Below are 115,343 nucleotides of genomic sequence, written 5' to 3'. Positions count from 1 at the left end.
ATTCCCGCGAAGATTGTCGAGGGTCCTCTCTGGTGACCACTATCTTGCCAAGGTCGATATGGTGGACCGCCTGAACCGCCAACTGCGGGGGTGGGCAGCCTTCTACAAGTACACGGACTTCACCGCGACCACGTTCCGGCACGTCGATCATGTCGTGTTCTGGAAAATGGCGCACTGGCTGGCGAGAAAGCATCGGAGCCGCATCAAACCATTGATGCGGAGCTATTATCGAGCATCAGTCGTTGGGCAGTCCAAGACTGGTTTGTCCACGGGGTCAGTGAACGAGGCCATCGTGTCGGGAAAACATTGCACCGATTGGTATCCAGTCCCAAAGGGGCAGTTCCGATGGAGAAACCCGGAAGCAAATCCCCACAACTTCAGGGAGGAGCCAGGAAGACCATCACCTCGCGATATCAGGATGTCGCAATGGCCATGGGCCAGACTTGAATGGAGAGCCGTATGCGCTGAAAGGTGCCCGTACGATTCGGGGAGGAGAAGCGCTCATGCGCTTCTTACTCCATTCCCGATGGCACGGGGTTTCGTCTATCTGGCCGTGGTGCTGGAGTGGGCGACCCGCCGGGTTCTGTCGTGGCGGCTGTCGATCACACCCGTCACAGTAAGCCGGAGATATTCAACACCGACCAGGGCTCGGGCGTCTCCTGCCGCCGCTGCGAGCGGACCGTGGAAATCCAGGCTGCCGATACCGCCCGATTGTATGGCGGCAACGTGGTCTGGAAGGATGTCATGCAGCGGTTGCTCGACAACACCTGCCAGCAGCGCACCGGCAGGCATGAAGAAGGCGGGTGCTGGCCGGCGTTCGAGACGCCGTAGCCGCTCCGGATTTGCCGATCCGATCTCTTTGCGCCTGGATGTCCGGATGGCCCCGAAATTTTACCCTACGCCCCTGTCAGGCGGCGATCGCAAGGCTCTGACGAAAGAGCTCGGCAAGGCGCGCGCGATGGCCAACATCCTGGCTGCCCAATCGGCCGAGATCCGGGCCAAGGGCGAGGCGGTGATCCAGCAAGCTGACAGACTGCTTTTGCGAGAGCTGGAACGAGCGGATATAGCGCGACAATCTGGGTGGAGAGCCTTCACCTTAATTGCCGCGCGGCAAGCGGATGTGGGTCGGTGTGACTTCGCGTCTGGCGGGGGTTGCGAACGGGGCGGGTCCGAAGGGACCGGCTACGGGCGCGGGCTGCCGGTCCAACAGAAGACGCGCCGCAGGGAGGACGGCGGGTGCGGCTCACCCATCATGACGTTGCGCAAGGTATCGTCACCGGATGTCCGCATGGAGGCTCGGGGCGAAGACTAGTCTCAAGCCCGGTCTCTCCGCGCGCCCTCGCGGAGAGATGCGTCCAGCGAGCAGCGCCGGCCGGCTGAATATCCGCTGCATCCCTGTCTGCCGCGGGGGGCTGCCCCAATATGGACTAGTGCTTCTTTTGTACTTGGAAAATAGTCCACTTATGTTATTTTGATTCTGTCGAAAAATGTGAGGTTCCAATTAGATATGGCCGACAAAAACATAAAAGAAGAAGAAATAGTCCAAATCGCACGGCTCGCGCTCAGCGGGAGGCCTCAGGATGTGCAAACGTATATTCGTCGTTTGGCCCGGCGGTATCAGGGGGAGCTGCCGGCCATAGCCGATCAATTAACCGGCCTTTTGCAGGAAGCGCCCACCCGCCAGTCGCCTCTCCGGCGCGAGGCCACGGCGCCGGTGCCGGTTGACCTCGAATCGCGCCTCCAGTTGCTGCGAATCGAAGAGACCCCTGTCCTCGACGTCGAACCGATCTGGGAAGCCGGAGTACAGCGGTCGCTCAATCAGATCATTTCCGAGCGTCAGCGAAGCGATGAGCTGTCCAAGCAAGGACTCTCGCCGACGCGCTCGATCATCTTCACGGGCCCGCCCGGCGTCGGGAAAACACTCGCCGCGCGATGGGTGGCCCGCGAGCTGCACCGGCCTCTCCTCATCCTCGATCTCTCTGCTGTCATGAGCAGTTTTCTGGGCCGCACGGGCGCCAATGTCCGTCATGTTCTGGACTACGCAAAAAGCGTCAATGGCGTGCTGCTACTCGACGAGCTCGATTCGATAGCGAAACGGCGTGACGACTCGACCGACGTTGGCGAGCTGAAGCGGCTTGTGACTGTTTTGCTGCAGGAAATCGACGATTGGCCGGCTACCGGTCTGCTCATCGCTGCGACGAACCACGCTGATCTGCTGGACCCTGCGGTCTGGCGGCGCTTCGAAATGCGCATTGAATTCCCTATGCCGACCGAGGGCGCGGTCCGGCAGGCCGTCGATACATTCCTCGGGCCCAGCAAAGCGCAAGGCTCCTGGAATGAGGTCTTGGCCGTCATGCTGCGCGGACTCTCTTTCAGCGACATTGAACGGGAAGTCATGCTCGCACGCCGGGCTGCCGTTACGCGCGATGTACCGCTGGAAGATGCACTGGAGCAGGTCGTCCAAAACCGGGTCAAGCCGTTGCCGCGCAAAGACCGCGGGCAAATAGCCCTTTGGCTTACAGAGGCAGGTATTTCGCAGCGGCAAGTCCACGAGCTGACGGGCGTAAGCCGCGACACCATCCGGAAGAAAACCAAGCCCGGCGGCGCGCCGGAGCAGGACCAGGAATAGACCGTGGCCGAGCGCGAGAATCTACTCATCGGATACGGCGAACGGCTCGCTTCGGACATGGCGGCGCCTGTCGCAGGCGCGCCGAAGAATCATCCTTACAGCTTTACCGAGGCTCGCAGGCGTCTCGCGCCGAAAATATCGGACACGGCCAGCGAACTGGAGGATCTTCCGGATGAAGTCTGCCCGCAGGATCAGGCGGTCGCGCTCGTAACGCTGCACCCGACATATCTGGCCAAGTCATATTATCCCGCGAAGCTGCTTGAGGCATATGGACTGGAGACCATCGGTAGCCGCGCCCGCGAGGTCTCGCCCGAAAAATGGACGAAGAAAAAGCCGCCGCAGTCGGCGGTCACCTCGGAGTTTTTTGTAGCGGGCTCCAGACCGCACTTCCGCGCTCTGGCTCAAAGGATCGAGCATCTGAGCGAGGCCGACGCCGGTGCTGGCGATCTCATCAAAATCGAGGACTTCCGCGCCCAGCCGCCCGAGGAAAAGCTTAAGCCCTTGCGGTCAGGCGAGAAAGAGCCCTTGCTTGAGGTCGTGCTGCACGCGCAGCCGATAAGCCAGGATGCGTATATTCTGGAAGGATTCGAGGCTTATCTCGATACGCTCGGCATACAGCTCGATCTGGATAAGCGGCGTTTCTTCGCCGAGGGACTTTGCTTCCTTCCCTTGCGCGTCCCGCGCGAAGTCGCGGCGGAGGTGGTGAAATATTCGTTTCTGCGTCTGGCAAGGGAGATGCCGCGCTTGCGGCAATTTCGGCCCGTAGCCCGGGCTACGCCCGGCTTCGTGCCGTTCGCCTGCCAGCTGCCGACCGACGGTCCGATCGACCGCGATCTGCGCGTCGCCGTGTTCGATGGTGGCGTGAGGAAGGACGCCAAGCTTGATCCCTGGGTCAACCGGAAAAAAACGAAAAATATCGGCGCGGCGGTGGCGGAATTTCAAAATCACGGAACTGCGGTCACATCCGCCTTGCTGTTCGGACCGCTGCAGGACGGCATTACCGCGGAACGCCCATACGCGAGCGTCGATCACTACAGGGTACTGGATGCCGATACCCAGAAAGATGATCAGGGCGAACTGTACAGCGTGCTCGAACGCATTCAGGAAGTGCTTGAATCCCGGCCAAAATATGGCTTTATCAATCTCAGCCTGGGTCCCGATCTTCCGATCGAAGACAATGATGTCCACGCTTGGACCGCTGTCCTCGATCAGCTGTTTTCGGACGGACTGACGTTGCCGGCGATTGCCGTTGGCAACAGCGGCGAATCCGACTGGATCTCCGGCAACGCCCGCATCCAGACCCCCGCCGATTGTGTGAATGCGCTTTCCATCGGCGGCTGCGACCGGGTGGGCGCGGGCTGGAAGCGCGCGCCATACAGCTCGATAGGTCCGGGGCGCAGCCCCGGAATCATGAAGCCTGACGGCGTTGCCTTCGGGGGCTCAAGCCGCGAGCCTTATTGGGTTCTGAACGCCGAAAGCCCGGGCGCGGCCATGCCGATCACCGGGACGAGCTTCGCGGCGCCCACAGCGCTTCGCACGGCCATCGGGCTGAAGGCCCATTTCGGGAAATCACTGACGCCCCTCGCAATCAAGGCGCTGCTGCTCCACCACGCCGACGACGGAGGTCATGACAAGGCAGAGGTTGGCTGGGGCCGGCTGCCGGCGGATGTGAACGAGATCGTTCTCACCGATCAGCATACAGCCCACATTGTCTATCAGGGCGAGCTGCGCCCGGCGAGCTGGGTGCGGATGCAAATCCCGATTCCGACCGATCCCATGTCCGGCATGGTGGACATATCGGCGACCTTCTGTTTCGCCACGCCGACCGATCCACAAGACCCGCTGAACTATACGCGCAGCGGCCTCGAAGTGCGCTTCCGGCCTCACGACCGCAAGCGCAAGGATCCGAAGCAGCTTCACCCGGATTCCAGTTCGTTCTTCCAGGTGAAGGACGTTTCGGTCGAGGAGACCGATCTGAGAGCCGACGCGCACAAATGGGAGACCACGCTGCACAAGACGCGCGCGATGCGGGCCTCCGGCCTTCGCAATCCGGTTTTTGACGTGCACTACAACGCGCGCATCGGCGGGCGGAACGCCGTAAGCGCCGACAAGATTCCCTACGCGCTGGTGATAACAATCCAGTCCAAGAAAACGCGCGACCTATACGATAAAATTCTGCAGCGCTACCGGACCATCCTGGAGCCGCTGCAGCCTGTCGTATCAATCCCGATCCGCACCTGAACAATTGGTAGGAGAACGCTATGACCGAATCTGAAAAGCACCACGAGCATGAAAGCGAGCTGGTCAGCAACCTCAAGGAAGAGGTGGCTGAGCTGAAAGAAGAAATCGAAATCCTTGAAGAGCTGATTGATCTTGAGGAATGGGCCAAGGCCGACAAAATGCCGAAGCGGGCGAAGAAATACCGCATCCGTATCGACAAGGAGTACAAAGTGGTCGAAGTCCATTCCATGACCGGGCGCGAAATCCTCGGGCTCGTCGGTAAGACGCCCGAGACCTACCTGCTTTCGCAGAAATTCCGGGGCGGCCGCGTCGAGCCCGTCGGCGCCGACCAGGTCGTTGAATTCCACGTCCACCAAATCGAGCGCTTCCAGACGCTCGCGCTCGATCCCACGGAGGGCTGAGAGCGATGCGCCGGGCATTCCAGCTTGCCGAAGAAGATGAGGAGTGCCTTGCCGCGCTTGGCCTCGCGTGGGAGGCCATCATTGAAAACGGAACGAAATGGCTTGTGTTCCCGGAGTACCCGATTCCGGAGGGCTATAACCATCGCGTCACGGCGACGGCACTTCGAATTAAGCCCTCATACCCGGATGATGACATTGACATGGTCTATTTTCATCCGGCCCTGGCGCTGACGAGCGGCAAGAGTATCGGCCGGCTAACCCCCCATGCCCTTGACGGCAAGCAATACCAGCAATGGTCACGGCACAGGACCGCCGCGAACCCGTGGCGTCCCGGGCTCGACAACGTCTGCACGCATCTTCTTCAGGTGAATAGCTGGCTTGAACGAGAGCTCAAGAAATGAAGAAGAAAGCCTGAATGCAGATCAAACTGAGACTGACGCAGAAAGACCATGCTGCACTAAAAACGCATCTGCTTCCCGGCGACGGCCTGGAGGCGGTAGCCGTCGCTCTGTGCGGACGGCGGCGCAGCACATCGCATCATTGCCTGACGGTGCGATATCTCGTCCCGATCCCCTACAATGAATGCAAAGTGCGCACGGAGGACCGGGTGACATGGTCAACCCGGCGCCTCATCCCGCTGCTGGAAACCGCAGCGCAGCGCGATCTGGCAATCTTGAAGATCCATAGTCATCCTGGCGGCTATGATAGATTCTCCTCGGTCGATGACGATTCCGACAAGGATTTGTTTAATTCAATCTTCGGTTGGACCGACAGCAGCTTTCCTCACGCGAGCGCGGTCATGCTTCCCGGTGGCCGCATGTTCGGCCGGGCCGCGTTACCGGATGGTGCGTTTCAGCCTCTCGATTCGATCCTTGTACCGGGCGACGACCTTCATTTCTGGATACTGGAGAATGGGGGAACATTGCCCTCGTTCGCTCAGCGCCACGCTCAACTGTTTGGCTCTGGCACGACGCGACGACTTCGCGAGATGTCGATCGCGGTCGTGGGATGCTCCGGTACAGGAAGCCCGGTAATTGAACAATTAGCGCGCCTCGGCGTCGGCCGCCTCGTGATCGTCGATCCGGATCGTGTGGAAGAGAAGAATCTCAACCGCATTCTCAATGCGACCCGGGAGGACGCTTACCTTAGGCGCCCGAAAGTGGAAGTGATGGCACGTGCGGTAGCGGCTATGGGGTTCGGGACCGAACTGGAGATCATCGCTGACGACCTGGCGACCCCGCGCGCGGTCAGAGCTGTTGCCGGGTGCGATGTTGTTTTCGGTTGCATGGACGGCGTTGAGGGCCGTCATCTTCTGAATCGGCTAGCTGCATTCTACGTGCTTCCGTATTTTGACGTAGGGGTAAAACTTGTCGCAGATGGCGGCGGCGGCGTTGATGAGGCCTGCGGTGCAGTGCACTACATCCGGCCGGACGGCTCAACTTTGCAGGACCGTAAAGTTTACACCGCGGATCAGCTAAAAGCCGCCGGATTGCGGCGAACTGACCCCAAGGCGTACCGGGAGCAGGTGAAGGCCGGATATATTCGCGGAGTCGCGGAAGACCGGCCCGCGGTCATCAGCATCAATATGCAAATGGCGAGCACCGCCGTAAACGAGTTTCTGGCCCGTCTTCATCCTTATCGCTACGACGACAACTCAGAATCGGCGATAGTGCGCACGGGCTTCATGGACGGGTCGCATTATAGGGCGCCTGACGAAGCGGCGTCGGGCTCGTTTGCTGCGCACATTGGGAAGGCAGATGTTCGCCCGCTTCTCTCGATGCCAGACCTCAGTGATCCAGAAGAAGCAACTTGAACGCAATCGTCACTTTATTTGTATGGTTATGGGCCGTCCTCACGTCACTGCCACGACGCGCGGCCAAGCTGTTTCCATGGCGCAGGCCGCAACTGCTTGATTACGTCCGGGTCGAGGATATTCCCGAAAAGCTCGTCCCGGCAAAAGTCTACCTCGCTGGCGAGGACAACAATCTCTGGGCCGCGGCCATGTTATGCCCGTGTGGCTGCAAGGACGTGATTGAACTCAATCTCCTGACGCAAGCCCGCCCCTGCTGGAGGGCGCAGCAACACCCCGACGGGACAATCAGTCTGACGCCGTCAGTCCGGCGTCAGAAGCGGTGCGGCAGTCATTTTTTCGTACGCCACGGCCAAATAGACTGGTGCTAGTGCACCGTGCGCGACTACATCAGAACGAGTTCCGCTGATCTTGGTGCGGCCAACTTCAACCCCCTGATGCTCGTGGCCATTTGTTCGCTATTGACATCCCTCGCTTCTCCCGGAAGAAGGGCTTCTTCCCGGAAGGCTTTTGAAGTGAGCCAGCAGGACGCGCCGAAACGTCAGCAATCAGCTCAACATTCATGTTCAAAAAGTTTCTACGCCTGCTCCGAGGTGAATTACCGGATAAGTTCACCGGCTCAGCCTTCCCCGGCGTGATCGCCAGCAACGGCATCGCTATCAGCATGGACGGTAAAGGAGCTTTGGCGGGACAACGTGTTCGCCGAGCGGCTGTGGCGCAGCGTCAAATACGAGGAGGTTTACTTGCGGACCTACGACAGCGTGTCCGACGCCCGCGCCTCGATCGGCCGATACCTCGACTCTTACAATGACCGACGTCCAAAATCGAGCCTTGACGGCGGCACTCCGGATCAAGCCTACTTCAACCGGCTGCCAATCCGCATGGCGGCCTAACCCCGGCAGAGCCTCCATTTATCAACGCGGAGATTCTGTGCAGACAGCCGGGACCAGCTCAGTTTTCCCATCGCTACCCGGGTGCGGCGAGCAAGAGGCATCAACACTCAGGCCGCGATCTTTGAGAGCTGCAGCTGTGCCCGCTGATTATTCGGTGTGCGCGGTTTCATTCTATCCGTGAGAGGAGTGTGGCCATCGTGTCCGGGCTCCGTCTCAGCGTCTTGTTCGACTCTGTCAAATATAAGCTATCCGAGTTGGTAGCTGCCCAAGCGATCGCGCCGATATAAAGTCTCTATCCAATTAAGGAAACGATCGAGCTGCGCGTAGAGAATTCAGTGTGAGCGGTCGCCGAAGCGTCTACCATGCTACTCAGCTGAGCCGTCGGATCTGCATGCTTGGCAAATAGAACGGAGAACCAAATGCCACAGCGGAGCCCGCTCTCTGAGGATGGTCGGCCGGCCGGACATTTTCGGAACACCGCTTACATGATCAATAAGAGCCGTCCGTATTTCGATGCAGCTCATGAGGCGGGCCTCATGGCCGTCCATGGACGTTCGACGACTGGACGTGCCTTTGTTTTGGGTGCGGGGTCGCTTGAAGGTCGGGTGGAAAAAATTGATTTCGTGCGATGTTCCTACCTTGGCTTGGACAATCATCCCGTGATCGTAGCTGGCGCGATCGACGCGATCGAGGCGCATCGGTCATTGCACTGGTCATGCGCACGAACGCGGCTCAATTTCGATCTTCTGGCAGAACTTGAAACAATCCTGTCGGAGATGTTCTGCGCACGCGTGATCGCCTTCTCCACTGTCATGCTCGCCAATCTAGGTACGATGCCCCTCCTTGCTTCGGGCCAATTGACAGGCGGAACAAAACCGCTTGTCGTGTTCGACCGCCTTGCGCACATATCCCTGGCCTATCACAAGCCGGTAGTTGCTGATGAAACGCGTCTGAAAACGATAGCGCACAACGACATCGACGCTCTCGAACGCTTGTGCCGCGAACATCCAGTGGTCGCTTATGTATGCGATGGTATTTACTCCATGGGAGGGAACGCGCCCATCAAGGAACTGCGCCAACTCCAGGAACGGTACGGGCTCTTTCTCTATATCGACGATGCTCACGGCATATCGATCTTCGGACGCCAAGGCGAAGGATTTGCTCGCTCTGAGTTTCCGCAAGTGCTGGGTGATCGCACGATCATAGTAGCCTCGCTGGCTAAGGGCTTCGGCGCATCAGGCGGCATGGTGATGCTCGGAACGGCTGACCAAGAAGCTCTGTTTCGACGGTACTCCATTCCCTATGGGTTCTCGGTGCCACCCAATCTGGCGGCGGTTGGTGCGGCGCTTGGCTCGTGCAAGATTCACCGCTCGGCAGAACTCGGCGATCGGCAGAGACGGTTAGCGCAACGTATCAAGGCCTTTGATCGTCATGTTGCAACCGCTCAGCAAGGAAATTCGTTTCCCATCAGAATGATTGCAATAGGATCGGAAACCGAGGCGATTGCAATCGCCAAAGAGCTTCTCGACGCCGGCTTCTACACTTCGGTAACGTTCTTTCCGACGGTCGCGCAAGGAAAGGCAGGGATTCGGGTGTGCATTACGGCCGATCATGAAGAAAACGATATTGAGCGATTGTGCGACTGCATCTTGGAAGCAGTGGCCGAACGACCGGAAAGCCATACCCTCTGAGGTGATGTGATGATTCAGCCGACGAATTCGTGGAGCTGCCCGATACGGTTGCTATCATCTTATGCCGAGACGCATGATGAAAGCGTGTCAAGCCTCGATCCATTGATCAACGCCGAAGCCGTGTCCGGACCGCTTTGGCCAATGTTCTCGACGGGGCGCTACTCGCTCGTGACGCCGTTTGCGACGGTCTGATTATGCTGAAGCCAGGAATACGCAGCGGCCAGAGCGACCGGCGCGTTGCGCTTGTAACCGGAGGAGCACGTGGAATCGGACTGGAGATCGTGCGCCGGTTCTTGGCCGATGGCTATCGCGTCGCCTTTGTGGCGACAAAAGCAGAACATGTGAAGCGGGCGCTTGATCTTCTCGGCTGTTCGGAAGATCGAGTTTATGCGGAGAGGATCGACGTAACTCGACATAACGATGTGCAGGGATTTGTTGACCACATCCAGGAACGTTGGGGCGAAATAGCGATCTTGGTGAACAATGCTGGCATTTCCCCCAAGCGCGTGGACCAAAATGCACCTTGGCTTTCGCAGACGTCCCTCGATGAATGGGTGCGGGTCATCGATGTCAATCTCAGCGGCCCCTTCATTCTCATACGGCTCTTGGCGCCAGCAATGATCGCGAAAGGCTATGGACGCATCGTCAATGTCGGGTCACTCGCGGGGCGTGCCATGCCGATGATCGCTGGGCCACATTATGCCGCGTCGAAGGCGGGGCTGGTCGGATTAACCCGCGCTGCTGCGCGGGATCTCGCTCCACACGGTATTACGGTCAATTGTATCGCTCCTGGACGGGTTCTCAGCGATCTGACTGGACCACCCGAGGCCGAGGTCAACCGCTCTGCTCTCAGCAGGATTCCGGTCGGCCGTTTTGGAACTGCTGAAGAGGTGGCGCGCGTCGTAACCTTTTTGGCCTCGCCGACTGCGGGCTTTATCACCGGCGCAACTATCGATATCACAGGCGGCGAGTTCGCCGCGTAAGCCGATGCATATCGCATTTGATCGCCGACAGCACAGTGCTGGCCTGGCTCAGGCTCACGGAATGCTCGATTTTCACGCCGCGCAAATGCGGCATACAGTCGGGCGTGAACATGGATGCGACCGGAGCGTATAGGCCAATGGGCGGCGGGGTTCTCCCGTGGTTGGGCTTTCATGCCTTTTCCTTTGCCGCGGTTGCGCTGAGCAGCGAATTCGGCGGCGTGGGGAGACTTCCGTGCGGCTTGCCTTCCGCGAGGAGGAGACAGAGAAAGTCACTGATCTGTGCCCTAAGTCTATTTCGATGTGAGAAGTTGCGGGGTTCTATGCTGACGGCACGTCAGTATCGCCGGTCGCGAAAGATCAACGAGGTCATCGGTTCCAGGAAGATGCCAGCGTTCGATCAATGCTTGTTTGCGCTGGATCGCAGTGCCGGCCCCTCCGCCAATCGCCTGGTAAGACGCGCCGCGCTTGCCACGTCTCCAGGCTCCCGTCGCGAGCAAGTGGCATTGTGGAGTATCGGATGGCAGGGAAAATGGAGCCCTCGACGCAAGTGTTTTCGCATCTGCGAGTCGTCGAGATCGGTAGCTCGGCCGCGACCAGCTATTGCGCGCGGTTGTTTGCCGACTTCGGCGCCGATGTTCAGAAGGTCGAGCCGCCAGGTGGAGATCCGCTCCGCGGTAGCGCGCCACTCACGCCTTCTGGCCAGAGCGCGTGGTTTTCATTCCTGAACTTCAACAAGTCAAGTGTGGTCATCGATGCCACCGACCCGGACGGGATTCCGCAGCTGACCGCACTGATCGAAGATTGCAATATTCTGATCGATGGCCGCGACATTGATCCCGCGGATTGCCCTTCCATTGATCTTGCCGCGATTCGGCAGAAACGTCCCAGGTTGATTTGCCTCGAAGCAAGCTGGTTTGGCCGCGAGGGACCCTATGCTGAGTTCGCCGCAACCGATTCGACGGTCCGCGCGCTCGCCGGCCTCATCAAGCTGGCTGGAGCGGTCGAGGGCCCGCCATTGCACGCACCAGATTTCCAGACTGGTATCATGGCCGGTCTGTGGGGCTTCATCGCCGCGGCTTCTTCGACGATTCCGGAAGAAAAAGCCGGTTGGAGAAGATGGTCGTGGTCTCTCAGTGTTTTTGAATCGAGCCTCGCTTTGAGCGAGTATCAGATGTTCGAAGCGTATGAGCGCGGCGACGTGATGCGCCGGATTGGCGTCAATCGCTTCTGGCCGAACTTTCCGGTCGGCATTTACGAGACCAAAAATGGTTGGCTCGGCGTCACAACGATCACTCCGGCGCAATGGCGCGCGTTCTGCGAAATGCTCGATCTGCCCGAATTGCGTGACGATCCGACTCTCGTCCTCGGCGCGGATCGTCTGCAACAGATAAAACAGATCGAGCGACAGTTCATCCCGAGGCTGAAAACGCGGACAGCGCACGAGTGGTTTGCAGAAGGACTGAAGCGCAAGATCCCGATCGTCCCGGTACCAGAAATGTCCGATCTGCTGCAGGACGCGGAGAAGAAGGAGCGCGGCGCAATCGTGCCCGTCCTGCTTGGCGAAGAAGAGGGCCAGACAGCTGGCTCGATGCAGAGGCTGACGTTGACGCCGCCGCGCAGGGGCGGCAAGGTTCCGGCTCCTGGCGAGCAGCAGAGTTTCGCGAATACAGGAAGACGCCTCACCGGCACTGGGGCGGTATCGTCCGGCTGCATCGATGCAGGCGGGCCGCCATTGCAGGGGATTCGCGTCATCGACTTCTCGATGGGGTGGGCCGGTCCGTTGTGCACGCGCACATTGGCTGATCTCGGTGCGGACGTCATCAAGGTCGAAGCCATCCAGTACCCGGACTGGTGGCGCGGCGTCGACCGGCGCCCTGCTTACATCGAGGACCGGATGTATGAAAAGACGGCGCGTTTCTGCATGGCGAACCGCAACAAGCGCGGCGTTACCCTTGACCTGACGCGGCCGCAGGGGTGCACTCTCGCCAAGCGGCTTGCAGCGGAAGCTGATATTGTCGTCGACAATTATTCGGTCGATGTGCTGCCAAAGCTCGGGCTTGGCTACGACGTGCTCAGAACGCTCAACCCTCGCCTTGTCATGATGTCGATGTCCGCCTTTGGCACGAACAGCGTCCGTCGCACTTGCCGGGCCTACGGCTCGACTCTCGAGCAGGGCTCTGGGTTGCCGAGCGTGGTCGGCAAGGCCGACGGGCCACCTGTGATGAGCCACGTCGCGTTTGGAGATGCCGTTGGTGGGTTGAACGGCTGCGCTGCAGTTCTGGTTGCGCTTATTCACGCCCGCACCACAGGGCGGGGGCAGTTCATTGATCTTGCGCAGATCGAATGCATGATGCCCTTTGCGGCGCCATGGATCACTATCCATTCGATCGACGGTGCGCCGGCGGCCAAATACGGCAATCGACATCCAGAGTTCGTACCGCATGGCTGTTTCCGGTGTGCCGGTGAGGACAACTGGATTGTGGTAACCGCGACCGACGAGCATATGTGGCAGAGGCTTGCCGCTCTTATCGGTCGACCAGATTGGGCCACAGACGTGTCGCTGAAATCTGCTGAAGCTCGGCGCGATATCGAGGACTTGATCGAAAGAGGCATCGAAGCCTGGACGATCACCCGCGACGCGGACCAGGCGATGTCCGAGTTGCAGGCGGCAAGGATTGCGGCCGGCGTGGCCCGCCTGCCAATTGATCTGCTCAGCGATCGGCATCTCAGGTCGCGCAGGTATCTGCAACAAGTCGAACGCGCTTTCATTGGCTCGCATCCGCAGCCGTCAATGCCCATTCGGGAAGGTGAAGGGCCCTATGCAATCCGCGCCGCGGCACCGACGCTTGGACAACATAACAGAGAGATTCTATCAGGGCTTCTTTTGGACACAGAGATCGCGCACTTGGCTAAGGACGGTATCATCGGTACGGTGATGCTTTCGGAAGGGGAGCTCACAAAAACAACGACGGTATCGCCAGGCTGAAGAATCGATACTACATCAGATTAGCGAACTCTCAGGCTGGGCAGATCGGTCAGCCCGCTGGTTAGAGATTCATCGTGGCCCTGTTATTCAGTGTTCCGCAGCAGGTGCGTGCGGAGCAGCTACACCAAGCGTCAGAGTGGGTGCGCTATCGGCCATAGCCACCGGGCGATTTTACTTCAGATTCAGACTGCTTGCGATCGTTAAAACGAATATGCCTGCTCGTGCGTAAGCCGGAAAGGGCGGATCCAAGCCTCCTTCCGACTGCCGAGTAGGCCGATGCGCGATCACCAAGGCGGCAAGCGGACGAATACGATGCGCCGCGCTGTAGGCAACGCGCGTTGCGAGCCTCAAACTTCCATTCGGGCCGAGCGTTGGCGTGGTGACTGAAATCCAGCTTGGCGGCCAAACTTAGGGACAGAAGAGAAAAATATTGTCTCAAGTCCGACTTCGCCGACCGGTGCTGCATAAACGAGTAGGCGGCTCTTATTGTTTGGCGCCGCTTTCAAGCTGATGCGTAGCGAGACGGTTCTCAAGAGTCAAAGGCACTATTCTCACCAGAGTAGGTAGTATCTCGGTCCACTATGTGTGTGTACTGTCAGCTAGCAACTCGCCGTACAAACTGTGGTGAAGGCAATCTGAAGACACCAGCAGAGCCCGCCACACACGCAGTCGCCAAGTGATGACACTCCCCACAATCCCGAAGCGGCTATTGCGGAGCACGCGCGAGGCGCGCCTACCAGCAACCTCCCTACCATCGGCGCTCCAAGTTACATGAGACGTACCGAGCCGAATGTCGAAAGTCGAGAGCACGAACCGAAGGTCGACGGTTCGGCACGAGGGGCGGCTGATCTAATTCAAGTCATTTTCTGGTCGCCGCGATGCTCAAATTGGCTCGATGTTACTCCAGAGAGCCCTCTGGCACGTCCGAACAACTCGCCGACTAGCGGGGCCCGGAGTCCTGGCATGGGGAGGGGGTGTTGGTCGGCCCACTCAGCAAAAATGCCAAAAAGGATCAAGGAGGATGTTGTGAACCAGGAGATTGCAGGTTCCAATACGGCGGCTGGATTGTCGCGCGCCAGGCCGCGGTCCAACGAAAGCTTTGCCCGGGCGCAAAAGGTTTTCCCAGACGGCACTTCGCGAGTGACGATTGAGCGAGATCCAACACCACTCTACATCGAGCGTGGGATGGGCAGCTATCTGTTCGATGTCGACGGCCGCCGGTTTCTCGACCTTAATTGCAACTTCACGACATTGATCCATGGACATGCCTTCGGGCCCGTTGTGGAAGCACTAACCCATCAACTCCAGCGCGGCAGCTGTTTCGCAAATCCGACGGAGAGCGAGATCGAACTCGCCGAACTACTTTGCGGCCGCATTCCGTGGATTGATCGTGTTCGCTTCGTCAATACGGGGACTGAGGCCGTGCTGTTTGCGATCAAAGCCGCGCGGGTCTTCACCGGACGTTCGAAGATTGCCAAGCTCGAGGGCGCCTATCATGGCGCCTATGACTGGGCCGAGGTCAGCCAAGCGGCGACACCGGACAATTGGGGTGACGCAATTGAGCCCAAGTCCACGGCCATCTATCGCGGGATGCCTGCGAGCGTGCTCGATGAAGTTGTTGTGCTCCGCTTCAATGATGTTGAAAGCGTACGCCGGTTGATGTCATTGCATGCGCACGATCTTGCCGCCGTCATTTTGGATCCGATGCCAAGCCGCGGTGGTCTAGTTGCGCCGAAGTCTGAATTCATCGCTGCGGTGCAGGAAGTTGCTCGCAATAACGGCATTCTTGTGATTGCTGATGAGGTCCTGAATCTTAGGCAGAGTTTCCAGGGGGCTTCCGCCCGCTACGGCCTTGTTCCGGACCTCGTCACGATGGGCAAGATCATCGGCGGCGGTTTGCCGGTTGGAGCAATCGGCGGCCGGGAGGACGTGATGAAAGTATTCGATGCTTCAGCGGGTCGGCCACTGCTTCCGCAAGGCGGTACATTTTCCGCCAATCCTCTATCCATGACAGCGGGGCTGGCCGCAATGCGGCATCTAGACCATGCGGCTTTTGCAAACCTGGAGATTCTAGGAAAGATTGTCCGGGACGAGATTGACCGGGCCATCTCAAACCGGGGGGCGCCGCTGAGTGTGACCGGAGCCGCCTCACTCTTTCGCATCCATCCGCTGGCACGAACCCCGAATGACTATCGCGATATCTATCCCACGCCTGCCGGAGCAACTCTGATGAAGCAGCTCACGCGCTTTTTTGCGGAGAATGGCATCATCCTGCCGCATGGCGCTGCCGCTTCGATCTCGACACCGATGACGCGCTCCGACGCCGAGTTCATCGTGGATGTGTTCGTGGGCTTTCTCGATAGCCATCAAGACATGCTGGACGCGATAGAGGTACGCACATAATCAAAGCAACAAGTGCACGATGTATCGCCCGTGCTTTGCAGCGTCACGCCGCTAAGTGATCTTCCGCCAGAGCCTACGGTCCGCCGGTGATTCGGGCTTGGGAAGCGATTGATATTTGGTAACTCGCCTAACGACAGGAAAACACGGACGTCGCGATGGCGATAGCTTGCGCGTGTGTCCGGTCAAATCGAGGTGGTTGCAGCCCCAGAATGGCGCCGCCGCAATCTTGCTATGCTGCCTCTCGCGGAGGCTTACAAAACGCGCGTACTTGTAGTCGGCTTTGGGACATGACGCCGAACGGACCGTAGCGTGTAGGGATATGGTCAGTTCGAGCTTTTTCTTCGTGTGCCCAAATAGTTGCGGCGAGTTATCACTCGCGGGATCGCATTGACGATTATGTCAATGCAGCTTCATCGCCGCAGCAGCGGGCGGCCGGGTCCTGCGCTCGTGTTGCTGCCAGCGCGAGGCAGCGGTCGCCCTAGTACGGGAACGCCGCTCGATTTTACTGAATGGCCGGTTGGCCGCTGGCGGCCGATCGGGGCGGAGATCCTCGCGTTGAACGCATAGCATCGCGGGGTCATTGCTGGCGGCCTGCCGTCTGAAAGCGCCGATATCAAGAACTCGCCATGCTGTTTGGATCGCGACATTGGGCTCCTAAAAACCGGCAGCGGTTCCGCTGCAATCCACTGGCCCAGATTCTGCTTCGCCGTCGGTGTACAAGGCAGGCGGATGCCATGTTACTCAATAAGCCGCTCCCCATCATCTTCGACCACATGAGAATCAATATACTCGCCAGCTCTCAAGAGATACCAGGCGAACAACCGATGCGCGCAATACCTGACGCAGGTAGCTCTCCTGAAGAGTGTCGAGAATCATGCGCTTGAATGCGCCTGACCGGGCTGACCATGGGCGAACCGTCTCCATATCGACGGTTCTCGATGCTCAAGTGAGGCAGCTTCCGCCTTGTGGCAATCTGGAGGGCGGGCCCGTCTCTGCCTCGATCGGGTCCGAAGTCTGTTCGAGGCAGGAGGAGAGAGAGTTTCAGAAGACATGTGAGAAGATCTCATTTCGTCTCCGAAGCTGACGTCGTTCTGGGTCCCTTTGAATCATGTCGCCCTTCTTCTGCCCTTAGTGCCCCAAGTAGTGCTCTGGGAATTAAGAGCCGACGGAGCCCACCGAGCCGCCTCGAAGAAGGTCTTCAGAACCCTTCCGGGATCTGATCCTGGGTGAAACCACGCGGCGAACAGCGGTCGCCGAATATCCGTTTTGCGGGATATTCGGGGGCACGGTTTTTGGAGGCCTGCTCTTGAATGGTCACTATCTCCTCCTTCGTCTTTCTGGCACTCGGCGGCGCTCTCACGGAGGGGCATATCGCGGGAGTGGTGCCTCGACCAAATCCGCGTCCTCTTAGCGAGAGATCGACGTCCATGTGTTTCCGCCTATGATGCTCACATCCAAACTGGACGGCCGCGTCAGGGCAACGCTATTGACTATCTGCTCCTCATGGACGCGCAGCAGAGCTCAACCACTCGGTCTCTCAATTACACCGACGTATCACGTCGCGCGCCTCGTGCTGGCGATCTGCGAATTGGCGAAAATATCGAGCTCGATTTCGCGCGATACCTCGACGATGGTTTCCGGATGATGGCCATTCTCGAACAGCGCGTATTTGAACGCGTGAATGCGGTTCACGAACAGGCCGCCGAAAAAGCCGTTTTCTTCGCGGGCAACCCACTTGCCGCGGTGATTCCTGCCAACAAAGACGGTTGGCGCTGCGGGGCTGCACGAAGGAGGTTCGACGAGCTTCATGGTCATAACCCTTCCAGGACTTTCGATAGCTATGCTTCTTTAGCCGACACCTGCTCCATCCAGCGGCAGCCTGCACGATGCTTGACTTACTGCGCTCGAGTATCTGCCCATCAAGTATGGGGGAAGGCCATGCCGGTCTCATAAGAGCATCCTTAGCCAAACGTCAGCGGCTTAATTGATGCTGGTGACTCGACTATCTCAGCGCTGTTCACGAAATTCGCGGCCTTCCTGCCTAGCTCGAGCGTGCTGATCGTGTACGTGATGCAGCTTCCGAGATCGGCGAGACCATCCTTGACCAGTTTCCTTTTGGCGAAGGTCTTCGGCCGAGAGAAGTACCTGGAACGGCGCCTGGCATGATCTGGCTGTAAAACCATCTGCTTGCGCCGAAGCTCAGCACGGCCTCATCATCGGTTTTCTGTTTGAAAGCTGCAGCAATCTCCTGGTCCAGTTCGGTGAAGATTGCGGCACTTGCGACATTGACGTTTGTCGCTTTGGCGCCAAGCACAAACTTCGTCAGCGCATTCATGAGGATCAATCGAGAAAGCTTCATCGGCAACCCTGGCATGAAACCACCTCTTTGCTGGCTCTCTTCTCACCCAGCAATCGGCGTGCCACTCGAAAACGCGCGCCTGCCAACGGCCCCGTGAATGGCCGTGTCGGCTTTCCGACATCAGGGCTTTCAATCGGACATGGATGACGCAACGAAGACGGAGGAACATGATGCCGGTCTCTTCTCGTGCCGAGCTTGACGTGTGCTTGAGGAAGACGGTGTCCTCACCAGGACGCCCTTAGCGATGGTGTTATCCGGCATCATGCGGTTCTCGCCCGCCTAAAGCTCCTCGCGAATTGCTATCACGAATACTCTCCCTGCGATGATATCAGACCACATTGGACAAGACCGCTCGCTGTAACTCGCGGGCCTGGCCCCTGTAATTAAAATCGCCATGCAGCAATCGATCGAGTTGCTGATCACCTTCAGATCTTAGCAATAGACAGAGACCAAGGCTGTTTCCTAAGCGCACAGTCGCCGTATCGTGCCCCATTCACAGGGACGATGGTCAGGCGGAGGTCCGCCGGAGTTGCGGTGGCGGCGCGCGATTGATAGCGCAGGCAGTTCTCGAGCCGATAACTCGGGTTGAATGGCGTATTGTTCTCGGAACAATCTATCGCCAAATCGAGCGGTCCATCACATTATTCGGTGTCTGTCACCGCACTATTGCTGCACATCGGTGCAGTCTTGAATACGTGCTCTTCTCTTCGCGCGCGAGGTCCACCAGTTGCGACAGCAGACTCCACAATCAGGCGCCGGGGCGGTCCGCCGATCGGAGAGTCGCCTCAATGGGAACGTGTCTCTTCTTCTTGACTGGGCAGCGCCATGATCTACCGGAGACACCTTGGCTTTGTCTTTACGGGGAACAAGTCGTCTATGGTTGCGAATAGGGGGAAAATGCCTATTCCCGTGCCCGGGTTCTGGTGCGAACAGAGCATGTACTCGTGCAAATTTCTCTATTGTTAAAATGCTTTGATTGCAGACCCTGCAGTCCGTCCTACATGGCAAGCCTAAGCCGGCCGCAGACGCTGCGTAGCCAGTGCAATTTTCCGAATTTCGGTCAGGACGTATGTGACTTCATGGCAGTTGAGGCTGGTGAGATCGAGAGCGGCGCAACTGGATAGAGACTGAGTGCGAACCGACGAGAGCTCGATTGGACGCCGTCGGGGCTGACGCGCCGCCGCGGCCGTACTCCAAGTTGTCAGGAGTAGGATACAGTTGATCGACAAGAAGCTTTTGAAGAGGAAGACCTATGAGGATGCCCCTAAGTTCTTGGTCATAAGAAACCGGAATGTTCCGGGTGGGTCGCAAGGTATTCAGCCGGAGGTCATCCATCCGTTTCGCGCGTAGAAATCCGGTGCCAGAACACCGATCGTGTAGAGGAACGCCGACCGGCAGCCACGCCGTCGACCTTCTTCTTCAAATTCCGTAAAATCTTTGTTCCCCAGCCAACTCGAAATTCCTCTGGCAAAAAAAATAAGTCGAGGAACAACAATTCCAACGATGAACATCCTATCGCACCGCCTAGAACGCGCTGGGTTTCGGGATCCCTCAAGACCACAGCAAGGGGACGGCTAGCGCTAGTCTCTGTGGTAATATCAATGAAGTCCTCAAGACTTCCATCGATTGCCTTGATGGCACAAGAAGCGATTACGTCAGTTACGACAATGTCCGGCATTTCTCTTCCCCTCGCCTGCAAACCATAGCAAGAGCTTACCGCAAAAATTGACCAATCAATCCTCGCATGAACTTGCGATCCGAGATGAACGCTACCAGATTGCACTCGAATTGCTCGGCAATGCACCTGAATCGATACAAAGATCCGGGACTATGGGGCGCAAGACGTCAGCCAAACACAAGCGGCCCGTCGACAGTTCCCGCGTTGCATGGGTCTCTTCTTGGCCGACCGCGGTCAATTTGCTGCTGCAGCGGTCGCGTCGCTTTAGTAGCAAAGCGACTTCAGCGGCGGTGCATCACGCCACCGCGTTTAGTACACCGCCTAGCCAGGACGTAGAATCACTTTTGACGACGCCAAATATGGTAGATTCATCGAAGTGCCGACATTGCGACTCCTTTCTTGATCTCCGAATGTCTTCTCACTGGCCCGAGTATCCTTGCGTATGGCTCAGACTACATGGGGAGTCGAACTTTGAAACTACCAAGATCGATAGTCGCTATGTTGTGCCGGAATGCATTATTTCCAGACTGGCGTGGCAAGCCTAGAAACGGGGCGTGGCATAGACATGAGCTCTGCCGATCGATTGGCTCCCGCCTGAAGGCAGTGCTCGCCGATGGAGCGGCTGCTGCGCGGGTGTGCGAAATTGAGGATCTCGCGCCCGGATTGTTAGCGGCGATGATGAGCCGCGGAGAGCTGGGTCCCATATCTCGAGGCGCTATATGCACAAAAGACGGCTCAACCGGAACGGATCGCCGTGTTCGGCAAGGACATCGCCGCCATTGCGCTGGTGCTGCTCGGCCTGTTAGGTGGCGCGGTCTCAACTGGCGGCCTGCTTACGTGAATGGCCAGATCTACGAGAAGGCGGTGAGCTTCTGCATCATAAACCGAACAAGCGCAGCGTCACACTCGACTGACGAGGCCGCAGGGTCTTGCTCTCGCCGAACGCCGTTTGGCTGGAGCCGATAGTATCGTCGAGCGATTATTCGGTCGATGCACTGGTGAGGCGCGGGCTAGGCTACGACGTGCTCAGAACGCTCAACCTGCGGCGTCATGATGTCGAGTCAGCCTTTGATGCGGACGGCATCCATCGCGATTGCACGGGCTTACGGCTCGACTCTCGAGCAAGGCTCGGAGTTGCGAACGTCGCCGGCCCCGGCGAGCCACCGATGTCGCGTGTTGGTCGTCCTGACGTCGAGAAGGGGATTGTAGATAGGATCGCTCGCCCTCAAGCTGTATCCGTGCTGCCCGTTCTCGTTCGCAGCGGCGTGACGTTGGCCATCGTGCTGGTCGCGGCCGCACCGAAAGTGCGGCATTGGATAATGCCTGGGCCACGCCGGAATGATGTCTGAGCAACTGGAGCTTATTGATAACATTGAGCGTCACGACTGCTATCTGACGCGTGCCATCCTCTGCCGAGCAACTACCTTGGGCACCGGCACTCGGTTCATGCGCGTCCGCTCGAGATGCTTGGACACGAATCCCGGATGCCGCTTTCCTGAGATCGGCGTAGGGCCGGCCTTCAGGTAGGAACGGTCCAGGACCATCTACGACTTCGGCGTCCGCTACCTGGGCTTAGATTCGAACATACTTGCGGCCGAACGCTGGGCCGACTTGGCCGCGGCCGGTATCGCCCATCGAGACATCAGGTTTTCTAGGGATGTTGCGGGAACATACCTGTTCATTTGATCAGATTGGCCAGGCATCGGGAATGTTCGATATCATCTATCTCGACGGTAACCATTCGATCTATGTAGATCTGGCGGCTGCTATCGCTGCAGTACGGCTGTTGAGCCTGGCGCCTATTTTCCTCTTCGATGAGCGAGATTCCGCTTCGGAAGCAGAGATCTGATCCGGATAACCGCTCGATATGCGAATGGCGTGACGACCAAAGAGTTGACCGACGATGAGGCCAACGAACCTCAGGTCGCGATCATCATCCCGGGACTATCTGATCTCTTTGTTTAGCTTTGAGGTGGAGCGGTCGTGGTCGGTTCCGGATTGAATCGCCACTACCCAGGTCCGCACCTGTGGATGCGGATATGACGGCTCTCACGCGTTTTGCGCCCCCGATTAGACAGGAATGTCGGCTAGGTTCGCCATCTTGGCATGCGTGAAGTTGCGGTCGCGGTTGTTGGCAGCCTCTACAACCTTCCGGATCGCCGCGCCATGGTCCTTTCGGAAATCGGTGATCGACTTATGATCAGGAGCCGACCGCCAATCGGCCACTTCATCTTGATACTACGCGCTTCGCGCGCCAGGTGCCGGCTAAGGCCGAGATCTCGCATGCAGACAACTTGTCCCTTGGTGTGCTTCGTTATGGCCTCTCGTTCCTGAGCGATTCACGTCTTGAATTTCGTGCAAAACTGACCCTGCGTGGCTTAATAAATTGGACGAGGTCCATCCCACTTTCTGTTGATGGCCGTGATGTCCCCAGCCCAAATGGATGACTTTGCTGGTGAGTTCGCTGCCGTTGTCGCTGTCCACCATCTTCGGCTTGCGATCCAGTTCCCCCGCCACGGGTGCCGGAAATCTCAGCTACCAGCGCCAAGCATTCGCGCGTGCAACACCGACTACACCCGAGGATGAGGAAGCAGCCGTTCTGTTTGGAATCCTGCGCAATCGCAGCAAAAACGCTGAGTTTATGCGCCATCGGCGGCCTGCTTTGCAAGTTTGCAGACAAGCAAGCTGCTATCCCGATTAGAAAGTCCAAGGAGATTGCTAACAAAGGATCGGTGTTCCCAAAGCAATCAATCGTATTGGCCTTGCGCCTGCGTCCTGTGAATATATAGCAGCCGGCTCAGAGTGGCGGTCGACACAAATGCCGGCGCAGGCAGCGCAACAGACCACAACGATTCTGGACTCCGCTTGCGAGGTATTTGCATCGAACGAGATGGTCGTAAAGGTCAAGGAGCCCACAGCCTTCCGAATGGGCGCAAGCTGCGAGAGTACCAGATCCTCTCCACTTATCGTTTTTCGCAACTAAGACCTACATAGCTGAAGACATAACCTAATGCGCATCTACAGCTGGCCCGTATTTGCAGTGGTACAGAAGTATTCCATTTCAAAACTCGGCCCTATCGGCGAGATCATGGAGGCCGAGCGCCACAGCTCGGACGCGCAGCAGGGCGTTGCTCGTCGCGTCATCGAGCAGAAGCTGGAGGATCTCTATGCCCGCCGCACGGGCGCTCTGCCGGCCGTGCTCTGCGGCGAGGGTGCTCCATGAGGATCGACTGTGAGGTCCACGCCTTCCGCCGAGTGGCCCGACGCGCCGCACCGGTCGTCGACGGCTCCTTGGAAGAGCTGGAAGGCGCCGCGCGCAATTGCGCGATCACTGGGCTGGTCCTGGTTCAGCCCGCCTTCCTGAACGGCGACCCGACGGAGCTCTTCGCGCAGGCGAGCCAGGCCCGAATGCCGGTGAGACTCATTTCCGCCCCTCGTGCAACCGCAGGCCTTTGAGGTCCTCGATGAGTGGGGCCGATCAGGCGCCGGGGTCTGGCGCTAACCCTCGAGGATGCCGATCCACTGGCTGAGTCACTCGAGGCTGCCCTTCAGCTGGGCTTGCACTTGGAGGTGTCTGGCGGCGTCGAAGGACGTGAGCACCTGGCAGAGCAGCTCCTGGCGGACGGCCATCGCCTGGTGTTTCGAGGCTTCGGACTTGCGGACAGCGCCAGCGATCCCGCTTGGGATTCGCGCCTGGAGCGGCTCCTGGGCTCGGCCAGGGCGCCGAAATGTGGGTGAAGTTGTCGGGGATCGGACGCGTCCCGGATGGTTGGGCCCAGGCAGCGGCCGGCAGAATGCTGGAGGAACTCGGGCCGGAACAGCTGCTGTGGGGTTCGGAATGGCCGCACGTGACAGCTGCTCACGCTTATGCGCCATCCTATGCGCAGACCCTGGAATGGCTTGAGAAGCTCGTTCCAGACAAGGACGCTCGAGAGCGGATCCTCGGCGAGACGTCTGCTGCCCTCTACGGGTTTCGGAGCGCAACAAACAGGCCGGCAGCGGCGTAGGTTACACTGAGAATGCAGGAATGCAGACTAAAGTTGGAGGTTATGGCATGAGGGCTGATGCCGTGTCTGATCGATTTCCCGTCTTCGAGGTTTTCTTAAGACAGCGCGGGCGAAGGTGGTTGTGGTCGGTCTGCACAAGCGAAGGCAGGCTGGTAATGACGGGTTCACGAATCGACCGATCGGCTGCCAGCTATGAAGCCAACAGGGCCATTTTTCTATTGCTGCTGAGCGCGCCGTATCGCTCGCGCCGTTCGGCTCGAGAGATCCAAGCTAACCAAGAGGCGCGGCGCTCGCTTCCGCCAAAATCTTAGAGCTACGCGGTGCTTCGAGAAACGGTCCGCTCGTAAGCCATTACGTCCGGAGACGCTAGATTTAGGAGTGGCTAGCGTTCAGCACTTGCTGAAGGCATCCCTGATCGATGCCCGGTTTGTTCTCGGTCGAAGCGACGCAGAACCCAGCCCTAGGAGAGACAATCGGCACATCGTGTGGGATCCGAAGAAACAGTTCGCTTGAGGGCAGCCGGCAGATCGAGGCGGCCCATCAAGGCTCTTTCTCAGAACCCACACGGCAATGCCCGTCGAACCAGTAGCCGCTGGTGGGGGTCCACAGTGAGAGGGGCCTGGGAGGACACGGGCATCCTTTACTTTAACTGTATTGTGTTTCGAGTCGGAGTTAACGCGAGCTAGACAGAGCGCCATTTCTGGGGACTGTGCGTTTTGGTCCTCAGAAATCCAGCGCGACTTTCAACCGAGCTTTCTCCAGCCGATGCCTGAGTGTAGTGAGCCTGTTAGCGAACTCGGTCAACTCGCGAACACCGAATTCACCAAAAACGAATTCATGGAGCGCTCCCTGTTGTGCAGCGAGGCTCGCGAGATGCCTTTGCAGTCTTGTCCGTCAGCGACATCTGTACGACCCCAGCATCGCTTGTGGAGGACGTGCGCCGCAGACCCTTTTTTTGTCTAGCAGCTTCGATCGGGTCGTGACGAATGAAGAGTCAGCGCATCAATTTTGACACCACGTTGACAGGAGCACCGTTTTCTCTATCCAGGTCTGCCAAGGCCAAGGCCAAGGCCAAGGCCAAGGCCAAGGCCATCAAGATCAGCCCCTGCGGCCCGGTGATGCCATTACATTGGCTAGAGCTGGCGAAGTTCCTCCAGACACACATTGATGAATCTGATCTCCCACATGAATTGCCGGCCCACCTCCTGACACTCAAGAGAGCGACTGCCGACCGCTCTTGCTGGGCTAGGCAAACCCAACGGTATCGTATGTCAGGGTTTCCATCCTTGGCTTGTTTCCGCCTAGCAAACTGAAAACAGGAACTATGCCGCCGCAGGGAACAGACGGAAATTGTTGGTACGCTTCGGACGAAAGTGAAGCATTTCGATTACAGCGACGAAATCAAGAAACGTTGCGTACGTTACGTACAGAGATAATTCTTTGGTTCCAGGTTCAGCCGATATCGTATCGGGGGCGCAAAGATTTCGCGCGTCTTGATTAAGTAACGCCCACTACCTGGCACCCAAGCACCTGCGAAGCCTTTCGAACAAGTCCTTTGCCAAATCAAAACGGTCCCTCACATTGTCACCGGCCTATTTCTTCCCAAGAATATACGGCCAGAAACCAGTTCCGGCCTAAAGGATAGAGGCATGGCTTTCCATAGATGCGTTGGCGGACGGGCAGGGTCGTCCTGTGCGCGCGCGGCGTTGCGGAATTCTACTCTTGTCGAGAGGTCGCTCGGCCTACCAGGCCAGACATCTTGTTCGCGAAATGCGCAGTGAGGTCATTAGGAAGCACGGTTATTGCGTTCAAAAAGGGTGGAAGCCTGAATGAACCCGGTCGAAAGCATTTTTCAGGAATTCATTGATAGTATCCAAACCGCAAGCGAAGCGGTTGAATTCGAGCGGGTCGCAACGCGTCTCACAGAGAGGCTCGGCTTTCAGCGATTTGCCTATCTGCGCCTGACCGGAGACACGCCGACTTTGATTTCGTCCTATCCCAAATCCTGGACCAGCCGTTATTTCCAGCTTGGGTATCAGCAGCTCGATCCCGTGGTGCGCCGCGCGCGGGTCGAGCACGCATTGTTCAGTTGGGGAGGAGGGGGCTCAGCACCGGTCGGAAACCGCGAGCAGCGCCGGTTCTTCGATGAAGCGGCGACCTTCGGCATAAGGTCAGGCGTCACTATGCCGATCCGTGGCGGATTTGGCCGGATGGCCGCATTTACACTAGCAACGGACGACCGTGACGTTCAAACAGAACGGCTCGTGGCAGACTGGAAGGATCTCGTACATCTCGTCGGATTGTATTTTCATAGTCATGTGGCCGCCAGGCTTGACGTACCCTCCACCGATAAACTTGCCGGAAGCGAACTCACTCAGCGCGAGCGCCAATGTCTTGCATGGATCGCACAGGGAAAAACTGCGGCGGATATCGCGGTGTTGGTCCAGATTGCGCCGCGAACTGTAGTCTTTCACCTAGAGAACGCCCGCCGCAAGCTTGGCGCAGCATCTATCGCCCAGTGCGTCGCGGAGGCCTTGCGACGCGGTTTGTTGTCCTAGTCATCCGCAACCTCTCGCGGCGTTGGACTGGCGCACCGTCACCGGCAGGAGGTTTTCCCAAGCGCGGTAGAGTTCGTAGAACCGGTCTTTGCCGTTATTGTTCGGCTCGGCTGCGATGTACTCCTCGCATAGCCTATTCGTCAGAACGAAATAGGTTTGCCGCGGTTCTCCTTCAGTTCTGCTATATGCTGGCCGCTGCAGTAGGTTTATCGACGCAAAGCCCCCATCTTGAAAGGGCTTCTATCGCGTGTACTAAGAATGATCGATTTGCATTGCATAAGTCATTGTAGAGGCCGAGAATGTAATATAGACTACTACTTTTAAGCGAGCTTATTGATTGGGGTTCTCATCATGAAAAAACTGCTAGGACTTTTCCTGACCGCTCAGTTCCTGTTGCTCTGCGGTGAGGTCTTGGCCCAGGGACTTCCGGCTCCGTCGTATTGGAAGAATGAGCGTGGCTCGGAGTTGTTTATATGGTCTTCCAACAACGGGAACATACAAGGCACTTTTACAAATCATGCTCAGAGCTTCCAATGCCAGGGCATTCCATATCCTGCATCCGGTGCCGTTAAACCAACAGGTCTGTATTTCGTCGTAACATTTGCTCGATGCAATTCCTTCACGCGCTGGGTCGGAAGGACCAATGGTTCTCAAATGCCAACGTCCTGGACGTTGTTTTATGTCGACGGAAATGGTTATCCGAAAAGGCTCAAGGGCGCCGATACTTTTACACGAATATGGTAGCTAGCGGTTCGTTCTGCTCAGCTTCCGCCGCGCAATTGAGGTCTGGTTCGCCGCCAGACCTCAAGTCTTCGATGCCGGCCGTCTCTCGTTCTCCTTCATCCTTCTATGCGTTGATCTCGCGTTCCTTTAGGCGTAGGTCGCGCACGCGAAGCAGTTGGTGTCTCAGCAGTGCGGGTTTTCCTTGTCGAACCTGATCAGCTCGATCCGTTCTCGATTCTACAGTCGGTGAAGGCCTTGAAGCCGATTTCTGCGACGCCATCGAACCAACGGCCGTCAGGCTATCCAATCACTGGCGACCTCCCGCAGCCAGTCTTCATTTTCGCCGAGCTTCGGCGAGGCGATTGACGGCGGTGATGTGATGAACCTTGTTGACGTGACGGTCATGTAGCTCGAGGGGAGGTCGTAAAGATCGGATGCTACGAGCAAATGAGCTTCGTGCCAGCGGTGATCCGGCAAGGTCGGCTTGCGGCAGCGCGGATGCCGTAGTTTACATGAATCATCATGCCGATACTGCATGAGCGCCTTGACCCATTCGGCATAAAGGTTCGGGTAGGCGTTCGGCCACGATCAGCAGCGGCACCGGTCCGTTCAGGCGCGCGAAGAGCTTTCGATCTACTACGGCTTCCTCCGCCATCGAGCACGGGCAGCTCGGTCAAGTCGACGATGCGCTCGACCCTCTGACAATATGAAGCTTCTTTGGCATCGCGATAGAGTAATTGACAGGCCCGACGCTCAGACGCCTTTTGAAGCCTGCGCTTGGCTATGGCGTCGGAGAGTGCATCATGAGCCTCCAAAAGGAGAGGTCGCTGGAGCAGATCTCAGCGCGCCGCATTTCGACATGTGAGGAGGCAGAACATCGATCAAGACTGATGGCGAGAGAACAGCGTGATTGATCCTGCATACTGACCTCTTGCGAGCGCGTTTGACCCGCCGCATTCAAGGCGTGCGTCGCCTGGTCTTGGTCAAGGCAAGTCACTCGGGCGATCCTGTATATCTCAACTGATAGGTGACATGCGTATCATCTAGATCAATCACTAGTGTTGGTAGTTGGCTGGGCCGCAAATTGTTGCCATCCCACACAGGATGTCGCGCGAGCCCGGAGTAAGCTCTGTCAGTCGCAAGGTGTTCGACCGGAGCGAGCGGAGGTGCAAAAAAGCGACCCCGGTTTGACAGTCGGAAAACGTCGTCAACTCAGCAGCTCTTGCTCTGCTCGAAGTCGCGACGATCCGAGATCTCGACTTGCTCATGGTGGTGAGAAGCATTGTCTAGGGGAATCCGGGTGAGGAGGTTTCGGTCTCGTGACGCTGTGGCTGCTCACCTTCGTTGCGCGCAGCGCTCTGGCCCGCAGATGAGGGGGAGAAAAACGCATCGCGCTTTAGGCCGCGCTCTTTCTTGATGTATATCAACTAATGTCGCGGCTGCTGCAAACGGCCTGTCGCGTTTCGGACAATGTCGCAATTGCTTCGATCGCTAACGCGATGCAATCGAGCGCCAATTCTCTCAAGCGTTTGTCCTCACGCCTGATTTTTGCGAGCGCCGCAACTGGTACGATGCTTGCTGTTCTCATCCTAGGTTCTCGGAACTTGTGGAGTACTGCATGTACGGTGTCGTCTGCGTCAGGCAGGGTTTCGACTTCGCGCAGATCTGCGCGCGCCCCGCGGCCAATAACTACGTAAGCCAGAGGAAGGCATACGATTTTCAACTTTTACAATCCGCCCGCGCTGCGAGCAGTTCCGGTGCTAAGCGACGAGTTCGGCGGCCTCCAGATGCCGGTGAGTCCTTACCCAAGACCGTCAGCGCCAATCGCAGCGTTGATAGCCGCGTTTGGTGCGGGTCAACCGCTTCATTCGCGCAACTTGATCGCAAGTTTGAGGAGGTTGTCACGATCGATGTAAAATTCGAGGACATCTCGGTCGGCTCGGGGATGCCCTGCAATGTCGTCGCAGCAATTATAGCCAAGTGCGGCATGAATAGGCTGGGGCCGGAGTGTTGTCAGTATTCGCGCGCGCCTAATACGGCAGCGCACGATCCGGAAAAGTGGCCGGCATTCGGAAAGTTCGCAGGTAAACAGGGAACCACAGCATTGAGATCTGATCGTGGTTACCACCAGCTACCAAGGCTGAACCATGAATGCCGAACCGTTACTGTGCCTCGAGGAGGAGCTGTTCGACTAGCGCGATCTCGTCGATCTCGGCCGTCGCCATGTCAGTGTGGGTGCGCACAACGCCGTCGCCGCAGCTGTTTCTCTTGCGAAAGCAAGCACCGGGTTGCCACGAGGAAGGACAATCGCAAGGTGGAGCTAGACGGCTGCATCGAATGCGGCATCTACCGCGCCGTCGGCTAGCCATCCACCGACAAAAAGTGAGATATCCGAGCGACGTTTATGGTGTGCTGTTCGAGTGTAGTTGGCCGCTGCATCTCCCGGCTTGATCGGCGTACCCGCAGTTTGGGTTCACCTGTTCTTTTTGGGCGCATGCACGAAAGTCCACGAATTCGAGAATAGCGTTTGTCATAGCTCACGAGTGTTCAGCTGTATGAGGAGCGGAGCCCAAGGCTCAGGTGAGCAAAACGGGACTAGGTGCTGGGTAAGACACGCTCAATTGAACGCAAACGCCGGCTGTTTTTGCCGGTCTCGTGAGGCGCCACATGGACCTTTTCAGCTTCATCGAATGCGCGAAGCGGACGCAATCCATCAAGGCGCTGTTCGATCTTCTTGTGAGCTGTGCGAGCGAGGAGGGCTTCAGTGAAGTCGCTTACGGAGCACTCACCTGCGCAGAGCCGCCTCGTCTACCGGAGTATCTGCCGCCCGCAGTGACCGTGAACTTCCCGCCTGACTGGTGCCACCGTTATTTTGAACGCAACTACCATGTCATCGACCCGGTGGTCCGGCGAACACCAATGATTTCGGGGCCGTTTCTGTGGGACGAACTCGCCAAGCAATATCAACTGCAATCAGGCGAGCAGCGCGTACTGGACGAGGCCAGAGAGGCGGGTTTGAAGCGTGCCATGAGCGTGCCGTTATTTGGGCCCTCGGGCCAAATCTCTGTGGCATCGTTTGCATCCCCCGTCGACGATGCCGATCCGCAGTATCGCATCAGTCATCTTTATGTACTGGCCTGGCACTTTCACCTCGCATTTTCGGAAATCGCGCGGCCCTCGGGTATCAGCTGCATCAGGAAAGTCCCGCTGTCGGATCGCGAAAAAGATTGCCTGCGGTGGGCGGCAGAAGGTAAATCGTCATGGGCAATCGGGATGATACTGAAGATCAGCGAGAATACGGTCAATTTTCATTTTAAGAACGCCATGCGAAAACTCGATACGACGAGCCGGACCCAGGCCATCGTGAAGGCGGTTCGACTCAATCTCATTGAGTTCTCGGCGGCTCCAGGGCTGCCAACTTGATGCGGGCGCCTGCCGCGGGTCATGTCTTCGATCAGTGTCCTTAAAGCATCAATGAGAACGCGCCGATGAGACCTATTATGAAGAAATCAGCGAGATGGGTGCTTCACCTTGTGAATAATTTATCGATTGTGGCCGTTGCGATCCTGGCCTCATCACAAGTTAGCGCCGATGATGAGTTGATGACAGCTGCCAGGCAGATTTTCAAGGCAATCCCCTCGGTGCTGCCTGTGGTGAAGGACAACCCGGTCACCCACGAGAAGGTCGAACTCGGCAAGATGCTTTTCTTTGATCCACGCATATCGGCCAGTGAGATCATTAGCTGCAACTCCTGCCATAACCTTGGGACGGGCGGAGTCGATGCCGGTCCGACCTCGGTCGGTCACGGATGGCAGCAGGGGCCACGTCGGGCGCCAACCGTCTATAACGCGGTATTTAATTTAGCGCAGTTTTGGGATGGACGCGCCGTAGACCTTAAGGCGCAAGCCAAGGGACCCGTGCAGGCGAGTGTCGAAATGAATGCGACCGCAGATCATGTGATCAATACGATCAACTCAATGAGCGCAACTATGTCGTCAAGTTCAAGAAGGCGTTCCCGAACGATGAACCGCCGGTCACCTTTGATAATTTCGCGAAGGCGATCGAGGCGTTTGAAGCGACTCTGATTACGCCGGCCGCCCCCTTCGATCAATACCTCGAAGGCAATCCGAACGCTCTCGATGATCAGCAGAAGGCAGGATTGAAGCTATTCATGGAAAAGGGATGCTCCTCTTGTCACAACGGCATCAACGTTGGTGGACAGGATTATTTCCCGTTTGGCGCGATCGAAAGGCCGGCCGCAAGCCTACTTCCGACTGCTGACAAGGGCCGGTTCGCGGTCACTAAGGCGGTCAGCGATGAGTACGTTTTTCGAGCCGCGCCGTTGCGCAACGTCGCTTTGCGAGCCCCATACTTCCATTCGGGTCAGGTTTGGAGCCTTAAGCAAGCGATCGGCGTAATGGCTAAAATCCAGCTCGGCACCAAGCTTAGCGACAAGGAAGAGAACGATATTGTGGCGTTTCTGAATTCGCTGACCGGGCAGCTGCCTAAGATCGAGTATCCAATATTGCCAACGCGTTCCGCCGGGACGCCGACACCCTCTTTAGGCAGATAGCACGGTTTTTCATTGTAGCGGTATTGCGCGGTGTTGAACCGAAAGTCCGCGGAAGCATGGGAGGAACCGGGCTGGTGTTGTTGCCGGCTGCGTGCATCACCATTGTACCGGCGCCGTCGCCCAGACGCGCCGTTCCCATTTTTGCCCGTCGCGTTGAGTAGTAGTCACGCCGAACATGGTCAACGGATTGCGGCTCGCCGGAGGGAGCGGATTGCATAAATTAGAGGCGGCACTCTAGGAAATAGAAGGCGAGATTGCACGGCGATGAATAACAAAAAAGAGCCCTGGCCATGAGCCAGGGCTTTCGATCCGCCGTTTGAACGCCAAGAGATCAGTAGTTGAGAAGCATCGGGGCGAACTTGTAATTGATCCGCGCGGTCAGGATATCGAAATCCTGACTGATGCGATCGTTGCCTAGTGAACCAGTCGCACCAGTGAAGGCCACAGTGCCTTCTTGTCTAAAGAGGTGGTTGTACTCGACGCCGAGCGACCAATTGGGTGCGAAACCGACTTCCACGCCAACGCCGACCGTGCCGCCCCAACGCGCGCTGTCCGAGCTCGCCAGCAGCGCGCCGGCCGAGTTGATTTGATAGGTGTTGCTGGTCACCGCGGCACCGCCCTTGGCGTAAAGCAATACGTTGTTGAAGGCATAGCCGATCTGGCCAGTGATCAAGCCGAACGCATCGGTTTTGGTGCGGTTGGTGCTGGCTGGGAAGGCGAGGCTGACATTGGACCCGCTGAAGTCAGCCCAGTTGCCCTGGCCCTCGACACCGAACACCACAGGCCCCGACTGCCAGCGATAGCCGATCTGGCCACCGATGGTCCCGCCGATCGCGTCATGGGAGCCCTCAGGCGTGACGCCCGCAAAATCCCAGGAGTTATGGGCTGTGCCCAAACCGCCGTTCATACCGAGATAGTAACCGCTCCAGGCGTAGATCGGAGCAGCTACCGATGGCGGCGGCGGCGCCTTGGTGTAGACGGGCTGCGCAGCGAGATCCGCGCCGAATGCGGGCACCGCCGCGCCAAACGCGACAATGCTTGCAGTCACAAGCAACAAGTTCTTCATTCCAGTTTCATTCCGTTTTGTTAGCCCCCAGGCCACCCGCGTCTTAGCAACGTTATCGCGCATTGCTGTAGCCACAGCGCAACACTCACTTCGGCGAAATGGCTTGAAGCTCACGCAGCGTGAGGTTGTAGACTTGGAAGTTCGTGACCAAATTTCCGCAACAAACATCGATAGCATATCCGATCCGAGGGCGCGCGTTGAGGGCTAGAATCAAAGCTCGCTGATAAAAGGCGAGCATTGTTGCGAGGTCAGCGATGCACGGCGTCGAATAGTTTATCTGACTCATGTTCAATTCTGCGGCTAGTAAAGGCGGAGCTTGGACTTCGGCTTGGTCACAGCGGCAACGTCGACCATCAACTTAATCACGCGCACCTCTTCACAGAATGTAAGCGAGCAGAAGGCGCTCTCTGAGGCGGAGCAAGACGAATCCGGCCGAAGCATAGGGCTTACTCACACGGTCCTTTTTGGCTGTCTGTCGTCACCGGAAGATTGTGTGCTCGGATAGGACTTTTGGAAGCGTTCTGGGTTCAGCGATAACGAAGCTCACGTTGTAACTCGTGTCGCGACGAGCTGGCCGGAAGATCGCGATGCGGTTCAAAGACTCTTGAACGTCAATCAAAATGAAGCGAAGGACCAGGAGATCGAGGCCACTCTCAATTGCTGACAAGTACGGGAAGCAACTGAGAAGCGGCGCGACGATATCTTCTGTTTTGCGAAAACAGCCGTTTGGCGTCCAATCAGTTAGACGCGCGGGCGTATGCCGCTATCATTCTCTAACTCGGTAGGGAGCTCGCTTTCAGATGGTCGCTCGTGTCCACTCCAACGAAAACAGCATCGCATCGATGCTCATCTGAGCCTGTCACGGTCGATCACGCACGCTGTCGTGCTTCCAAAAGGTGACGCCAAGCCGCACGCTCGCGCCGATTCCTCAAAGTCACTTCAGGCGATTACCGATCGTTCCCTTCTGAACACCAAACCTAATTTGATTTTCGGAAGGCACCGGACGGAGCCTGGCAGGCTAGGCGACGAGGCGGCTTGAGCTCTGTCAAGTTGTGTGCCGGTTTCTATGCTCGTCCTGCCAAGCCTGTGGCGGCTCAAAAAACATTCCGTTGCTCATGCTGGACACTGGATGTGGCCGCCACAATCCCGGCGCAATCGGCGCTAGCGGACGGCTCGAGAAGCGTACCTGGGTATGTGCGCACTCTTCGAAAGCCGCGCTCGAACAAGGCGGCCGCTATCGTGTCATGCTAACGCACTATGATGACGTGTTCATTCCGCTCGACCCTCGCAGGCGTTTACTTAGAACCACGCCGCGAGCCCATTTCGCTGCATGCGAACGCTTTGCACGACCCGGCTGCGCAGGCGTAAGCATGCATACTCTGTACTATGCTCTTTCGATACGCCGAACGTTCTCGTCGAATGCGGCCGATGAGCGTCTTCTGCAGTCGGAGCGTCATCGTGTTCCGGTCGTGGCCGACCTTTGCGCGGGCAGTGAGATCTGCATGGGTCGTTTGATCCTGCCTGAGAGAGCTGGCTGAGCTTTGACGCGCGGCTCGGGATCGTGTCGACCGATGTTTCCGAGAAGATTCGTGTGGCGGGGTGCTGCGAAGCGAGCCACAACGGCCTTGCGAAGGAAGGCGATTAAATCGGAAAGCCGTCAGGTCATCGCTGGATAGCCGAAGAGTCCCCATGAGCGGCTGCAGGCCTTCTCTGCGGCTGTTTGCTGCCCGGTCAGCGTCCCAGGTGTGGAGATCCGCCGACCGTTGGGAGTCCCTGTGTTAGCTCACTATCGTGGTCCCGAACGGCTTGGCGGGTTCGAAACATGACGCGTTTGCTTTGGACAGAAGCATACAGGGACGCCGATGTGATTTGCGAGTTATCGGGATCCTTCCGACCCGCGCACGGCCATTCGCATTTGGCCCGGCTCTTGCACCAATGGCTGCGCAATGGCTTTGGCGAGGCGTCACAAGAGGCGATGAAATGCGAACACGACTAGTTGATCATCATGCGATTCTTATAAACGTCCTGGAAGGAGCGCGCTCTTGGAGCGCGGTTTCTCCATTAATAGACACTACTGTCGATGAGGGTAACGCAACGAGAGATTGTGCTGCAATCAAACGTGGCTCTAGCTTCTGCACCGCAAAATAAAAGAGGCCGCTGAACGCCGCTCGGTATCCTGAGGTAACAATAGCGCTTTGGTTGAATCAGAGCAGCTCGCGACCGTTGCTGTTGTTTGGCAGGGCAAAGGCATCCCGATAGAAGAGTTATGAAGTACCTGAACGACGGCAACAATCCACGACATACCGAGACGCAACTCTGTCATGTCGGTCGAGAGCCCAGTAAACACGCCGGGATGGTCAATGTGCCCATCTATCGCGGCTCTACAATTCTTTCGGAGACCCTGGAAGAATGGGAGTCGCGGAGACGCAATCCGGTACCCAGCTACGGACGCTTCGGATCGCCGTTGTCTCGCGCATTTGAGGCTGCTATTTGCGAATTGGAGGGCGGCCACCGTTCCATCCTATTCCCATCGGGATTATCTGCTTGCACGCACTCGCTTCTTGGGGTTTTGAAGGCGGGCGACCATCTGTTAATCAGCGATAGCGTCTATCAACCTGTGAGAGTTTTCGCGGACCAAGTCCTCGCAAGGCTTCGCATTGAAGTGCAGTATTTCCGTCCAACGCAAGGTTCGGAGCTCTCAACAAAAATCAAAGCAAACACCCGGGCCGTCTATCTGGAGTCGCCCGGATCCATGACCTTTGAGGTTCAGGATGTCCCCGCACTCGCTGCGATCGCGCATCGATCTGATGCGCTCGTGATCATGGATAACACTTGGGCAACGCCTCTTTTTTTCAAGGCGTTTGACCACGGTGTCGACATCTCCATCCATGCCGCGACCAAGTATATCGTTGGCCATTCCGACGCCTTACTGGGCATTGCGACTGCAAATGAGGCCGCGTGGCCCGCGTTGCAGTCGAGCGCCCATCATTTCGGAGAGATAGCTGGGCCAGACGATATCTATTTGGCCCTGCGGGGACTTCGTACGCTAGCGGTCCGCATGAAGCAGCATTGGGACAATGGCCTCAAGCTGGCGGAAAGCCTGCAGTCGCATCCGGCTGTCGACAAGGTCTTGCACCCAGCGCTTCCCAATGATCCCGGCTATGCAATCTGGAAACGGGACTTTTTGGGCGCAAGCGGACTATTTGGAGTCGTCCTGAAACCGATGTCTCGGCCTCAACTTTCGGTTCTCTTCAATAGCCTGCGGCTTTTTGGCATCGGTGCATCCTGGGGCGGGTTTGAAAGCCTCGTTCTCCTGGTTGACCCACCGAAACGAACGGAAACGCCGCTCGCCTTCGAGGGGCCGTTGATTCGCATCCATGCGGGCATGGAGAGAGCGAGCGACCTGATCGCGGATATGCATCAGGCGCTGCAAGCGGCTGGAGAGGTTACGGTTGGCCGTGTTGCTCCCGGGAGGAGGGCGCGATGATTGGCTGATCTCAATGTGTGCTGAAGACAGCAGCGTTCTGTAACTCAAGGGTGGAAGAACTGTCGCGTGTCTAAGCAATCACAGGTTTATCAGGATCAGCTGCCGGGGACCCCATGGAGAATTCGTTCCAAGGGAAGGTTTCAGAAAAAGTTGCAAATGCTTCTGTGTATTTTGGACTCATCATGAAAGGTCCGCAGTGAATGCGACATCATTGGCTGAACACGGCTAGCATTGCTGGCGAAGAACTAGAGCTGCGCTCGTGGTTTTCGATGTCGAAATAGTTCTGCATCGCCGGCCGGCGCGTCGGCTCTCGTGATCACAGTAACAGCTGCGCGCGATTGAGCGGGTGCCGCAGAGTCTCGCAATCCCCGTGCCGTCGCTTTCGCAATTGGGACTGTAGCCGCCTTTGCAGATAGAGGTGGTTAAGCGCGGCTATATTGAGAACCGACAGATTCCGATCGAAGACTGCCGCGGCAGGCCTCACCAATTCCGGCCCGCGAACGGCGCCTTCTATCTCTATGCTGATGTCTCCGACTTCACCTCCGACTTCGCCTTTGCCAGGACCATGTGTCCCTGCAACGCCCGGCGTTAACTTCGATACCTTGCAGGGCAGAAGTTCATGCGCGTCTCCTATGCGCGTTCCGCCGATGGTATGCGCGAAGCGGTTGTCCGAATCTCGTCCTGGTTAAGTGGAGCATGATCTGGAAGCGTCCCGCCCGCGCGAATGTCCCAATCAGTCATGCCTGCGGAATAGGCAGGTACCGAGAACTGCAAACAGTTCTGACTCCGCTGATGCAATTGGCCTTGGTGGGTCGGGACACGACGCCACTTCAGCCGGAGCGGCTCAGATACCTGCGTGAGTGTGAGGGCAGAGCGTCATGGCGACAATCGCAACTGCAAAGTCCGCGCGGGCGTCTCGATCCTTGTACAAGATCCTTTACGTTCAGGTGCTGATTGCGATCCTGATTGGCATCGTCGTTCGGCTGGCTGTGGCCGTCGCTTGCGACCAACGATTTGGTCAAGGCCTTGGCGACGGCTTCATCAAGCTTACAACAATGTTGACGCGCCGATCATCTTCTGCACTGTCGTGTCCGGGATTGCCCATATTAGAAAGTCGGCCCGGTCGGCGTTAAAGCGCTTATCTGTTTCGAACACGTCTCCACTTTTGCCCTGGTGCTCGGCCTGGTTGTGGGCAGTCTGTTCCAGATCGGCCGTGGCTTTGCCACCAAGCCCGATGCCGCGGAACTTGCCAACTGTGTGAAACTGGACCAGGCCGCAAGAACCGTCGATTTCATCCTTAACTTCATTCCCGAAAGCGTCATCGGCGCGCTGGCGGACGGGGATATCCTGCAGGTGCTCTTGTTTGCGATCCTGTTCGGCTTCTCGCTGAGGCGCTGGGTGAACGCGGCGCCTTGGCCGTGCCGAGCGCCGCAGCACCTGAAAGAGCCGCGCTAACGTTCATCGCGTCGCGCCTCTCGTTGCGTGATGCGGTCAAGAAGTCGTGCTTTCGCGAGAAGAAGAGTCGCGTCTAGCACCGTGTGCACCGTTCCCGAAGGCGGGGAGAAGTTGTGTTGTCAGTATCGATCACATGCAGAAACGCCTGAAACATATGATCGAGTCTGGTATCGACCCGCATGCCGCAATCATTCGCTACTCAGAAACGTTAATCGTCCTCCTCATCATCAGCAGTGTTGGGATTGGCATTCCTGCGTCTTACCCCAGAGTCCTTCGGTATATTGAAACGGATCGTTCGAGCATTTGTTCAGTTTCGAACGCCATCGCCAGGTGTTTCGACGCAACTCCTGGGAGCTTACTGTCAGTCCCCGCCGACTGTATTCGGGGTGAAGGAGTGCTGGACAACAATTTGGATTTCCACAGTCGGAGCGAATCATGGTCAGCCAATTCCAGGGATGATTTCGGATTGAATCGTGGTTGCGGCAAATAGGGAAGCATCCAACGGCAGATTCCCAAATGCGAGTTGACAAAGGAGATAGTTGGCACCTGCCTCTTCCAGCTGGCAAAGCAGAGCCTTTCGTACAGAAGCTGGAGTTCCGACTACACACAGTTCACTTGCGAGTGCCGCATCGAAGGTTAGTGGGAGGTTTGGTGGTAGCGGAATGGCATTGAGCTCGTATAGAAATATAAAGCTCTTGAGCCATCGTTCGTAAGCAGAGGTCGCGAGCGAATGGGCATCTTTCTCAGAACGCGCAATAACGATCATACGCAGCAATCCGACGAACGGCGCATGATCATCAGCGTCACGGTTGCGGTCTAGGTGAGCGCGGAAGGTATCGGTAATTTTGCGAACACTAGAGGAGGGGCCTACGCACGCGAGATTTGCTCCATTCGCGGCGGCCCAACCCGCGGACTCTGGTCGATTGGTGGTGATCCATGTCGGCGGCCACGGGCGCTGATGAGGTCCTAACGTCAAAGGAACGTCGTTTAGCTCAAAATGGTCGCCCTGATAGCATAGAGTGCCGCCTTTCATCGCCTTAATAAGGATCTCGCTGGCTTCCTCATAACGTCCTGGCGCCGCGTCCGCGCTGATCCCGAAGTAGCCCCATTCGATCGGTAGAGAGCCGCGCCCGATACCCAGCTCGAGCCTGCCACCGCTCAATTGGTCGAGCATGCAGATCTCCTCGAACGCGCGTAGCGGATGATAAAGGTTAAGCAGCATTACCAATGGGCCCACACGAAGTTGTCTTGTCCGCTGTGCGACGCTCGATAAGAACAGATTCGGTGACGGGCATCTCCCGTGAGGCGTACAGTGGTGCTCTGCCACATGATACGCATAGAAACCGAGGCGATCGTACGCCTCCGCTAATATGAGGCGATCTGCGTATTGTCGGGCGATATCACGGCCGTCCGCGTCCAGGTGATCGAAGATGCCGCAGGTTAGCCTTGAAGGAAAAGGGTCTCTCATTCGATTATCTCCAAGTGTAGGTGTGAAGGCAGGAGGTGCGCTCGCGTCCAGGCATCCGAGCGCTCATTGACGGACTGCTCTTTGTGGTCCGCGCTTTACTTCTCCGCTGACGTGGTCGTTAGTACGTTCATGCCGCTGATCACGCGGCGATTGTTCCTCCGCTTCGAGGCGTCTAACATCCATCGGCCGGAAGGGCTCGATCCGTTGTCACTGTTCGTCGCTTAGCCACAACAGACCTTTGTCATTGGCATAGACCGCTCTCATCTCTGTGTCGTGGTACTATCGCCGGCGTAACTCGAAAGCAGACATTAGCAGCGGCGAAGCGGCGATCTTCCAACCCTTAAGCTCTTTGAGATGTCACAGACTGCTGCGAGAAACGCGTCCATTTGTGGTCTTGTACCGATGCTAACGCGGATGCGATTTTCAAGGCCTTTATCAGGAAAGAATGCCACAAGTATCTTGTGCCGCTCCAAAGCGGCCTGCCAGCATCTGCCGTCGTGGCCCTCTGGCACACGAGCTAGCAGGAAGTTAGCGTGGGAAGGCAATACAGACAAGCCAAGTTGCGACAGAGCGGTCGTAACTCGCTGTCTTTCACGCCTGATATGTCGATGGTTCTCCTCGTAAGCGGCGCGATGCGCAAGAACGCTGATGCCGATCGCATGCCCAACTACATTCATGCTGAAGACGTTCTGGATATTACGTAGCCTCCCAATGAGCTCGGGATGACCGAAGCCAAAGCCGACGCGAATGCCAGCGGCAGCATAGCTTTTCGAAAATGTTCTTAAGAGCAGAAGATTCGAGTAGCGACTGACGAGGCGCAAGCCATTATCAGGTGCAAAGTCGACATAGGCCTCGTCCAAGACGATCAAGCGGTTCGATTGTGCCAGGAGGCACTCGATGTCGGCTACCGGAACGAAGGTTCCGGTGGGATTGTTCGGATTTGCTAACAGAATGAACTTGGCATCTCTTGCGGGACCAAGAAGAAATTGCTCTATCGGCAGGGAATGAGGTTCGCTCGATCCGATTTCGAGCAATTGAGCGCCCTGCAACATAGCGAGCTTGCGGTTGAACGAAAAGCCCGGCGACATCATTGCGACGCTGTCGCCCGGGGCAAGAAAAGCTCTGTAGATGAGCCCGAGAAGTTCAGATGATCCGTTACCGGCGATCACATGATCTTTGGAGAGGCCGTAAGCATCGGCGGCTGCTTCCCTCAAGCTGATATTGTCATCTTCTGGATATAAATATTGCCGCTCCAGGGCCGCAATCGCACTTTGCCGTACGATTGTTGGTAGTGGAAATGGGTTCTCATTCGTGTTTAGTTTCACGTAATTAGCATCCGGCGCAGTCCGGCCGGACGGCAGAGCATCTAACTGTCTCGTTGCCTGCGATAGAGAGGAGAGTACAGCTTGCAATTTTGCATCCGACATAGTGTTCTCCGTTTGAGCCGCCTAGGGCAGGGGCGATTGCCAGCTTGCCAGCCCGCTGCGCCGGCGATGGCAGAGTTGGATGTCTTGTTGGGATAACAAGAACGGCGGCCATCCAAATCGTCCTGCGAGCAGCAGGTCGAAGTGCCTAATTTACGAAAGGTGGGATGAACCTGAAGCTCCGCGCCAGCCCCTGAGGAGCCGAGAGAATAATCGTCGAACCGATCGCATGCGCATCAGGTGGCTCGGTGCCGGAATGGGGGGCCGTCATTTTTGAGCTGGCGGCAATATCATTCCTGCATTGGTCCAGGCACCAGGCGTAAATAACGCAGCGGCTTCGGCTGGCTCTGTCTTCCTCAGAGGCATCCAGGGGCAGGATAGGACGGCGAGCATTGCTGCCACGACCACGAGGAACGACGCGAGCATCACACCATTTGCGATGGTAAGAGGGTGTTTCATGATTTCCTTCATTGGCTGAATATGCGGGGCCGTCGCGACGATCAGTTCTACTCGACGGGTTCGACAATACTGTCGTGCCAGCGGTAAACTACGAAGCCGGGAGACGCGTTGTCTCCTTTGGTATCAAATCGGATCGTCCCGACTACTGTTTCGATCGGCTGCGAACGAAGCGCCGCTGCCACCCGGGTGGCGTTGAGGGAGCCGGCCCGCTTCACCGCGTCCGCCCAAGCTTGGACGGCCGCATAGGCGTAGAGCGTATAGCCTTCCGCAGACAGTTTGGAAGCCTTGAGTCTAGCCACGACGTCCGCGGCTTGGGAATTCTTGGTGGCATCGGGCATGAAGGTGAACAGGGTGCCGTTTCCGGCTCTGCTCGTGATGGCCCAGAATTCGTAAGTCATCAACGGATCGTTCGCCATGATCGTGAAAGCTGCGCCTGCGTCTGCCGCCTGGCGCACAATCAACCCGATCTCGGTGTAATAGCCGCCAATATAGGCGATCTGAATTCCGTCCCTCTTCATCCTTGAGACCAGGGCCGTGTAGTCCTTTTCGCCGGCTGCATAGCTTTGCCGAATGACGTTTTTGCCCGCTTCCCGAAGACGCGACTCGACGACATCGGCAATACCCTTGCCAGCGGTGCTCTTGTCGTCAAGTACGGCAATTTTGTTGTTCGGGTAGTGTCGCAGGATGTATTGGGCTGCCACGACGCCTTGTTGGTCATCGCGGCCGCAGATTCGAAATACCGTCTTGAGACCACGCTCTGTCAGCTGCGGATTAGTTGTGCCGGGCGAAATTTGAATAACTTGCGCTTCAGCGTAAATGTCGGAAGCTGGGATCGAGGAAGAAGAACAAAGGTGGCCAACGACCAACTTGACCCGATCCGCCGTCAGCCGATTCGCTACTGCGACAGCCTGCTTGGGATCGCACGCGTCGTCGGCGACGCTCAATATGACCTTTGTACCGGGAAGTAGGCCGGAGGCATTCAAAGCATCAACGGCCGCGGCAGCACCCTCGCGCAGCTGCACACCAATCGCAGCAGTGCTTCCGGTCATCGGTCCGGCCACGGCAATATTAATGTCTGCAGCGGGCGCAGTCGAAACCAAAGCACAAGCAAGGATGGCTGCACTCGCGGCTGAACTGACACGATAAATTGACATTCGGAGCTCCCGATATGGCCGGAGTTTGCGGTCAGTCGTGCCGTGCGCCAGACCTTCTGAGGTGTCGCTTAGTCGCGAGCCGGGCTCGCGCTGATCAAACTTATGTAACACCATTATTATCATCCATTTCGGCCCCGTAGACGCCGAGAGCTCTCGCCCAGAAGTCCATCACGTACTGCAGGTCCAGGCGATCCTCCACGGATAGCCGGAGTAGTCTCTGAGCGTTCTGCCAAGAGACCGCGCCACCTACTTTGAGATCGTACAATTTGACGCTGCGTGCGATTCAAGCCCCCTCAAAGGCTCTTGGATGAATATGGCCAAACTGGCGGGCCCCAGAAGCAGACGAGGAAAACTTGAGAAAATGCAGCGCATGCCTCAAAGCATCTGGCACGAACCAGAAGGGGACGTTCGCTCGCCACCGTTGGAGATTTCGCTCGGAATTACGAAAGATGTATGCAGAAGGATCTTTCAACTCGAACACCGACCCAGGCTCGTTTCGAGTTGCCAAGTCCGAGCGGTCAGGTGTTGACAAGCTGCTCGGGCTCACCAGTGGTCAGGACGTCTCACCCCCGAGGCAGGATCGTGCCTGGTCACAAGGTACATTTGGCTCTCCGCACTTGGTGCTGCTCGCGCCATTGGCTTGGGAATCGCTTGGGACGACGGCTTCGAGCATCAGACTTCAGACGCCGGAGGTACTTGCAAGCCGACCGGCGCCGCCATAGGGGCCTGTCAGATTGCTGTGTAGATCGGACGTTGGTTCTACATTTGCCTTAAGGCCGCTCGTGGCTCGAAGCGCATGACCGGCTAATCGAGATCTAAATCGGCTGCTCAATTGAGATCCGACAGGTTCCGAAGCGCGCTGGCTGAACGCAAACGGCAGCCGCGCACGGATTAGGCGCGAGTGCCAGCACGGCTAATCACTGTAAGGCGGCAAGTGCAAGATCGAGATACTGCATTAGTCCGGGATCCCAGCCAGCCAAATTGCGAGGTGCGCTCAATCGCGCAAGAACTTTCAGTATCGTTGAAGCTGTTGATTCCGCTCCTGCGACTTCGGTGATTAGCGAGCGCGCTTGAAGGGCCACAGCAGTGACCCGTTCGCTGCAAGGATGCTCGCCTTTAATCATACAATCGTGCAACTCCTCGTGGATCCGTTGCCACCGCTCCTCTCGATTTGGGTCTGAGGCGCATCTGCATCGGGGCGTTTGAGCGCGTTTCCCAACCCGCGACATTGCATCTAAGGTCGCAGGTAGCTCATCCACACTGACATGTACTTCGTCATCCGTGGTCATGGTGCGTAAACGATCTCGCAACAGGGTCGTACGTTCGACTTGAACTTCGATGCGCTCCAAGTGGTTGCGCAACAGGTCGGTAAGCGAAGAGCTGCCTTCCATGGCTCCGCGGATCTCCTCAAGTGAGAAGCCAAGCTCACGCAGTGCTAGAATTTGGTTCACTCGTTGTACACTGTCGCGGTCGTACATTCGGTGGCCACCTTCAGTGCGCTCCGCCGCACTTAATAGCCGTATGTGCTCGTAGTGATGCAGAGTGCGTACCGTTACGCCGGTAGCCTCTGCAAGTTCGCCAATGCGCCATCGACGCCTTCGTGGTGTAGCTTTGGTCATGTTTCTCAGTTTCCAAGCCTACAACCTGACATCGCGTGAGATTCAAGCTATTTGAATGATTTAGCTGAACCGTCTTCCATTCGAGCGCAAGCAAGGTGACTTTGCTCATATCGCCGATTGATTAAGCGGTGATGCGATGGTGACCATCAAGATCGTCAGGAACGTCAATTCGGCTTCGCTGGCTGCTGCGCTTGATGTTGGCGAGTGCCGTACCATTCTTCGCTCATTCGTATCAAGACCGGTAACGTCGCGAATATTTCATCAGAATGTTTCCTAAGATCGAGAGGCCCTTCCGCTCGTACAAACCACTGCATCGCAGCAACGTTTTGGCTCCGCTCGTGAAGGGCGAAGCCAAGCTCATGCAGCGATCGAATTTGATATACTCGTTCTACGCCCTCACGGTCGTACATCCGCTGAGCGCTGTTGGTCCGCTCCGACGCACCTAATGGCCTGTGTGCTTGCAGTGATGCAGGATGCGTCCCGTTATGGCGGCAGCCTCTGCAAGTTCGCCAATGCGCGTCGACGCGTTCGTGATGTAGCTTTGGTCATGTTTCTCGGTCTGCGAGGCTACAACCTGACGTCGCGTAAGATTCAAGACATTTCAAGGGTCTAGTGAACCGACGTCCATTCCGCCGCAAGCAACGTGACTCTCCTCAGAGTGCCAATTGATCAAGCGGCAGATGCAACGGCGTCCATCAAATTCCTCAGGGTTGCCAACTCGCTCTCGCTTGTGGCTGCACGAGCGAGAACAAGCTTGGCGAGTTCCGTTCGATTTTCTGGTGTTTGCATGGACGCCGGTAACGCCGCGAATGCTTCATCAAAAATCTTTCCCAAGGCCGAGAGTTCTTCCGGATCGTAGACGCCACTGTATTGCTGCAACATTCGGCTCCGTATTTATCATCGCGCCAAGTGGGCGCACATGGTCCAGTTGTTTGGTTGCGGTAGAGTCAAATGGAGACAAACCGGCGACGTACATCGACGAAAAGCAATTCGCATTCAAGTGATGCAGTTTTGCAACACGGTCGCTCTGTGCTTTGACTTGAATCGCAGAGGCGATATCGGACCACTTTCTCTAAAGAATAGCCCAGCCAAGTGGTCTCTATATGCAGGCGGATTGGCCGGGTGAAGAGTACGAAGTCTCAAATTCGCAGGGACGCAGATCCTGAGAGATGGTTGCAAGAAATGCGGAAAGCCGAATGCGTGTGTTGATCGGCAGCCGAGGCTGGGAAGAACGACGATAGGGTAAGCGATCGAGTGGCGACGGGCTGTCCGACATGCTCGCGTTACAGGTGATGCGCTACTTGAAGTCCTCGAAGTACAAATTATAGCGATAACGATGCGCATCGCGACCCGCGGGAGTGACCCGCCAGCAGGCGATCATCCTCGACCAGCGCCACTAATAGACCGATGCGATGCTGGCTCATCGTCGCCCGTGTAGATTCGCCGAGTATCTTAATACGCTATCCAGGACGCAGCGTGTTGACAAAGGACCAATGCTGCTATCATTGAATTGATAACATTGCGAACCGCTTGGGCGGGGGATCCGTGCGCGCGCCGCAAATTGTCGCCCCATTCAGGTGAAGCGAGAAAGCCGTCACGTAAACGTACTTAGTGGGTCGCGCTTACGAAAAACGAGGGCCAGTTCGCACTAAGGATCTAGATCCTGATTGATGTGAAGAGCAGGTGATGAGACGTTCTGCCTAAATTTCAAGAACGGGTGGACATTTGCGTGGTCTTACGCGCAGAAGCCATTCGGGAAGCCTCCTGCAATAATATCTCGCGCATCCAGATGCTTGCCGGATCGCTATTGTGAGAGGCAGGCCATTGTACGGCCTCAGTGAATGCGGGAAGTGATAGTGGAAGTTGAATGATCCGCAGATGCGTCGTTTCTTCGAAATGCTCAACCAGCCTTCGTGGCATTGTCCCTATGCGGCCGGTGTCTAATAGCATAGGCGGGATCATGCTAAAGCCCTGCACAACGACCTCGATACGTCTCTTGAGACCATGTTCGAGCAAAAAACATTCCTCGATCGAGGACTTTCGCGTCAGCCCGAACCGGACCGCAACGTGCCCCATCGACATGTATCTCTCGAATGTAAGCTGCCTTGGCAGCTGCCTCTTGGAACAGCAGCCTACACACACAAGTGTCTCCTCGAACAGTGTCGCTTTAGGATGCTCGTTCGACATGAACAATTTTGGTAAGATAAGAAAATCGACTTCACCGCGCCGGAGAGGCTCATCCGGCTCATCGGCCAGTGGCAGCAGTTCGAAACTGACGCCGGGAGCTTCCCGGGCGGTACGGTTCACGATCCTCGGAAAAAACACGACTGTCATGAAGTCGGAAAGGATGATCCTGAAACGGCGATTCGAACGCGCTGGGTTGAACGTATCCCGCGAAATAATGGAGCGCTGGATGTGCAAGAGAGCCTCGCGAATTGGGGCGGCCAGCTCTTCCGCACGCACTGTTGGGACAAGTTCGCGGCCCCTCATCGTAAATAGCTCATCGCGGAAATAGGCGCGCAGTCGGGCGACGGCCGCGCTCATGGCCGGCTGGCTCAAGTTGATGCTGCGTGCCGCCGCGGTAAGGTTGCGCTCGGTCATCAAAGCATCGAGCGCGACGAGAAGATTTAGATCAAGGCCTTCAAAACGCATGTCTGTTACTCTGTTGAAGGCGGCGGCGACTCCTGTGACAGTTTCACTCTCCTCGCCAAGACCCGAGGTCCGCAACGGAATCTGCTGGCCATCGGGGATCGCTATCGCGCCCAGCCATTCCGAAAATTATAGCGCCCCAGATCTCGTACTCGATCGGAAGCACGTCGGTCCGCGCGAAGGAGAGCTGACCGGGCGTGGAAATCGCTCGTAGTTTTGAAGTACGCCATCACGGTAACATTCGCTCGGAAACCCTCCACGATCACAGCGACGCTAGTGCTTACCGCTACGCCGGTGGCTTCAGCGCTTTTGCAATGGCCAATCGCCGGCTACGTGATGTTGCTGGACTCATGGTCGAAACTCCAGCCCTGCTTACAACCTGACGCAGCGTGCGATTCAAGCGATTTGTCGTTTAGGTATCGTGTCCCTGGCAGGCGGGCGTCTTCTCTTGATTGAAATGCATCAGTCGCGATGATGCTGGTATGCCAAATGCCGACTGCCGCGATCGCCGATGATCATCTCGTTCGCGTTGGACCAGTTCTGAGAACATTTCGCTTCACGGCTGTTGCCGGGCCGCTCAAGGTCCCGGCGTTCAGGAGGAGGATTGTATCGGTTGACCACACGACAGAGTCGATACCTGGCATCGATTTCTTGATGGCAATTCGGCGCGGGCTGCGGCTGTTCGACTGTGCAATCCCATTCGTGCAATAGAGGGCGTTCGTGTCCTCTTGCAGGGCTAGCCATCCGAGGGATTGGCAGGCAGGGAGCTTATCTGGGGCCGGCTGCTCTTGAAGCCCCTAAAGATATATCTCGATTGGCGAAGAGCGGGTGGTCAGACGCGGCGAGCAAACTAGTAGTGCCTGCGACGTCGCGTGGCCTCTCGGGGAGAAGCCATGCGGGACGCCTCCTCCAATATTATCTGCCGCATCCATATGCTTGCCGGATCAGTATTGTGAAGGGCAGTCCATTGGACGGCCTCCGTGAATGCGGGAAGTGGCAGCGGAAGATCGACTATCTGCAGAGGCGTGGTCTTTGCGAAATGCTTGGCAAGCCTTCCGGGCATCGTTGCTACACGGCCGGTGTTCAATAGTATAGGCGGGATCATGCTAAAGCCCTGCACAACGACCTCAATGCGTCTCTTGACACCGTGCTCGAGCAAAAACCATTCCTCGATGGAGGGCCTTTGCGTCGGCCCGAACGTGGCCGCGACGTGCCCTATCGACATGTATCTCTCGAATGTAAGCTGCCGTGATAGCTGCTTGTTCGTGCGGCAACCCACGCACACGAGCGTCTCCTCGAACAGTGCCGCTTTAGGGTGGACGGTCGACATGAACAACTCTGGTAAGATAAGAAAATCAACCTCGCCGCGCCGAAGAGCCTGATCGGGGTCGTCCGAGAGAGGCAGGAATTCGAAGCGGACGGCGGGAGCGTCCCGCGCGACACGGTCCACGATCTTTCGGAAGAACACGACTGTCATGAAATCGGAAAGGCTGATCCTGAAGCGGCGATCCGATCGCGCTGGATTGAACGTATCCCGCGAAATAATCGACAGCTGGATGTGCAGCAGAGCCTCCCGAATTGGGACGGCAAGCCCTTCCGCACCAGGTGTTGGGACAAGTTCGCGGCCCCTCATCGTAAATAGTTCATCACGAAAATAGGCGCGGAGCCGGGCGACTGCCGCGCTCATGGCTGGCTGGCTCAGGTTGATGCTGCGCGCTGCAGCGGTGAGATTACGCTCGGTCATCAGAGCGTCGAGCGCGACGAGGAGATTCAAGTCGAGGCCTTTGAAGCGCATGATCTTGAGCTATCCATGCTGTGAATGGGTTACATAAAAACAATCGATTTTACCAATTTTGCGGAATGACGGATAGCAAAAACGTCAGTCAAATCGAATTCAGGCAACCAGGCTGATTAACGATCTTTGCCCTGGCTCCAAGAGAACTCAAGTGTTTGCTGAGCATCAACTTAACCCTGCCATTGCCGCGAGATTCGGCGGAATGCGTAAGCCGCATCACCATGGGTCGATGCGACAAGCGCCGCGTAGTTCGCATGGCCGCCGACTGCCGATAAACCTTCGTATAGTCTTTCCAACTCTGAGTATATCGGCAGCTTACCTCCGTGCTGCTGAACCGGCGCTCGACTCCGTCTTAGCTTCTCGAAGACACCGGAGTCGAATACAGGCGTCAAATACGTCTGCGCTTCGGTCAAATCGATCGCGCATCCTCGCAGTCAAATTGTGCCAAAACTGCAGGGAAAGTCCCTCGTAGGTTTGGTGCGAGTGCCAAGAGCGCTGGACCTAATCTCCGTCATGGGTGCTTATCGATCTTTCCGTGATGAGTTGACGGACATGCTCTTTTCGCTGGGTTACATCCCAGAACCGGTCCAGAGCGCAGATAAGTGCCAAAAATGCAGTCGCTTTCTAAGAGCGTCCTTCTTGATCGCGGAGATGCAGTTAGACAGGGATGCTCGCGGTCGAGCGACGCGAGCATCTGGTCGCATCTGGAAAGGCTATCCCAACCATTCTGCTCACGGGCCGTCCTGGGGACGACCGGCCGCGCGCGCTACGTGCCAGCGTGTCCCGTTACCTGAGCAGGCCATTCAGCGAGCGCGAATTGCTCGCATGCATCAACAACTCCACTCTCAGAGACCGGACAGTGCGCAGGGGCAGCCATGAACATAGTCCTTTCCAGTTCAGCGAGAGGTCTCTCAATGCGCTCTCAGGTGCAGTGGAGGGTGTGCTGGGAAAATGAGTTGCGACTCGCCGACCACATCGAACTATCCGAGTTCTTTCGAGAGACCTACGGACCGACCGGCGAGTTTAATGCAAGTCCGTTCGAAGGCGGTCGAAGTTGGGCCGGCGCGAGGCCTGAGGTCCGTGTCATTGGCTACGACACGCGCGGCGTAGCTGCTCACATCGGGGCACTGCGGCGCTTCATCAAAGTCGGAGAGGTCGACCTACTGGTGGCCGAATTGGGATTGTACGGTGTACGTCCGGATCTTGAGGGGCTCGGAATCAGCCACTCAATGCGCGTGATGTATCCAGTACTCCAGCACCTTGGCGTGCCATTCGGCTTCGGCGCGGTTCGGCATGCGCTGAAGGAACATCTTACAAGGCTGCTCGAGCGGCCCGGTCTGGCCACCGTACTCTCGGGCGTTCGCGTGCGGTCAACCCTCCCAGATGTGTATCCCAACTTGTCGCCCACGCGGACCGAAGACGTGCTCGTTGTGGTTTTGCCAATTGGACGGCCGATCAGCGAGTGGCCAACTGGTACGTTGATTGATCGGAACGGGCCAGAGCTGTGAGATATCTCGACTGCTTGTCCGCAGTGCGTAGCGAGCGCGCTGAGGCCGCCGGGGATCGCAGCGTCTATTTGACGTTTGACGACGGTCCTAATCCGCTTTGCACATCGGATGTCCTCGACGTGCTGGCGGAACAGCGGGTGCCGGCGACGTTCTTTGTTATCGGCGCGTACGCAGCAGACCAGCCGAAACTAGTCCAACGAATGATCGCAGAAGGGCACGAGGTCGCAAACCACACGATGAATCATCCGGACCTATCTAGGTGCGAACCGGCCGAAGTGCAATTTGAAATACTAGCGGCGAGCAGCGCCATCAGAACGGCGTGCCCCCAGGCCTTGGTGCGACACATCCGTGCGCCGTATGGCATGTGGACCGAACAAGTGCTCGCTTCGTCAGCGAGGGCTGGATTGGCTGCCCTGCACTGGTCGGTCGACCCGCGAGACTGGTCTCGTCCTGGCGTGGACGCAATTGTCGAGATGGTGCTGGCCTCTCTCCGGTCAGGTGCAATTGTGCTCCTGCACGACGGATGTCCTCCCGACGAGTTGGGACGGGGCACTCACGCTGGTCTGCGCGACCAGACCCTGAAGGCGCTTTCTCGCCTCATTCCAGCAATCCGCGGCCGTGGATTTGCAATCCGCTCGCTTCCTCAATCTCACTGAACAGACACGCCCCTATGAACCTGCTTGCCACAACCAGCACTGTCACTGTCTTGTCTTATGCGTTGCTCTCGACTGTCTATAAGGGCGTGCAGACGCTTTATGCCCTGCCGACAGACGTCTCATCGCTGGACAATGCTATCGACACCGAAGCTCTGCCGAGCGTGGATGTCATCGTCCCCTGCTTCAACGAGCGCCCGCGTACGCTCTCGGCGTGCCTAGAGTCCATCGCAAGTCAAGACTACGCAGGAAAACTGCAGGTCTATGTTGTTGATGACGGTTCTGGAAACCTCGACGATGTGGCGCCCGTCCACGAGACCTACACGGACGATCCGAGGTTTAAGTTTGTTATGCTGCGAGAGAATGTAGGAAAGCGCAAGGCGCAGATCGCCGCAATACGGCGCTCATCTGGAGACTTGGTGCTCAACGTCGACTCGGACACGGTACTCGCCCCCGATGTGGTTACGAAGCTTACCCGAAAGATGCAAAATCCGGCGATCGGCGCGGCCATGGGGCAGTTGACAGCCAGCAACCGGAGCGACACCTGGCTCACCCGATTGATTGATATGGAGTACTGGCTGGCTTGCAACGAAGAGCGCGCGGCACAGGCTCGCTTCGGTGCCGTTATGTGCTGCTGCGGCCCCTGTGCTATGTACCGCCGGTCCGCGCTTCTTTTACTGCTAGATCAGTACGAGACGCAATTTTTTCGGGGAAAGCCGAGCGACTTTGGTGAGGATCGTCATCTCACGATACTCATGCTGAAAGCAGGGTTTCGAACCGAGTACGTTCCGGACGCCATCGCCGCAACGGTGGTCCCGGATAGCCTAAGGCCGTATCTGCGCCAACAACTCCGGTGGGCACGGAGCACTTTCCGGGACACGCTACTTGGGCTGCGCCTGCTCTCCGGTCTCGATCGCTATCTCACACTAGATGTTGTCGGGCAGAATCTCGGGCCGCTATTGCTCGCTCTATCATTATTGACGGGGCTCACGCAGTTCGCACTCACAGCCACAGTGCCGTGGTGGACATGCCTACTGATCACATTAATGACCGTGGTCCGCTGCAGCGTGGCAGCGTTGCGTGCTCGGCAACTTCGATTTCTCGGCTTTTCTCTGCACACACTCATCAACCTCTTTCTCTTACTACCCGTGAAAGCCTACGCGTTGTGTACCTTGAGCAACAGCGATTGGCTGTCACGGGAGGCTGCCAGCGTACCGAAGAAGGGTGAACAGCAGGTCGTCATCCGAAACCCGATCGCTGGACCGAACGCTACAGGAGCTTCGGGAGTTTCTGGGTCAATTCGCAGGACGGATCTTTCGCGCGCCTCGTCGAGGTTGGTGACCTCTGACGGCGTTCGCAGTGGCAAGTGATCCTTCAACCGAGGTAAACGATCCGTGCGCCTGAACGAGAACTATCAATTGTTAGAGCGGGAATTGGCCGCCGACGATCCGTGGCGGCTCGACGGTAATCCGTTCGAGCGGGAGCGTCACACGCAAATGCTCCGGTTGTCAATTTCCCAAGGGGTCATCAGAAATGGTCTCGAAGTCGGGTGCGCGGCCGGCGCATTCACGGAAAAGCTAGCACCTCACTGCCATCGGCTGACGGTGATCGATGTTGCGCCGCGAGCGATTGGTCGTGCGTCTGCACGGACGAAGAGGTGGTCGCACATTGCGTGGATAGTCTCCGACGTTCAACAGTTCTCGACCGCGGAGCGGTTCGATCTAATCGTCGTGACGGAAGTTCTGTATTACCTCCGTGACGTGGCCGAGATGCGCACGGCCATTGACAAGCAGGTGAGTATGCTCGCGCCGAATGGGCATCTGATTTTCGGATCAGCCCGAGATGCCAACTGCCGGCGCTGGGGTCACGCTGCTGGTGCCGAAACGGTCATCGCCATGTTGAACGAAACCTTGGTCGAGGTCGAGCGCGTGCAGTGCCAGGGTGTGTCGGATAATGAAGACTGCTTGATCGCCTGCTTTCGGCGTCCGTTTCGATCTTCAATTCAATCGAATCGCCCATTCAAGTCGAACTCAATGACTCGGGGCACGAAAAGGCTCGCATAGCGCGTGAAGGCGCTAGTCGGCGGAAAACGGATCACGGTATCGCATCGCCCAAGAAGATACATCTTGATGAGAGCGGAAACACCGCCATCGGCCCCGAGGGCTGCACTATTTAATGGCCCGGTCTGATGCGCCTGGAAACGTTTTTCGATAGTAAATAGATCGGGAAACACACCCGACACCCGATCAAGGACCTGCGCACTGTCCGTGCACAAGAACACCCTTATAGGTCTTTGATGCGGTAACGCTTTGGCCTTACGAATCGCAGTGCATACCTGCCGTAAGGCGAGCTCTGGATCGGCCCAGTACGGCGCGTGCCCCATAACATCTTCGCCGTTGCCGTGTCGAATATGAACCCCGACAACGGTGTAGTCCTTGAAGTGTTCCTGATAGATCGCAGAACGAGGACGATGTCGCCTAGCGCGAGCTGCGTGTACGAGATTGCTTCCCAAGTGCGCTTGGCATCCATGCGGGCGACAGTCGTTTGATCTGGAATGAAAAATCGTCCGCTGTTATCTCGGTTGGGTGCAAATCATAACCAGCATTGTCGTGGATCATATCGCCCCTTAGCATTGCCCTGTATAGCCCTTCGGTCCTGCCGACGATGTTGTTTCCTCTGCAAGGATTGGCGTTCGACAATAGGGGGAGCATCGACGAGTGCCGGGGGGGGCGCACTCCGCGGGGGCGGACTCCTTCGCATCGACCAGCATGCTTGTGATCGTGAGGGCGGGGGCGTCTGAGGAATCCATTGTTTTCAGCTTCTGGTCGCCTCATCATTCAGCCGGAGAAGCCGGCATCGTTGACCAAAAGGTGCAGAGCGTCCGCCGACAATGGTGCCACTTCGCATGCGAACCTCACGCAAAGCGTGAGCCACGTCAGATTACAATCCCCAGCGACTGCCGGGCGACAGTAAGAATCGCGACGTGTCGTACTTTCCCACTTCCTAGTCTTGATATGGGAAGGCGTTCGTCTTAGTTCATCTGCTCGCTTCATGGGATAAGCGGACCCAGTCGATCGGGAGAGGATGAATTGGAAATGATTATCGACCTTATCCTGGGTCTCAGGACGCGCGGAGTGTCAAGCAACCACACGTCATCCGTCGCACATAAAGGGTCGAATTAAGTGAGATCGATAGCTGTTGTGTATCGACCCAACTTAGGTTGCGGACCCCACCTGGCTGCATCAGCAGCAGGCAACTAGCGACCATCGCCAATGCCGCACGGTACCCGCTTTGAGGATGCGCCGGGCCTATGCACCGCGCCACGCACCGACGTGTTTGCGGGCACTCGCATTCGGCTTGGTGCGCGCAGCGCATTGCTGCTGTCCGAAGCCAAACGGGCCTATGTCTGGAACGATCCAAACTGTCGCGAACACGACACTCGGCCGCAGAACTACAGAGGTTCGTCTGCATCGCAACTGGCCCAAATCCTGCACGGTCGCTCACGGGCAAGGACAGAATCGGAGGCGTGTTTGAGTTCCGACCGGAGAAATGACGATGCCGTTGCCGATCCATCGTCGGCGACGGATGTGCGCTGTCCATTTCAGACCGATAGGGGCCCCATCCCGCAGGGAAAGCAGAAGACTGTGCTGTTGACCGGGGCATCGCGTGGCATCGGCCACGCCACCGGAAAGCTATTTTCGCAAGCGGGTTGGCGCGTCATTTCTTGCGCGCGCCAGGCCTTCGATGGCGGGCTATGCCCTTGGAAGTCAGGTGCAGACGATCATATCCAGGTCGATCTCAGCAACCATCGGATGTTGCCTGGTGCCATCGCCGAGATCAAGGAGCGCCTTGCGGGCGCGCCGTTGCACGCATTGATCAACAATGCCGGCATTTCACCGAAGACCTCGAGCGGCACGCGACTGACGTCGTTGTCGACGTCAGTCGACACCTGGATGAGCGTGTTCCACCTCAATTTCGTGGCGCCGATTCTGCTCGCGCAAGGCCTTTTTCGCGAGCTGAAAACTGCGTCGGGATCAGTTGTCAACGTGACCTCAATTGCGGGTTCGCGGGTGCACCCGTTTGCCGGCAGTGCTTATGCGACGTCGAAAGCTGCGCTCGCCTGCCTAACGCGCGAAATGGCGCACGACTATGCGCCGCATGGCATTCGCGTCAATGCGATTGCGCCCGGCGAAATCAAGACGGACATTCTGTCACCTGACACGGAAGCCCGGCTTGTGCCAAACATCCCGCTGCGCCGCGTGGGCACGCCAGAAGAGGTCGCGCGGGTCGTCTTTTTCCTATGCTCGGATGCGGCGAGTTATGTCACCGGCACCGAGGTTCCGATCAACGGTGGCCAACACCTGTGATCGGACGCACCCGGAATAGTCAATTCGCAGCTGATTTGAGTTACCTCAATGGAACTCGCGTTCGCCGAGAAAACTCGCGCGTCGATGTCGCGAAAAGTAAGCAGCAAAATCGAGGCACTATAATTTTACTGCCTTGTTTACTGTCGTGCCATGAAAATGCGTTATCTCTTGCCGTCATCCGTGAAAGTTGGCCCGAGATCGAGGATGGCATTGCAACACAGTACCCGCAAATCCGAACAAGGTGACAGGGAGGACGGCCAGAACAACGGAGACACGGTCATGCTGCATATCGCTTCTGTACGCGAAAGGCCTAACTCAAGGTCAGAAACGGACCTCGAGGTTACAATTGCGCCGTCGCACGAGAACGCGCTCGCCGGCATCTTCGAAATTGCGAAGCTTCTGACTGCTCCCTGCCGCCTCGAAGTCACATTGGCCAATGTCGTAGATCTTCTACAATCGTTTGTGCAGGTACGGCACGGCATCATCTCGCTTTTCGACGATGATGGCGTAGCGGACATAACCGTTGGCGCCGGATTGAGCGAACGCAGCGACGAGCGCGACCGGATGCGACCGCCGCAGAAGGCAATCGACGTGATCGCGGCAACGGAGGGGCCGCTCGTCGCCGAGAACGTCACGCTGCATTCTGCCTTTAGTGCTTCCGACCTGGATGTGCTTGGGGCCTCCGACGACATTCCGGTTTCATTCATCGGGGTTCCTATTCGCATCGATGCGAAAGTCGTAGGTGCGCTGACCATCGACCGCCTTTTGGACAGCAGGTCAAGTATCCGGCTCGATTACGACGTCATGCTGCTTACCATGATCGCCGACCTGGTCGGTCAGACGGTAAAGCTGCATCGACTGTTCGGGTGCGATCGCGAGCGACTTATGGCGGAGAAGGACCGGCTGCAGAAGCAGTTGTCCGAGCTAAAGCACCCGGTGCGGGAGGGGAAGAAGGTTAGTGTCGAGGGGATCATTGGCGACAGTCCGGCGCTGCGCGCGATGCTGGAGAAGATCGCTGTTGTAGCTAAGTCGAATAGCACCGTTCTGTTGCGCGGCGAATCCGGTACAGGGAAGGAGCTGGTCGCTAAGGCCATTCACGAGCGATCGGCCCGCGCTAAGCGGCCGTTCATAAAGCTCAATTGCGCGGCACTCACTGAGACGGTCCTCGAATCCGAATTGTTCGGCCATGAGAAGGGCGCCTTCACCGGCGCGTTCAATACACGTAAAGGTCGATTCGAGCTCGCCGACAAGGGGACCCTGTTTCTAGACGAGATTGGGGAGATCTCGGCCTCGTTCCAGGCAAAGCTGCTGCGCGTGCTGCAGGAGCAGGAATTTGAGCGCGTCGGCGGTAATCAGACCATTAAGGTCGATGTTCGCGTGATCGCCGCGACGAATAAGAACCTAGAAGAGGCGGTGGCAAGGAACGAGTTCCGAACCGACCTTTATTATCGCATTAGTGTGGTCCCCTTGCTGCTGCCGCCGCTGCGCGAAAGGCGCAGTGATATTCCGCTCCTCGCTGCTCAGTTTCTTAAGAATTTCAACAGCGAAAACGGCCGTACGTTGACATTCGATGCGAGTGCGATTGGAGTGCTGATGAACTGCGGTTTTCCTGGCAATGTCCGCGAGCTCGAAAACTGCGTGCAGCGGACAGCGACGCTCGCCCATGGACCATCGATTGTCAGAGACGACTTTGCCTGTTGCCACGGTCAGTGCCTTTCCGCGATTCTGTGGAAGAGCGCATCGGATGAGATAGCGCTGCAGCCGGGCCCAATTGTACCAGTGCCCGCGAAACCGGCCACATTCCAGGCTGCTCCATCGGCGGCGTTTGCGGTCTCGCCCGGCGGCAGCGAGCAGGCTCCGCTGGCGCCTGCCGGCGCACCTCTCGTCAGCGGTGCGAATATGGTCGATCGCGAGCGCGTAATCGCGGCTATGGAGAGGTCAGGCTGGGTGCAGGCAAAGGCGGCGCGCCTGCTTGGAGTGACGCCGCGTCAAATCGGATACGCGCTGAGGAAATACGGTATCGAGATCAAGCGTTTCTAATAGCGCGGTTCGCCTGAGCGCGTCAAACAAGCCGCCTCGTGATCTGAACGACGGTCCGCTATGCATACGAGATTTGAGTTTGCTAGCGTGAGCTCATGCAGAGCCGAATCTCAAAAGATGCGTTCACCTCAGTGAGACGCAGAGGGCGATTTGCTCCTGTGATTCGAAGTATCATGGAGTACGAATCGGCTCAGGCGGTCACAGTCGCTCGTGAGCTATGCAGCTCCGCTACGGGAGCGGATCTACTAATGCATTGAGGGGAAGCGCATCCCGGGTCGGCCGCGCTCTTGTTAATCAATGGCGGTAGCTGTCGCATTCACGACGAATGTCGCAATTCTGGCGCTGGGGAACGTTGCCGACATTGTCATGAGCCTCGCACAAGCCCTTGTGTTGCTGTCCGTTTTCGAAATCGCTGCAATGGTACGAGGCTTGCTGTTCGTTCACAGGCCCACGTAACGCCTGGAGAAGCACATGCACAATGTCGTCTGCATCAAGCAGGTCCCTGACTCCGCGCAGATCCGTGTGCACCCCGTCACCAACACGATCATGCGCCAGGGGGTGCCGACCATCATCAATCCTTACGATCTGTTTGCATTGGAAGCCGCGCTCGAGCTGCGCGATAAACTTGGCGGCGAGATCACCGTCCTTACAATGGGGCCGCCGTCGGCCGAGGAATCCTTACGTAAGGCACTGACCTTTGGCGCCGATCGCGCCGTACTGCTCACCGACCGCTGCTTCGCGGGCGCCGACACATTGGCGACGACTTACGCACTGGCGACTGCCATCCGCAAAATCGGCAAGGAATACGGCCAGCCCGACCTCATCTTTACGGGCAAGCAGACCATCGATGGCGACACCGCGCAGGTTGGGCCCGGCATCGCGAAGCGGCTTCGTGTGCTACAGCTCACCTACGTCGCCAAGATCAGAGCCCTCGATCTCGCCGCACGCACGATTGAAGCGGAACGGCGCTCAGAAGGCGGCGTCCAGGTGCTGCGTACGAGACTGCCGTGTCTTATTACCATGCTGGAGGCGACCAACCAGATCCGCCGCGGCGCCATGGCGGATGCATTGCGTGCCGCCCGGGCCCAGATCGTGAAATGGAGCGCGCAGCACGCAGATGTCGAAGACATCTCAAAATGTGGTCTCAAGGGCTCGCCAACGGTCGTCAAGCGGGTCTTCGCGCCAACTGCGCGCGCTGAGAAGGCCGTATTGGTGGAGCCTGCCGAGCAACCGGCGGAAGCATTGATTGACGCCATGTTCAAGTACCAGCCGAGGCTTGAAGCCGACCTTGCAGCCCTGACCGGCGATCCCTGATCTGAAGCAGTTTTAGCGATAAGCACTGCAATAAAAGCTGCCGCGTCGATTAGGGAAGGGCGCGCTGCCGTCAAGAAGAACGCGGAGCATTTCAAGGCCGACAACCATTTCTGGGTAGGCATTGAGCAGGGGCGCAGCGAGGTGCATCCCATATCCTGGGAGCTGATGGGAGCCGACCGCAAACTTGCGGGAAAGCTGAAGGTCGATGTCGCAGCCGTCGCGCTCCGCCTTGAGCGCGAGGCGATGCGCAATGCCGCGCGCGCATCCTCTTACGGCGCCGACATGGTGTATGCCGACTTTGTCTATAATGTGCAGCAGGAGCATCGCAAGGAGTTCTACACGAAGGCGCTGATCGACGCCGTCAACTCCCACAGGCCGACATTCCTGCCATCACGGACGACGTTCGGCTGCGATCTGACCGGCTCCGTGACGGCCACGTTGCTTGCCGGCAGCACCTCGCTGCCGTGCACGATCTACAAAATGAATAGGACCGCAAATGGCCACCGTACGCCCGCGCGTGATGGCAATGCCCGAGCGCGTCACCCGCGATCTTGGCCCTGTTATCATCTATTCCGTGGATCTGCTCAAAGCCAGCCTCGTCGCCAAAATGCTATCGTTTATACCTGGCCGCGAATCCGCTGAATCCAATCTCGCCTATGCCGGCGTCTTAGTTCCCCGCGGTTTGTGGTTAGGGTACCCCGGACAATCGCCAGCTCGGCGCAGCGCTTGCCGAACATGGCGCTCGCGTCCGTCGGTACAGAAGGGCCGTCTCACGTGCGACGGGCAAATAGGGCAAGCCGGCAAGACGGCAAGCCGAGTCTGTATATCGCCTCCGGTTTTTTCCGGCGGAGTCCAGCATCGTGTCGGCGTCGAAGGCACCGACCTGATCATCGGCAACAACACGCCGATCTTTCTTGCACGCATCGGTAGCGCCAGCGACGCGAGCCAGTTTATGGCCGTCGCTCACAGCCGCATTGCGTGCGCGGCCATCGCCGCATTCGCGACCGGCTCGGAAGAAGGCAGGAATTCCAAACGGCGCAACTGAACGAAGGAGAACGCCCATGATCGACGATAGGTTCGATGTAATCGTAGTCGGCGCCGGAATGGCCGGCAACGCTGCGGCGCTGACCATGGCCAAGCGCGGCTTGAAGGTGCTGCAGCTCGAGCGCGGCGAACATTCCGGATCGAAGAATGTGCGGAGTGAAATCCTGAATGCCGACATGCTGGCCGAGCTGATCCCGGATTTCCGCAAGGATGCACCGCTCGAGCGTCATGTAACCGAGCAGCGGTTCTGGATGCTGGATGACTGCTCCCGCCTGGGCTGCGCTATCGCTTTGACGAGTTCAGCTACGGGCGTTCGAACCGCTTCACCATTATCCGCGCCCAGTTCGACAAATGGCTCTCCTCCAAGGTAAGGGAGGCGGGTGCCACCGTCCTGTGCCAAACCAACGTTACGGAGCTGTCACAGAACCGCCGTGGCCGTGTCATTGGTGTGCGTACCGACCGCCAGGATGGCATAATTTACGCCGATGTGGTGGTGCTCGCCGAGGGCGTTAATGGCTTGCTCGGCACGCGTGCGGGCTTGCGCGAAAGGCCGAAGCCCGATCAGGTTGCGCTGACGGTAAAAGAAATGCACTGTTTGCCGCGCGAGGCCATCGAAGCCCGTCTCAATCTCAAGGGCGACCAAGGCGTGGTGATCGAGGCCGTCGGCAACATCTCGCGCGGCATGACGGTCGTAGGGTTCATCTACGCGAATAGGGAGAGCATCTCGCTCGGGATCGGCTGCTTAGAGTTCCAGCGCACGGGAGAAACAGCCTACGAGCTACTCGACCGATTCAAGCGTCACCCGTCGATCGTACCGCTAATCGCCGGCTCGAATATTAGAGATACTCCGCACACCTCATTTCCAAAGGCGGCTACAACAGCATACCTAGGCTCTATGGCAAGGGCTGGGTGGTTGCCGGGATGCCGCCCAGCCCAACGACACCATCGATCACAAAGCCGGGAACGTTTCAATGATCTCAGGGAGAATTGCTGCGGAAGCGATCTTCCGCGTGAAGTCGCGCGGCGATCTCATGAGATGGGATAGCCTCTCACTATACAAGAAAATGCTGGATGGATCCTTTAAGCACGCGAAAAGGCATGACGTGCTATCGCTGCTGCATACGCAGCCGCAAAATGTTCTTCTCACCCTCAGCAGCTCGTCTCGAAGGCGATACAGAACTTCAGTCGCGTCAACAGCGCGCCGGAGGCGGAGAGGTCGACTTTACCAGCACGGCGGACATGGTGGTCATCCGGATAGACGTGAATCGCTAAAGGAAAGCCAGGCAGATCGTCACGCTGGTAGAGAGGCCGTCGTTGCGCTCGGCAAGCGCGGAGTAAATTATGACTAGGAACCGTCGCATGAAGGGGATCCGGGGGCATTTAATGTTATTGCCATCCTCCAACGATGAGCACTAAATCCCTCCCAACGCGATCAAGGCAGGGCGCTCCACCTCCTTGGAAGATCTGGACCACGGTATTATTGCGTCGAGTGGCGTTTCAGGAGCGAGCGATCATGAGGCGGCGATTCTCGATCACACCGAAAGTTTCGCTCGGCCACTTTGGTGCTCGCTGCCGAACACGCCAGCTGCTGGGACCATAGTAATAATCGTGTGCGCTTGCTCGCACTCGGCATATTTGCGGTACACCTTGTAGGCGAACACTGGCCGACGGGTACAAGGATGACGCGACGCTGTGTGGCGCCAGCATCGACGTTCATTCCGGGTTTGTATGGGCGCGGGGCTCCTATGCGCGTCAGCGGGAAGCGCGGTCGGGACATGCTGCGCTAGCCAGTGCTGACTCGCCTGTTCGATCGCGCCCGGGTTCGTCATCGCCGTGCTCTTATCCTTGAGGGCCGCATCGAGTCACCGGCCAGAATGATGGCAGCTTGCGCGATCTGCGAAAAGGCGAGAGAAGCTGACGTACCCACGCACGACGGATGCCTGCGACGCAATTTCTACACGTCCATGATGGACCTAAGTTAAGCTCCGGCTCGGCCAAAGCCTGCCGAGGCGCCATGGGTGGACACAAACAATTTGAGCTCCGCGCGTTTCTTTTGCTTGGAAGGGCGAATCGGGAATAGGCTCTTGCTCACGTACTGCTCGACAGGAGCTGAGTGCATCTGATCGTAGTGATAAGAGCACCAAGACGACATTTTCGTGCGCGGCCCTCGCAATACAGGCTCGCCACACATATAGGGGGCTCCGGGCTCTCCATTTTTGAAGCCAATAATGGCCCGGCACTGGCCTTCAATGTGATCGACTAGCAAGACCTTCTTAGAACCATCGGGTTTTTTCACGTTGCCGCTCCGAAGTAACGGGCAATCTCTTGGAATGTCGTGCCGGTCATGGCGAGCGAGGCTTGCCGCCAAAGCTCGACCTTTCTGCGTTTAGTCGGCATATCACCTCCCAGTGAACTGTGCGGACATAACAAAAGCCTTCGACCTGAGCTGGTTGTGTGCTGGCACGGAGGAGCAAGCCGTCACACGCGCGAAACAGGCGGCTCGCGCAAGCGCACCAGGAATCACGTCTGCTGTTTTTCGACTATCGTTACTTTCTTGAGGAGCTGGGACACGTGGAACCGGTGCTGCCTACTTTGATACCGTACAATTTGACGCTACGTACGATTCAAGTCCCTTTAGGGCGCTGGTAGAAAAATATGTCCCAACTCGTCGGCTCCAGGAGCAACGATCATACGAAAATTGAAGGAAGCAACGCCATTCCTCAAAGCATCGGTCGTTGCTAGCGGGCGATCTTAAGGTGCCGCCTTTGTGAGGGGTTCAGCTGACGCGGTGTCGGGTCTCTCTCAGGCGAATCTTCTCGCCGCAATCATGCTGTTCGCTTATGGGTATTAAGCGACCTGTAAATCGAGGGCTCCGCCAAGTGCACGCCGCTTTCCGGGCGAGTATGCTACTCCATATTTGTGGCTCGGGAAGATGAGATAGCCCCAGTTCGCTTCTAATGACCGCATGGCGAGAAGCGTCACTGAGCCGTGCGGTAACGTTCGAAGCTCGCACCGGAAGTTGATGAGTGGATTGCCTTAACCTGGTCGCGTCACTCGATGCCGCCGATAAAGATTCTATGGCGGGCGATGCAAGACGCATTCGAGCACGCACACTGCCTTTGCAGAATTGGTACGTCGAGAACGCCTAGATCTCACGGCGCTGTATCGAAGCGGCGGACATTCCGGCACCATCCCAGCAAGCGAAACTCAGTGCGAGCTCCCGCTGATCGCCGCCGAGAAGACTGACGCCAAAGCGGCCGCTGGCGAGTATCGCATCGTGAGAGTCTCAGAGCAGTCATTAATGCCGACCAGCAAGCAAGGCAGCTCCATGAAGTTCGAGGTAAGAGAAGTTACCGTTAACCCGCGGCGTCCCAACGCCTTTCCGGCTCCAACAATGGCGGCGCAGCTCGCCAGATTTCCTATCGCCTGGCGAAACTCGATCTGGCCGATGGACTTAGTTTCGTTCATATCGGGAGGCAATTGGTGGCTCATAGCCCACTTGCGGACTGGTAGTTGGTTTCGGACGCTTGCGCCATGCGGAGATTGCTTGGCTCGCGATGAGCCTCGCCCTATTGCTCGCCGACAATCTTGAGAAGGCGCTCTCTCTCGGACAGAAGATGCCCATCCAGTGTAGTGTGCAGCGCACTCCGCAGCTCGGGTGAGATCGAATCGTCTGTATCGATCAGTTCCCGAAATTTGCCAAGGATACGTTCGATGTTTCCGATCGCTCGGAGTACCATGGTCATTCGCCAGGACATCATTGTGTGTCTCCTTTGGCGCGAAAGCGTGCAAGCGATCCGGGCGGATATGTCGACGATCTCGGCCGGACACGTAGCGCCGGCGTCTGCGGTCCAAGCGGCGGTCCATTGTCGCGCGGCGCTCTGGCCTCGATCCGCTCGACAAAATTCTTTCCGTTGGCCTCTAGCCTGACATGCGAGTTGCCGCTGGGCCTGCGCCGCCTCCATCTGACAAAGCTCCGTCTCGGTTTGTGAAGCATTTTCATGACTTACCTTTGCCGTCTTAGTTGGATCACGGTTTTCTGTTGAAGCTGTGCATTTCGTCCACCGATGCTGACCATGTCTCTCGCCCGCAGCTCGCCTCGTCAGAATGCGAGAGAGCGCGGCGTCGGTGCTGATGGGCTTTCTGAATACTGATGTGGTCGTCCTCGAACGACGCTGCGCCTCAATGCCGCCCGCGGTGAGCAACCTTGCGAGCGAACACAGCTCGGCTGGAAGAGCGCCCCTGTCTCAAGGCTCGCTCCGGGCGAGAGCAGCACACGCGTTCCGCCTGTCACATTGGCCTGCCTCGTCAGACTCTGGCCAACCAGGAAGGTGGAATGGCGAATCGCGAAAGAGGCATGAGATCGGCCGGTGCGAAGATACTGATTTCGCCGACGGTCAGGCAGTCTATGGTAATGAGGTGCCAGCGTCTCACTGGTCGCAAGTTTCGTCTCGAAGGTGCGCAGGTTGCGGTTGTTCATGCCAATTCTGGGCGAGCGAAGGTGAGGGCGCGATCGCGTTCCGCGCGGTTATGGATCTCGACCAGCACGTCCATGCTATGCGCCATGGCGACGGCCTCAATGTCCTCTGCGACCCGGTAGACCTGTCATTAGAGCCCCTCCAGGCTCCGAAATTATGCCCTGACAGCGAAACGTCGCCGATGGAAACTCTCGGGGATTCAAATCTTGTAATCTCCCAGCTTGCCGCCGGATGCCAGCGCCGCCATTATCCAGCGCGGGGTCTTGCCCCTGCCCGACCACGTCTCCGAAGGATCTGACGGATTACGATACTTCGGTAAAACCGCGGGATATTTCCTGACTTCGGAGGCGCCCGGCGCCCGTGCGGCCGACCTTTCCCTGAGCTGCTTCAGACGCTGCTCGAGCACGGCCTTCTCGGCGCTCAGTTTTTCATCCAAAGCCTGCAACACCCGAAGATGCAAAGCCCACAGCTCCTCCGTATCCATCTGCTCAAATCGCAGTTGCTTCATGAAAGCCCCCAATCATGACCGCAGCCACCTACTAAAGACGATAATTTAGATTCCCCCACGGTGATGGTAGACCACGGCGATCCCGCAGCAGGACAGGCCGAGTCATCGGCCGAGACTGGGATCTCCTCTTTTCCCCGCTTCGGTCTTGCTCCGCGGACCGGCATGCGGAACCCCTTAGGTCCTACATAAGCTTGCGTCCTTCCCTCTTCATTACCTAAAGTTCGACTCGAACAGCTATCAATTGCATATTAGCATTCGTGTGCACGGCACCTAGACTGCGATCATAGCGGCGAGTTGCCATTCGTGCGCAGGGAAGCCTGCCGCCACAGGGTTGTGTTGTGTAGGTTACGATAGGTCATTGTCGGATTCGCAGCCTACAACCTGACGCTATGTGGTATTCAAGCCCTTGAGTGCTCTTGCTGAACCTTATTTCACTGTGGCCTCAGCAAGTCTCGATTGTCGAAGTCGTCATCGCCGCCTCCAGGCGCCACCGTGGCGCGCTGCAGGAATGGCGGCGTATGGTGAGCCGACTCGCGCGGCGCCGGACGGTCGGACGGATCTCGGCCCAGTTTCGACTGCAGCTCCACAAGATCGATGAAGGCGTCGGCCTGCCGGCGCAGTTCGTCGGCGATCATCGGTGGCTGGGTCGAGATGGTCGAGATCACCGTGACTCGCACACCGCGGCGCTGCACCGCCTCCACGAGGAAGCGGAAGTCGCCGTCGCCGGAGAACAGCACCATTTGGTCGATGTGCTCTGCGAGCTCCATAGCATCAACCGCGAGCTCGACGTCCATGTTGCCCTTGAGCTTGCGGCGGCCGGAGGCGTCGATGAACTCCTTGGTCGCTTTGGTGACCACGGTGTAGCCGTTGTAATCGAGCCAGTCGATCAAGGGACGAATCGACGAATATTCCTGATCCTCAACCATCGCCGTGTAGTAGAAGGCGCGCAGCAGCGTGCCGCGGCTCTGGAATTCCTGGAGCAGGCGTTTGTAATCAATATCGAAGCCGAGCGTCTTGGCGGTCGCGTAAAGATTGGCGCCATCGATAAAGAGCGCGATCTTGTTTGAAGAGGATGACATCAGTGGATTACTCGCTTAAGCGTCTTTGGCAGGCGGCAACGACCGGCATTTTCAAAATGCACTTTCGCGCAACCTAAAGGCGGTTTTGGCAGAAGGACACAACCTGCCAAATGCAGGCCGGCATTGAGGAACCCTCGGCTGTCTCGCTTGGACAATTGAGAACAGTCTGGGCGAGGGAATGAGAAAAATGGAACGGGCGTGCGGCGGACCTCCGCTGGCTAGCCCTCCCGCAGCAACCATGGCTATCGGGATCTGATGACAAAGTTTTTCATGCGCACCTCTTGAAGTAGAAGATCTTAGCGACGAACAAGACGTTAAGAACGAACGCAACGTTCTGAAGCTCTCGCCGTCCTTGAAGTGAATTCGGTCGGCGACACCGTCCTGTTGAGAACGTATGACCGTCTCCAACTTCATACCCTCGATTATCATCAGCGCCGTGCTTGCTGAAGCCGATTACTAAGTGAAACCCTGATCGTAACGACGACGCCCGGCATCGGGCTGGCCACGAGATGATCTGCCTCTGGTTCCCGGAAGCAAGCTTTCGCAATAAGTCGCAGTAGCCCATGTTTCCGAACGCGTCGCCGAGCACCTGAAGTGCGACATGATCGGCGCTACCGCACGCCAGATGAGGCTGGGTACTAGTCCGGACGGGGCCAATCAAAGCTTACCGGCTTGTTGGCGGCAACTCATTTTGATCGTGCGTTTGCCTTCGCAGCATCTCGAACTGATATATCACGTAGCGACATTGGTCACTCAAACTTGACAACTTGGCCTTCAGACAGCCTGCGATGGCGTCCGGATCCGGTATGCGGCTGCTACAAAAGCGAAACACGTCCGGCGTGCAAACCTGTTGCTCCTCCGCTGTCGCCGACTGATCTCGCGCACTCGCCCGTTCGATGCATAGAGCTGTTGTCGTCAGTAGAGCAACAATAAGGACTGCTGCCCAGTAATGTGCTCTGTAGATCCAAGACCCACGCGTGCGCTGCTTTTGATTCATTATATCCTCGTTTAGTTGGAACATCCTGGGGTATTGCCCTTTCTGCGCGATGCGCAATATGAGCTTCCTATCGGTAACGGGCCGCAGCCACTGAAAGCATCGATGGCCGAAAAGCACTCTTGCCGGCCGGCACGCCAATCTCAGTGCTGCTTGCGGCGCTCGGTCCCATCACCGTAATGTCAACCTCGGCGGCGCTCGCAACCGAAATCAAGATCGAAAGAGACCGGCTCAGTTGCAGGTGAATCGCGAGAGAAATTGACATGTTGAGCTTCCGATGTTGTGCCGAAGTCCATTATCAGTGTTGTTGTACCTGGCAGCCGACCGATAAGACCCCACGCCACGAACGCAGGGGGAAAGGACCGCGGAGCGGCGTTGCGATGGCCGCTAAGAGACACGCTGAACCCTTGCTACCCGGGCGTTCCCTCATGCGCAGTGGGACGCTGAGGCAGCAATCCATCTGGCAAGAGACTCGTGGGTGGGGTCTGTTTCGCACTGGGCGTTTGAGACATTCGCAATGTTTAGTACCTGTCAGGACGATTTTCGTGACAACCGGAGGCCGTCGCCACTTGCTTTGAGACCGTACAATCTGACGCTACGTACGATTCAAGCCCCGTCGAGAAACGACGTGTGAATATATCCAGACTCGTACATCTCGAGAAGCATGTGGCTCAAATGTCAGGCCTAAACTGACATACAACTCGCAGTTCACCTCATTTGCGGAGGGACCGACAAGCACATTGATCCGTGGACAGACGCGGGGAGGCGGTCGGTCGAAAGGAGTGACGCTGCAACACATCACGGCAACTTCCGTCGGAAGACGGTTAGGGATTGTCTGTTTGCAGCGAGGGCATTGCCGCTAGCGTTCGCTGCTTCGTTTGGTATTCCCAAGACGTAGCTCTCTCTCTCTCTCTCTCTCTCTCTCTCTCTCTCTCTCTCTCTCTCTCTCTCTGCAGATGCCTTGCTGTTCGGAAGGCGATCGCGCTTGCTTGGCCCAGCGATTGCATGACCATCTACATGAAATCGAAAAACCCATTGTACGGTGCGAAACATTGGCGTCAGCGGGCGGAAGCAACGCGGACCAAAGCGGAGTCGCTCGCCTGTTTCAGATCCAGAGACAGGCTTGTTAAAATCGCCAAGGAATATGAGCGGCTAGCCCGGCGAGCGGAAGAATGGCAGACGTTAAGAGAGGACCGGGATGCAGAGTCCAATCATTCTTAATGCTTCGCTGCTTCTCGACGAGTCCCAGGTGGCTCACGCTCAGAGCGGCTAAAGGTTTCCGGTGACTTTTATCAGCCAGTCTGCCGCATGTCGCGCCCGGCCATGCAAGCAGCTTGTCCTCGACGTCCGAGCCCTGGTTACTCTGAGGTAACCGAAGTCAATCCATCGCTTGAAACGCCCAGAGCGGTAGGGGAGAAAAGTCCAGAGACTGCCGTGTAGGTACCGTGGCACCCCGAGCGTGGAAGGGAGATGGATAGCGCATATGGCCGGGGCAGAGTACCCGTACGCACGCGCGCCTGCAAATAGGAACGCCCCGCCCCGTTGAAAGGCTGGTCGGGCTAGTCATCTCGGTAGCTTGATGGGCGGCACGTGGTTTGCAACACGTGGTCTGTGGGCGACACGGTCTGGTACCGCGCCGATACCCACTGGCCCGACGCACCTCGTACCCGGCAGCGTGCGTCGGGCTTTTTCATGGCTTTCAGCGTAGGAGGAGGGACGCTCAGGCGCATCACCTGGTCTTAGTCGTATTTAGCCGATTGTTGGATGATCGGCGCAGCGGCGCGATTTCTACTTGCATTGTGGGATTTGGAACACTTGTCGCGCACGCAACAATCAGCGTTTTACAGACGGAGTTAGACCTCCCGGCGTAACAATTGTGTATTGGGGTTCGAACACTATCAGCAACACGGGAAAGTTTCCGATCCAGATTGCAGTAGGGACCCCAACGCCTGCTGTCGGCGGAATTCCTGATAAGTGAAAGAGCAATGCGTGGCGGAGTACATCGTGTGCGCCGATCTTTGTACACAAGGATTTGCCAGCAGAAAGCGTTTTACGTCTGCGTGCGTTACGACGAGCGCCTGTCGCGATCCAATCCGTCGAGTAGATCGTAGCCGCCTAACGCGCCGCGGAATCGATGCGGCGCTCTTGAGAGCGCCCAAATGACTGGCGATCTCTCGGCATCGAGTCGCATGAGATGCGATGGGTTGAAAACAGACGGATCTGGCTCCTCGTTCGATGATACGTTTGTTCGATTCCCGACAGTCTGTCGTTGGCCGTGTGGAAATGGGCGCACAATTCTCAATGCTGCAATATCGCTCAGCGGCTCGCCGGCTGGACGCACATGGATAGCTTTAAAGCGGCATATCACTTGCATGATTAGTCTTGGGCATGGATCCCCCCATGTCCCAACCAGCCCGGGTTGGCGCCCGACGCATCCGTTCCCCCGGGTGCGTCGGGCATTTCCTTGCTGTTTGGCAGATATCAGATGGATGGATCAAATCGCACTAGGGTTCAAGTCACTGTTCAACGCGCCACGTGTCATTGTGAAATTCACGCAAACGAAAGCTCCGGGAGCCCATTGGCAATCCGGGTGCGCCATTGCGAAAAGTGATCGAGGACGCGCACTTGCTTAAAGACATTGATAAGAGCGCGAGTCTGCTCTCATTCGTGATGCATGGTCGCGTTGCTCGGCGGGCGTGCTGTAAGTGCAGATTACGTTGCTCCGTCGATCGAGCTGCCGGCCTAGTGGCGCGATGCAATAGGCAAAGCGGACCGGCGGCGCTAGCGCAGTGGTAGCGCCGGGTGAACGATCCGCTTCAAAACGCGCGTTCGACAACGTCAATAGTCTCAGTATAAACATTCTGGAAGTGCGTTGCGGTCGGGAATTCGGGTATACGCATGGGCTAAGATCAAGATGCTCGCGCTTTCGAACACCCGCATGCTGAGCCAGCAGAGCTATGTCGCCTGGGTGGCGCTGCCAGTTCGACCAGCACGCTGCGGTTCGGTGCGATGGAGACCAATGCCCAGACCAGCGGTGCGCAACAACAAAAGTGTCGGATGAGGGGTACACAAATTATCGCGGGCATCTTCTTGAGCGCGGCAGATTCAACGCAGATCCGGCACGTTCAGAACTGCTGGCCGGAACCGTCTCGCTCATGAGAACGCACTGATCACCCAGTAGATGCCGGCCCAGAGCAGCGCGTTAAGGAGGATCGCCACAAGGGGCCAGAAATTCCATGTTGCCGGTTGCGAAGCATCAGGACGCGATGCGATACCGGCTCTGCCGCCTTCAATCACGCGCAGTCTTTGTTTGCGCCAGTGCGTTGTTCGTACCATATTCTTGCGTGGGCTAATTGATCAGTATTGAAGACCACCAAATCAGGCGCATAGCGTCCCGACGCTGGTGGAAACACGGTCGTTAGGCTGCTAAGCCTGATCGTCTGGAATGGCGCGCCTGCGAGATGCGGCTGCATTGCCCCCTCCGCGCCGAAGCTCAAAGCTTGTCTCATAACCGCGGTCGTCAGCTTGATCGTCGCGGCGACCTCAGTCGATTCGGTGAAGTTCGTGACGACTGCCACATCGATATCTGGCGGTTGTGCAGTTACGGATCGGCTTCAATGCCGATCACGGTCAGTAGACCAAATCTCAATTTAAACTCCTGGGACATTGACCAGTGCGCCGCCTCTAGCTGCAGCGGTTGTCATCTCAGCAATCGGCGTGCCGGACGAGAAAGTGCTGTGAGAATCATCGAAGAGAGAAAAACAAGTGTTTGCCGCGGCACCGGCGAAATGATTTAGCCGCTGTAGTCAGGTTTCCCACGTCGTGTCGTCAACCGGACATGGCGCTCGTATGACAAGAGCAAATGCCGCCGGCACCTCTCGTGCCGCCAAACGGCCAGCATCTGCGGCGGCCTTGCGGTGTTTTGCTTTGGGTGCCCGCCCATCGTGCCCAGCTTCATTGAAGCGGGCGACTTCGCCGACACGTCGAGAGTGCTCGCTGAGAGGTACGGGCCACCTGCGAATCTCGCTGCTCCGGGCTACGCCTTAGGCCATCCATTGATGTTAAACAGGTTCGTCCTCCTGCGAACGATCTCTGAGGGCGCTCACGACTTGCACTAACCTAAAACCGCGAAGAGCCGCCACTGGGCAAAATTTGCTCAGGCGATGCGGATAGTTCCGTCCAGTGTTCACCAAGCGTCCTCACGGATGACATTCAAACCTGCGACCGACCCGCGCACTCGAAAGGCACCTCCGCGTCCGAAACTCTCTTCCGCCGGGTTGAACGGCCTGATGCCCGCAGCCGCGTGGTGCAGCGGCGCCAAGTGCGAGCTCTATTCGGGCTCTCAACGCAAATCAAGTTTCGCCACATAGATGACGCATTGGCACTGTTTCAGGCTCGGCCAGCAGCGAAAGGCTTCAGAATGAGCAGTACTAGATCGAGATGCAGCATCAGACCGGCAGAATCGCGGCCTCCGGCCCATGACTCGCCCAGCTGCCCAAGCACTTCGTCAGCCATGACGCAGAGTACGGAGCAAAGATCCTCGTTGCGATTACATTGGAGGCTCGTCCCGAGCCAGCTTTGACGATGTGAAAAGGCGTTAGCTGAATCATCATCTACCCGCCCCGATCGCCGACGCGGCACAGTTCGTTCGATCCGGGGCATCTCGCACCAGAGGTGCTGGATCGCGATGACTTGTGGCCGTCGATGAGCACATGGCAGTGCTCTGGGCGGTGCCTGGCCGGACTGCGCCATGATCGAGGTGTTCAACGCGGCTCGCTCAAATTGAGCCACCGAGTGTGCGGGCGAAAGGAGCTCGCCGCGCGCTGCTTTTGAGCTAGTCGGGTACTTTCCGGACCCCCACCGTGCACTATGGCAACTTGCCGCGCCATCGAAAAGGAGAATCGATGCTGAAAGCAAAACCCTGCTCGACAAACCTCTTTGTGACCAGATCGAGCATATACGTGCGGAAGCTGACGCCTTCATTGAGACGAGGCTGAAGGAGATGGAACCCTGTCCGGCGCACCGGGGGGTGTACTGACATCGGAAACGGGCCTGGCGGCGTGTGCTTTCGGGCGTTGGTAGGAGAAAGTGAGATGATCTACATCTATCGTTTGCGCAACGGGTTTTTGAAGATCCAGAAGATAATGCAAACGGAAGGACGGAATTCAGATATTGCGCAGCAGTTCTCGCTGGAGGCGATAGAGGATTCCAAGGACAATGTGGTCCACGTCGATTTCAAAGGCACCTGCCAGGTGGGGAGGGGCTAGTGAGAGCGCAAATTGGGGAAAAACTTGAGGCTGGCCGCGTACGACATGGCCAGTTTGCCAGCGCGCCGGGTTCAGGTCCTTGCGGTCACTTCTTTGTGCAAGGGCATTGCGGATGTAAACTCAAGATCATTGGAGTTGTCCGCCCAAGGTGGGAGCATGTGTCCGTCTCGACGCCGCGGCGTTGTCCGAACTGGGAAGAGATGTGTTTCGTCAAAGACCTGTTTTGGGATGAAGAGGAATGTGTAATGCAACTGCATCCGCCTCAGTCGCGGTACGTGAATAACAGCCGGTATTGCCTCCATCTCTGGAAACCGATCAACCAGGACATTCCGATGCCGCCAGCAAGCTTCGTAGGCGTCGTTGGGCTTGGACCATCCGAAGCCGCGATGTTGTTTGCGCGGATCGAGGCGCTATCGTGACGGACTCATCCGCGACATTCGCGCCGTCGGATAATGCCGAGCGGCCGCGGAAACAATTTGTTCTATTTCGCAGGGCATCTTCTGAAGGAAAAGCTTGGCGGACTCGGTCTCTCGTTGGCAAGAGCTATACCGCCGGCTCGACTAGAAGGCCAAGACCGGCATTGTTCAAGCAATCGTTCTCAAAGCACGGCGGGCGGGATCCGCACCTATATCGCGGCGCAGTTGGCCGTTCCGAACGTTCCGACACTAACGGCCTGTGTTTCCTGGCGTCTGAAGATCCGCGCCGAGGCATCCTCGACTGTTTCGTCCTGACGTACTGGAAATCAGCGCCATGGCACAAATCCCAATTTGCATTCCGAACAAGCGAAGGGCCGATTCATGGGGATCGCCCTGCAAGGTCGAGGACAGGATGAAGACGACGTGGGGAACCGGTCTTTCCAGCGCATGCGTACACTGGTGGCCACCGCTAATCAGATCGCATTGTTAGCAACCATGATAGCCCCGAGCACACTAAACACAGGTCGGATACACTAATGCAAAGAACCTGTGCTTGCCCGGATCGGCGAACCTCGCAACGCACATCCCTACGTCTGTGCAATAGCGTCGACTTAGACGCGGCTTTGGACAGGTCCGGTACGCCGGCGGTCCGTCGTCGCCTCGCTGCATGGCGACGTCGCCACGCGAAAAAGATGCCTAGCGACAACCTTGCCAGAGACCCAAAAGTGTTAAACGGAGCCGATGAGCACGTGGAATAGGAGCTGTGCTGGGTTGGCCGTCATTCTGCGATCATACTGGTATCGTCTGAGCTAATGACAGTCCTCTTCTAAACTCTGTGATCCTTGTCGCCGGCCGCTGGCCGGGCACACGGGCAGTTTGTCTCGTTGTGTTTGAGAACGTACAATCTGACGCTGTGTACGAGCGTGAGTTTCCAAAATGCTGCTGTCCTGTTGCAACCGCAACGGACGAGCAGGTAGATGGGGCTTTGGTATGTGAGCAGATGCGCGGAGCTCATCGGCCGACAGGTTGCACGGTTGAGTAGGCCACGCATCGCCGAAACGTGGCCGGCAGTTAACCAACCGCACCATAGACCGGACATGGATGCAAGCGATCCGATCGCACTTCAATGAGCTCGTGCGCTATGGGAGCCCGCTGCATTGAGCTCCGGCTCAAGACGATCGCTCCATCAGACTCAATTCGAGATCGCGGAAGATGGTGTAGTTCCGCCGGATCCACTGATGCAGCTCGCTGGACGAATCCCTCTCTTGGCGCAGATAGCCGGTGAAGGAAAAACGCAGTCTGTTGATATAGATCTTCAGAAATACTGGCAACGCGCTGAAATGGAGCACGTGGCCGCGGTCCAACGCCTCTGGCAATTGGCTCCGCAGCACGAATTCATTGTGGACGGTGATTAGCGCCCGTGGCGGAATGTGCCGCCGCAGCATCTCATAGCTGCGCGCGGCCACGCGGTTGGTGTCGGCGACGAATAGGATGACCGGCGCAACGCGGCGACGCTGCGCCTCCTTCATGAAGCCGATCTCCTCGCACATTTTGAAGAACTCGTCGAAGGCGTGGAAGCCGAGATCGATCACCTTGGCCAACCCGTCATTGACGATCAGCGGGTCCATCAGCCGCATCTTGCCGTAGGTGTCGATCACGTCTGCGGTCTCGGTGATATTGGGCAGGTAATCGAGCAGCGAGGGCTCCCTCAGATTTATATCGAAGGAGAGCACCTTGCCGTTCTTCAAGAGCAAGAACTCGCTCAACAGCCGCGCGATCAGGGTTTTGCCGACCTGCGGGGTAGGAGAGCAGATGACGTAGACGGGCGTTGCTGACATCGCAGCTATATCGGGCGAAGTTCGTGCATAATCCAGCTCTGCATGCGACGGAACGAGGCGACTATGTTTCGCCGCCGCGCGTCACCGACTTGGCACCGACCAGGTCCGTCAGCTTGATACGGTCGTATTCGCTCCAGACATTGCTGAGCCAGTGCCGAACATAGCCGCGCAGCACGAACGAGTAGTTGGTGGCGTCATCGTGCCGGCCCTTGTTGGCGACGAAGTTGAGGAACGGGACGGAAGCGACCTCGACCTGCTCATAGGCCATCTCGTTGAGCTTGGGGATGGTCAGGTCGGTAGCGTGCTTGATGCGATGGAAATAGGAGTTGTAGGTCGACTGGTCCCACTGGAAGAACTGGGTGTCGTTGATGAAGTTCTTCACCAGGAAATATCTGGCTCCGCTCATGAAACGCGAGGTCTCGGCGATCTCGTCCAGCGAGGCGATCGAGGATCCCAGAATATGGAACACCGCAAAGGTGCTCTGGCCGGACCGCGTCATCCAAGAAGCCGATGTCGCGCAGTGATGCGAGCGCAGGTGACAGCAAGCCCGCGCGGACGTCGATCACAGTGACGGATACCCCTGAGCTCAGCGTATCAAAGATCTTCATTTGGTCGGAGGTCGTCGTCATGTCGACGATTTCGGTGATGTCGGGATGGAAGCGCTTCAGAGTGCCGCGCGGCGATTCGGTGTCGAATGCCCGGGTAGGCACGTTGTTGGCGCTGAAGTAATCCAGGAGCGTCCGCGACACGGTCGTCTTGCCGACCCCGCCCTTATCCGCACCCACCACAATCACAACCGGCTTTACCATGGAATTTCCTTCACAAGCGCTAACCCCGATCGCGAAGCGCGCGATCAGCAAGTCTCGAACGCTTCTTTGGAGGCAAACGTGGCAGAAAGAAGGGACAAGTGGATCTTTGAGACGTTACCAAAGCAATGGTGGCCTTTCTAATATCATTCCATCACGACGTATCGCGAAATGCATGCGAACAAGAATGTTGAGCCGTCACTACTGATGGTGCTCCACGTCAGCTTTGCAATAATTTGGAAGAGAAGTGCGGCGACGGCGCTCGGTGATGATCACTGCTTTCACCATCAGCTGAACATCATCGGTATGGATATGTAATTAAGTGCTTGAATCTCACGTAGCGTCAGGTTGTAATGTGGAAAAGCGAAGATCAACGCTATGCGACGCAAGCGTCTATCGCTCATGGCAAATCAGGCTCGAGCGGCAAGGAAAGGGCGCGCTGAAACTTGTCACCGGGCTTAGGTGTTTTCGCTAAGCTTGCGTATTGCTTCGTTGCCAAGCCATTGAATCTGTCTTCTGGGTTTTGCCAAAACAAATCCGGGACGCCCAGTGTCCCTTTCCGGCAGTCTTGCTGCCCGCACGAATGTCAAGAAGTCGAGGTGCTTACAATGTCACAACGGTGGCCTAGATGGGAGGTGTCAGCGAATCCATAATAAGAGTTCTGCGGCGCTTGCTAAGAGCATTTCGGTCGCTTTTCGATTTCGTAATTTGGCTCGTCGTTATCGGCCTCATCACGACCGGGGTGAACCAATTCTTTTCGTTGATCACCACGGGACGACTGCTTACATCCGACGACACTCGTCATCGCTGGCAACTTGTTTTGTTCGGATGGCATGATTTCGCAAGGCCCGCATGGATAATACCGGGCGGTATGGTGCTGTCTCTCGCGTGCCTAGCTCTGGTGCTGGCTCTGTCGAGTGCGGCCCTATGCGATCGAAGGCCATCGGCACGAGTTTACGGCCTGGTAACCGAGCGGATTTTTAACCTCGTATACGGCCTTCTTTGCGGCCTGTTCGCCTTGCAGGTTGCGGCGTACCTGCTGGTGATTTGTTAGGCGCAAGTGTGGGTGATACGCGATCCTTTTTCACCGGACTGCTTCGCGATGTGGTCGCTGCAGTGTTTTATCTGATATTTGCCCTGGGCGCCTTCGCGTTGAGCGCGCGAATGATTTACGAACTGGTCATTAGGGGCACGTCCTTAAGCATCCGGATATTGATCTTCTTCATCAGAGATAGGCGATCAACGCCGTCGCTCCCGCCAGGCCGATGCATCTGGCGGTATCCTTGTGATCTCCGACCTGCATCTGACCGCCCCCGGCGAAGGAACGTTGCAAGGCGGCAAGGATTCGCAACCTGCTCTGAACTTTATGCTTGAAGCGATCACCCGAACTCGACCCCGGATCATACTGTGCTGCGGCGACGCAACCGATACAGGCGCCGCCGAGGCTTGGTTGCGACTGGAATCGGAAGTGAAGAAGATGGACCCGCCGTTCGTGTGCGTCCCCTTGAAATCATGACTATCGTTTCAAGAAAATGAGACGCGAGGCTCGGGGAGTCGTGCCCTATCTGGCGGAGCCATTCTTATTGAAGAGCTTGTTCGGCAACAGCTCCTATCGGCATGAGGAAGTGCTAAACCATCTAAACCGGCTGTCTGCGAGCCCGATCGAAGGCTTTCCGGCGTTCATCAGCGGCGCAAATTGGGGCGTTGACATCCTGATTCTTGACAACAATCAGAGGCCGTCTAACTCCCCCAGCACCAATGCGCTCGGCCTTGTCGGGACTGCCCAGTTGGCCGCGGCAAGAACACTACTCGCGGAAAATCGATGCAGCTCGCAACCGCTCCTCGTGCTTGTGCACCATCACATAGATCCCTCCGGCGAGTATTGGCCGCGCCGCGAGGATGTTTTTGGGTTGCCTGGACGCAGATAGCGTTTTGAAGTTGGCCCAAGACAATAAGCCCTCAATCATTCTTCACGGGCACTTGCATATGCCGTACGTGTGTTCGGATCCGGTGGACATCGTGTCGTGCGGCTCTGCGCTTTTTGGCCCCGAAGGACCACTCAAAGATCAGCTTCGTGATGGCCCTTCCGCGTTTGTGCTGTTTGTCGAGGGCGATCAGGTGCAAGTCCGCTGTTATCAAGAGGATAAGAGAGAGATATAGCTCTCGCACAACGTTGCTCCGTAGGCGGGTTTGAGATTGTGAAAACTAGGGGAAAGATAGCGGCCTTTAGATCCTCGAAAGCACAAACCTCTTCAGAAAGGCGCATCTCGACATATTGGCGCTCAGGCTCGGTCAGCTGAGCTTCAAGTAACCTGCGATAGTAGTGGATGCGGTTGCGATGAGTGCGCATGGCTGCCAAATCTTCGCTGATCATCGTCGGACTCGTATTCTGAACGCGTTCAAGGCATGACTCCGCGTGCATTGTCTAGGGTAGAGAATAGGTAATCCCCGAGATCGCTTTAAGAGTATGTTTCTGCGCGACGCTTCACATTGTGTCTGTGGTGCATCACTTTCGTACTTAACGTACCAAAGAAAGACGTGCTGAACGTACCAAGAAAGATTTCCGCGGATGAGCGAAGGACGATGTGGAAGCCATTGCGCGACTTCTCCGGAAACGGTTCTAGAACTGTACATTGACCGACTCCCCGAAAGTACTACTCGCTCAACGCAATATCTCATTGCAACGATTGCGCGAGACTGGATCAAGAGACGAACCTCTTCACAAGTGCTCACCTATTCAATCCGCCTCAAGTGCCGGTGTGCAGCATGCGCCTGGTGTTCGACATCAGACGCGCGGCCTGTTTCAACAACCACCGGTCTTGTTGCAAAGACGACAGCGCCCCCAAAACCCGCAGGGAATGCGCGTCGCGTCCGCTGGCATAGATCCTACACCCCATAAGCGGCGTCGAAGCGGCGCTCATAACGTCGGCCATTCGGCCCTTTGCCAGGTGGCGCGCGCGTTGTGTGTTGGGAGGTGATATGCGATCTGAACTTCTCTTTTGGGGGGCCGCAGCAACTGCGGTCGTAGTAAGCGGCGCTGTCAATTCGGCGGATCTCAGGCCGGCAGTAAAGGCTCGACCGGCACTGTGGCGCTGGACCGGAGGATATATCGGCGGCCACGTCGGCGGGGGGCTCCGGCTTGACTTCGTTCAGTGATCCCTACGGTCCGTCAATTTACGGCGATGTCGTCGATACGCCTGTGTTCCTCGCCGGAGGTCAGATCGGCTACAATTGGCAGGGGGACCGCTGGGTTTTTGGCCTTGAGTTGGATGCCAGTGGCGCCGTCTCGGACGGTACAAATACCTGTCTTGCCTTCTCCCCCATTTTTGTGATCGCGACCTGCACGGCAGGTCCAAACGTCTTTGTCACAGGGACCACTCGTGTGGGTTACGCTTTTGGCCCTCAGGGCCATACGCTGGCCTACGTCAAAGGAGGCGTCGCTTGGCAAAACGATCGCGGCGAAATCGCCAATAACAACGAATTTAGAGAAGGGAACTTTGCGGGCTTCCCGCGGGGGCAACGCAGTTCGATTACGGTCGTTTCGGTGGGACCGTCGGTGTCGGCCTTGAGCAAGCGCTCACGGCCGCTTGGTCCGTCAAATTTGAGTACGACTACATGGGGTTTGGCGGGCCGGATGTGGCGACCCCTTCTACCGTGCAGCTTCCGCCTCTTGCAATCGTCCCAGCCAACACAAGCAGCTTATCTAGCAATTATCACGTCGGAAAGGTCGGTCTGAACTATCGTTTTGGCATGGATCCGAGGGCGCCGGAATGGTCCGATGCGCCCCTGTACCCGACAAGCGCGACCGCCAAAGCGGCGCCTTTTGCATATACGCGATTAGTCACTCGAAGGCGGCTCACGGCTCTGGCTCAGCCGGGGAAAATTCCAATGGGACTACATTCTTGCGCCCCTGATGCCTGGAGATGCCGGCACTCCTAGTTCAAGGCTCACGTATGACGGGCTGGACAGAGTTTCCGGCGAATTGTTCGGACGTCTTGACAGTCCCTGGGAGGCTTCCTGAAGAGCAATGTCGGCATCGGGCGCTTCAACAAAGGAAAGATGAACGATGAGGATTCGAGCGTCGGCTACCGCGAAGCCTACAGCAACACGATATCAGGCCAGGCGAACGGAAAATTCATGTACTACACGGCCGATGCCGGTTACGATTTCCTGCGCGGCAGCACCTACAAGGTGGGCGCATTTGTGGGATGGACCTGTTATGGCCAGAAGTCCGACTCGGTATGATGCGTGCAGACCGTCTCGCCGTATCCATGCTTGACGCCGAGTGACAGAAGGCTCATAGGCAGCCAAGACACCGATTGGAACACGCCGCGCATAGGCCTCAGCGCCGAGACCATGTTGCTTGAGCGCTGGCGCGTGAGCGTCGACGCGGCTTACCTGCCGTGGACGGATTTCAGTGGTCGCGACCACCATCTCCTTCGCCAGAGAACAACTTTCTACGATCATCGCGGGGACGGTGGCGGGGGGCGTCCAATTGGAAGGAATCATATCCTACATCATCACTAAGAATCTCAGCGTTGGCGTTGGCGGCCGATATTGGGCAATGTGCACCAAGAAGGACAGCAATGCCACCTTCGTCTGCTGCGGCGGCACGGATACCCTAATTCAGGGGCCTTCTCTCGCGAAGTACAGCATGGAGGGATGGGGCACGTTTTTCCAGGCTTCCTATAAGTTTGACTGAACCTGCTCGCTCATCGCTTTAAGCCGACAAAGGCTGCGACTATACACGGCGAAAGCTCGGCTCCTGTGGCTAGCGTGAGATGGATGCCAGGAATAGCGCTGCAAGCTTTAGGGCCATTCAAGCCCGAAAGCTTGCATCGATTCACGAAGGTAAGGGCCAGGTCCGCGGCACTGGTGCACGTCATGCCAAGGCGATCTTCGATCTCAGAGCACCGCCGGGCTTGAGACGTCACTATCTCGCCATTCGGAGGTCGATTCCTCCGCCGCAGCCAACTCCTAATCATTGGACAGCTTTATTTCGAGGCATACGAAAAGCAGGTGTGTCGAAAACCGATCATGGATAAACGACACCTCCGTTTTTGTCGCTGCTCGGCCATAACGCCACACGATGCGCGGCATGCCTTGCCGACGCTCCAAAAGATCGGCGGTGGTGATGCCTTTTATCGCGTCAGGTGGAATGAAGCTCTACTTTGAAGAGTACGGTCGCGGCTATCCAATCGTTTTCGTTCATGAGTTTGAATCGGATCTGCACAGCTGGGAAGCACAAATCCGCTATTTTTCCCGTAGCTATAGATGTATCGCCTACAATGCGCGGGGATATCCACCGAGCGACGTTCCCGATAATCCAGCCGCGTACGGTTGGGAGTTCGCCGTCCATGACATTGATGCCGTTATGCGCGGTCTATCAATCAGTCGAGCCCACGTGGTTGGATCGAGCATGGGTGCCTTTGCATCTCTGCTTTTTGGTTTGTGGTACCGCCAAGGGGCCAGTGCGATCGTTGCAGCCGGAGCAGGATTAGGATCTCCAGCGTCGAATCGTGAAAGTTGGTCAAGAAGCGCGACGGTTTTGGCGCGCACATTGACGGCACGAGGTATCGATGCCATGGCCGAGAAAATGGCGGGCCACTCCACGCGCATTCGACTGAAGCACAAAGACCCCAAGAGCTGGCAACACTTTGTGGGGCGATTAAAGCAGCATTCTGCACGCGGGATGTCCAATACTCTGCTTCAGTGCCAAGCCGTGCGACCGTCCTTGTACGACTTCCGAGATCAATTTTCAAACATACCGTTACCGGTGCTGCTCGCGGTGGGCGACGAAGACACGGCATGTCTTGAAACCAGCTTGATGCTCAAATCCACGTTTTCGTCCGCCGGCATTTGGGTCTGCCCCAATACGGGCCATGCCATCAACCTCGAAGAGCCTGCGGCATTCAACGCGCATGTTGAAGGTTTCTTCAGCTCCGTAGAGCGAGGAAGCTGGGGTCATCTCGATCGGCGGAAACAGTCCGTCTCAAGCCATGAGAAGTCTACAGCCGCTCGATTGATTTTCGACGGAGCGCTTCCATGAAGCCCTGCATCGGTGTCTATCTTTCGGAGCCGGTCGCCGCGCGGCTCGCAGTCGCAGCAAAAAGTCCAGGGGCGACCAAATCGGCGATCATTGAGGCTGCGCTCGCTCATTTCCTCGACCCTGATCGTAACATCAAAGAGGCCTCAATTGATCGGCGGCTGAGCGCCATACACCGGAACCTCGAACAGCTTCATGACGATGTGCGAATGGTAAGCGAGACTGTTGCGCTTCAGGCTCGATTTCTTCTCGCGGTCACGCCGCCGCTTGCAGCTGCCGACCAACCTAACGCTTGTACCCTCGGGCTCGCGCGCTTCGACGAATTTGCTTCCCAGGTGACAAGGCGGGTTAACCTAGGAACGTCCCTTATAAAGGAGACAATCGAGCGGGTAAATTCGACTGAGCGGGAGCATGTTGCAACAGAACCGGTGGGGCCAGAAGCGCTGACGCGCTCAACACACCCGGAACAGAAGGCCGGTGCAACGACTGTCGCCGGCAACAAACCACAAACCCCGCATTCTGCCGGAGGGGCATGGTGCGAGCACGAACCCGATTCAAGAGCCGAGCAAACAATCCGTGGCGCGATATCGCGGTTCGCTTTGCCGCCCTGGCGTGCGACGGCGCAACAGCGGTCACGGGCCTTCAACGCAGATTGGCTTTTAATCTTTCGCGTGTTCTTGCCGTTCGTCGCTGCTTACTACCTTTCTTTTCTCTTTCGTAACATCAATGCGACGATAGCTGGGCCGCTAACTTTCGAGTTTGGTTTGGGTGCCGATGAACTTGGTCTCCTGACGTCCATCTACTTCCTGACCTTTGCGGCGGCCCAGATTCCTATCGGGATATTGTTGGACCGATACGGCCCGCGACGAATCCAGAGTGTCGTGCTTTTGGCAGCCGCCGCCGGCGCAGCGCTGTTTGCCATCGCTGACAACGTTTTGCTTCTTCTTCTCGGCAGGGCGTTGATCGGTCTCGGCGTTTCCGCAGCATTGATGGCCGGATTGAAAGCGGTCGTTCTCTGGTTTCCCGCCGAGCAGGTCCCAATGCTCAATGGCCTTATGGTCATGCTGGCTGCACTTGGCGGCGTGACGGGGACATTGCCGGCCGAATACCTGCTCGTTTCGGTCGGCTGGCGGGGATTGTTTGAACTCTTAGCCATCGCATCGGCTGGATGTGCGCTTGCAATTTTCCTTGTCGTGCCAGAGGCCGCGGGCTCATTGGCAGCGAAGGGGACCACCATTGGACTGAGAATGATTTATGCTGATCCTCGCTTCTGGCGTTTGGCGCCCCTATCTGCGAGCTGCATTGGTACCGCTTGGGCGCTACAGGGATTGTGGGCTGCCCAGTGGTTCTCGGATGTGGAGGGCCTGGACCGGTCGGGATTGCTTCGCAATCTGTTTGCCATGGCAATTGCATTGAGTGCGGGCGCCCTGGTGCTAGGGGTTGCGGCTCAGAAGCTCCGGCGATACGGGATAGGACCACAGGCGCTCTTGGGCTCGGTCGCAATTCTGTTTTTCGCTGCCCAACTGGCAATAATCCTGCGAGCCCCTCTGCCATCATCCGCTCCGTGGATCATCATCGCTGCTGCCGGGGCTGCAACCGTCCTTAGCGGCGCGATTCTGTTCGATTTCTTCCCCAAAGAGCTTGGTGGACGTGCGAATGCGGCGCTTAACGTCTTTCACATCGGTTACGCGTTTGTGGTCCAGTCTCTTCTCGGTTTCGTGCTTCAGCATTGGACGCCTGAGCATGGCCATTACCCGGAAGTTGCTTACCAGACCGCCTTTGCAGTGAACCTTGCAGTTCAGGTTGGCGCATGGTTCTGGTTTATTAGACGTGTGCCTGGGACGAAGCAGCTGCGCTAGGAGCAAGGACTAGCGCCGGTGCGCCTCCAACTCGGCCGCGCGGCATCGTGGGACATATCTGTATCGGTCGGTAGATCGCGCGACCTATTGCCGGACAGCTCCTTTGCCGAACGCGCTCAGGAAAGTATGGCTAGTGTGTTCATGATGGTAGAGCCGGAATGAGCCGGGTCGAAAGCATCTTCCAAGAATTTATTGATAGTATCCAGACCGCAGTCAACGTGGATGAATTCGAGCGTGTCGCAACACGACTCACACAGCAGCTCGGCTTTCAGCGATTTGCCTATCTGCGCCTGACCGGCGACACGCCAACGTTGATTTCGTCCTATCCCAAATCCTGGACCAGCCGCTATTTCCAGCTTGGATATCAGCAGCTTGACCCTGTGGTGCGCCGCGCGCGTGTCGAGCACGCATTGTTCAGTTGGGGAGGAGGGGGCTCAGCCCCGGTCGGAAATCGCGAGCAGCGCCGCTTCTTCGATGAAGCGGCGACCTTCGGCATTAGGTCAGGCGTCACTGTGCCGATCAGGGGCGGATTTGGACGGATGGCTGCATTTACGCTGGCGACGGACGACCGCGACGTTCACCTGGAGCGGCTCGTGGCCGACTGGAAGGGCCTCGTACAACTCGCTGGGGTGTATTTTCATAGTCATGTCTCCAGCAAACTTGGTGTACCCTCCACCGATAAACGTTCCGGAAGTGAACTTACTCAGCGCGAGCGCCAATGCCTTGCATGGACCGCACAGGGAAAAACCGTCGCGGATATCGCGGTCCTGGTCCAGATTGCGCCGCGCACGGTAGTTTTTCATCTTGAGAACGCTCGCCGCAAGCTCGGTGCAGCATCTATTGCCCAGTGCGTCGCCGAGGCCTTGCGACGCGGTTTGTTGTCGTAATCATCCACACCCTCCCATTTCGCAAGATGCAAAACAGACCTGGCGCGGTTGTCACGCCGTTCATTATTTATTGTACTCTGTCCAAAAAGATCTAGCGAAATCAAGCTGAACCAGACCCACCTGTAAAATCTAACAGGCGATTAGAAAGTTCCTTTCTGGTCTTGAGGCCTCCTGATAATTTCGGGAGGTTGGCATGCATGCCCTTGGACTTCACGCACCTCAATTTGGTCGGCATCTGGACTTGCTCGCGGCGATGTATCGGCTGCGGCGCCGTGTCTTCATGGACAGGCTCGACTGGTCCGTGTCCGTCTCAGGTGAATTTGAGCTCGATGTGTATGACACGCTCGGGCCGACTTATCTCATTCTGATGTCAGACGGCGGAGAGCCGGTTGGTTCGGTTCGTCTGCTTCCGACCATGGGACCGACCATGTTGGCCGACACCTTTCCCGTCCTGCTCGGCGGGACACTCGCGCCGCAGGACGAAAGAATTCTCGAAAGCTCGCGCTTTTGCGTCGACACTAGGCTTATCACCGAGCAGGCCGCCAATAGTCTCAACCGTGCCACGATTATCCTTTTCGCAGCGATGATAGAGGCGGCACGCGGCGCGAGCGCAGACAACATCGTGACAGTCACCGATACGCGTATGGAGCGCATTCTCCGGCGAGCAGGCTGGCCATTGAGACGGATCGCTGCGCCACAGCAAGTCGGATCGACGATGGCCGTTGCCGGGTTTCTCGACACGTCCGAACAAGCGCTTCACAGGATGTACGAAGGAGCCGCCGTCAGCGGTCCTGTGCTTCTCTCACCCGATCCTGTCAACGCGGCCGCATGACCACACGCGCCTCTTGAGCCCGGAAAAGGTGATTGGCACGCAAATGTTCGCAGACCCACGACATAGTCATGTGGTGTTGATTAATCTGTCGCGCGGCGAGACGCCAATTTCGGCCGGTCTTGCCGCGCGTCACAGCAGCTTCTCACTACTGCACACAGGCTTAGAGATGTTCGCCGTCCCGTTGACGGTTATCGGCGAATGCCAACCGGCCGGGATTGACGTTCGTCAGCAACTCACCCAGTCAATGATGCAGCTGGACGTCGACCCCCTTTCCATTTGGCGGGATCGCCGTTTCACAGACAATCTGGCTTCAGCCCAAACCGGTATCATTTTCTATGGAGGAAGTTGGCTCGAAGAGGAGATCTTTATTGCCGCCCTGCAAACGGCCGAGCGGGGATATGACGTACGCTTGCTTTCGGACCTCACCGCAGCGCGTGTTGACAGGGACCGATCTCTCGTTCTGAGTCGACTTGCGCTTCACGGCATCTTGCCGACGACGGTGAGACAGATGCTGCTGGAATGGGCGGTGTGTCTGGACGATGCGCTTTTGAAGCAAAAGGTTCAGCAGCTTTTGTTGTGAGATGGCCTCAACCTCGGGCGCCTTCGCTCCGACGGCCGCGCTCGCGCGGACTGAGGCCGCGAGGTCCTTGCGGCTTCGATCCCTGACGCTGATACGGAGCGTGGCGGCGGCTAGGCATCCGTCCGACACCTTCTTTCGATCGGGATGACAAGCAAGACCTTGCCTGAGCTGAAACTAAGTCGCCGGAAAATCAAGTTTCTTCATGAGCACGACGTCTGCTACGGTGATCTTATCGCCTAGCTGCTCGACGACGATCCTGGACGTCCTGGGATGGCAATTTCTCGACTGTGCGCTGTCACCTTTACAGCAACGTATTCGGGAAAACGGATGGCCAGTATTCCGCGGCCGATCCGTTGGTGCGCTCTCCACCGGGACCGTTGACGGATTTCGAACGCGTCAGAGGCAAGCCCCTGCAGGCTGCGCGACTCCACAACTGCGTCAGGAAGTGCCTGAAGGATGCTGAGCTTTATCATAGCAGCTCGCCTGCAGTGTCTTCTGTCGACGGTTTGATGATGATGGCCAGGAGTGCCATGGCATTGACCCACGGCGAGCCGCAGCCGACACCTTGCCGCAAGCTCGCAAAGCGCTAAAGATCGTAGGCTAGACTGCTACCTCCGGCGCGGTGGCGATTCCGGTTCATGCGTCCGATGCAAGTTAGTGCGTGCGATGCGTCCAGCTCGGCGATGGCCGTTTGCAAACTGGCACTTGCCGCATCGCGAGGCGGTGCCGTGAGCCCTTACTCATTCTTTCCGATGCTAGCCACGTATGACTCCGGCAACCCCATTTTGCGGGCGACTGCTCGCAGTTCAGCTACGTAGTTCGGTTCGGTCGTCTTTTCCTGCGCGATGCTCGGAAGATTGAAGCAAAGCGCAAGCTCGGCCGTGCCATTGGAAAATTGGGCGAGAACGGGTTCAGGTCGATATGCTGCGACGCTCGGCTCTGAATAGAGCCGATCTAACTCGGCGTGGGTGAGAGTCGCGGTTGTGCCGTAGACCCGCCCATCCGGATCGGCCAGCAACGTCGCTCGATCTCCCAGCCTCAGTGCAAACCGCTCGATATAGGCCTGCCTGACATTGAGCGGCCGAAGACCTTTCGCCTCCAGGCCTTCCGGATCCATGAACAGACCATAGAAGAAAACCGTCACTCGCTCTGCCATGAAGAAACTGTAGCCGTTACCCGTTCTCAAAGAAAAGCCTACCGACGCTTCTTAGGCCGCCCTAGATGACAGCCTTGATCGAAACGCATCCATCGCATGCGTCACTACAATGCCAATGATCGCAGTGATGAAAGTCCGTAAAGTGCCGAATGCATACACACCTCGCTTAGCATCGTTAAAGGCGAGAGCGCTTGAACAGTCAGAATGATTCACAACCAGGGACGTTTTTCCAACTGTCTGATGAGTTTGAGCCACAGTGGCCGAGATGCCAGCTGGGACAATCCTGCGGATCAGCTCGGAGAAGGGGGCTTGCGCACGTGCCATTCCCAGCGGCCATCTGCAGCCTGAGGAGCGGCGGGGAGCGGTTCTCGAGGCGATCGGCCGCTCTCGCGCGCAATCCGCGATGATCGACCATGGTGCTTAGACGAGCATGTCGAGCTCACCCGCAAGCGCGCCCACACGTGCTTTCTCATCTCAAATTCGACCGGGCATGTAGAAACTTCATATCGCCGCCAGGGCGCAATCGCCGGCCCACCATCAAGGCGGTGCGCAGCTATCCGAGTCAGCATGCCGACGCTTTTTGTTCGGCAGCTTCACACATCCTGCAATGCAGAAAGCCATTCATTCCGTTCATGCGATCGACGATTTCGCAAAAAAATGGGCCCTTTGAAGAGATCTTCGTATTCGTCGTGCAGAAGATTGCCCAAAACGTGAGGCCGCTCAAAATCCATGCAGCAGAAGTAACGTCCCCGTTTGGGAGAAGGACATTCCGATACTGTCGTTCGTCAGCACAGGTCAGTGGTCCAATCGCTGGCTCGTGATTCAACCACCTTCGGATCGACGCTTGCGGCCCTGCTACTCAGCGGCGGCGTGCGAATTAGCGCTCCGGAAGGGATTATCTCAACGAGATCGGGATGGACCTCTCCCAAGGCTACGAATCGAATCGAGGAAATATCTGCGTCGACCAGTTCACGAATCAAATCGAGATACTCTTGCCCGACAAGGCGGCTATTCATGTAGGCGCCATCATCGAAGACATGGACCATGAAAACCCTATAGCGCATCGCTTGCAAGCGTCGTAGATCTCGTCCGTTCAATCCTACAAGTGTCTTGAAAATTCGGATGCCATGGCCACATGCGTAAGCGTGCTCGACCATTTCGGTGCACTTCGGATTGAGCCAAGGCTCCGAGTAGCCGGCAAAGCTAATGTCGACAGTTGCTGGTACGCGCCCCACACATCGCTTGAAATCTTCAAGGCAAAGATGCTTGATGTGAGATACTGCTCTTTGCCGCGCGGCAAACTTGTCCTGCGGACAATAAGAACGTCCGACGATACAGCCTGTCGTCGTAGTTATTTCCAAGACCCTGCCGCCGGGGATGGCAGAGCGGAAGTCCTGTAAACTCATCGGGTATCACTCATCCACTTTCCTGATTGGCTCAAATATCCGAAAACAAAGGCATTTCCGACGAAGGTCAACCCTCGCTGTTGGACAGTCGCCAGCGAGGCCCGGGGGAGCGTCCGGCCTTCAGAACAAACACCCGAAATCCACTTCGGGCGATCTCGTGGGCGACTATCGAGCCAATGGCGCCAATCCCGACTATACATAAATCAATGGCATTGCTCGTCATTGTCTCACTCTGACAAGAAACATAGGCCGTGGCGACACAGCTCAATATGGTCATTAGAATTGTCACAGCCAGTGTTGGCCGCAAGGCCGTGCCATAGCAAGATACCCGGAGTGGTCTCCGTTCGGGCTGCCAGAGACCGTCGCGATCTAGGAGATCCTACAATATGACGCTACGTACGATTCAAGCCCTTTGAAGAGGAGCAGAATGGAAGAGCGCTGGCATTCATACGAACCTGATTGCCGCATCGCCGGCTCCAAGCGCTTTTCCCGTATTGGGCGACCTTGGTCGGCATCGGCCGCGTGCAATTCCGATTGGTGCCCGCGATCACGTTGGCAGGGCCGGCCATCCGTCCGTTCTTGTCTCTGCGAAGAGATCAAGGAATTCCCGATGTATCGAAGCAGATGGCCAATTTCTCTTAGCTACCGCCTCGCGACGATTCACACAAACTCATTCTGCCGCTGGCGCGATTTGAGCGACTCACGTTAAGCCAACATCGTCCAACAGCCCAAGTGCGAGAAGAGGAGCGAGATGGTTGCTGCCGCCCGCAAACTGCCCACGTCAGGCTACGCGCTCGAAATGGATGGTCGCGTGAAAGCCGAGTTTAGGACCAGAGACGGAGCAAAGACAGAGGCAGAAGAGCTGAAGAAGCGGTTTCCAATGCTTCAGGTCAGAATCTACGATGCGCATACCATGACTCGAGAAGAGATATCGCTTCCATGAGCTTGGATGCCTGGGGTTTGATACGCTGTTGCAGGCGCCGCACAAGGTCTGGCCTGTGGCTCGGTGCGTCGCCCTAAGTGTGTCTCTCGTCGGAGCCACTCGGCTACGGATCCCGCCGCGCTTCGCGTCGGCGCGGCGCGGATCCTTCTGCGAGTGCCTTAACAGGTCTCGGAGTCCCGCGTCCCACCGAGGGACGGCGCTATGCTGACGCTCCTGCGGCAGCCTCTTCTGCAGGTTCGCGCCCACAAGTCGCTCCGCTTGACTCGCCACGAGAGCATGTAGATCGGGTATTGGCGGAGTCTCTTGCGGCGTCCGAGCGATCAGCCGGCCACCACAGAGTGAGAGGTTGGCCGGGATTTCCATGACGGGTTAGAAGTCGCGAGAGAAGCTCGCGGCGCCCGTCATGGAGATAACCCATGAGCCAGCTGAATGTATTGGACGCCACTCGCGGTGAGCTTGGCGGCTACAAAGTGGATGTGAGACGAGGAGAGCGGATTGGCCGCGTGTCCTCCGAATGGTTCTCCCGGCCGGCGGACGAGAGGTACCCGTCGCTGTCAGAACTATATGCCGCCGTGCGCGGCCGCGCCGAGCTAAGCCGCACCCGGACCGCCGCGAGCTCCGCGATCAGGGTGAAAGCGAATCGCGACGACGCGGATCGGCTGACGCTGATGTTACCGGGCGAGGATGTGCCCCTTGTGCCGACCCACTGGAGCTTCGGTCAGCTCACGACTATGGTTGGTGCGCCGTCCACCTATTTGCGCCAGCTCCCAGCAACTCTCGCCGCCATCAATCTCCAGTATGGGCTAACCTCGCATCGCGCCGAATTGATCAAGACGCTCGCGGTCGAAGACGGACGCGTCGAATTGCGCGCAGTCACTGGCCCCGATTGCGGTCGCATCTACGACCATGAACTGGTCGCCGCGGTCCAGCGCATAGCTGGCAACGGCACCGGCGAATACACGCTGGGAGGTCCCTGGTGTGCTCGATTGGTCGACGAGCATCTATAACCCGCAGGTCGATGTCACGAAAAACACCACCACGCTCTATGCCTCGGATCGTGACGTTTTCCTGTTCCTGGTGGACGACCTCAACCCGATCGAGGCGGGCAAGTTGCCGGACGGCTCGCCCGACCTTTACTTCCGCGGCTTCTATTGCTGGAATTCCGAGGTGGGCGCCAAGGCGCTTGGTATCGCGAGCTTTTATCTCCGGGCCGTCTGCCAGAATCGCAATCTTTGGGGAGTGGAGGATTTTGAGGAAATCACCATCCGCGACTCGAAATACGCCGCCTCCCGCTTCGCCCACGAAGCAGCACCTGCTCACCCGCTTCGCCAATTCTTCGCCCATGCCTTTCGTTAGTGGCATCAAGGCTGAGCGCGAATGCGTCGTTGCGCGCACGGACGATGATCGAACCGAATTCCTGCGCAAGCGCGGGTTTGATAAATCGGCGACGGTGAAGATCATTGAGACGGTGCTCGCCGAAGAAGGTAGAAAACCTGAAAGTGTGTTCGACTTATCCAAGGCATCACGGCCGTTGCACGCGATAAACCGCACCAGGATGTCCGGCTCACTCTCGAGACCCGGGCGAAGAAGCTGCTCGACCTAGTCGGTTGACACCGGTCGGGCCGCTCGGCGGTTTCCGCGCGGCCCACTTCAATCTTTGTTTCTGCTTCGGCGTCGCCCGGCGAGAGGAAGAGGGCGGCGCCCCACTTCGTGACGGGCCAGGTGATCCAGAGAAAGGCTCTTTGATCGTCCGTCGCGGAGAAACCTCAATGGCAAAACCTGTTCAGAAGATCGCGCCGAGTCAGTCCCGTGATATTCCCTTCAACAGGCTGGTGCTCAGCCAATCGAATGTGCGCTGCCTCAAAACGGCCGTCTCGATCGAGGAGCTCGCGCAAGACACCGCGCACCGCGCGCTTCTCCAGGGCTGCGGCCGCTTTATCGGGGCCTAACTATGTCAATCCAGGCATCTGATCTCGCCCTCCGGCTTGCCGAGCACGCCGAACTTGTCTGCCGCCATTATCTTTCCAACGGCCGCCGCGTTGGCCATTATTGGATCGTCGGAGATGCACGCAACACACCCGGCCGGTCGATGTTGTTCGGCTGCGCGGACCTAGTGAGGGGAAGGGCTCCGTTGGCAAGTGGACCGATGCCGCGACCGGCGAGCACGGGGATCTGCTCGACGTGATCAGGGAGAGCTGTGGCCTCCTTGAATTTGGCGATGTCCTCGCCGAGGCTCGTCGGTTTCTCAAGCAGCCGCGGTCTGAGCGCGAGCCGGAGCCGAAATGCCCGATTGCGCCTGCTCCAGTCGGCTCACTGGAATCGTTGAGGCGCCTGATGGCGATGTCAAAGCCCATCCATGGGACGATTGCCGAAACATATCTTCGGACGCGCGGCATTTCGGCCTTGCACGGTACCTCGAGCCTTCGCTTCCATCCGCGCTGTTACTATAAGCCGGAGCACGACTTGCCGACAGAGATCTGGCCCGCGCTGATCGCCGCCGTGACCACTCTCAACGGCACCATCACCGGCGTCCATCGCACCTGGCTTGATCCTTCAGGTCGCGGCAAAGCGCCAATCGAGACGCCGCATCGCGCGATGGGTTTTCTGCTCGGAAACGCAGTCCGGTTCGGTGTGGCGAATGACATACTCGCGGCGGGTGAGGGCATAGAGACTATGCTGTCCCTGCGCTGCGCTCTGCCGACCTTGCCGATGGTATCAGCACTTTCGGCCAACCACGTCCAAGCCATGTTGCTCCCTCCGGCTCTGCGCAGACTTTATATCGCCGGCGACCCCGATGCGGCTGGCGACGCAGCGGCGACCGTTCTGGCACAGCGTGCCGAAACAGCAGGCATCGAGGCGATCGAATTATCGCCGCGCCTTGGCGACTTCAACGAAGATCTGCGCACCTTCGGCATCGACCATCTTCGGGCAGCCCTGCGCACTCAGCTTGTGCCGGAGGACGTCGTCCGCTTCTTGCCTTCGGCTACTGAGCTCATGGTATAGGCTACGACGCTCGAAAGCGAAATCGGACATCGGTCAGCGGGGGGCCCTTTGCAGGACAGCGTCGCCCGGCCTTCTAGAGGCGATCGGACGGCGAGCGGGGCGGACCGGCAATGGCTGTGGCGCGGCTATTTTCCGCCGGCGGTAATCGACATCAAAGTCTTGGCGGATACCGCCTTTTGCATCGCGAAGCAAAATAGCCGCACCTCTACCATCCTCCGCTTCGCTTCGGCCCTCCACTTCGCTTCGGGTTCTGGTCCGGCCCGCCCGCCATCAGTTGATCGCCGCGAAGGCCGCGGCGGGCGCGGCTAACCGGCAAAGGACCTCTTATCATGACCGATCATGTCGATACCAAATCCGAGCCGCCGCACGGCTCATCCCCAACCGACCACGTTCTGACCGAATTGCAGCTCTACGGTTATCGTCCATACAGCGACGAGCCAGATCCGAGGCCGCTTCCCGAGGGCAAGACGATCGCAGCCGCAGTAGCTGATATTTTAGACGCTCTGGTAGCCACGCTAAGCGACACCCGGATGGAGCCGGACCTGGAAGACCTGATGTGGTCTGCCGTCAATTTGTTCCATCGCGCGACGCGTCGTGTCGAGCGCGAGCTCGACGACAACGAGCAGAGGCAGCGGAAGAGCCAATATGAGCAGGACGGCTCGGAGGCGCGATCGGCCGAACTCGAGCGGCTCACCGCGCAAGGAATTTCGCTGGTCGAGCGTCGAAACTGCTTGGAGCTCTTTCGAGACCAGGCCATCGAGCAGTTCGAACTCCATATCCGCTCGCCCTGGCGGCCCCGATCTGGATCGCTGGTCAAACATCACTCACTCACGGCATCGATGATCGATTCAAGAGACTTCCTTGCTGCAAAACGCCGCGCCGAGACAGAGCCGCTGTTGCCTGCCGGAACTAAGATCGCACTCACCGGTGGCCTCGACTTCAACGATTATCGCCTGATCTGGGACCGTCTCGACAAGATTCACGCCAAGCACCCAGATATGGTCCTGCTGCACGGTGGCTCGCCCAAGGGGGCCGAACTGATTGCCGCCAAATGGGCGACGAACCGCAAGGTGCCACAAATCGCCTTCAAGCCCGACTGGGTCAAGCACGCCAAGGCAGCACCGTTCAAGCGCAAACGATGCGATGCTGGCGCTAATGCCGATCGGTGTCCTGGCCTTTCCAGACACTGGCATTCAGGACAATCTCGCCGACAAGGCGAGGCGGCTTGGAATTCCGGTTTGGAAATTCGGCAGCGGCGGCGCGTAAGTGCCGTCGTCTCATTTCAAGCAACAGAATTGCGCAGCTCGTCCTGCTCGCTCCATATTCACTTATTCAGTAGACGACACGAGCGAGGGATTTGTCTCGCATCTTGATCTCGTTTCAGTTAACAGCGCCGTGGTGGTGGTGGAAGGCGCGACCCGTCGGATCTTTGAACGGAGCGCACCACCATGCTTGCCATTGGACTCATTCTCAACATCCTCGGAATCGGCGTCTTCTGTTGGCTCGTCTTTGAGCTCACGGTGTACGCCCTTCCATTCCTCATTGGTTTTAGCATCGCTAGGGCGGCGCTTCACAGCGGCGCCGGAATTATTGGCACGCTTCTTACGGGCATTGCCGCCGGAGCCCTGACGATTACGATCGGTCAACTCGCATTTGCCGCCCGGCCGCTGATCCTCAGCAAGCTGATAGGCGCGGCTTTCGTCGGTCCGGCGGCACTGGCGAGTTACGACCTAATTCTTGCGGTCTCTCAGATCGGCGTTCCGTCGCTGCTCTGGCGTGAGGTCTTCGCCTGGATCGGGGCGATTTGTGTCGGTGCGACCGTATGGAGCCGCCTGGCCCTATATGCCGGGCTACGCTCGTTTGACCGGGGCAGCACGTCCGGAGCGAGATGCGCCAGGAGTGATGCTTCTCCACAAGCGTCTCGAACAGGCTCGTTGACGTGCGCAGGGCGGAGCTCTCCAGCTTCGCAGCGTGGTAAACGCGGCATGTTCGGAGCGCCATAGGACCAGTATGGCGATCATTCGGCACCGAGTGCAGTGGACGGGTGCTCGTTTGCGATAGGGACGATATCCCGGCAGGATCCCGTGTTTCCCGCACGCGGTTTCTTTCCTTGCGCTGGAACAAACCGACTTCTACATGCTGAAGCCGGATAGTTACTCACGTCTTCTCCTGGCTGTCCAGCCCGCAGACGCACCTGGCCTCTTGATGGCTTGATCTGGCCGAAGACCGGCTGCGCCTCGATCGTCTGAGCCGCAACGCCGTCGGCGAGCGGTCCTGCTCCAGCCGGCTCCGACTCGATGCCGTTGGCGGTGACGCGATAGTCGGCGCCTTGTCGTTGTCGCGGTCGCGAGGCTTGATGGTGGCCTTGACGTTGAGGGTGAGGGTCTTGATCGTGCCGGCGTAGGCGCCGTTCTCGTCGCGGGTGAAGGTGCCGATCTGAGCCATCGTCGTATCTCCTGAGAGGTTGCCCGAAGCCGCCCAACGCGGCCTCGATGGCGGTCGAGAGGCGACATCTGAAGGACCGCAGCGTGAGCGGAGGACGGCGGCAGCCGAGCTTGTTGCGTCGCCAGGAATGCGGCGCAGCCGCAGGGGAAGAAGGTCGGCGAAGCCGTTGCAGGCCAAGTCCCGACCGGCGCCAGACCAGCCCCAAGAGAGGCCGCATCGGGGGCTTCGCCGGCACTGTCGGCAGAGGACGACGCTGGCGGTCGGCGCCTCTTCAGCACGTTCGGCGCCGCCGGCGCGTCACCCCCCGGTATCACGGCCACCATGCTCCGACCCAACGACACACGCCGCGCCCGACGGGTCTCCACGGACACGTTGGGTTCGGGTCCAGTGGACAAAACGCCTATCGCATGGAATGGGATCGAAACCTTCGGTTTGCTCGACGCGCCGGGTGCTCCCGGCGTGAACAAGCAACTCGAAGGAACACGTGGTGACAAAACGAAAGCGCAGACATCGCCGAAGCGTCGATGTCCGGATCAACTGGCTGCAACCGCATGTCGATGACAAGGACTGGCTCTCGCAGCGGAAATACACACTGGCGACAATAACCGAGGTGGTGCGCCTGCTCGCGCTGTGGGCGGATTGGGTCCACGCGTCCGGCTTCGAAGTCGAAACGCTCGCCCCCGGGCTTCGCCGCATCGGTCGGTGTTCCGGGGCGGCAAGACAACTCGTGCGCCACAGGGCGCCGCAGCGCTGTTCATCGCCTGTCTGCGTGAGACGAACGTCCTGCCGCCCGAGCGGCAGCCGTCGCTGGAGGAGACCTGGCCGGCACTGGCCGCCTTCCGTCGCTGGATGCAGGAGCAGCGCGGCGTCAAGGACTCCACGCTCCACCGCCTATCAGGCGATCCTGGTCGACCTCTTGGTGTCGCTTGGCGCTGATCCGGCGGCATACACAGCGGCCGCGATCCGCGGCTTTGTGCTCAAGCGCGCGAAGCCGCACGGACGCGGACGGGCGCAAGGCATCACCGTCGCCACGCGCGCCTATCTCAAATACCTTGTGGCGACCGGGCAGTGCCCGGTCGGCCGGGAACAGGCTGTTCCGAGCTTCGCGAACTGGCAGTTGGCGACGACGCCACGCTTCCTCGGGCAAGCCGACATCGACCGCCTGCTTGTCGCTTGTAACGGCGAGGATCGGCTGCGCGATCGGGCCGTCATCCTGCTCCTTGCCCGCTTGGGCCTCAGGGCAAGCGAAGTCGCCAATCTGGCCTTCGGTGAGATCGACTGGGTGGCTGGCAGGATAACCTTGCCGGCAAGGGTCGGCGCGAGGAGCGCCTGCCACTGACTCAGGAGATTGGCGATGCCATCCTCGCCTATATCGAGCGGGCACGGCCGCGCGTCGCGACAACGCGGGTCTTCCTGACGAGTGCTGCGCCCGTCAGGCCGCTCAGCCGCATCGCCGTGAAATGCATCGTGCGCCGTGCCCTCGACAGAGCCGGCGTCAAGAGCATCCATCGCGGGGCTCATGTTCTGCGCCACTCCGCCGCGACTACCATGCTGCGCAACGGCGCCAGCCTTGCCGGCGTTGGCGCCGTGCTGCGGCACCGCTCCCCGTCGGTCACAGCGCTCTATGCCAAGGTGGACATCGGTCTCCTGTCGGAGATCGCGCAGCCCTGGGGTGGGAGGCTGCCATGTTGAGCGAGGACGCCGACCGCTACATCACCCTTCGCCGCACGCTCGGTTACAAGCTGGTCAAGGCCGAGCGGCATCTTCGTGCCTTCGCGCGCTTCGCCGCCGGGCGGGACGAAGCGCACATCCGCACCGCATCCGCTCTCGCCTGGCTGGCGACGGTCGCCCGGACGCCGGGCGCACGCGAGCGGCGCCTGACGGACCTGATCCTGTTCGCGCGCTTCCTGCATGCCGAAGATCCTCGGCATGAGATCCCGCGCGCCGACTTCGCGCGGAGCCGGCAAACGCGACCGATTCCCTATATCTGTACTGCGGACGAGATCGCCCGCATCCTCGATGCCGCCGGCAGGCTCCGGCGGCAGAAGCCCAATCCCCTGCGTCGCCAGCTCTACGTCATGCTGCTCGGGCTAATCGCCGCCACGGGACTGCGCGTCTCGGAGGCCATCGCGCTCAAGCTCGACGACATTGGGCCGGTGTGCTGCACATCCGCGAGACCAAGTGCCGCAAGAGCCGGCTCGTGCCGCTGCATCCAACGGTCATCGAGGCGCTCGGCCGCTATCTCGAGGCCCGCCGCCAACACGCCGACGCAAGCGATCCATCCGTCCGACACGGGGCGCTCTGCCCGACGACCGTGAATTACACATTCCGCTGCGTCTTGCGGCGAGCGGGAATTGCACCGGAGCGAAGCCAGCAGCCTCGCATCCACGATCTTCGCCATACCTTCGCAATTCGCGTGCTCGAACAATGCGGCGTCGAGCGTGGCGCGGTCGCCCGGCACTTCGTCGCTCTGTCGACCTATCTCGGCCATGCCGACATCCGGAACACCTATTGGTATCTCCAGGCGACGCCGGAGATGATGGCGGATATGGCCTCGGCGGCGGAAATGCTGGTTGGAGGGAGCGTCTCATGACGAAGCTCGCCCCTCTCGTCACAGGCTTCCTGCGTGACTACATGCCCCGCAGCGCGGCTACAGTCCGGAAAGCTGCGAGACCTACGCGTTAAGCTTCAAGCTGCTGTTCGACTTCGCCGCGAAACGGCTCGGCACGCGTCCGTCACGGCTGACGATCGAAGACCTGGACGCGCCGCTGATCGCCGCCTTCCTGGCCCACATCGAACAGGAGCGCGGCAATGGCGCCGCCACGCGCAACCTGCGGCTCGCCGCCATCAAGACGTTCATGCGCTATGTGGAGCACCGTGTGCCCTCCGCCCTGGAGCAGATCGGTCGCGTCCATGCCATCCCGGTCAAGCGCCACGACCAGAAGCTCTTCCGCCATCTGACGATGGAGGAAGTTCGTGCGATCCTCAACGCCCCCGATCTTGCGACACGATTCGGCGTGCGCGACCGGGCGATGATGCACCTCTGCTTCGCCGGAGGCTTGCGGGTCTCCGAGCTGGTCGGCGTTCTGACCGAAAACCTGTCGCTCCAGCACGGAGCGAGCGTGACGATCCGGGGCAAGGGCCGCAAGGAACGCTGCCTGCCATTCTGGAAGGACACCGCGCGACCTTCGCGCCTGGTTGAGCGTCAGGGGAGCAGTCCGCGTGCCGGAGCTGTTCGTCAACGCACAGGATGAGCCGATGACCCGTGCGGGCTTCGAGTACGTGCTCGACAAGCACGTTCGTGCTGCGGCCGAGGCGTGCCCGTCTTTGCGCAGTCGTTCGATCTCTCCGCACCAGCTTCGGCATAGCTGCGCGGTGATCATGCTGCAGGCGACGCACGATATCCGGAAGGTGGCGCTGTGGCTTGGGCATGCCGATATCCGCACAACCGAGGTCTATCTCCGCATGGATCCCTCGGAAAAGGAGGCAGTGGAAGCGGTCGTTCCGCCGGAGCTGCGCGCGGTCGGTTCAGGGCGCCGGATGCATTGATCGCCTCTTTGTTGGAATCTACGTCCGATACGACGTGAGGCTTCATTATCATGCTACGGTGACACGCCTTCGGTCCGTTCGGTGCGGCTGCACGATCGTGCCGGCCACATCAGCAAGTTGAGCCTTCTCCCGTTCGATCTTGGAACCGGAGAAGGACGCTGTTGTTGCGCGTGAACCTGGTTGGTGCGGTGACGCCGTCATTGGCCTTGGTGATGCCTGTGAGCCGATGCTCTCCTGTGAAGCTGCTTGGGCCCACGTCCATACCGGCCTTTTGCTGGCGGATCACGCGCCACAATACGCTCGCTGCGCTCGCCGACCTTTACCCGCAATGGCTCGTTCGCGATCTTCTTCCCCTGCCGCCAATCGGCGGCATTCCTCGCGAGGCAACAAAATCGCTCAGCCCGCCATCCTCCGCTCACGCTGCGGGCCAAGGCTGCGGGGCGGTCGTTGCGGCGCTCACAGATCGCCATCAAGGCCGCGATGGTCGCGGGCTTGGAAACAGCAACAGGAGATCACCATGGCTCAGATTGGCACCTTCACCCGCGCCGAAGATGGCTCGTACACCGGCACCATCAGGACGCTCTTGCTCAACATCAAGGTACGCTTCCTTCCGGCCGAACCCTCCAGCAACGAGAAGGCGCCGGACCTGCGCGTGACGGCCGGCAACGTTGAGATAGGCGCCGCGTGGCAGCGGACCTCGAAAGAGAACACCGTCTATCACTCGGTGAAGCTCGACGACCCGTCCTTCCCGGCGCCGATCTACGCCAACCTCGTCGCGGTCGATGATGGCTACGCGCTCGTCTGGTCGCGCTGACCCTCGGCTTGCGGCGTCTCGCCTCGCGCGAGGCGCCGCGGCTCTCCTCAACGATATTATGCGGAGCGCCGCCATCCAAAACGCGCCGAAAAACCTGCGCTCAAATCAGGCCAATCCGCATAACGCCACGCTCCGCATAATCCGCGTTATGTCGTGCACCACATAAGGCCAAGATCGGAGCGGCCTGGTCGAAGCGCTCCGAGGAGGGCCGTGACTATCTCTCGCTCAAGCTCGACGACCCCTCGTTCAACGCCCCGATCTACGCGAACCTGTTCGATGAGGAAAGCGGGGAAGGCTACACCCTCCTTTGGTCGCGGCCGCGCAAGAGCGGAGAGTGAGAGCAAGCTCTCAGGTCCCGCCCCGTCTTCTCCGGGCGGGGCCTTCCTTGGATCCGTCAGCCCGTCAGGCTTTGCCTTCCAATCGCATTGCGACCTTGCCGGTCGGCCGCTCCGGCCTCCGTTTAACTTTTTCTTTACTCAGGTTTCGCGCAAACGATTCGGCGCAGAAGCTCCATTCCCGCGTCACGGAGCGCTCGTCTGAGTCGCTGAAGAGTCAAGCTCGCAACAGCAAATTAGGTCAATAACGATCGGCGCGACTCGCTCTATAACTCTGCCCACAGAAAGTCTGGATCGTATCATGGAGCGGAATGATGGCGCATTCGTTCAACGCGTTTCACGATGAAGGCGCAACGCTCAAACGCATCTGCGTCGCTCAAGCGATCGTCAGCCTTTCGGCGCTGACATCGACTGCCCTGCTGCTATCGAAGCTCTTGCCGACGATGATGAATGACTTTCACTAAGTGATTATGGTGTCACTGCGTTGAAGACCGCCATCGTTTGGCCCAATCAGCAGTCAACAAATCAAAAGCCGAACCGCATAGCGCAAGGCGTATGCGATTCGGCTTAGGTGTCTTCGTTGCTCATCTAGTCAGAGCGGTTAAACCAACTACACCGGTGGCTCACCGCCCGGAGCGCCTCGACAGATGATAGCACGTTGTCACGGAAAGCAGCTACTTTTTCTTCTTTTTAGCTTTTTTCGCAGTCGTCTTTTTGGCCTTCTTCGCTTTCTTAGCCATGTGCCCTCCATGATTCACATCTGAAATAGTGCAGGCCGAGAATCGGCATGCACGACGAAAATATAACATCAAATTTGCAATATTGACATTGAGACATGTCGCTCACCCGCTTAGAGCTTCCGAACCGCTTGTCTCTTCCAGGAGGCAATGCACGGCGCAAAAGAACAGTGCCGCAACGCAATCCCTGAGGGCCGTTCTCTTGCCCCATTTGGGCCGAAGGATCCTCGCCGAAAAAGCTATCTGCGGGGGCGGCTATTGAATCATTCCGTCGGTTCTTCGCGTGGTCGCACCGACGCGCTTTCCTGTGGAGCCGCCGATTACGATGGGGCCGATTGGGCGTGGGAGTTCTTACGCCGAAATCAGGACTATATCGCCGATTGGCGAAGCTCCGTTCCGCGGCACCTGCCATGCATTACGTTGAAGGACGGCACGCGGCTGTTGCGCCTCAGGCAGCGATTTCCGCGTGCGGAGAAGTGGGGGCTTTACGCCTTCGCCGATCCGAGACGCTGCGCCCTTGACGCAACCGTGGTCTGGCATGCCAATGCCTTGAAACGCGTGGTCCGGCTGAGTGCTAGGATGCCGAATGAGCACAGTGGTGCCATGACGCGCGCGCTCGCCGACTTCAATGGCGATCGACTAGCAGTGATTGATACCGAAGGCGTTCAGCACGTTTCGATCAAAGGCATGGGCGTTCGCGTCAATGTCGAAATCAAAGGCCTTTCCGTCCTGACCGCGCCATTTGCTGCGATCTTTGAACTCCATGACCTCGACGACCTCTCAGGGCAGACCGAGGTCCTGAAGCGTCTTCATCGGTTCACTGATACCAATGTTACAGCCCTTCAAAGATCAACTTTTTCAGGCGACGAACGCCTCCGCCAGGCCCTGATAGCGCTCGATGAAAGCCTGAACGGCAAGACGTATCGGCAGATCGCGATTACTCTCTTTGGAGATAAGAAAGTTGCTGAAGAATGGCTGGGGCCTAGTCAATTCTTGAAGGACCGCACGCGGCGCCTCGTCGCGAAAGGCACCGAGTTGATGAAGGGCGGTTATCGCGATCTCCTGAGTTAGACGATTCCGCCATTCTCGCTTTGACGAGTTTTGCTCGCGTGGGATGGCGAAACAAGGTCCGCCATCTTCGCCACTCCAAAAACAGTCCCGATCTGACGACGCTTCCCCTTGCACCTCTTGCTTGTGCGAGATTCGATAAGGGGACGTTGGACGATGACAAAAAGTGACGACAAAGAACCGGAAAAGCCGTTCCTCAACACGGTGGAAGCCGCCGCCTGGCTCCGGCTTACCAAAAACACCCTAGAGAAGATGCGGGTGAACGGCAGAGGGCCCGCTTACCGCAAGCACGGACGCTATGTCCGCTACCACATCGAAGATCTCGTCGAATGGTCGCAGGCAAGCAAGCGGAGGTCGACCTCCGATGCAGATTGATCGCACAAGACTGTGGCGGCAGGCCAGCATTCTTTCGGCCATGTGCGCCGGCATCATCACTCTTCTGATGTCCTCTGCACCCTCGGTGCCGCTCTTGATTTACAATGCATCCGGCAGCGCTCCGCTGGGGTTCTATTATCTGGAGCAACGCTCACCAGTGCGCGGCGAACTCGCCGTCTTCAAGCCGCCACCCGCGATCGAACTCTTGATCATCGCGCACAGAATCTTGCCTGTGCCGGTACCGCTTCTGAAGCGGGTCGAAGCGAGCGGTGGAGACGAAGTCTGCCGCGCGAAAGAGCCGATCGGCACCATGTCCATCAACGGCAAGGTCGTCGCTGAGGTACTGGAGAAGGACTGGGAGGGGCTGCCGCTTCCCTCCTGGGAAGGCTGCATGAGACTGGTCGAGGGGGAATTTTTCCTGCTGCAGCCGCATCCTCATTCGTTCGACTCGCGATACTTCGGGCCGGTCCTGCGTTGCGATGTCTTGGGCGTGGCGCACCCGCTCTGGACTTGGAAGTCGGATATTTGAAAGTGGCTCACGACGACGATCGTGCGCGTCGGAAAACGGGTGCGCACCTCTTCACCCTTGCCGCCGGGCCGCCCGTTCGGGCAGATCGCGAGCTCACGGGTCAAGCAAGCTCTTCCATTTAGATCAACGGTTGAAACGAAGAAGCGGGAGAGCAAGATAAAAGCACTGGCGCCTCAAGGAGCCTAAGTCCTTGTCTGCACATCCAGGATCTGGCGACACCGCAGCGCGCGATGTCGCCAGATCAGGCCTAACGTGTTGCCGTTTCTTATCAATCGCGTCTGCGTCTTGGCGAGCAACTGTCGACGTCACATATCCGCGGATCTACATCGATGCGGACCTGAGGGCCATGCAGGAGTTCGACGACGAGTTGGACGTGAAGCTCGGACGGCTTGGCAACAAGAAGGCCCGGAGGGCGACCAGCTATCTGCGGCGCGTCCGCCAGGCGGCCGCAAAGGCAGGCATCGCGTCCAGGCGCACTTCGTCCTTCACTGGCGGCCGTATTGGTCGGGGGCACGCCCAAGGCGCGGCCCTGGCCGGACGGGGACGGAGCAAGGGCCAGCGTCGCGTCGTGATCAAGGCGCGCGTCGTGCGCATCAAGGCGGGCGACGCCGGCGCGGTCCGGGCGCATCTGCGTTACGTGCAACGTGACGGCGTCACGCGCGAGGGCGAACCAGGGGAGCTTTACGATGCCGCTAGCGACCGGGCAAACAGCAAGGCGTTCGCTGAGCGAAGTGAGGGCGACCGCCATCAGTTCCGCTTCATCGTGGCCGCGGAGGACAGCGCAGAGCTTACTGACCTGAAGCTCTTCATCCGCGACCTGATGCGGCAGATGGAACGGGATCTCGACACCAGGCTCGACTGGGTTGCTGCGGATCATTTCAACACGGGCCATCCGCACAGCCATGTCGTTCTGCGCGGCATGCAAGAGGATGGAAAGGACCTCGTCATCGCCCGTGACTATATCGCCCACGGCTTGCGGGCGCGGGCGGCAGACCTCGTTACGCGGGAGCTCGGTCCTGAGACGGAGATCGAGGCCGCGCGCAAGCTCCAGCAGGAGGTCGCGGCCGAGCGTTTGACGCGCCTTGACAGGGCAATCCTTCGTGACGCCCGGGAGGGCGGTCTTGACCTCAGCGTGCAGCCCACGGGGGAGCCTGCCTGGCATTCGGCGCGAATGGGCCGGCTGCGAACACTCGAGCGGATGGGACTGGCCGAGGAGGAGAGTCCCGGCCATTGGCGAGTTGATACCGAACTGGAAACAAAGCTCCGGCGGATGGGCGAGCGCGGCGACATCATCAAAACCATGCATAGCGAGCTTGCAGCAGCCGGGGTTACACGGACGGCCGGCAGCTATGCGATCTTCGATCCGGATCAGAGCGGTCAACGCCTGGTCGGACGGGTCGTCGGCGAAGGGTTTTCGGATGAGTTGCGGGAGCGCCGCTACGTGGTGATCGACGGGATCGACGGGCGAACGCACTATGCCGAGGTCGGTGCTCTCGTCGCCGGCGAGGATCCGCTTGTTCGGAACACCGTCCTCGAACTCAGATCGCGTACCGCCGGGCCGGGCGAGATCGACCGAACCGTCGCCAAGATCGCCGCCCGCCATGGCATCTATAGCGACCGACTGCATCGCGAGTTCGATCCGCAAGCTTCCGAGGAATATGTGGCCTCACACGTGCGGCGCCTTGAGGCGATGCGGCAAGAGGGAATGGCAAGGCGGCTCTCCGACGGGAGCTGGAAGGTCGGCGAAGACCATCTCGATCGAGCGGCGCGGTATGAGGCGCTCCACCGCTCGCGCAATCCGGTACGGATTGCGGTGCTGTCGTGGCAAAAGCTCGAGAGTCTGCCGGAGGCGTTAGGGGCGACGTGGCTTGATCGTAAGCTGATTGGAAAGGACCCAGATGGGCTCGCATCAACCGGCTTCGGCGCGGAAGTCGAGGCAGCGCTGCGCGCGAGACGGCAATGGCTGATCGAACAGGGGCTCGCACGGGAGGAGGAGGGGCAAGTGCGCTACGCGCGGAACATGCTGCGGACGCTTGAGGCGCGCGAATTGACGCGAGCGGCCGCGGACATCTCTGCGCGCACCGGACTTGAACATCGCAAGGTCAAGACCGGCGACAGCGTCAGTGGCGTGTACCGGCGCATGCTGACGCTCAATAGCGGTCGCTTCGCTTTAATCGAGCGGACCCACGACTTCGCGCTGGTGCCTTGGCGCCCCGTGCTGGAGCGCGCTCGGGGGCAGGTAGTTACCGGTAGGGTCGGCGGGGAGGGCATATCCTGGTCGATTGGCATGAAGCGCGGCATCGGACGCTAAAGGGCGCAGGCTTCACGGATCCGGTTCACCTTTGCAGAGAAGCTTCCACAATCCAACTTAAGGTGCTGGAGGTCTGATGGTTATATTATTTGCGAAACCAGTTTAGCTTGCTCCCGCTTCTGGTTCCGCCTTCTGCCCGCGGCGCAGACGGTCAGGCCCCCGATTCCCGTCGCCCCCTGGGCGCCAAGATCGTTGGGAGTGCTTCGTCTGGCGGATGCGTTTGCTTGCAACGGAATTCAAGAGGAGACGAGGGAGTAGCTTGTACTTCGGCCTCCACCTTTGTCCTTGGCGAGGACGCCCTGATCAACGAGGTCCTGAATGTCGCGCAAGGCCGTGTCCGGCGAGCACTTCTCAATTGCAGCCCATTTGCTCGTTGTCAGCTTGCCCTCGAAACCGTCCAGCACACGATTGAGCATGTCGCGCTGCCGATCATTGATCTTTGCAGCGGCAAGCCGTTTCCAGAATTCCGCCTTTTCAAGCACGGCTGCGAGAACGATTTCTGCCCCACTAAAGGCCCGGTCGAGACAGCCTAAGAACCACTCAAGCCACGGTGTAATGTTGAGGTCACCCTTCTGGGTACTCTCAAGCATCTCATAATACATTTTCCGTTCCGCGCGTATCTGGGCGGACATGCTGTAGAAGCGCTGCGGAATTGCTTCAGAGCGGGCCAGCGACATGTCGGCGATGGCGCGTGCGATACGTCCATTGCCGTCCTCGAAGGGATGGATGGTCACGAACCAAAGATGCGCGATGGCGGCCTTGATGATCGGATCGATCTTCTCCTCGGTATTGTACCAATCAAGAAATGCGGTCATCTCAGCGTCAAGCTTTTCGGCGGTCGGTGCCTCGTAGTGCACGCGCTCACGTCCGTAATTGCCGGAGACGACCTGCATCGGTCCTGCCGACGCGTTGCGCCAGGCTCCCACAATGATCTTCTTCATGTTGCTGCGGCCCGTCGGAAAGAGCGACGCGTGCCAGCCGAAGAGTCTCTCTGCCGTAAGCTCGGCTTTGAACTTCTGAGTGGCATCGAGCATCATCTCGACAATGCCTTCGACATTTCGGTCCCCTGACGGCAGGGCGCCCGCGTCCATGCCAAGGCGACGCGCGAGCGATGAGCGCACCGCATCCTTGTCGAGTTTTTCTCCCTCGATTTCGCTGGACTTCAGGACCTCTTCGGTCAGGGTGGTCAGGACAGCCTCTTCCTGCTGGGGGAAGCCCAGTCCCTGCATCCGGCCAATAAGCTGCCCCTGCCGCAGCCGAACTGCCGCAAGCTGCGTGGCCAGGCTATCCGAATCCCACGAAAAGTGAGGCCAATCGGGTAGTTGGTGGATGGTCAGCATTCTCCGCATCCTTTGCGGAGAATATGGCAGCTATTCTCCGCATCCGCACGAATAATTTGCCGCAAATTATGCGGAGAATAGGGAGTTATTCACCGCATCAGGGATTTGTCCCCGCTATCAGCCGCCGGCGCTATTCGGTTGATAGCTTGCGATGCTTGACTCGACCGTTCCTGCTCCGTTCTTATGACGCCTCATCGTGAGCCAGGCCATGGGACTTGACTACATCCGTAACGAGATCGAGCGCATGCGCGTTCAGGTAGGACGCCAGCGCGGGGAAATCCTGCAGCTCCAACGGGCTGGAAGCCCAACGGCTTCGGCCGAAGCTCTCCTGCAAAGGATGCTGGATAAGATCGACGGCCTTTGCGCCGAACGGGACCGGCTAAAGGCCGAACTCCCGAAGCCGAGCAGAGTGTTGGGAGGCCGCAAGTGGTGAGGCACTTCCAAGATGATCCGAACCCGCCGCCCTTCATCAAGGCCTTGGCGGAAGTCCGGTATTTAGCGACGCGGGAAGGGTGGTGCTACCAGCACGTCCAGGCCATCACGGTCGCCATCGACCAGTATACGGAGAAGGCGCTGGGCAATCGCGAGTACTTTCTCGACAAGCCTATAGTATTGGTAGCAGAAGACTGGCGACGTCCCCTGATTGTTCAGGATTCGGGAAAACTGAGCAAAAATGCCCCGCTTGCCCAAGCGGGCTTTTTTGTGAGTTGAGTTATTGCCAAGGCGTATTGAGATGCCGGGGTTCATTAAGCCCCAGCTTGCGACGTTGAAGTCGAAGGCGCCCAAAGGCGACCAGTGGCTTCACGAAATCAAATACGATGGCTACCGGGTGCAAGTTCATGTGAACTCGGGCAGGAAGAAGGTCTACACCCGTAACGGGCTGGACTGGACCAAGCGCTTCTCGACCATCGCCGGCGCCCTCGATATTCCCGGCCAAGCCATCTTCGACGGCGAAGTAGTCGTAGTTCACGAAGGCCGCACCAACTTCTCCGAACTGCAAGCCGAACTCGCCGCCGGCCGACAGTACCGGCTGGTCTACTACGCCTTCGACCTCCTCTGGCGCGACGGCGACCTGCGCAAGCTTCCGCAGATCGAGCGCAAGCAGGCGCTGCTCGACCTGCTTGGCGAGAACGACATCGAGCTACCCGTTCTCTACGGCGAGCACCTTATCGGCGACGGGCAGGAGATGTTCGAGCATGCCGTCAAACTGAACTGGGAGGGCATCATCTCCAAACGCGCTGACGCGCCATACCGGTCGGAGAGGACGGAGGCTTGGTTGAAGGTCAAAGCCACCCAGCGGGGCAAGTTTCCCGTGGTCGGATTTGTCAAGGACCCTTCGGGCGTTGCGGCGCTGTACCTCGGCAGGCAGGAAGGCAATCAGTTGCGTTACCTGGGCAAGGTCGGAACAGGCTGGTCCCGCAGCGTCTCCAGCCAGATCCGCAAGCAGCTCGACACGGTCGTCAGTCCCAGATCCAAGCTCACCAAGTCTGTCAGGAAGCCGAAGGCCACCTGGGTGGAGCCAACCTTCGTCGCCGACATCGAATACCGCGATATCACGTCGGAAGGGATTCTGAGGGCAAGCTCGTTTAAGGGCTTGTCTTGCAAATAGTCGTGGCAAGCGGGCCATCAGCCTGTTCGGCGCAGGCATCTTCATCGGGGTCAGGTTATCGCAAAGACGCATTTCAACTCCGTGCGTCCGGGGGCGGCACCATTCGCTTATCGGTGGGTTATGCGAGAAACTGCCCCAATCGAGCGTGGAGTGCCGAGTTGGGCTGCCGATGTGGGTAGGGATGCCGTGCGAACGTGTTCGTGCTGACGGCCTCGAAGGGTCTGACGTTAGCCAGATTCTAGGACAGAGACCGCCAGCACGGGATCAGCGCCGCACCTTCTTTGCGGACTTGCGACGGTTGTAAGGTGAACGGTTGGTTGGCCGAAGCGAGATGCCCTCCCGCTGCGCCTTGCTGACAATCGACGCCGGAGGGCGTTCCATTTTAACGCTGATGACGCCGGTTGGGGTGTTCGCCTTCGCAAGCGAGCGAAGCTGCCTTACTTCCTTGTCGCTCCATGGCTGGCGTGAGCGGCGTTTGTACTTCGGGTTTGCCTTGCGCGGTCCTTTCTTGCCGATAGGCGATCCAGGCCGCTTCCATGATTGTTGTGCCATGTGGTCCTCCTTAAGGAGGTTTAAGGCACGAATCGGTCAAGCAGTGCCCTTGGTTCTTGCGGAAAATCGCTTCGAGCACAGACGGGCCGCGTTGGCGTGGATGCTATGCGCTCTCCTTACGAGGAACGCGACCACTTCTTTCGCTTCGAATGCGGCAGTAAAGACGGCTTGCTTGCCGGCGTTGAGGACCTTCAGCCAGTACGCCAAGTGTTGGGCGTCGTCGGCTTGCGGTTCGACGTGATTCCACGCTCCGCGCAAGGGAACGCTGCGGAACGCCGCCCGTAGCTTTTTCGCAATCAGGTCCGCCTGAAGCCTGATCTAATTTGATCGGGCAGTTCACCTTTAATTGAGGTGCCGGATCACCTGCGCGGAAGCTTGACGCTGTTCTTCCTCGCCAGACCATGCGTGCTCAATCTTGCTCTTTCTTCCAATGCCGCATTTTTATTTCGATTGAACGCAGGACGCGTTCGCCCTTTTCATCGTGCCGTTCACTTGGTGGGTGAATGGGGCGATCCGAATGTTTCCGGCGAAAATCTATGTTGGTCAGATCACCGTCGTGTTCGGCATCGTCGTCGCGTCAGCTTGGGGCGCGACCCAATGGACCGCAGCAGCCCTCGGATTTCAGGAGCGGCTGGGTGCCCCTTGGTTCTTGATTGCCGGCTATCCCGTCTATCTGCCCTGGCGATTGTTTGAATGGTGGTTCGCCTACGAGGCCTATGCGCCCGGGATCTTCGAACAGGGCGGTGCGATCGCTGCAGCCGGCGGGGTTGCAGGAGCGCTGTTCGCGATCATCAACTCGGTTTGGCGCGCGCGGCAAAATCTCCTCGTGACGACATACGGTTCGGCGCGCTGGGCAAGCTCCAAGGAGATCAAGGCTGCCGGTCTCTTCGCGGCCAAGGGCGTGTTCCTTGGTCGCCTCGCGAATAACTATCTGCGTCACGACGGGCCAGAACACGTGATGTGCTTCGCACCGACGCGCTCAGGAAAGGGCGTAGGGCTTGTGCTGCCGACGCTGTTGTCCTGGACTTCGTCCGCGGTCGTGCATGATATCAAAGGCGAGAACTGGGAGCTCACTGCAGGCTGGCGCTCAAGCTTCTCGCATTGTCTATTGTTCAATCCAACTGACCCAAGAAGCGCGCGCTACAATCCGTTGCTCGAGGTCCGGAAAGGTGCGGCTGAAGTGCGCGATGTCCAGAACATCGCCGACATCCTGGTCGACCCTGAAGGCGCACTCGAACGCCGCACCCATTGGGAGAAAACCAGTCATTCTCTGCTTGTCGGAGTTATCCTCCACGTCCTCTATGCCGAAGAGCGGAAGACGCTTACTCGAGTCACGGAGATCTTGGCCGATCCCGCGCAGTCCTTTGAGAAAACCCTCAGGATCATGCTGGCCACAAACCACCTTGGGACGGAGGCCGAGCCAAAAGTTCATCCCGTGGTCGCCGCCACTGCGCGGGAGCTGTTGAACAAATCCGAGAACGAACGCTCAGGCGTGCTCTCGACGGCTGTCAGTTTCTTGGGGCTTTATCGTGATCCCATCGTCAGCCGAAACACCGAAAGTTGCGACTGGCGAATTGCCGACCTAGTCAGCGCCAGCAGGCCGGTCACGCTCTATCTCGTCGTACCTCCGTCGGACATCAGTCGTACCAAGCCATTGATCCGGTTGATCCTCAACCAGATCGGCCGCCGACTGACCGAAACGCTTAACGCGGGTAATCGCAAGCAGCGCGAACTTTTGATGATGCTGGATGAGTTTCCAGCGCTCGGCCGGCTCGACTTCTTCGAAAGTGCGCTCGCCTTCATGGCCGGTTATGGTATCCGGGCCTATTTGATCGCACAGTCGCTCAATCAGATCGCAAAGGCGTACGGCGAGAGCAATGCGATCCTGGACAATTGCCATGTCCGCATCGCCTTTGCCGCGAATGACGAACGGACGGCAAAGCGCATTTCGGATGCATTAGGCACCGCGACCGAATTGCGTGCGCAGCGCAACTACGCTGGCCATCGACTTGCCCCCTGGCTTGGCCACGTCATGGTTAGCCGTCAGGAAACCGCCCGGCCGCTTCTTACTCCTGGCGAGGTGATGCAGTTGCCGCCGGACCAGGCGATCGTTCTCGTTTCGGGGCTCGCACCGGTGCGCGCCTCCAAGCTCCGGCATTATGAAGATGCAAATTTTGTAAGCCGCCTGCGTCGGCCGCCGCGACTTGGTAGCGGAGAATATCCCAATCGCCCGGCGGCACGCCCTGATGATTGGGGTGACCAGGTTCGTCCTGTCGATCTTCGCCTCGCAACAACTCCTTACGGAGAACTAATGCTGGCGGGTGGCGAGGAGGACGGTCTCAAGCAGCAGCCGTCGTTGTTTGAGGAAGTCAAAACCCAAGCGAGCGCAGTCCGCCTTATCGAGGAGCGACTGCTGGACGACGACATTGATGCCGCCGCCGATCGCAGCCAGATGCAGCGAGCTGCAGACTCGTCCACCACCATCCGCCAGGCCCACGCCGTCACCCGCGATGGTGACGATCTCCTCCCTGCATTCTGAAAGCTCTCCTCATGAAACCAAAACTGTCGGCCTATGTCTCCGATAGCGTGGCGCAGCGGCTTGAGCTTGCCGCGAGCCGGCCGGGAACGAACAAGTCAGCCATTGTGGATGCCGCGCTGGATCGGTTCCTCAATCCCGAGCGGGACGCGAGCGGCGATGCGGCGCTGATCAGAAGGCTGGACCGGATGAGCCGGCAGCTCGAGCGAGCCGACCGCGATCTCTCCGTCATGGCAGAAACCATCGCGCTCTTCATCCGCTACTACCTGACCATCACGCCACCGCTGCCTTCGGGAGATCAGGAGGCGGCGCGCGCACTGGGACGCGAGCGGTTCGAGATGTTTGTCGCCCAGGTCGGCAAGCGGGTTGCTTCCGGAGGTAGACTCGTTGCGGACGTGATGGAACGCGTCAGTACCTCAAATCCGGATCTCTTCATGCGGAACATCGAGGAGGGCGCCCCATTGGGCGCTTCCCAGGCCGCCGCATCCAAATCCTGCACGCAGCTTGCGGCGGGCCAGCAGCCGGAGCTGTCTCCGGCGGGACGGGAGGAGGTCGGCAATGTCTGATCTCCTCTCGCCCGAAACCCGCGAACGCCGCCGCGGAATGCTTCGAACCGCAATGGGACCGGCGATCGCACTTGCCTTGCAAGAAGCCGATGTCGTCGAGGTGCTGGTCAATCCGGATGGCAAACTCTGGCTTGATCGGCACGGAAGCGGCCGGTCGGATACCGGTGTGGCTTTGACAGCGCAGGAAGCGGAACGGATCATTCGTCTGGTCGCAAGTCATGTCCGGGCGGAAGCGAGCGGGTCATCGCCGATCATCTCAGCAGAGCTTCCCGAGACGGGCGAGCGGTTCGAGGGCGTGCTGCCGCCGGTTTCGCTCGCTCCGTGCTTTGCGATCCGGAAACCAGCAACAACCACGTTCCGTCTGGCCGACTACGTCAAAGCGCAGATCGCCTCGCCGGTGATGGCCAAGGTGCTGATGGCCGCGGTCACAGAAGGACGTAGCATCCTGATCGCCGGCGGCACCGGCTCGGGCAAGACAACGCTGGCCAATGCGCTTCTTGCGGAAATTGCAGGCCTTGAGGAGAGGGTGGTCATCATAGAAGACACCCGCGAGCTGCGTTGCGATGCGAGAGACGCAGTGACGCTGAGGACCAAGCCGGGCGTAGCGAGCCTTGCCGATCTCGTGCGCTCGACGCTCCGCCTGCGTCCCGACCGGATTATTGTCGGCGAAGTCAGAGGGGCCGAAGCCCTGGACATGCTGAAGGCCTGGAATACCGGCCACCCCGGCGGAATCGCGACGGTCCATGCCAATTCGGCCCGAGCTGCGCTCTATCGGATTGAACAGTTGATCCAGGAGGCGGTTGCCACGGTGCCCCGCCGTCTGATCGCCGAGGCGATTGACCTGATCGTCTTCATCAAGGGGCGTGGTCCCGCACGTCGCATCGAGGCAGTGGCCGAGCTCAAGGGCCTCGATCCGTCCGGTGACTACGTCCTCGAAACCCCGCCCGGGCTGCCAAACACCGCTCACCGTCCCTGATCAATGGAGACTGCAAATGTCTGTTCGACTGCGCCTATACGTGCGTTCGCGCCTTCCCTGGTGTCCAGCACGGGGATTTCCCTTTGCCGAACTCGTTGTGGCTACTGCTTGCATGCTCTTTACGGCCTCGGCGGCACATGCGGCAGGCTCGGGCATGCCGTGGGAAGCTCCCCTCCAGCGCGTCCTCGAATCCGTGCAGGGACCCGTCGCCAAGATCGTCGCCGTCATCATCATCACCGTGACCGGCATATCGCTCGCCTTCGGCGACACCTCAGGCGGCTTTCGACGCATGGTCCAGGTCGTGTTCGGCCTCTCGATCGCCTTTGCCGCCAGTTCCTTCTTTCTTTCGTTCTTCTCGTTTGGCGGCGGAGCCTTGATCTGATGCGCGCGGAGGGATTCGAACTCGTGCTTCATCGCTCGTTGACCGAGCCCATTCTGCTCGGTGGAGCGCCGCGCGCGGCCGCCATCCTGATTGGCACGTTGTCGGCTGTACTGGCGCTTGGTTTGCGGCTCTGGCTGGCGGGCGCTGTGCTTTGGATCATCGGGCATAGCGTAGCGGTCTGGCTTGCCAAACGAGACCCGGCCTTTGTCGAAGTCGCAATCCGCCACACCAAGCACAAGGGTTGGCTTGCATGCTGAATTTGAGAGAATTCCGGAGCAATGCGTACCGTCTGGCTGATTGGCTGCCATGGGTATGTCTGATTGCACCAGGCGTGATCCTGAACAAGGATGGCAGCTTTCAGCGTACGATCCGCTACCGCGGTCCGGACCTCGACAGTGCGACCGAGGCCGAACTTCTGAGCGTTGCTGCGCGCGTCAATAACGTACTGAAGCGGTTCGGCTCGGGATGGGCTCTCTTCTTTGATGCGACGCGCATCCCGGCCTTCGAATATCCGCGCTCGCAGTTTCCGGATCCAGTATCCTGGCTGGTCGATGAGGAGCGGCGCGCTGCGTTCGAGGGCGCTACCGACGCCGCCTGGGAGGATCCGTCGCGTCCGCGCGGACAGCATTTTGAGAGCGTACTGCATCTTACCTTGATGTATCTGCCGCCGGCCGAAAGGGTCTCACGGCTTGAAGGCGTGTTCCTGGAACGCCCGAAAGGCAGGGATGGCGTGGCGGACAGAGAGGCCGGTCATTGCCGGCGCCAATCCGCCGTCGATGTTGATCAACAGAGAGAGCAGGCAGACGGTGGCCATCACGCCACTACGGAAGGAAGCCAAGAACCTCCTCGAGGCGGGCATGGCTATCTGGATCATCTCCAGCGTTTCATCCAGGAAACCGACCGGGCGATCGACCTATTGTCATCGGTCTTGCCCGAAATCGGGACCCTGAACGATGCAGAGACGCTAACCTACCTTCATAGCTGCATCTCGACCAAGCGACATCCAGTCAACGTTCCCGAAATTCCGGCCTATCTCGACTGCTTCTTAAGCGATGAGCCATTGACCGGTGGATTGTCACCAGCAATCGGGCGGAGCCATCTTCGGGTATTGACCGTCCTTGGCTTTCCGACGGTCACCTTTCCTGGGCTGCTTGATGAGTTAAACCGGCTTGGCATCGCCTACCGCTGGGCAACGCGATTTATTCCGCTCGATCGCACGCAGGCGACCGCAACGCTGTCGCGCTACCGCCGGCGATGGTTTGCCAAGCGGAAGTCACTTGCAGCGGTCCTGAAGGAAGTCATGTTCAACGAGCAGGCGGCGCTGCTCGACACCGACGCCAGCAACAAGGCTCTTGATGCCGACGCTGCGCTTTCGGAGCTTGGCGATGATTTGGTCGCGTTCGGCTATGTCACCACGACCGTCACGGTTAGCGACGAGGACGCGCGGCAAGCGGATGAAAAGATCCGCGCGGTCGAGCGGGTGATCAATAGCCGTGGCTTCACCGTGATCCGCGAAAGTATCAATGCGGTAGAAGCCTGGCTCGGCGGTCTGCCGGGACAAGCCTATGCCAATATCCGCCAGCCCATCATTCACACGCTGAACCTCGCCCACATGTGCCCGCTCTCGGATGTCTGGGCCGGGCCTGAGCGTTGCGAGCACCTTGATGGACCGCCGCTCTTAATCGCCAAGACCAAGGGGTCGACGCCATTCCGGTTGTCGCTCCACGCTGGAGATGTCGGGCACACCATCATTGTCGGTCCTACCGGGGCAGGCAAGTCCGTTCTGCTCTCGATGCTCGCCCTTCAGTTCCGCCGCTATCCGAAGGCACAAGTGATTGCGTTTGACAAGGGCCGTTCGGCACGCGCCACCACGCTGGCCTTGTCTGGCGCCTGGTACGAGCTCGGCGTCAAGGGCGGCATCGCGTTTCAGCCGCTAAAGAATGTTGCGGAGGAAGGGGAACGCGTTTGGGCGCTCGACTGGCTTTGCGGCGTACTCGCTCATGAGCGAGTGACCATAACGCCCGAAGTCAAGGAGACGCTCTGGTCGGCGCTCAAGAGTCTCGGCTCAGCACCAGTGTCCCAGCGGACAATGACCGGCCTTGTGGCACTGCTCGCCCGCGACGGATTGCGCCAGGCGCTCCAACCCTACACGCTCGAAGGACCCTACGGGCGCTTCCTGGATGCGGACGCCGACCGCCTTTCAAGTGCAGACGTTCTTACCTTCGAGATGGAAGAACTGATGGCGGTACCGGGCTTGGTCGCGCCCGTTCTCACCTACCTCTTCCACACCCTTGAAACCCGCTTCGACGGCCGGCCCACCTTGCTGGTGCTTGATGAAGCATGGGTGTTTCTGGACGACCCGCTCTTTTCGAGCCGCATCCGCGAATGGCTGAAGACGCTGCGCAAGAAGAATGTTGCGGTCATCTTCGCCACCCAGTCGCTTGCGGACATCGCAGATAGCCAGATTGCACCCGCAATTATTGAATCCTGTTCTACCAGGATATTCCTGCCGAACCCCCGTGCACTCGAGCCGACCCAGACGGAGACCTATCAGCGGTTCGGGTTGAACGACACCCAGGTCCGCCTGATCGCCGAAGCCTTTCCCAAGCGCGACTACTATCTGCAATCCCGCGCCGGCAACCGCCTTTTTGAGCTGGGCCTCGGACCGGTGGCGCTCGCGCTTGCCGCCACGTCCTCGCCCGATGATCAACGGGCGATAGGCGCGGTGTTGACGCGCTTCGGCCCACATCATTTTGCCGAGCGCTATCTAGCCGAACGAGACCTGCACTGGGCCGCGAACCTGATCAGCACCTTTGAACAGGCTCGCAAAGCCTAGCCCAATCTCAATCTTATGGAGCTGTCCATGCTGGAAGCCGCCTACAGGACGTCAACTCGACGCTGCACGTTGACAGCGGCCGCGGTCATAGCGCTGCCGCTCGTCATTGCCTTTGGATCCCAGCCCCTTGAAGCGCAAGTCGTCGTATTCGATCCATCGAGCTACGGCCAGAACCTCCTGACCGCAGCTCGAGCGCTCGAGCAGATCAACAATCAGGTCAGAAGCCTCGAAAACCAGGCGCGGTCGCTGCAGAATCAGGCCAAGAACCTCAAGAGTCTGCCGACGAGCGTCGCCGGTCCGCTCACGTCAACCATCAATCAGATGAATGGTCTGATTGTCCAGGCAAAAGGTATCTCATTTGATGTTCAGAAAGCCCGGCAGGACTTTGAAACGCTTTATCCGCGCCAGTATGCAGCAGCGGTCTCGTCCGACAAGTTGGTGCGGGACGCAACGACGCGATGGGGCCATAGCTACGAGGCTCTAAAGCAGTCGCTCGCAATTCAATCGGCCATTCTCAGCACACAGGACCAGGACGGTCAGACGCTCCGAACGCTGATGGCGAATTCCTCCGGCGCGGTTGGCGCCTTGCAGGCGCAACAGTCGGGCAACGAATTGCTTGCCCTGCAAATCAAGCAGTCGTTGCAGACACAGGCGCTGATGGCAACCCAGGCGCGCGCGGACACACTACGAGCGGCCGAGCAACAAGCGTCAGCTGCCGCCGCAAGGGAGCGGTTCATCCGCTTCATTGGCGACGGCCGTGTTTACAACGGCAGAAAGTAGGCGAGGGCGCCATGGCCGATCTTTCCGTCATCGATCGTTTCACTGAGACCTTTTCGCGCTATATCGAC

The 115,343-nt window shown here is 58.2% G+C and carries 78 protein-coding genes and 16 pseudogenes (3 of these 94 cut by a window edge); 71 read left to right on the top strand and 23 right to left on the bottom strand.

Features of this window, described 5'->3' with window-relative positions; translation table 11 throughout:
* Positions 1-36: the final stretch of a hypothetical protein gene (locus IVA95_RS28195; RefSeq protein ID WP_346658059.1), read on the top strand. It extends 195 nt beyond the left edge of the window; 36 of the gene's 231 nt are visible here — the last part of the coding sequence; the start codon falls outside the window, past its left edge; its stop codon occupies positions 34-36.
* Positions 1-160 (top strand): annotated as a pseudogene (locus tag IVA95_RS39135) (group II intron maturase-specific domain-containing protein); its annotated part reaches 77 nt to the left of the window's first position; the annotation flags it as partial. The gene IVA95_RS28195 and the pseudogene IVA95_RS39135, both read left to right, overlap by 113 nt.
* Before the next feature lie 345 nt (positions 161-505).
* A pseudogene (locus IVA95_RS28185) lies at positions 506-651 on the top strand (IS3 family transposase); the annotation flags it as partial.
* Between the two features lie 226 nt (positions 652-877).
* Positions 878-1,064 (top strand): annotated as a pseudogene (locus IVA95_RS28180) (hypothetical protein); the annotation flags it as partial.
* 443 nt (positions 1,065-1,507) lie between these two features.
* The gene (locus tag IVA95_RS28175; RefSeq protein ID WP_247513461.1) at positions 1,508-2,629 is read left to right on the top strand and encodes an AAA family ATPase; all 1,122 of its coding nucleotides are present in this window, start codon (positions 1,508-1,510) and stop codon (positions 2,627-2,629) included.
* A 3-nt stretch (positions 2,630-2,632) separates the two neighbouring features.
* Positions 2,633-4,870: a S8 family peptidase gene (locus IVA95_RS28170; protein WP_247513460.1), complete on the top strand. Its 2,238-nt coding sequence runs from the start codon at positions 2,633-2,635 to the stop codon at positions 4,868-4,870.
* A 20-nt stretch (positions 4,871-4,890) separates the two neighbouring features.
* Positions 4,891-5,271 (top strand): multiubiquitin domain-containing protein, encoded by a 381-nt coding sequence (locus IVA95_RS28165; protein WP_247513459.1) that lies wholly within the window; start codon positions 4,891-4,893, stop codon positions 5,269-5,271.
* Between the two features lie 5 nt (positions 5,272-5,276).
* On the top strand, positions 5,277-5,672 hold the full coding sequence (locus IVA95_RS28160) for an E2/UBC family protein (RefSeq protein WP_247513458.1): 396 nt from the start codon (positions 5,277-5,279) through the stop codon (positions 5,670-5,672).
* Between the two features lie 14 nt (positions 5,673-5,686).
* The gene (locus IVA95_RS28155) at positions 5,687-7,084 is read left to right on the top strand and encodes a ThiF family adenylyltransferase (RefSeq protein WP_247513457.1); all 1,398 of its coding nucleotides are present in this window, start codon (positions 5,687-5,689) and stop codon (positions 7,082-7,084) included.
* A gap of 649 nt (positions 7,085-7,733) precedes the next feature.
* Positions 7,734-7,974, top strand: a pseudogene (locus IVA95_RS28150) (integrase core domain-containing protein); the annotation flags it as partial.
* A gap of 485 nt (positions 7,975-8,459) precedes the next feature.
* Complete coding sequence (locus IVA95_RS28145) at positions 8,460-9,665, top strand: aminotransferase class I/II-fold pyridoxal phosphate-dependent enzyme (RefSeq protein WP_247513456.1); 1,206 nt, start codon at positions 8,460-8,462, stop codon at positions 9,663-9,665.
* 194 nt (positions 9,666-9,859) lie between these two features.
* The gene (locus IVA95_RS28140; protein ID WP_247513671.1) at positions 9,860-10,648 is read left to right on the top strand and encodes an SDR family NAD(P)-dependent oxidoreductase; all 789 of its coding nucleotides are present in this window, start codon (positions 9,860-9,862) and stop codon (positions 10,646-10,648) included.
* A gap of 517 nt (positions 10,649-11,165) precedes the next feature.
* Positions 11,166-13,634, top strand: coding sequence for a CoA transferase (locus IVA95_RS28135; protein ID WP_247513455.1), 2,469 nt, complete (start codon positions 11,166-11,168; stop codon positions 13,632-13,634).
* A gap of 1,026 nt (positions 13,635-14,660) precedes the next feature.
* Positions 14,661-16,037, top strand: a complete 1,377-nt coding sequence (locus tag IVA95_RS28130; RefSeq protein ID WP_346658058.1) for an aspartate aminotransferase family protein — start codon at positions 14,661-14,663, stop codon at positions 16,035-16,037.
* A 1,554-nt stretch (positions 16,038-17,591) separates the two neighbouring features.
* On the opposite strand, the gene IVA95_RS28125 is transcribed toward IVA95_RS28130, so the two are convergent.
* The 3 genes from IVA95_RS28125 to IVA95_RS28115 form a co-directional block, all read right to left on the bottom strand.
* Entirely contained in the window at positions 17,592-17,846 is a 255-nt protein-coding gene (locus tag IVA95_RS28125; protein ID WP_247513669.1) for a hypothetical protein, read from the bottom strand.
* Positions 17,847-18,078: 232 nt separating this feature from the next.
* Complete coding sequence (locus IVA95_RS28120) at positions 18,079-18,411, bottom strand: hypothetical protein (RefSeq protein WP_247513454.1); 333 nt, start codon at positions 18,409-18,411, stop codon at positions 18,079-18,081.
* A 1,312-nt stretch (positions 18,412-19,723) separates the two neighbouring features.
* On the bottom strand, positions 19,724-20,074 hold the full coding sequence (locus tag IVA95_RS28115) for a GNAT family N-acetyltransferase (protein ID WP_247513453.1): 351 nt from the start codon (positions 20,072-20,074) through the stop codon (positions 19,724-19,726).
* A gap of 1,708 nt (positions 20,075-21,782) precedes the next feature.
* Between IVA95_RS28115 and IVA95_RS28110 the strand changes: the two genes are divergently transcribed.
* From IVA95_RS28110 to IVA95_RS28080, 7 genes and pseudogenes are all read left to right on the top strand, one after another.
* Complete coding sequence (locus IVA95_RS28110; protein ID WP_247513452.1) at positions 21,783-21,923, top strand: hypothetical protein; 141 nt, start codon at positions 21,783-21,785, stop codon at positions 21,921-21,923.
* A 1,161-nt stretch (positions 21,924-23,084) separates the two neighbouring features.
* Positions 23,085-23,297: a hypothetical protein gene (locus IVA95_RS28105; protein ID WP_247513451.1), complete on the top strand. Its 213-nt coding sequence runs from the start codon at positions 23,085-23,087 to the stop codon at positions 23,295-23,297.
* Positions 23,294-23,530 carry a hypothetical protein gene (locus IVA95_RS28100; RefSeq protein WP_247513450.1) on the top strand — a complete coding sequence of 79 codons (237 nt, stop codon included), beginning with the start codon at positions 23,294-23,296 and terminating at the stop codon, positions 23,528-23,530. The genes IVA95_RS28105 and IVA95_RS28100 overlap by 4 nt, the downstream gene beginning before the upstream one ends.
* A 2,380-nt stretch (positions 23,531-25,910) precedes the next feature.
* A complete protein-coding gene (locus IVA95_RS28095; RefSeq protein ID WP_247513449.1) occupies positions 25,911-26,639 on the top strand; it encodes an autoinducer binding domain-containing protein in 729 nt (242 codons plus the stop codon).
* A gap of 351 nt (positions 26,640-26,990) precedes the next feature.
* Positions 26,991-27,383, top strand: coding sequence for an avidin/streptavidin family protein (locus tag IVA95_RS28090; protein ID WP_247513448.1), 393 nt, complete (start codon positions 26,991-26,993; stop codon positions 27,381-27,383).
* A gap of 2,646 nt (positions 27,384-30,029) precedes the next feature.
* The gene (locus IVA95_RS28085; protein ID WP_247513447.1) at positions 30,030-30,785 is read left to right on the top strand and encodes an autoinducer binding domain-containing protein; all 756 of its coding nucleotides are present in this window, start codon (positions 30,030-30,032) and stop codon (positions 30,783-30,785) included.
* Positions 30,786-30,862: 77 nt separating this feature from the next.
* A pseudogene (locus IVA95_RS28080) lies at positions 30,863-31,935 on the top strand (cytochrome-c peroxidase).
* Between the two features lie 331 nt (positions 31,936-32,266).
* Here IVA95_RS28080 and IVA95_RS28075 read toward each other — a convergent pair.
* Positions 32,267-33,001 carry an outer membrane beta-barrel protein gene (locus IVA95_RS28075; RefSeq protein WP_247513668.1) on the bottom strand — a complete coding sequence of 245 codons (735 nt, stop codon included), beginning with the start codon at positions 32,999-33,001 and terminating at the stop codon, positions 32,267-32,269.
* A 2,266-nt stretch (positions 33,002-35,267) separates the two neighbouring features.
* Here IVA95_RS28075 and metC point away from each other — a divergent pair.
* Both metC and IVA95_RS28065 read left to right on the top strand, forming a co-directional pair.
* Entirely contained in the window at positions 35,268-36,488 is a 1,221-nt protein-coding gene (gene metC, locus IVA95_RS28070; protein ID WP_247513446.1) for a cystathionine beta-lyase, read from the top strand.
* 878 nt (positions 36,489-37,366) lie between these two features.
* Positions 37,367-37,894 (top strand): annotated as a pseudogene (locus IVA95_RS28065) (cation:dicarboxylase symporter family transporter); the annotation flags it as partial.
* Positions 37,895-38,382: 488 nt separating this feature from the next.
* On the opposite strand, the gene IVA95_RS28060 reads toward IVA95_RS28065, so the two are convergent.
* From IVA95_RS28060 to IVA95_RS28030, 7 genes are all read right to left on the bottom strand, one after another.
* Positions 38,383-39,411, bottom strand: a complete 1,029-nt coding sequence (locus tag IVA95_RS28060; RefSeq protein ID WP_247513445.1) for an LLM class flavin-dependent oxidoreductase — start codon at positions 39,409-39,411, stop codon at positions 38,383-38,385.
* A gap of 308 nt (positions 39,412-39,719) precedes the next feature.
* The gene (gene hisC, locus IVA95_RS28055) at positions 39,720-40,838 is read right to left on the bottom strand and encodes a histidinol-phosphate transaminase (RefSeq protein ID WP_247513444.1); all 1,119 of its coding nucleotides are present in this window, start codon (positions 40,836-40,838) and stop codon (positions 39,720-39,722) included.
* Positions 40,839-41,341: 503 nt separating this feature from the next.
* Positions 41,342-42,448, bottom strand: coding sequence for a branched-chain amino acid ABC transporter substrate-binding protein (locus IVA95_RS28050; RefSeq protein ID WP_247513443.1), 1,107 nt, complete (start codon positions 42,446-42,448; stop codon positions 41,342-41,344).
* 917 nt (positions 42,449-43,365) lie between these two features.
* Entirely contained in the window at positions 43,366-44,067 is a 702-nt protein-coding gene (locus tag IVA95_RS28045) for a MerR family transcriptional regulator (RefSeq protein WP_247513442.1), read from the bottom strand.
* Positions 44,068-44,736: 669 nt separating this feature from the next.
* On the bottom strand, positions 44,737-44,949 hold the full coding sequence (locus tag IVA95_RS28040) for a hypothetical protein (RefSeq protein WP_247513441.1): 213 nt from the start codon (positions 44,947-44,949) through the stop codon (positions 44,737-44,739).
* Between the two features lie 825 nt (positions 44,950-45,774).
* Positions 45,775-46,719 carry a LysR family transcriptional regulator gene (locus IVA95_RS28035; RefSeq protein ID WP_247513440.1) on the bottom strand — a complete coding sequence of 315 codons (945 nt, stop codon included), beginning with the start codon at positions 46,717-46,719 and terminating at the stop codon, positions 45,775-45,777.
* An 847-nt stretch (positions 46,720-47,566) separates the two neighbouring features.
* Positions 47,567-48,511, bottom strand: coding sequence for a LysR family transcriptional regulator (locus tag IVA95_RS28030; RefSeq protein ID WP_247513439.1), 945 nt, complete (start codon positions 48,509-48,511; stop codon positions 47,567-47,569).
* A gap of 875 nt (positions 48,512-49,386) precedes the next feature.
* On the opposite strand from IVA95_RS28030, the gene IVA95_RS28025 reads away from it, so the two are divergent.
* Genes IVA95_RS28025 through nodS form a run of 4 tightly spaced genes read left to right on the top strand, consistent with a single transcriptional unit; the run spans position 49,387 to position 52,735 of the window.
* Positions 49,387-50,019 carry a NodA family N-acyltransferase gene (locus IVA95_RS28025; protein ID WP_276576924.1) on the top strand — a complete coding sequence of 211 codons (633 nt, stop codon included), beginning with the start codon at positions 49,387-49,389 and terminating at the stop codon, positions 50,017-50,019.
* Positions 50,016-50,675 carry a chitooligosaccharide deacetylase NodB gene (nodB, locus tag IVA95_RS28020; RefSeq protein WP_247513437.1) on the top strand — a complete coding sequence of 220 codons (660 nt, stop codon included), beginning with the start codon at positions 50,016-50,018 and terminating at the stop codon, positions 50,673-50,675. Before IVA95_RS28025 ends, nodB begins: the two co-directional genes overlap by 4 nt.
* Positions 50,676-50,689: 14 nt before the next feature.
* Positions 50,690-52,042 carry a chitooligosaccharide synthase NodC gene (nodC, locus tag IVA95_RS28015; RefSeq protein WP_247513436.1) on the top strand — a complete coding sequence of 451 codons (1,353 nt, stop codon included), beginning with the start codon at positions 50,690-50,692 and terminating at the stop codon, positions 52,040-52,042.
* A gap of 24 nt (positions 52,043-52,066) precedes the next feature.
* Positions 52,067-52,735: a nodulation methyltransferase NodS gene (nodS, locus tag IVA95_RS28010; protein WP_247513435.1), complete on the top strand. Its 669-nt coding sequence runs from the start codon at positions 52,067-52,069 to the stop codon at positions 52,733-52,735.
* On the opposite strand, the pseudogene IVA95_RS28005 reads toward nodS, so the two are convergent.
* Positions 52,675-53,130: pseudogene (locus IVA95_RS28005) on the bottom strand (nodulation protein NodZ); the annotation flags it as partial. The gene nodS and the pseudogene IVA95_RS28005 sit on opposite strands and share 61 nt — an antisense overlap.
* A 1,129-nt stretch (positions 53,131-54,259) precedes the next feature.
* Between IVA95_RS28005 and IVA95_RS28000 the strand changes: the two are divergent.
* From IVA95_RS28000 to IVA95_RS27980, 5 genes and pseudogenes are all read left to right on the top strand, one after another.
* Positions 54,260-55,039, top strand: a complete 780-nt coding sequence (locus IVA95_RS28000; RefSeq protein WP_247513667.1) for an SDR family oxidoreductase — start codon at positions 54,260-54,262, stop codon at positions 55,037-55,039.
* Between the two features lie 279 nt (positions 55,040-55,318).
* Positions 55,319-57,079: a nif-specific transcriptional activator NifA gene (nifA, locus tag IVA95_RS27995; protein WP_247513666.1), complete on the top strand. Its 1,761-nt coding sequence runs from the start codon at positions 55,319-55,321 to the stop codon at positions 57,077-57,079.
* Positions 57,080-57,550: 471 nt separating this feature from the next.
* On the top strand, positions 57,551-58,393 hold the full coding sequence (locus IVA95_RS27990; RefSeq protein ID WP_247513434.1) for an electron transfer flavoprotein subunit beta/FixA family protein: 843 nt from the start codon (positions 57,551-57,553) through the stop codon (positions 58,391-58,393).
* 30 nt (positions 58,394-58,423) lie between these two features.
* Positions 58,424-59,397, top strand: a pseudogene (locus IVA95_RS27985) (electron transfer flavoprotein subunit alpha); the annotation flags it as partial.
* A gap of 57 nt (positions 59,398-59,454) precedes the next feature.
* Positions 59,455-60,668: pseudogene (locus IVA95_RS27980) on the top strand (FAD-dependent oxidoreductase); the annotation flags it as partial.
* Positions 60,669-61,415: 747 nt separating this feature from the next.
* Here IVA95_RS27980 and IVA95_RS27975 read toward each other — a convergent pair.
* From IVA95_RS27975 to IVA95_RS27960, 4 genes and pseudogenes are all read right to left on the bottom strand, one after another.
* Positions 61,416-61,733 (bottom strand): hypothetical protein, encoded by a 318-nt coding sequence (locus tag IVA95_RS27975; RefSeq protein ID WP_247513433.1) that lies wholly within the window; start codon positions 61,731-61,733, stop codon positions 61,416-61,418.
* A 1,956-nt stretch (positions 61,734-63,689) separates the two neighbouring features.
* Positions 63,690-64,027 (bottom strand): annotated as a pseudogene (locus tag IVA95_RS27970) (indole-3-glycerol-phosphate synthase TrpC); the annotation flags it as partial.
* 87 nt (positions 64,028-64,114) lie between these two features.
* Positions 64,115-64,423, bottom strand: a complete 309-nt coding sequence (locus tag IVA95_RS27965; RefSeq protein ID WP_247513432.1) for an H-NS histone family protein — start codon at positions 64,421-64,423, stop codon at positions 64,115-64,117.
* Positions 64,424-64,854: 431 nt separating this feature from the next.
* On the bottom strand, positions 64,855-65,502 hold the full coding sequence (locus tag IVA95_RS27960; RefSeq protein ID WP_247513431.1) for an NYN domain-containing protein: 648 nt from the start codon (positions 65,500-65,502) through the stop codon (positions 64,855-64,857).
* A gap of 6,087 nt (positions 65,503-71,589) precedes the next feature.
* On the opposite strand from IVA95_RS27960, the gene IVA95_RS27955 reads away from it, so the two are divergent.
* Both IVA95_RS27955 and IVA95_RS27950 read left to right on the top strand, forming a co-directional pair.
* Positions 71,590-71,763, top strand: a complete 174-nt coding sequence (locus tag IVA95_RS27955) for a hypothetical protein (protein ID WP_247513430.1) — start codon at positions 71,590-71,592, stop codon at positions 71,761-71,763.
* Positions 71,764-72,008: 245 nt separating this feature from the next.
* Positions 72,009-72,182 carry a hypothetical protein gene (locus IVA95_RS27950; RefSeq protein ID WP_247513428.1) on the top strand — a complete coding sequence of 58 codons (174 nt, stop codon included), beginning with the start codon at positions 72,009-72,011 and terminating at the stop codon, positions 72,180-72,182.
* 1,166 nt (positions 72,183-73,348) lie between these two features.
* On the opposite strand, the gene IVA95_RS27945 is transcribed toward IVA95_RS27950, so the two are convergent.
* Positions 73,349-74,017, bottom strand: a complete 669-nt coding sequence (locus IVA95_RS27945; RefSeq protein WP_247513427.1) for a hypothetical protein — start codon at positions 74,015-74,017, stop codon at positions 73,349-73,351.
* A 61-nt stretch (positions 74,018-74,078) separates the two neighbouring features.
* A pseudogene (locus IVA95_RS27940) lies at positions 74,079-74,826 on the bottom strand (hypothetical protein).
* A gap of 1,282 nt (positions 74,827-76,108) precedes the next feature.
* Here IVA95_RS27940 and IVA95_RS27935 point away from each other — a divergent pair.
* Positions 76,109-76,339 (top strand): metallophosphoesterase, encoded by a 231-nt coding sequence (locus tag IVA95_RS27935; protein WP_247513426.1) that lies wholly within the window; start codon positions 76,109-76,111, stop codon positions 76,337-76,339.
* Between the two features lie 543 nt (positions 76,340-76,882).
* Here the strand turns inward: IVA95_RS27935 and IVA95_RS27930 are convergent.
* Positions 76,883-77,197, bottom strand: a complete 315-nt coding sequence (locus IVA95_RS27930) for a hypothetical protein (RefSeq protein ID WP_247513425.1) — start codon at positions 77,195-77,197, stop codon at positions 76,883-76,885.
* A gap of 1,685 nt (positions 77,198-78,882) precedes the next feature.
* Between IVA95_RS27930 and IVA95_RS27925 the strand changes: the two genes are divergently transcribed.
* From IVA95_RS27925 to IVA95_RS27895, 7 genes are all read left to right on the top strand, one after another.
* On the top strand, positions 78,883-79,068 hold the full coding sequence (locus IVA95_RS27925; RefSeq protein WP_247513424.1) for a hypothetical protein: 186 nt from the start codon (positions 78,883-78,885) through the stop codon (positions 79,066-79,068).
* 172 nt (positions 79,069-79,240) lie between these two features.
* Positions 79,241-79,525, top strand: a complete 285-nt coding sequence (locus tag IVA95_RS27920; RefSeq protein ID WP_247513423.1) for a hypothetical protein — start codon at positions 79,241-79,243, stop codon at positions 79,523-79,525.
* A gap of 432 nt (positions 79,526-79,957) precedes the next feature.
* On the top strand, positions 79,958-80,872 hold the full coding sequence (locus IVA95_RS27915) for an alpha/beta hydrolase (RefSeq protein WP_247513422.1): 915 nt from the start codon (positions 79,958-79,960) through the stop codon (positions 80,870-80,872).
* Positions 80,869-82,728 (top strand): MFS transporter, encoded by a 1,860-nt coding sequence (locus IVA95_RS27910; RefSeq protein ID WP_247513421.1) that lies wholly within the window; start codon positions 80,869-80,871, stop codon positions 82,726-82,728. The genes IVA95_RS27915 and IVA95_RS27910 overlap by 4 nt, the downstream gene beginning before the upstream one ends.
* A 158-nt stretch (positions 82,729-82,886) precedes the next feature.
* Entirely contained in the window at positions 82,887-83,615 is a 729-nt protein-coding gene (locus IVA95_RS27905) for an autoinducer binding domain-containing protein (RefSeq protein WP_247513420.1), read from the top strand.
* 193 nt (positions 83,616-83,808) lie between these two features.
* On the top strand, positions 83,809-84,447 hold the full coding sequence (locus tag IVA95_RS27900; RefSeq protein ID WP_247513419.1) for an acyl-homoserine-lactone synthase: 639 nt from the start codon (positions 83,809-83,811) through the stop codon (positions 84,445-84,447).
* Positions 84,448-84,460: 13 nt separating this feature from the next.
* Positions 84,461-85,027, top strand: a complete 567-nt coding sequence (locus IVA95_RS27895; RefSeq protein WP_247513417.1) for a hypothetical protein — start codon at positions 84,461-84,463, stop codon at positions 85,025-85,027.
* 736 nt (positions 85,028-85,763) lie between these two features.
* Here the strand turns inward: IVA95_RS27895 and IVA95_RS27890 are convergent.
* Entirely contained in the window at positions 85,764-86,171 is a 408-nt protein-coding gene (locus IVA95_RS27890; protein ID WP_247513416.1) for a gamma-glutamylcyclotransferase family protein, read from the bottom strand.
* A gap of 797 nt (positions 86,172-86,968) precedes the next feature.
* Positions 86,969-87,589, bottom strand: a complete 621-nt coding sequence (locus tag IVA95_RS27885; protein ID WP_247513415.1) for a hypothetical protein — start codon at positions 87,587-87,589, stop codon at positions 86,969-86,971.
* Positions 87,590-88,948: 1,359 nt separating this feature from the next.
* Here IVA95_RS27885 and IVA95_RS27880 point away from each other — a divergent pair.
* From IVA95_RS27880 to IVA95_RS27860, 5 genes and pseudogenes are all read left to right on the top strand, one after another.
* A pseudogene (locus tag IVA95_RS27880) lies at positions 88,949-90,143 on the top strand (DUF932 domain-containing protein).
* A gap of 158 nt (positions 90,144-90,301) precedes the next feature.
* On the top strand, positions 90,302-90,481 hold the full coding sequence (locus IVA95_RS27875) for a hypothetical protein (RefSeq protein ID WP_247513692.1): 180 nt from the start codon (positions 90,302-90,304) through the stop codon (positions 90,479-90,481).
* Positions 90,482-90,483: 2 nt separating this feature from the next.
* Positions 90,484-91,535, top strand: a pseudogene (locus IVA95_RS27870) (toprim domain-containing protein).
* 329 nt (positions 91,536-91,864) lie between these two features.
* A pseudogene (locus IVA95_RS27865) lies at positions 91,865-92,801 on the top strand (DUF2493 domain-containing protein).
* Positions 92,802-92,983: 182 nt separating this feature from the next.
* Complete coding sequence (locus tag IVA95_RS27860) at positions 92,984-93,538, top strand: hypothetical protein (protein WP_247513414.1); 555 nt, start codon at positions 92,984-92,986, stop codon at positions 93,536-93,538.
* 154 nt (positions 93,539-93,692) lie between these two features.
* On the opposite strand, the gene IVA95_RS27855 is transcribed toward IVA95_RS27860, so the two are convergent.
* Positions 93,693-93,980, bottom strand: coding sequence for a DUF736 family protein (locus IVA95_RS27855; RefSeq protein ID WP_247513413.1), 288 nt, complete (start codon positions 93,978-93,980; stop codon positions 93,693-93,695).
* Positions 93,981-94,467: 487 nt separating this feature from the next.
* On the opposite strand from IVA95_RS27855, the gene IVA95_RS39130 reads away from it, so the two are divergent.
* The 14 genes and pseudogenes from IVA95_RS39130 (at position 94,468) to rlxS (ending at position 103,698) form a co-directional block, all read left to right on the top strand.
* Entirely contained in the window at positions 94,468-95,319 is an 852-nt protein-coding gene (locus IVA95_RS39130; RefSeq protein ID WP_247513412.1) for a tyrosine-type recombinase/integrase, read from the top strand.
* Positions 95,259-95,672, top strand: coding sequence for a tyrosine-type recombinase/integrase (locus tag IVA95_RS27845; protein ID WP_346658070.1), 414 nt, complete (start codon positions 95,259-95,261; stop codon positions 95,670-95,672). Before IVA95_RS39130 ends, IVA95_RS27845 begins: the two co-directional genes overlap by 61 nt.
* The gene (locus tag IVA95_RS27840) at positions 95,669-96,298 is read left to right on the top strand and encodes a hypothetical protein (RefSeq protein WP_247513411.1); all 630 of its coding nucleotides are present in this window, start codon (positions 95,669-95,671) and stop codon (positions 96,296-96,298) included. The genes IVA95_RS27845 and IVA95_RS27840 overlap by 4 nt, the downstream gene beginning before the upstream one ends.
* Positions 96,181-96,573 (top strand): tyrosine-type recombinase/integrase, encoded by a 393-nt coding sequence (locus IVA95_RS27835; protein WP_247513410.1) that lies wholly within the window; start codon positions 96,181-96,183, stop codon positions 96,571-96,573. Before IVA95_RS27840 ends, IVA95_RS27835 begins: the two co-directional genes overlap by 118 nt.
* Positions 96,574-96,673: 100 nt before the next feature.
* A pseudogene (locus IVA95_RS39125) lies at positions 96,674-96,796 on the top strand (integrase); the annotation flags it as partial.
* A 63-nt stretch (positions 96,797-96,859) separates the two neighbouring features.
* Complete coding sequence (locus tag IVA95_RS39120; protein WP_346658057.1) at positions 96,860-97,234, top strand: tyrosine-type recombinase/integrase; 375 nt, start codon at positions 96,860-96,862, stop codon at positions 97,232-97,234.
* The gene (locus IVA95_RS39115) at positions 97,203-97,529 is read left to right on the top strand and encodes a tyrosine-type recombinase/integrase (protein ID WP_346658056.1); all 327 of its coding nucleotides are present in this window, start codon (positions 97,203-97,205) and stop codon (positions 97,527-97,529) included. The genes IVA95_RS39120 and IVA95_RS39115 overlap by 32 nt, the downstream gene beginning before the upstream one ends.
* Before the next feature lie 517 nt (positions 97,530-98,046).
* Complete coding sequence (locus tag IVA95_RS27825; protein ID WP_247513409.1) at positions 98,047-98,343, top strand: DUF736 domain-containing protein; 297 nt, start codon at positions 98,047-98,049, stop codon at positions 98,341-98,343.
* Positions 98,344-98,507: 164 nt separating this feature from the next.
* A pseudogene (locus IVA95_RS27820) lies at positions 98,508-98,681 on the top strand (DUF736 domain-containing protein); the annotation flags it as partial.
* A 311-nt stretch (positions 98,682-98,992) separates the two neighbouring features.
* Entirely contained in the window at positions 98,993-99,142 is a 150-nt protein-coding gene (locus tag IVA95_RS27815; RefSeq protein WP_247513408.1) for a hypothetical protein, read from the top strand.
* A gap of 531 nt (positions 99,143-99,673) precedes the next feature.
* Positions 99,674-100,486, top strand: a complete 813-nt coding sequence (locus IVA95_RS27810; RefSeq protein WP_247513407.1) for a DUF2285 domain-containing protein — start codon at positions 99,674-99,676, stop codon at positions 100,484-100,486.
* Positions 100,487-100,639: 153 nt separating this feature from the next.
* A complete protein-coding gene (locus IVA95_RS27805; protein ID WP_247513406.1) occupies positions 100,640-100,858 on the top strand; it encodes a helix-turn-helix domain-containing protein in 219 nt (72 codons plus the stop codon).
* Positions 100,848-101,387 carry a S26 family signal peptidase gene (locus IVA95_RS27800; protein ID WP_247513405.1) on the top strand — a complete coding sequence of 180 codons (540 nt, stop codon included), beginning with the start codon at positions 100,848-100,850 and terminating at the stop codon, positions 101,385-101,387. The genes IVA95_RS27805 and IVA95_RS27800 overlap by 11 nt, the downstream gene beginning before the upstream one ends.
* Before the next feature lie 346 nt (positions 101,388-101,733).
* Entirely contained in the window at positions 101,734-103,698 is a 1,965-nt protein-coding gene (rlxS, locus tag IVA95_RS27795; RefSeq protein WP_247513404.1) for a relaxase/mobilization nuclease RlxS, read from the top strand.
* Between the two features lie 236 nt (positions 103,699-103,934).
* On the opposite strand, the gene IVA95_RS27790 is transcribed toward rlxS, so the two are convergent.
* Positions 103,935-105,038, bottom strand: coding sequence for a Fic family protein (locus IVA95_RS27790; RefSeq protein WP_247513403.1), 1,104 nt, complete (start codon positions 105,036-105,038; stop codon positions 103,935-103,937).
* A 426-nt stretch (positions 105,039-105,464) separates the two neighbouring features.
* Between IVA95_RS27790 and IVA95_RS27785 the strand changes: the two genes are divergently transcribed.
* The 10 genes from IVA95_RS27785 to trbL all read left to right on the top strand — a co-directional run.
* Entirely contained in the window at positions 105,465-105,749 is a 285-nt protein-coding gene (locus IVA95_RS27785; protein WP_247513402.1) for a hypothetical protein, read from the top strand.
* A 22-nt stretch (positions 105,750-105,771) separates the two neighbouring features.
* Positions 105,772-106,647 carry a non-homologous end-joining DNA ligase gene (ligD, locus tag IVA95_RS27780; protein ID WP_247513401.1) on the top strand — a complete coding sequence of 292 codons (876 nt, stop codon included), beginning with the start codon at positions 105,772-105,774 and terminating at the stop codon, positions 106,645-106,647.
* A gap of 1,069 nt (positions 106,648-107,716) precedes the next feature.
* Positions 107,717-109,738, top strand: coding sequence for a conjugal transfer protein TraG (locus tag IVA95_RS27775; RefSeq protein WP_247513400.1), 2,022 nt, complete (start codon positions 107,717-107,719; stop codon positions 109,736-109,738).
* 11 nt (positions 109,739-109,749) lie between these two features.
* Complete coding sequence (locus IVA95_RS27770; RefSeq protein ID WP_247513399.1) at positions 109,750-110,301, top strand: CopG family transcriptional regulator; 552 nt, start codon at positions 109,750-109,752, stop codon at positions 110,299-110,301.
* On the top strand, positions 110,294-111,277 hold the full coding sequence (trbB, locus tag IVA95_RS27765) for a P-type conjugative transfer ATPase TrbB (protein WP_247513398.1): 984 nt from the start codon (positions 110,294-110,296) through the stop codon (positions 111,275-111,277). The genes IVA95_RS27770 and trbB overlap by 8 nt, the downstream gene beginning before the upstream one ends.
* A 16-nt stretch (positions 111,278-111,293) precedes the next feature.
* On the top strand, positions 111,294-111,659 hold the full coding sequence (locus tag IVA95_RS27760) for a TrbC/VirB2 family protein (protein ID WP_256470300.1): 366 nt from the start codon (positions 111,294-111,296) through the stop codon (positions 111,657-111,659).
* The gene (locus IVA95_RS27755) at positions 111,659-111,916 is read left to right on the top strand and encodes a VirB3 family type IV secretion system protein (RefSeq protein WP_247513396.1); all 258 of its coding nucleotides are present in this window, start codon (positions 111,659-111,661) and stop codon (positions 111,914-111,916) included. The genes IVA95_RS27760 and IVA95_RS27755 overlap by 1 nt, the downstream gene beginning before the upstream one ends.
* Positions 111,910-114,495, top strand: coding sequence for a conjugal transfer protein TrbE (gene trbE / locus IVA95_RS27750; RefSeq protein WP_247513395.1), 2,586 nt, complete (start codon positions 111,910-111,912; stop codon positions 114,493-114,495). The genes IVA95_RS27755 and trbE overlap by 7 nt, the downstream gene beginning before the upstream one ends.
* Before the next feature lie 27 nt (positions 114,496-114,522).
* Positions 114,523-115,275: a P-type conjugative transfer protein TrbJ gene (gene trbJ, locus IVA95_RS27745; protein ID WP_247513394.1), complete on the top strand. Its 753-nt coding sequence runs from the start codon at positions 114,523-114,525 to the stop codon at positions 115,273-115,275.
* Positions 115,276-115,286: 11 nt separating this feature from the next.
* Positions 115,287-115,343, top strand: partial view of a P-type conjugative transfer protein TrbL gene (gene trbL, locus IVA95_RS27740; protein ID WP_247513393.1) — the beginning only. The gene runs 1,107 nt beyond the window's last position; only the first 57 of its 1,164 coding nucleotides appear in the window; its start codon is at positions 115,287-115,289; its stop codon lies beyond the right edge, outside the window.

This window comes from Bradyrhizobium sp. 157 (assembly GCF_023073815.1).
Taxonomy (GTDB): domain Bacteria; phylum Pseudomonadota; class Alphaproteobacteria; order Rhizobiales; family Xanthobacteraceae; genus Bradyrhizobium.
Note: the sequence above shows the minus strand (reverse complement) of the source record. Positions and strands in the feature narration are given on the sequence as shown.

Coding starts and splice junctions, on each gene's coding strand:
- IVA95_RS28135 (WP_247513455.1), top strand. CDS start 11,166: ATGGCAGGGAAAATGGAGCCCTCGACGCAAGTGTTTTCGCATCTGCGA.
- IVA95_RS28030 (WP_247513439.1), bottom strand. CDS start 48,511: ATGCGCTTCAAAGGCCTCGACTTGAATCTCCTCGTCGCGCTCGACGCT.
- IVA95_RS27905 (WP_247513420.1), top strand. CDS start 82,887: ATGAGCCGGGTCGAAAGCATCTTCCAAGAATTTATTGATAGTATCCAG.
- IVA95_RS27790 (WP_247513403.1), bottom strand. CDS start 105,038: ATGCTGACCATCCACCAACTACCCGATTGGCCTCACTTTTCGTGGGAT.
- IVA95_RS28090 (WP_247513448.1), top strand. CDS start 26,991: ATGAAAAAACTGCTAGGACTTTTCCTGACCGCTCAGTTCCTGTTGCTC.
- rlxS (WP_247513404.1), top strand. CDS start 101,734: ATGCAGGAGTTCGACGACGAGTTGGACGTGAAGCTCGGACGGCTTGGC.
- IVA95_RS27760 (WP_256470300.1), top strand. CDS start 111,294: ATGTCTGTTCGACTGCGCCTATACGTGCGTTCGCGCCTTCCCTGGTGT.
- IVA95_RS27860 (WP_247513414.1), top strand. CDS start 92,984: ATGCTTGCCATTGGACTCATTCTCAACATCCTCGGAATCGGCGTCTTC.
- trbJ (WP_247513394.1), top strand. CDS start 114,523: ATGCTGGAAGCCGCCTACAGGACGTCAACTCGACGCTGCACGTTGACA.
- IVA95_RS28110 (WP_247513452.1), top strand. CDS start 21,783: ATGTTCGATATCATCTATCTCGACGGTAACCATTCGATCTATGTAGAT.
- IVA95_RS28095 (WP_247513449.1), top strand. CDS start 25,911: ATGAACCCGGTCGAAAGCATTTTTCAGGAATTCATTGATAGTATCCAA.
- IVA95_RS28125 (WP_247513669.1), bottom strand. CDS start 17,846: ATGAAGCTCGTCGAACCTCCTTCGTGCAGCCCCGCAGCGCCAACCGTC.
- IVA95_RS28165 (WP_247513459.1), top strand. CDS start 4,891: ATGACCGAATCTGAAAAGCACCACGAGCATGAAAGCGAGCTGGTCAGC.
- IVA95_RS28145 (WP_247513456.1), top strand. CDS start 8,460: ATGATCAATAAGAGCCGTCCGTATTTCGATGCAGCTCATGAGGCGGGC.
- IVA95_RS27855 (WP_247513413.1), bottom strand. CDS start 93,980: ATGGCTCAGATCGGCACCTTCACCCGCGACGAGAACGGCGCCTACGCC.
- IVA95_RS28140 (WP_247513671.1), top strand. CDS start 9,860: ATGCTGAAGCCAGGAATACGCAGCGGCCAGAGCGACCGGCGCGTTGCG.
- IVA95_RS27770 (WP_247513399.1), top strand. CDS start 109,750: ATGAAACCAAAACTGTCGGCCTATGTCTCCGATAGCGTGGCGCAGCGG.
- IVA95_RS27875 (WP_247513692.1), top strand. CDS start 90,302: ATGGCAAAACCTGTTCAGAAGATCGCGCCGAGTCAGTCCCGTGATATT.
- nodC (WP_247513436.1), top strand. CDS start 50,690: ATGAACCTGCTTGCCACAACCAGCACTGTCACTGTCTTGTCTTATGCG.
- IVA95_RS27930 (WP_247513425.1), bottom strand. CDS start 77,197: ATGATCAGCGAAGATTTGGCAGCCATGCGCACTCATCGCAACCGCATC.
- hisC (WP_247513444.1), bottom strand. CDS start 40,838: ATGTCGGATGCAAAATTGCAAGCTGTACTCTCCTCTCTATCGCAGGCA.
- IVA95_RS28120 (WP_247513454.1), bottom strand. CDS start 18,411: ATGCCAGGGTTGCCGATGAAGCTTTCTCGATTGATCCTCATGAATGCG.
- IVA95_RS27925 (WP_247513424.1), top strand. CDS start 78,883: ATGAACGATGAGGATTCGAGCGTCGGCTACCGCGAAGCCTACAGCAAC.
- IVA95_RS27955 (WP_247513430.1), top strand. CDS start 71,590: ATGATCTACATCTATCGTTTGCGCAACGGGTTTTTGAAGATCCAGAAG.
- IVA95_RS28025 (WP_276576924.1), top strand. CDS start 49,387: ATGAACATAGTCCTTTCCAGTTCAGCGAGAGGTCTCTCAATGCGCTCT.
- IVA95_RS27950 (WP_247513428.1), top strand. CDS start 72,009: ATGCAACTGCATCCGCCTCAGTCGCGGTACGTGAATAACAGCCGGTAT.
- IVA95_RS27805 (WP_247513406.1), top strand. CDS start 100,640: ATGACAAAAAGTGACGACAAAGAACCGGAAAAGCCGTTCCTCAACACG.
- IVA95_RS27815 (WP_247513408.1), top strand. CDS start 98,993: ATGGCGCATTCGTTCAACGCGTTTCACGATGAAGGCGCAACGCTCAAA.
- IVA95_RS27990 (WP_247513434.1), top strand. CDS start 57,551: ATGCACAATGTCGTCTGCATCAAGCAGGTCCCTGACTCCGCGCAGATC.
- IVA95_RS28040 (WP_247513441.1), bottom strand. CDS start 44,949: ATGTTGCAGCAATACAGTGGCGTCTACGATCCGGAAGAACTCTCGGCC.
- metC (WP_247513446.1), top strand. CDS start 35,268: ATGAAGTACCTGAACGACGGCAACAATCCACGACATACCGAGACGCAA.
- IVA95_RS27900 (WP_247513419.1), top strand. CDS start 83,809: ATGCATGCCCTTGGACTTCACGCACCTCAATTTGGTCGGCATCTGGAC.
- IVA95_RS27915 (WP_247513422.1), top strand. CDS start 79,958: ATGCCTTTTATCGCGTCAGGTGGAATGAAGCTCTACTTTGAAGAGTAC.
- IVA95_RS28160 (WP_247513458.1), top strand. CDS start 5,277: ATGCGCCGGGCATTCCAGCTTGCCGAAGAAGATGAGGAGTGCCTTGCC.
- IVA95_RS28075 (WP_247513668.1), bottom strand. CDS start 33,001: ATGAAGAACTTGTTGCTTGTGACTGCAAGCATTGTCGCGTTTGGCGCG.
- nifA (WP_247513666.1), top strand. CDS start 55,319: ATGCTGCATATCGCTTCTGTACGCGAAAGGCCTAACTCAAGGTCAGAA.
- IVA95_RS27965 (WP_247513432.1), bottom strand. CDS start 64,423: ATGAAGCAACTGCGATTTGAGCAGATGGATACGGAGGAGCTGTGGGCT.
- IVA95_RS28045 (WP_247513442.1), bottom strand. CDS start 44,067: ATGACCAAAGCTACACCACGAAGGCGTCGATGGCGCATTGGCGAACTT.
- IVA95_RS28050 (WP_247513443.1), bottom strand. CDS start 42,448: ATGTCAATTTATCGTGTCAGTTCAGCCGCGAGTGCAGCCATCCTTGCT.
- IVA95_RS27825 (WP_247513409.1), top strand. CDS start 98,047: ATGGCTCAGATTGGCACCTTCACCCGCGCCGAAGATGGCTCGTACACC.
- IVA95_RS28060 (WP_247513445.1), bottom strand. CDS start 39,411: ATGAGAGACCCTTTTCCTTCAAGGCTAACCTGCGGCATCTTCGATCAC.
- IVA95_RS28100 (WP_247513450.1), top strand. CDS start 23,294: ATGAGGATCGACTGTGAGGTCCACGCCTTCCGCCGAGTGGCCCGACGC.
- trbB (WP_247513398.1), top strand. CDS start 110,294: ATGTCTGATCTCCTCTCGCCCGAAACCCGCGAACGCCGCCGCGGAATG.
- IVA95_RS28115 (WP_247513453.1), bottom strand. CDS start 20,074: ATGCCGGACATTGTCGTAACTGACGTAATCGCTTCTTGTGCCATCAAG.
- IVA95_RS27775 (WP_247513400.1), top strand. CDS start 107,717: ATGTTTCCGGCGAAAATCTATGTTGGTCAGATCACCGTCGTGTTCGGC.
- IVA95_RS27800 (WP_247513405.1), top strand. CDS start 100,848: ATGCAGATTGATCGCACAAGACTGTGGCGGCAGGCCAGCATTCTTTCG.
- IVA95_RS27910 (WP_247513421.1), top strand. CDS start 80,869: ATGAAGCCCTGCATCGGTGTCTATCTTTCGGAGCCGGTCGCCGCGCGG.
- IVA95_RS28085 (WP_247513447.1), top strand. CDS start 30,030: ATGGACCTTTTCAGCTTCATCGAATGCGCGAAGCGGACGCAATCCATC.
- IVA95_RS28105 (WP_247513451.1), top strand. CDS start 23,085: ATGCGCATCTACAGCTGGCCCGTATTTGCAGTGGTACAGAAGTATTCC.
- IVA95_RS28155 (WP_247513457.1), top strand. CDS start 5,687: ATGCAGATCAAACTGAGACTGACGCAGAAAGACCATGCTGCACTAAAA.
- IVA95_RS27755 (WP_247513396.1), top strand. CDS start 111,659: ATGCGCGCGGAGGGATTCGAACTCGTGCTTCATCGCTCGTTGACCGAG.
- IVA95_RS27945 (WP_247513427.1), bottom strand. CDS start 74,017: ATGTCAGCAACGCCCGTCTACGTCATCTGCTCTCCTACCCCGCAGGTC.
- IVA95_RS27885 (WP_247513415.1), bottom strand. CDS start 87,589: ATGAGTTTACAGGACTTCCGCTCTGCCATCCCCGGCGGCAGGGTCTTG.
- trbE (WP_247513395.1), top strand. CDS start 111,910: ATGCTGAATTTGAGAGAATTCCGGAGCAATGCGTACCGTCTGGCTGAT.
- IVA95_RS28175 (WP_247513461.1), top strand. CDS start 1,508: ATGGCCGACAAAAACATAAAAGAAGAAGAAATAGTCCAAATCGCACGG.
- IVA95_RS28035 (WP_247513440.1), bottom strand. CDS start 46,719: ATGCGTTTTGAAGGCCTTGATCTAAATCTTCTCGTCGCGCTCGATGCT.
- IVA95_RS27960 (WP_247513431.1), bottom strand. CDS start 65,502: ATGTCATCCTCTTCAAACAAGATCGCGCTCTTTATCGATGGCGCCAAT.
- ligD (WP_247513401.1), top strand. CDS start 105,772: ATGCCGGGGTTCATTAAGCCCCAGCTTGCGACGTTGAAGTCGAAGGCG.